Source organism: Antiquaquibacter soli, from assembly GCF_030580675.1.
GTDB lineage: Bacteria > Actinomycetota > Actinomycetes > Actinomycetales > Microbacteriaceae > Rhodoglobus > Rhodoglobus soli.
This window is the reverse complement of sequence record NZ_JAUQUB010000001.1, coordinates 728909-842343: the sequence shown is the minus strand read 5'-3', so window position 1 is coordinate 842343 and position 113435 is coordinate 728909. Positions and strand designations below refer to the sequence as shown.

Annotated in this window: 108 protein-coding genes and 1 tRNA gene (2 of these 109 running past the window's edge); 40 read left to right on the top strand and 69 right to left on the bottom strand. The window is 69.7% G+C overall.

Going from position 1 to position 113435, the window contains the following annotated elements; genetic code table 11:
- A protein-coding gene (locus Q5716_RS04085) for a DedA family protein (protein ID WP_305001812.1) crosses the window boundary here: on the top strand, positions 1–320 show its 3' end. The gene continues 412 nt to the left of window position 1, outside the view; only the last 320 of its 732 coding nucleotides appear in the window; its start codon lies off the left edge, out of view; the stop codon is at positions 318–320.
- Between the two features lie 96 nt (positions 321–416).
- Positions 417–848, top strand: coding sequence for a rhodanese-like domain-containing protein (locus Q5716_RS04080; protein WP_305001811.1), 432 nt, complete (start codon positions 417–419; stop codon positions 846–848).
- Here the strand turns inward: Q5716_RS04080 and Q5716_RS04075 are convergent.
- From Q5716_RS04075 to Q5716_RS04065, 3 genes are read right to left on the bottom strand one after another with little or no spacing between them, the layout of a single operon-like run.
- Complete coding sequence (locus Q5716_RS04075) at positions 832–1359, bottom strand: HEAT repeat domain-containing protein (RefSeq protein WP_305001810.1); 528 nt, start codon at positions 1357–1359, stop codon at positions 832–834. The two genes, Q5716_RS04080 and Q5716_RS04075, sit on opposite strands and share 17 nt — an antisense overlap.
- A gap of 32 nt (positions 1360–1391) precedes the next feature.
- Positions 1392–2105, bottom strand: coding sequence for an ABC transporter permease (locus tag Q5716_RS04070; protein WP_305001809.1), 714 nt, complete (start codon positions 2103–2105; stop codon positions 1392–1394).
- Positions 2106–2119: 14 nt separating this feature from the next.
- The gene (locus Q5716_RS04065) at positions 2120–2998 is read right to left on the bottom strand and encodes an ABC transporter ATP-binding protein (RefSeq protein ID WP_305001808.1); all 879 of its coding nucleotides are present in this window, start codon (positions 2996–2998) and stop codon (positions 2120–2122) included.
- Between the two features lie 129 nt (positions 2999–3127).
- On the opposite strand from Q5716_RS04065, the gene Q5716_RS04060 reads away from it, so the two are divergent.
- Both Q5716_RS04060 and Q5716_RS04055 read left to right on the top strand, forming a co-directional pair.
- The gene (locus tag Q5716_RS04060; protein ID WP_305001807.1) at positions 3128–4246 is read left to right on the top strand and encodes a sensor histidine kinase; all 1119 of its coding nucleotides are present in this window, start codon (positions 3128–3130) and stop codon (positions 4244–4246) included.
- Positions 4243–4845: a response regulator transcription factor gene (locus Q5716_RS04055; RefSeq protein ID WP_305001806.1), complete on the top strand. Its 603-nt coding sequence runs from the start codon at positions 4243–4245 to the stop codon at positions 4843–4845. Before Q5716_RS04060 ends, Q5716_RS04055 begins: the two co-directional genes overlap by 4 nt.
- Here Q5716_RS04055 and Q5716_RS04050 read toward each other — a convergent pair.
- Genes Q5716_RS04050 through murI form a run of 5 tightly spaced genes read right to left on the bottom strand, consistent with a single transcriptional unit; the run spans position 4842 to position 8907 of the window.
- Positions 4842–5498 carry a metal-dependent transcriptional regulator gene (locus Q5716_RS04050; protein WP_305001805.1) on the bottom strand — a complete coding sequence of 219 codons (657 nt, stop codon included), beginning with the start codon at positions 5496–5498 and terminating at the stop codon, positions 4842–4844. The genes Q5716_RS04055 and Q5716_RS04050 overlap by 4 nt on opposite strands.
- 1 nt (position 5499) lies before the next feature.
- Positions 5500–6735, bottom strand: coding sequence for an Nramp family divalent metal transporter (locus tag Q5716_RS04045; protein ID WP_305001804.1), 1236 nt, complete (start codon positions 6733–6735; stop codon positions 5500–5502).
- Between the two features lie 32 nt (positions 6736–6767).
- Positions 6768–7349 (bottom strand): RdgB/HAM1 family non-canonical purine NTP pyrophosphatase, encoded by a 582-nt coding sequence (gene rdgB / locus Q5716_RS04040; protein WP_305001803.1) that lies wholly within the window; start codon positions 7347–7349, stop codon positions 6768–6770.
- Positions 7346–8068 (bottom strand): ribonuclease PH, encoded by a 723-nt coding sequence (gene rph, locus Q5716_RS04035; protein WP_305001802.1) that lies wholly within the window; start codon positions 8066–8068, stop codon positions 7346–7348. Before rph ends, rdgB begins: the two co-directional genes overlap by 4 nt.
- The gene (gene murI / locus Q5716_RS04030) at positions 8065–8907 is read right to left on the bottom strand and encodes a glutamate racemase (RefSeq protein WP_305001801.1); all 843 of its coding nucleotides are present in this window, start codon (positions 8905–8907) and stop codon (positions 8065–8067) included. The genes rph and murI overlap by 4 nt, the downstream gene beginning before the upstream one ends.
- A 24-nt stretch (positions 8908–8931) precedes the next feature.
- Between murI and Q5716_RS04025 the strand changes: the two genes are divergently transcribed.
- Positions 8932–10224, top strand: coding sequence for a nicotinate phosphoribosyltransferase (locus Q5716_RS04025; RefSeq protein WP_305001800.1), 1293 nt, complete (start codon positions 8932–8934; stop codon positions 10222–10224).
- On the opposite strand, the gene Q5716_RS04020 is transcribed toward Q5716_RS04025, so the two are convergent.
- Genes Q5716_RS04020 through Q5716_RS04010 form a run of 3 tightly spaced genes read right to left on the bottom strand, consistent with a single transcriptional unit; the run spans position 10225 to position 13482 of the window.
- Positions 10225–10485 (bottom strand): DUF3039 domain-containing protein, encoded by a 261-nt coding sequence (locus tag Q5716_RS04020; RefSeq protein WP_305001799.1) that lies wholly within the window; start codon positions 10483–10485, stop codon positions 10225–10227. It lies immediately after the preceding gene.
- Between the two features lie 25 nt (positions 10486–10510).
- On the bottom strand, positions 10511–12076 hold the full coding sequence (locus Q5716_RS04015; protein ID WP_305001798.1) for a hypothetical protein: 1566 nt from the start codon (positions 12074–12076) through the stop codon (positions 10511–10513).
- Positions 12052–13482 (bottom strand): ATP-binding cassette domain-containing protein, encoded by a 1431-nt coding sequence (locus Q5716_RS04010; protein WP_305001797.1) that lies wholly within the window; start codon positions 13480–13482, stop codon positions 12052–12054. The genes Q5716_RS04015 and Q5716_RS04010 overlap by 25 nt, the downstream gene beginning before the upstream one ends.
- A 201-nt stretch (positions 13483–13683) precedes the next feature.
- Between Q5716_RS04010 and Q5716_RS04005 the strand changes: the two genes are divergently transcribed.
- The 5 genes from Q5716_RS04005 to Q5716_RS03985 are packed head-to-tail and all read left to right on the top strand — an operon-like array spanning position 13684 to position 17085.
- Positions 13684–14373 carry a phosphocholine cytidylyltransferase family protein gene (locus tag Q5716_RS04005; RefSeq protein ID WP_305001796.1) on the top strand — a complete coding sequence of 230 codons (690 nt, stop codon included), beginning with the start codon at positions 13684–13686 and terminating at the stop codon, positions 14371–14373.
- 25 nt (positions 14374–14398) lie between these two features.
- The gene (locus Q5716_RS04000; RefSeq protein WP_305001795.1) at positions 14399–15196 is read left to right on the top strand and encodes an ABC transporter permease; all 798 of its coding nucleotides are present in this window, start codon (positions 14399–14401) and stop codon (positions 15194–15196) included.
- Positions 15196–15936: an ABC transporter ATP-binding protein gene (locus Q5716_RS03995; RefSeq protein WP_305001794.1), complete on the top strand. Its 741-nt coding sequence runs from the start codon at positions 15196–15198 to the stop codon at positions 15934–15936. The genes Q5716_RS04000 and Q5716_RS03995 overlap by 1 nt, the downstream gene beginning before the upstream one ends.
- 41 nt (positions 15937–15977) lie before the next feature.
- The gene (locus Q5716_RS03990) at positions 15978–16760 is read left to right on the top strand and encodes a hypothetical protein (protein WP_305001793.1); all 783 of its coding nucleotides are present in this window, start codon (positions 15978–15980) and stop codon (positions 16758–16760) included.
- Positions 16761–16809: 49 nt separating this feature from the next.
- Positions 16810–17085 (top strand): hypothetical protein, encoded by a 276-nt coding sequence (locus Q5716_RS03985; RefSeq protein WP_305001792.1) that lies wholly within the window; start codon positions 16810–16812, stop codon positions 17083–17085.
- On the opposite strand, the gene Q5716_RS03980 is transcribed toward Q5716_RS03985, so the two are convergent.
- The 6 genes from Q5716_RS03980 to Q5716_RS03955 form a co-directional block, all read right to left on the bottom strand.
- The gene (locus Q5716_RS03980; RefSeq protein WP_305001791.1) at positions 17082–17396 is read right to left on the bottom strand and encodes a helix-turn-helix domain-containing protein; all 315 of its coding nucleotides are present in this window, start codon (positions 17394–17396) and stop codon (positions 17082–17084) included. The genes Q5716_RS03985 and Q5716_RS03980 overlap by 4 nt on opposite strands.
- Before the next feature lie 77 nt (positions 17397–17473).
- Positions 17474–18769: a CDP-glycerol glycerophosphotransferase family protein gene (locus Q5716_RS03975; protein WP_305001790.1), complete on the bottom strand. Its 1296-nt coding sequence runs from the start codon at positions 18767–18769 to the stop codon at positions 17474–17476.
- Positions 18770–18789: 20 nt separating this feature from the next.
- Positions 18790–19656: a glycosyltransferase family 2 protein gene (locus Q5716_RS03970; RefSeq protein ID WP_305001789.1), complete on the bottom strand. Its 867-nt coding sequence runs from the start codon at positions 19654–19656 to the stop codon at positions 18790–18792.
- Positions 19653–20453: a CDP-alcohol phosphatidyltransferase family protein gene (locus Q5716_RS03965; protein WP_305001788.1), complete on the bottom strand. Its 801-nt coding sequence runs from the start codon at positions 20451–20453 to the stop codon at positions 19653–19655. Before Q5716_RS03965 ends, Q5716_RS03970 begins: the two co-directional genes overlap by 4 nt.
- Positions 20454–20458: 5 nt before the next feature.
- Positions 20459–21484: a glycosyltransferase family 2 protein gene (locus tag Q5716_RS03960; protein ID WP_305001787.1), complete on the bottom strand. Its 1026-nt coding sequence runs from the start codon at positions 21482–21484 to the stop codon at positions 20459–20461.
- Between the two features lie 65 nt (positions 21485–21549).
- Positions 21550–22875, bottom strand: a complete 1326-nt coding sequence (locus Q5716_RS03955) for a S1C family serine protease (RefSeq protein ID WP_369523968.1) — start codon at positions 22873–22875, stop codon at positions 21550–21552.
- A gap of 165 nt (positions 22876–23040) precedes the next feature.
- On the opposite strand from Q5716_RS03955, the gene Q5716_RS03950 reads away from it, so the two are divergent.
- A complete protein-coding gene (locus Q5716_RS03950; protein WP_305001785.1) occupies positions 23041–24237 on the top strand; it encodes an aminotransferase class I/II-fold pyridoxal phosphate-dependent enzyme in 1197 nt (398 codons plus the stop codon).
- A 4-nt stretch (positions 24238–24241) separates the two neighbouring features.
- Here the strand turns inward: Q5716_RS03950 and Q5716_RS03945 are convergent, their stop codons facing one another.
- The 14 genes from Q5716_RS03945 to aceA form a co-directional block, all read right to left on the bottom strand.
- Positions 24242–26005, bottom strand: a complete 1764-nt coding sequence (locus Q5716_RS03945) for a PAS domain-containing sensor histidine kinase (RefSeq protein WP_305001784.1) — start codon at positions 26003–26005, stop codon at positions 24242–24244.
- Positions 26002–26385, bottom strand: a complete 384-nt coding sequence (locus Q5716_RS03940) for a response regulator transcription factor (protein WP_305001783.1) — start codon at positions 26383–26385, stop codon at positions 26002–26004. Before Q5716_RS03940 ends, Q5716_RS03945 begins: the two co-directional genes overlap by 4 nt.
- A complete protein-coding gene (locus Q5716_RS03935) occupies positions 26382–26528 on the bottom strand; it encodes a hypothetical protein (RefSeq protein ID WP_305001782.1) in 147 nt (48 codons plus the stop codon). The genes Q5716_RS03940 and Q5716_RS03935 overlap by 4 nt, the downstream gene beginning before the upstream one ends.
- Positions 26525–28021 (bottom strand): glycosyltransferase family 2 protein, encoded by a 1497-nt coding sequence (locus Q5716_RS03930; RefSeq protein WP_305001781.1) that lies wholly within the window; start codon positions 28019–28021, stop codon positions 26525–26527. Before Q5716_RS03930 ends, Q5716_RS03935 begins: the two co-directional genes overlap by 4 nt.
- Positions 28018–28749, bottom strand: a complete 732-nt coding sequence (locus tag Q5716_RS03925) for a PHP domain-containing protein (RefSeq protein WP_305001780.1) — start codon at positions 28747–28749, stop codon at positions 28018–28020. The genes Q5716_RS03930 and Q5716_RS03925 overlap by 4 nt, the downstream gene beginning before the upstream one ends.
- On the bottom strand, positions 28746–29732 hold the full coding sequence (locus Q5716_RS03920; RefSeq protein ID WP_305001779.1) for an ATP-grasp domain-containing protein: 987 nt from the start codon (positions 29730–29732) through the stop codon (positions 28746–28748). Before Q5716_RS03920 ends, Q5716_RS03925 begins: the two co-directional genes overlap by 4 nt.
- On the bottom strand, positions 29729–30796 hold the full coding sequence (locus Q5716_RS03915; RefSeq protein ID WP_305001778.1) for a response regulator: 1068 nt from the start codon (positions 30794–30796) through the stop codon (positions 29729–29731). Before Q5716_RS03915 ends, Q5716_RS03920 begins: the two co-directional genes overlap by 4 nt.
- Positions 30797–30892: 96 nt before the next feature.
- Positions 30893–31681 carry a carbon-nitrogen hydrolase family protein gene (locus Q5716_RS03910; RefSeq protein ID WP_305001777.1) on the bottom strand — a complete coding sequence of 263 codons (789 nt, stop codon included), beginning with the start codon at positions 31679–31681 and terminating at the stop codon, positions 30893–30895.
- The gene (gene nadE, locus Q5716_RS03905; RefSeq protein ID WP_305001776.1) at positions 31678–32502 is read right to left on the bottom strand and encodes an NAD(+) synthase; all 825 of its coding nucleotides are present in this window, start codon (positions 32500–32502) and stop codon (positions 31678–31680) included. Before nadE ends, Q5716_RS03910 begins: the two co-directional genes overlap by 4 nt.
- Positions 32503–32517: 15 nt before the next feature.
- Complete coding sequence (locus Q5716_RS03900; protein ID WP_305001775.1) at positions 32518–32913, bottom strand: DUF779 domain-containing protein; 396 nt, start codon at positions 32911–32913, stop codon at positions 32518–32520.
- Between the two features lie 72 nt (positions 32914–32985).
- On the bottom strand, positions 32986–34509 hold the full coding sequence (gene exaC / locus Q5716_RS03895; RefSeq protein ID WP_305001774.1) for an acetaldehyde dehydrogenase ExaC: 1524 nt from the start codon (positions 34507–34509) through the stop codon (positions 32986–32988).
- Between the two features lie 94 nt (positions 34510–34603).
- A complete protein-coding gene (locus Q5716_RS03890; protein ID WP_305001773.1) occupies positions 34604–35887 on the bottom strand; it encodes a GAF domain-containing protein in 1284 nt (427 codons plus the stop codon).
- A gap of 88 nt (positions 35888–35975) precedes the next feature.
- A complete protein-coding gene (gene aceB / locus Q5716_RS03885) occupies positions 35976–37595 on the bottom strand; it encodes a malate synthase A (protein ID WP_305001772.1) in 1620 nt (539 codons plus the stop codon).
- Between the two features lie 98 nt (positions 37596–37693).
- Complete coding sequence (gene aceA, locus Q5716_RS03880; RefSeq protein WP_305001771.1) at positions 37694–38989, bottom strand: isocitrate lyase; 1296 nt, start codon at positions 38987–38989, stop codon at positions 37694–37696.
- A 127-nt stretch (positions 38990–39116) separates the two neighbouring features.
- Between aceA and Q5716_RS03875 the strand changes: the two genes are divergently transcribed.
- Complete coding sequence (locus Q5716_RS03875; protein WP_305001770.1) at positions 39117–40586, top strand: helix-turn-helix transcriptional regulator; 1470 nt, start codon at positions 39117–39119, stop codon at positions 40584–40586.
- Positions 40587–40596: 10 nt separating this feature from the next.
- On the opposite strand, the gene Q5716_RS03870 is transcribed toward Q5716_RS03875, so the two are convergent.
- Positions 40597–40992, bottom strand: coding sequence for a DapH/DapD/GlmU-related protein (locus Q5716_RS03870; protein WP_305001769.1), 396 nt, complete (start codon positions 40990–40992; stop codon positions 40597–40599).
- 55 nt (positions 40993–41047) lie between these two features.
- Here Q5716_RS03870 and Q5716_RS03865 point away from each other — a divergent pair, with 55 nt between their 5' ends.
- The 3 genes from Q5716_RS03865 (at position 41048) to Q5716_RS03855 (ending at position 44480) form a co-directional block, all read left to right on the top strand.
- Positions 41048–42091 carry a cupin domain-containing protein gene (locus tag Q5716_RS03865; RefSeq protein WP_305001768.1) on the top strand — a complete coding sequence of 348 codons (1044 nt, stop codon included), beginning with the start codon at positions 41048–41050 and terminating at the stop codon, positions 42089–42091.
- Between the two features lie 123 nt (positions 42092–42214).
- Positions 42215–43597, top strand: a complete 1383-nt coding sequence (locus Q5716_RS03860; RefSeq protein ID WP_305001767.1) for a D-arabinono-1,4-lactone oxidase — start codon at positions 42215–42217, stop codon at positions 43595–43597.
- A 40-nt stretch (positions 43598–43637) separates the two neighbouring features.
- The gene (locus Q5716_RS03855) at positions 43638–44480 is read left to right on the top strand and encodes a glycosyltransferase family 8 protein (RefSeq protein ID WP_305001766.1); all 843 of its coding nucleotides are present in this window, start codon (positions 43638–43640) and stop codon (positions 44478–44480) included.
- Between the two features lie 12 nt (positions 44481–44492).
- Here Q5716_RS03855 and Q5716_RS03850 read toward each other — a convergent pair whose 3' ends face one another.
- Positions 44493–46292, bottom strand: coding sequence for a patatin-like phospholipase domain-containing protein (locus Q5716_RS03850; protein WP_305001765.1), 1800 nt, complete (start codon positions 46290–46292; stop codon positions 44493–44495).
- A 117-nt stretch (positions 46293–46409) separates the two neighbouring features.
- Here Q5716_RS03850 and Q5716_RS03845 point away from each other — a divergent pair, with 117 nt between their 5' ends.
- Complete coding sequence (locus tag Q5716_RS03845) at positions 46410–46595, top strand: hypothetical protein (protein WP_305001764.1); 186 nt, start codon at positions 46410–46412, stop codon at positions 46593–46595.
- Positions 46596–46598: 3 nt separating this feature from the next.
- Here Q5716_RS03845 and Q5716_RS03840 read toward each other — a convergent pair whose 3' ends face one another.
- The 6 genes from Q5716_RS03840 to Q5716_RS03820 form a co-directional block, all read right to left on the bottom strand.
- Positions 46599–47501 carry an esterase/lipase family protein gene (locus Q5716_RS03840; RefSeq protein WP_305001763.1) on the bottom strand — a complete coding sequence of 301 codons (903 nt, stop codon included), beginning with the start codon at positions 47499–47501 and terminating at the stop codon, positions 46599–46601.
- Positions 47502–47559: 58 nt separating this feature from the next.
- A complete protein-coding gene (locus Q5716_RS03835; RefSeq protein WP_305001762.1) occupies positions 47560–47931 on the bottom strand; it encodes a hypothetical protein in 372 nt (123 codons plus the stop codon).
- Positions 47932–48580: 649 nt separating this feature from the next.
- Complete coding sequence (locus tag Q5716_RS15970) at positions 48581–48808, bottom strand: DUF7957 family protein (protein WP_491047337.1); 228 nt, start codon at positions 48806–48808, stop codon at positions 48581–48583.
- 65 nt (positions 48809–48873) lie between these two features.
- Positions 48874–48950: transfer RNA gene (locus Q5716_RS03830), tRNA-Met, on the bottom strand.
- 92 nt (positions 48951–49042) lie between these two features.
- Entirely contained in the window at positions 49043–51979 is a 2937-nt protein-coding gene (locus Q5716_RS03825) for a UPF0182 family membrane protein (protein WP_434056584.1), read from the bottom strand.
- Between the two features lie 55 nt (positions 51980–52034).
- On the bottom strand, positions 52035–53150 hold the full coding sequence (locus Q5716_RS03820; RefSeq protein WP_305001760.1) for a YlbL family protein: 1116 nt from the start codon (positions 53148–53150) through the stop codon (positions 52035–52037).
- 113 nt (positions 53151–53263) lie between these two features.
- Between Q5716_RS03820 and Q5716_RS03815 the strand changes: the two genes are divergently transcribed.
- Positions 53264–54610 carry a zinc-dependent metalloprotease gene (locus tag Q5716_RS03815; protein ID WP_305001759.1) on the top strand — a complete coding sequence of 449 codons (1347 nt, stop codon included), beginning with the start codon at positions 53264–53266 and terminating at the stop codon, positions 54608–54610.
- 59 nt (positions 54611–54669) lie between these two features.
- Positions 54670–55572, top strand: coding sequence for a hypothetical protein (locus tag Q5716_RS03810; protein ID WP_305001758.1), 903 nt, complete (start codon positions 54670–54672; stop codon positions 55570–55572).
- Here the strand turns inward: Q5716_RS03810 and Q5716_RS03805 are convergent.
- Positions 55478–57172, bottom strand: coding sequence for an ATP-dependent helicase (locus Q5716_RS03805; protein ID WP_305001757.1), 1695 nt, complete (start codon positions 57170–57172; stop codon positions 55478–55480). The genes Q5716_RS03810 and Q5716_RS03805 overlap by 95 nt on opposite strands.
- Complete coding sequence (gene nudC, locus Q5716_RS03800; protein ID WP_305001756.1) at positions 57136–58071, bottom strand: NAD(+) diphosphatase; 936 nt, start codon at positions 58069–58071, stop codon at positions 57136–57138. Before nudC ends, Q5716_RS03805 begins: the two co-directional genes overlap by 37 nt.
- Before the next feature lie 68 nt (positions 58072–58139).
- Between nudC and Q5716_RS03795 the strand changes: the two genes are divergently transcribed.
- Complete coding sequence (locus Q5716_RS03795; protein ID WP_305001755.1) at positions 58140–59132, top strand: phosphotransferase; 993 nt, start codon at positions 58140–58142, stop codon at positions 59130–59132.
- 14 nt (positions 59133–59146) lie between these two features.
- On the opposite strand, the gene Q5716_RS03790 is transcribed toward Q5716_RS03795, so the two are convergent.
- On the bottom strand, positions 59147–60091 hold the full coding sequence (locus Q5716_RS03790) for a tetratricopeptide repeat protein (protein WP_434056583.1): 945 nt from the start codon (positions 60089–60091) through the stop codon (positions 59147–59149).
- 154 nt (positions 60092–60245) lie between these two features.
- On the bottom strand, positions 60246–61577 hold the full coding sequence (locus tag Q5716_RS03780; RefSeq protein ID WP_305001754.1) for an MFS transporter: 1332 nt from the start codon (positions 61575–61577) through the stop codon (positions 60246–60248).
- Between the two features lie 86 nt (positions 61578–61663).
- Here Q5716_RS03780 and Q5716_RS03775 point away from each other — a divergent pair, with 86 nt between their 5' ends.
- On the top strand, positions 61664–62530 hold the full coding sequence (locus tag Q5716_RS03775; protein ID WP_305001753.1) for a LysR substrate-binding domain-containing protein: 867 nt from the start codon (positions 61664–61666) through the stop codon (positions 62528–62530).
- Here Q5716_RS03775 and Q5716_RS03770 read toward each other — a convergent pair.
- The 3 genes from Q5716_RS03770 to Q5716_RS03760 are packed head-to-tail and all read right to left on the bottom strand — an operon-like array spanning position 62527 to position 69557.
- A complete protein-coding gene (locus Q5716_RS03770) occupies positions 62527–63315 on the bottom strand; it encodes a bestrophin-like domain (protein WP_305001752.1) in 789 nt (262 codons plus the stop codon). The genes Q5716_RS03775 and Q5716_RS03770 overlap by 4 nt on opposite strands.
- Positions 63316–63322: 7 nt before the next feature.
- Entirely contained in the window at positions 63323–66472 is a 3150-nt protein-coding gene (locus Q5716_RS03765; protein WP_305001751.1) for an ATP-dependent helicase, read from the bottom strand.
- Positions 66465–69557 carry an ATP-dependent DNA helicase gene (locus tag Q5716_RS03760; protein ID WP_305001750.1) on the bottom strand — a complete coding sequence of 1031 codons (3093 nt, stop codon included), beginning with the start codon at positions 69555–69557 and terminating at the stop codon, positions 66465–66467. Before Q5716_RS03760 ends, Q5716_RS03765 begins: the two co-directional genes overlap by 8 nt.
- A 74-nt stretch (positions 69558–69631) precedes the next feature.
- Between Q5716_RS03760 and Q5716_RS03755 the strand changes: the two genes are divergently transcribed.
- Together Q5716_RS03755 and Q5716_RS03750 are read left to right on the top strand one after the other, a co-directional pair.
- On the top strand, positions 69632–69856 hold the full coding sequence (locus tag Q5716_RS03755; RefSeq protein ID WP_305001749.1) for a DUF3107 domain-containing protein: 225 nt from the start codon (positions 69632–69634) through the stop codon (positions 69854–69856).
- Between the two features lies 1 nt (position 69857).
- The gene (locus Q5716_RS03750; RefSeq protein WP_305001748.1) at positions 69858–70154 is read left to right on the top strand and encodes a hypothetical protein; all 297 of its coding nucleotides are present in this window, start codon (positions 69858–69860) and stop codon (positions 70152–70154) included.
- A 12-nt stretch (positions 70155–70166) separates the two neighbouring features.
- Here Q5716_RS03750 and Q5716_RS03745 read toward each other — a convergent pair whose 3' ends face one another.
- Complete coding sequence (locus Q5716_RS03745) at positions 70167–70883, bottom strand: ferritin-like fold-containing protein (protein WP_305001747.1); 717 nt, start codon at positions 70881–70883, stop codon at positions 70167–70169.
- Positions 70884–71035: 152 nt separating this feature from the next.
- Between Q5716_RS03745 and Q5716_RS03740 the strand changes: the two genes are divergently transcribed.
- Together Q5716_RS03740 and Q5716_RS03735 are read left to right on the top strand one after the other, a co-directional pair.
- A complete protein-coding gene (locus Q5716_RS03740) occupies positions 71036–72442 on the top strand; it encodes a DEAD/DEAH box helicase (RefSeq protein WP_305001746.1) in 1407 nt (468 codons plus the stop codon).
- Positions 72443–72474: 32 nt separating this feature from the next.
- A complete protein-coding gene (locus Q5716_RS03735) occupies positions 72475–72909 on the top strand; it encodes a DUF805 domain-containing protein (RefSeq protein ID WP_305001745.1) in 435 nt (144 codons plus the stop codon).
- On the opposite strand, the gene Q5716_RS03730 is transcribed toward Q5716_RS03735, so the two are convergent.
- Complete coding sequence (locus tag Q5716_RS03730) at positions 72906–73760, bottom strand: PHP domain-containing protein (protein ID WP_305001744.1); 855 nt, start codon at positions 73758–73760, stop codon at positions 72906–72908. The genes Q5716_RS03735 and Q5716_RS03730 overlap by 4 nt on opposite strands.
- 59 nt (positions 73761–73819) lie before the next feature.
- Here Q5716_RS03730 and Q5716_RS03725 point away from each other — a divergent pair, with 59 nt between their 5' ends.
- Together Q5716_RS03725 and Q5716_RS03720 are read left to right on the top strand one after the other, a co-directional pair.
- On the top strand, positions 73820–74827 hold the full coding sequence (locus tag Q5716_RS03725; RefSeq protein WP_305001743.1) for an endonuclease/exonuclease/phosphatase family protein: 1008 nt from the start codon (positions 73820–73822) through the stop codon (positions 74825–74827).
- A 44-nt stretch (positions 74828–74871) separates the two neighbouring features.
- The gene (locus Q5716_RS03720) at positions 74872–76347 is read left to right on the top strand and encodes an aminopeptidase P family protein (RefSeq protein ID WP_305001742.1); all 1476 of its coding nucleotides are present in this window, start codon (positions 74872–74874) and stop codon (positions 76345–76347) included.
- On the opposite strand, the gene Q5716_RS03715 is transcribed toward Q5716_RS03720, so the two are convergent.
- The gene (locus Q5716_RS03715; protein ID WP_305001741.1) at positions 76344–76844 is read right to left on the bottom strand and encodes a YflT domain-containing protein; all 501 of its coding nucleotides are present in this window, start codon (positions 76842–76844) and stop codon (positions 76344–76346) included. The genes Q5716_RS03720 and Q5716_RS03715 overlap by 4 nt on opposite strands.
- Positions 76845–76881: 37 nt before the next feature.
- Between Q5716_RS03715 and Q5716_RS03710 the strand changes: the two genes are divergently transcribed.
- The 4 genes from Q5716_RS03710 to Q5716_RS03695 all read left to right on the top strand — a co-directional run bounded on the left by Q5716_RS03710 (position 76882) and on the right by Q5716_RS03695 (position 80969).
- Entirely contained in the window at positions 76882–78192 is a 1311-nt protein-coding gene (locus Q5716_RS03710; RefSeq protein ID WP_305001740.1) for a magnesium transporter MgtE N-terminal domain-containing protein, read from the top strand.
- Entirely contained in the window at positions 78179–78697 is a 519-nt protein-coding gene (locus Q5716_RS03705; RefSeq protein ID WP_305001739.1) for a DUF1003 domain-containing protein, read from the top strand. The genes Q5716_RS03710 and Q5716_RS03705 overlap by 14 nt, the downstream gene beginning before the upstream one ends.
- A complete protein-coding gene (locus Q5716_RS03700; RefSeq protein WP_305001738.1) occupies positions 78678–79787 on the top strand; it encodes an Mrp/NBP35 family ATP-binding protein in 1110 nt (369 codons plus the stop codon). Before Q5716_RS03705 ends, Q5716_RS03700 begins: the two co-directional genes overlap by 20 nt.
- Before the next feature lie 267 nt (positions 79788–80054).
- On the top strand, positions 80055–80969 hold the full coding sequence (locus tag Q5716_RS03695; RefSeq protein WP_305001737.1) for a LysR family transcriptional regulator: 915 nt from the start codon (positions 80055–80057) through the stop codon (positions 80967–80969).
- A 4-nt stretch (positions 80970–80973) separates the two neighbouring features.
- On the opposite strand, the gene Q5716_RS03690 is transcribed toward Q5716_RS03695, so the two are convergent.
- Positions 80974–82434, bottom strand: a complete 1461-nt coding sequence (locus Q5716_RS03690) for a pyridoxal phosphate-dependent decarboxylase family protein (RefSeq protein ID WP_305001736.1) — start codon at positions 82432–82434, stop codon at positions 80974–80976.
- Entirely contained in the window at positions 82431–83804 is a 1374-nt protein-coding gene (locus tag Q5716_RS03685; RefSeq protein ID WP_305001735.1) for an MFS transporter, read from the bottom strand. The genes Q5716_RS03690 and Q5716_RS03685 overlap by 4 nt, the downstream gene beginning before the upstream one ends.
- 41 nt (positions 83805–83845) lie before the next feature.
- On the opposite strand from Q5716_RS03685, the gene Q5716_RS03680 reads away from it, so the two are divergent.
- Positions 83846–85396, top strand: coding sequence for a succinic semialdehyde dehydrogenase (locus tag Q5716_RS03680; protein WP_305001734.1), 1551 nt, complete (start codon positions 83846–83848; stop codon positions 85394–85396).
- A 6-nt stretch (positions 85397–85402) separates the two neighbouring features.
- On the opposite strand, the gene Q5716_RS03675 is transcribed toward Q5716_RS03680, so the two are convergent.
- Positions 85403–85774 (bottom strand): sec-independent translocase, encoded by a 372-nt coding sequence (locus Q5716_RS03675; protein WP_305001733.1) that lies wholly within the window; start codon positions 85772–85774, stop codon positions 85403–85405.
- Between the two features lie 63 nt (positions 85775–85837).
- Between Q5716_RS03675 and Q5716_RS03670 the strand changes: the two genes are divergently transcribed.
- Positions 85838–86470, top strand: a complete 633-nt coding sequence (locus Q5716_RS03670) for an O-methyltransferase (protein WP_305001732.1) — start codon at positions 85838–85840, stop codon at positions 86468–86470.
- Positions 86471–86478: 8 nt separating this feature from the next.
- Here Q5716_RS03670 and Q5716_RS03665 read toward each other — a convergent pair whose 3' ends face one another.
- The 3 genes from Q5716_RS03665 to dapE all read right to left on the bottom strand — a co-directional run bounded on the left by Q5716_RS03665 (position 86479) and on the right by dapE (position 89022).
- A complete protein-coding gene (locus Q5716_RS03665; RefSeq protein WP_147722088.1) occupies positions 86479–86649 on the bottom strand; it encodes a DUF3117 domain-containing protein in 171 nt (56 codons plus the stop codon).
- An 82-nt stretch (positions 86650–86731) separates the two neighbouring features.
- Positions 86732–87955 carry a mannosyltransferase family protein gene (locus tag Q5716_RS03660; RefSeq protein ID WP_305001731.1) on the bottom strand — a complete coding sequence of 408 codons (1224 nt, stop codon included), beginning with the start codon at positions 87953–87955 and terminating at the stop codon, positions 86732–86734.
- The gene (dapE, locus tag Q5716_RS03655) at positions 87937–89022 is read right to left on the bottom strand and encodes a succinyl-diaminopimelate desuccinylase (RefSeq protein WP_305001730.1); all 1086 of its coding nucleotides are present in this window, start codon (positions 89020–89022) and stop codon (positions 87937–87939) included. Before dapE ends, Q5716_RS03660 begins: the two co-directional genes overlap by 19 nt.
- 27 nt (positions 89023–89049) lie before the next feature.
- On the opposite strand from dapE, the gene dapD reads away from it, so the two are divergent.
- Together dapD and Q5716_RS03645 are read left to right on the top strand one after the other, a co-directional pair.
- Positions 89050–90000: a 2,3,4,5-tetrahydropyridine-2,6-dicarboxylate N-succinyltransferase gene (dapD, locus tag Q5716_RS03650; protein ID WP_305001729.1), complete on the top strand. Its 951-nt coding sequence runs from the start codon at positions 89050–89052 to the stop codon at positions 89998–90000.
- Positions 89981–90406: a hypothetical protein gene (locus Q5716_RS03645; RefSeq protein ID WP_305001728.1), complete on the top strand. Its 426-nt coding sequence runs from the start codon at positions 89981–89983 to the stop codon at positions 90404–90406. The genes dapD and Q5716_RS03645 overlap by 20 nt, the downstream gene beginning before the upstream one ends.
- On the opposite strand, the gene Q5716_RS03640 is transcribed toward Q5716_RS03645, so the two are convergent.
- The 5 genes from Q5716_RS03640 to Q5716_RS03620 all read right to left on the bottom strand — a co-directional run bounded on the left by Q5716_RS03640 (position 90403) and on the right by Q5716_RS03620 (position 94816).
- Entirely contained in the window at positions 90403–90996 is a 594-nt protein-coding gene (locus Q5716_RS03640; RefSeq protein WP_305001727.1) for a hypothetical protein, read from the bottom strand. The two genes, Q5716_RS03645 and Q5716_RS03640, sit on opposite strands and share 4 nt — an antisense overlap.
- Positions 90997–91006: 10 nt before the next feature.
- On the bottom strand, positions 91007–92305 hold the full coding sequence (locus Q5716_RS03635; RefSeq protein WP_305001726.1) for a citrate synthase: 1299 nt from the start codon (positions 92303–92305) through the stop codon (positions 91007–91009).
- A 78-nt stretch (positions 92306–92383) separates the two neighbouring features.
- The gene (gene dapC / locus Q5716_RS03630; protein WP_305001725.1) at positions 92384–93490 is read right to left on the bottom strand and encodes a succinyldiaminopimelate transaminase; all 1107 of its coding nucleotides are present in this window, start codon (positions 93488–93490) and stop codon (positions 92384–92386) included.
- 1 nt (position 93491) lies between these two features.
- On the bottom strand, positions 93492–93815 hold the full coding sequence (gene fdxA, locus Q5716_RS03625) for a ferredoxin (RefSeq protein ID WP_305001724.1): 324 nt from the start codon (positions 93813–93815) through the stop codon (positions 93492–93494).
- Positions 93812–94816, bottom strand: a complete 1005-nt coding sequence (locus Q5716_RS03620) for a PIG-L deacetylase family protein (protein WP_305001723.1) — start codon at positions 94814–94816, stop codon at positions 93812–93814. Before Q5716_RS03620 ends, fdxA begins: the two co-directional genes overlap by 4 nt.
- A 110-nt stretch (positions 94817–94926) precedes the next feature.
- On the opposite strand from Q5716_RS03620, the gene efeU reads away from it, so the two are divergent.
- From efeU to efeB, 3 genes are all read left to right on the top strand, one after another.
- Entirely contained in the window at positions 94927–95838 is a 912-nt protein-coding gene (efeU, locus tag Q5716_RS03615; RefSeq protein WP_305001722.1) for an iron uptake transporter permease EfeU, read from the top strand.
- A complete protein-coding gene (gene efeO / locus Q5716_RS03610) occupies positions 95835–97049 on the top strand; it encodes an iron uptake system protein EfeO (protein ID WP_305001721.1) in 1215 nt (404 codons plus the stop codon). The genes efeU and efeO overlap by 4 nt, the downstream gene beginning before the upstream one ends.
- A gap of 65 nt (positions 97050–97114) precedes the next feature.
- The gene (gene efeB, locus Q5716_RS03605) at positions 97115–98359 is read left to right on the top strand and encodes an iron uptake transporter deferrochelatase/peroxidase subunit (RefSeq protein WP_305002960.1); all 1245 of its coding nucleotides are present in this window, start codon (positions 97115–97117) and stop codon (positions 98357–98359) included.
- A 2-nt stretch (positions 98360–98361) separates the two neighbouring features.
- On the opposite strand, the gene Q5716_RS03600 is transcribed toward efeB, so the two are convergent.
- From Q5716_RS03600 to Q5716_RS03590, 3 genes are all read right to left on the bottom strand, one after another.
- Complete coding sequence (locus Q5716_RS03600; RefSeq protein ID WP_305001720.1) at positions 98362–98820, bottom strand: hypothetical protein; 459 nt, start codon at positions 98818–98820, stop codon at positions 98362–98364.
- 65 nt (positions 98821–98885) lie between these two features.
- The gene (typA, locus tag Q5716_RS03595) at positions 98886–100793 is read right to left on the bottom strand and encodes a translational GTPase TypA (protein ID WP_305001719.1); all 1908 of its coding nucleotides are present in this window, start codon (positions 100791–100793) and stop codon (positions 98886–98888) included.
- 12 nt (positions 100794–100805) lie between these two features.
- Positions 100806–102500, bottom strand: coding sequence for a dipeptide ABC transporter ATP-binding protein (locus Q5716_RS03590; RefSeq protein WP_305001718.1), 1695 nt, complete (start codon positions 102498–102500; stop codon positions 100806–100808).
- Between the two features lie 38 nt (positions 102501–102538).
- On the opposite strand from Q5716_RS03590, the gene Q5716_RS03585 reads away from it, so the two are divergent.
- The gene (locus Q5716_RS03585; protein ID WP_305001716.1) at positions 102539–103141 is read left to right on the top strand and encodes a PH domain-containing protein; all 603 of its coding nucleotides are present in this window, start codon (positions 102539–102541) and stop codon (positions 103139–103141) included.
- An 8-nt stretch (positions 103142–103149) separates the two neighbouring features.
- Here the strand turns inward: Q5716_RS03585 and Q5716_RS03580 are convergent, their stop codons facing one another.
- The 3 genes from Q5716_RS03580 to Q5716_RS03570 form a co-directional block, all read right to left on the bottom strand.
- Positions 103150–104268, bottom strand: a complete 1119-nt coding sequence (locus tag Q5716_RS03580; protein ID WP_305001715.1) for an ABC transporter permease — start codon at positions 104266–104268, stop codon at positions 103150–103152.
- Positions 104268–105803 carry an ABC transporter permease gene (locus Q5716_RS03575; protein WP_305001714.1) on the bottom strand — a complete coding sequence of 512 codons (1536 nt, stop codon included), beginning with the start codon at positions 105801–105803 and terminating at the stop codon, positions 104268–104270. Before Q5716_RS03575 ends, Q5716_RS03580 begins: the two co-directional genes overlap by 1 nt.
- Positions 105804–105898: 95 nt before the next feature.
- Entirely contained in the window at positions 105899–107710 is a 1812-nt protein-coding gene (locus tag Q5716_RS03570) for an ABC transporter family substrate-binding protein (RefSeq protein WP_305001713.1), read from the bottom strand.
- A 254-nt stretch (positions 107711–107964) separates the two neighbouring features.
- On the opposite strand from Q5716_RS03570, the gene Q5716_RS03565 reads away from it, so the two are divergent.
- Both Q5716_RS03565 and Q5716_RS03560 read left to right on the top strand, forming a co-directional pair.
- Positions 107965–108369, top strand: a complete 405-nt coding sequence (locus Q5716_RS03565) for a thiol-disulfide oxidoreductase DCC family protein (protein WP_305001712.1) — start codon at positions 107965–107967, stop codon at positions 108367–108369.
- Positions 108366–109175 carry a CPBP family intramembrane glutamic endopeptidase gene (locus Q5716_RS03560; protein ID WP_305002959.1) on the top strand — a complete coding sequence of 270 codons (810 nt, stop codon included), beginning with the start codon at positions 108366–108368 and terminating at the stop codon, positions 109173–109175. The genes Q5716_RS03565 and Q5716_RS03560 overlap by 4 nt, the downstream gene beginning before the upstream one ends.
- Here Q5716_RS03560 and gcvP read toward each other — a convergent pair.
- The 3 genes in view from gcvP to gcvT are tightly spaced (each overlapping or abutting the next) and all read right to left on the bottom strand, a layout consistent with a single transcriptional unit that may run on beyond the window.
- Positions 109172–112093, bottom strand: a complete 2922-nt coding sequence (gcvP, locus tag Q5716_RS03555; RefSeq protein WP_305001711.1) for an aminomethyl-transferring glycine dehydrogenase — start codon at positions 112091–112093, stop codon at positions 109172–109174. The two genes, Q5716_RS03560 and gcvP, sit on opposite strands and share 4 nt — an antisense overlap.
- A complete protein-coding gene (gcvH, locus tag Q5716_RS03550) occupies positions 112093–112464 on the bottom strand; it encodes a glycine cleavage system protein GcvH (RefSeq protein ID WP_305001710.1) in 372 nt (123 codons plus the stop codon). Before gcvH ends, gcvP begins: the two co-directional genes overlap by 1 nt.
- Positions 112457–113435, bottom strand: the 3' portion of a protein-coding gene (gcvT, locus tag Q5716_RS03545; protein WP_305001709.1) for a glycine cleavage system aminomethyltransferase GcvT. It continues 203 nt past the right edge of the window; 979 of the gene's 1182 nt are visible here — the last part of the coding sequence; the start codon falls outside the window, past its right edge — the gene reads right to left on this strand; it ends in the stop codon at positions 112457–112459. The genes gcvH and gcvT overlap by 8 nt, the downstream gene beginning before the upstream one ends.

The window sequence follows — 113435 nt, the reverse complement described above, 5'->3', positions numbered from 1 at the left end:
CCGTCGCTGCCGGCGTCGGCCACATGGACTACCGAAAGTACTCGCTCTACAACCTCATCGGCGCCCTGATCTGGGGCGCGGGGCTCACGTTCGCGGGATACCTCCTCGGCTATGTGCCGGTGCTCGGCGACTTCGTGCGCGAGTACATCGACATCATCCTCATCGGCGCCGTGCTGATCGCCGTCGTGCCGACGGTCATCCACTACATCCAGTCGGTGCGGAAGGCGAAGAAGACCGCGGCCACGGCGCCCGTCACCGACGCCGAGGCCGAAGAGCTCGCGCTCCAGCCCAAGGACTTCGACCAGAACCTCGACGACTAGCCGGGGCACCTCGAGATCCGGCCAGGCGGCGGCAAGCTGCTGCCAACATCCGGTCCGCTTCTCCAGGCTGCGGATTCCGAGGGCTAGGGTCGAGCCATGACCGACACCGCCGCCATCCTCGCCCACTTCGAAGCGAAGCTCGCCTTCGAGACGGACCCGTCGGACGTGCGCAGCGCACAGCTCGCCGGCGAGAGCTTCGTGCTCGTCGACTCGCGCGGGGATGCGGCGTGGGCGCAAGGTCGCGCGGAGGGGGCAATCCACCTGCCTACCGCCCAGATCGCCGAGCGGGCCGCCACCGAGATCCCCGCCGACATGCCCGTGGTCGTGTACTGCTGGGGCCCCGCATGCAACGGCGCGACCAAGGCCGCCATCCAGTTCGCGAAGCTCGGCTACTCCGTCAAGGAGATGATCGGCGGGTTCGAGTACTGGGCTCGAGAGGGACTCCCCGTGCTGACCGACGAGGGCCACCTGCACCGCGACGTCGACGCCCTCACGTCACCCGTGAACGCGATCAGCTGCGACTGCTGAGCGCCTCGAGCCCCTGCTGGGCGGCGCGACGCACGTCGATGTCCTTATCGCGCAGCAGGTTCCGGATGCCCTCCGCCTCCGCCGCGGACCCGACGGCGCCGAGCGCCCTCGCCGCTGCGGCGCGCACCCGGGGCACGTCGTCCGTGAGGAGTTCGGCGAGCGCTGCGGCAAGCGGCAGCGACCGGGCGGCGACCACTCGTGCCGCCATCTCGCGGACCCGCCACGCGCGGTTCTGGAGCCCGGACGCCACCGCGTCGACCGCGGAGTCGTCCCACACGGTGAGCAGGGCGCGCATGCCCCACACCTCCGGCCAGTAGAGCACGGGCGCTCCCTCGAGGACACCCTTCGCGTGCGTGCCGCCAACGAACAGCAGGAAGTCGTCGCCCGCGCTCAACCCTCCGATGAGGGCGATGGCTCGGTCGACGACTCCGCGTTCGCCCCAGACCGAGACGGCCTCAGCGAGTCGGGCCGACGGGGGCGCTGACAGATCGGACGGAGTGGCATCGCTCATGACGATGCCACTCTACGTGCCCGGCGACGGGACTAGGCGCGGGGCTCCCAGCGGAACATGGACCGCGCGACGAGCACGGCGACGACCACCCAGGCGACCGAGATGCCGACGAGCAGGGGCACGGCCGAGAGATCGCCTCCCGTCCACCCCAGAACGACGAGCTCCGTCGTCGCGCCGCCCGGGAGGAGCCGTTGGCCCCACTCGACAGGAGCCGGGGCATCCGGACCGCTGAACATCGTCCAGACCGAGATGCCGATCACGGCGAAGAACACGGGGAGCGTCGTCACCTGGGCGTGCTCGGGCGAATTGGTCACCCCGGCGGTGGCGATCGCCAGCGCGGCGAGGAGCGCCTCGATCACGAGAACCGCGATGACCACGAGCCACGGGTTCACGGGCCAGGAGGTCACGGCGGCGAGCGCGCCGAGCACGACGAACACCTGGACGATGTTGACGACGACGATGGGCGCGACGAGCCCGCCGATGATGGTGGCATCGCTCGCGGCACCGGAGCGCAGCCGCTTGAGGAAGAGCGTCTGGCGCCGGGCTGCGAGCGTCGTCGTGGCCGTGACGTAGACGCCCATGCCGACGATAACGGTGATCTGCAGGACGGCGGCGAAGACACCGCTCGAGCCGAGTCCCTGGAACAGGAACACCGCGGCGAGGCCGAGGGGCAGGAGCACGGCGCACGCGGCGACGAGGCGGTTGCGGACGAGCATCCGCAGTTCGGAACGGGCGATAGCGAACATGGAAGGTCTCCGGTCTAGTCGGCGAGGCTGCGGAAGACGTCAGCCAGCGAGGAATTGGTGGCGGCGAGGCGGTCGAGGCGGATGCTCTCGCGATCCGCCCAGGACAGGAGCGCGGTGAGATCGCGCTGGAGGTGCTTCGTCTCGATGGTGACGACGCCGTTCTCCGTCGACGTCGGGGGCACGGGCAGCTCACGGCCCGGTGGCGCCACGAAGGTGATGCGGGAGACCTCGTCGCGAACGAGCTCCTCGAGGGTTCCCTCGCGCTGTAGAACCCCGCGGTGCATGAGCCCGATGCGGTCGGCGTTCTCCTGCGCCTCCTCGAGGTAGTGGGTGGTGAGGATGATCGTGACCCCGTCTTCGCGCAGGCTCCGCACAACGGACCACAGGGCGTCCCGAGCGCTCGGGTCGAGCCCTGTCGTGGGTTCGTCGAGGAAGAGGAGCTCGGGGGTCCCCCAGACCGCCGAGGCGAAATCGAGCCTCCTCTTCTCCCCTCCGGAGAGCTGACCGACCCGGACGTCGCTCTTCGCCGCGAGCCCGACGTCGTCGAGCACGCGGTCGGCGGAATCGATCCGACCGGAGATCGCGCCCGTCAGCTCGACCGTCTCGCGAACGGTGAGGTCCCCGGCGAATCCCGCCTCCTGCAGCATGACTCCCATTCGCGGACGGATCCGCGACCGGTCGGCCGGATCGCCGCCGAGCACCCGGACCGAGCCCGATGTCGGTCGGCGGTGGCCCTCGAGCGTCTCGAGGGTCGTCGTCTTTCCCGCGCCGTTGGTGCCGAGGAGCGCATACAGCTCCCCCTCGCGCACCGTCAGGCTCAGGCTCTGCACGGCCGTGAAGGCGCCGTAGCTGTAGCTGAAGTCCGTGGTCTCCACGATGGCTGTCGATGTCATGAGTCCAGCGTGCGTCGCAGGCCCCTGCGGCCAGTAGAGCCATCGCACACCACCGGGAGTGACATCTGTCACTCGTTATCGTGACGGTCGGCCAGCCCGCACACCGGAGCGCTCCGGGAGAATGGAACGATGAGCACCGCCTCCACTGCCGGCTCCGCCGAGAGGGCGCTCGAACGCATGCGCCGCTACACGACGGGATCTTTCGTCGGCATCGTGGTGGTCTTCGTCGCCATGGGGCTGTTCCAGCTCCTGGGAGTGGAGCTCTCGCCTGTGTCGTCCTGGGTGTCCGTGACCGGGATGCTCGTGGCCGGCGCCACCGCCGGGTACGTCGTCTACCACTGGGAGAAGCGCCCCTCCCCCGGGTGGATCGAGACGGGCGCTCTCGTCCTCTGCTGCGCGGCCTGGGTCGCCACCGCGCTCGTGCGCGGGACGCCGGGCGTCGCGCTCGTCGTGGCGCTGGCGATCGGCACGGTCGTGGCCCGGGATCGGGAGCACCGGTCGAGGCGAGCGATCATCGGAGCCATCGTGCTCTTCGCCCCGATCGGAGCGGCAGCGCTGCTGCACCCGGGCCAGAACTGGATCCCCTGGCTCGCCGTGACGAGCGTCTCCTACGTCCTCGCCGTCGGACTGGCCCTGTTCACCATCTACACGTGGGGCCTCTACCTCGAGATCGACGCCGCCCGACGGGGGGCGGCGGCCCTCGCCGTCGCTCAGGAGCGCTACCGGTTCGCGGCCGACCTGCACGACATCCAGGGGCACACGCTCCACGTCATCCGCCTCAAGACCCGACTCGCGGGCCGGCTGCTCGACTCCGATCCCGCGGCGGCTCGCCAGCACCTCGCCGAGGCGGAAGCCCTCATCGAGGAGACGCTCGCCAACACCCGCAGCCTCGCTTTCGGAGACCGCGAGGTCGCCCTCGCCGCGGAGCTCGCGAACGCCGTCGAGCTGTTCTCCGCGGCGGGCATCCGGTGCATCGTCGATGGCGATCCGGCCGCCACCCGCGCAGACGAGCTGTTCGGGCTCACCCTGAGGGAGACGACGACGAACATCCTCCGCCACTCCCAGGCCCGCTCGGTGGGGATCACGATCGAGCCGGGTCGACTGGAGATCGTCAACGATGGCAGCCCGGACGCCTCCCGACCACCGAGCGGTCTCGGTCGACTCGGCGAGCGCTTCGAGGAGGTCGGCGGGATGCTCCGGACCCGGTCGCACGGTGGCTCCTTCACCACCGAGGCGGTGCTGCCGTGACGCGCGTCGTGATCGCCGACGACGAGAACCTGCTCCGCGGCGCCATCGCCGCCCTGCTCGACCTCGAGGACGGTATCGAGGTGGTCGGCCAGGCCGACAACGGCCCCGACGCGGTGCTGCTGGTCCGCTCGCTCTCCCCCGACGTCGTGCTGCTCGACCTGGAGATGCCCGGGCTCGACGGCATCGACACCGCGTCGCAGATCCTCGCGGAGACACCGGAGACCCCCGTCATCCTGCTGACCCGGCACGGCCGGCCCGGGGTGCTACGCCGGGCACTCAAGGCGGGGGTGCGCGGGTTCGTCGGAAAGACCGTCGACCCGGGGCGGCTCGCACAGATCATCTCCGACGTTCACTCGGGCTTGCGCTACATCGACTCCGAGATCTCGACCGCGGCGATGATGGATGACTGCCCGCTCACCGAGAGGGAGCTCGAGCTGCTTCGGCTGACCGTCGACGGTCTCACGGTGCGCGAGATGGCGGCGCGACTGCACCTCGCCTCCGGCACTGTGCGCAATTACCTGTCCGCGGCGATGCAGAAGACCGGCGGGTCGACGCGCCACGACGCGGCGCGACGGGCCGCCGAGCGCAACTGGCTCTAGTCGAGCACCACCCAGATCGAGGAGAGCGCCTCGGTGGCGAGGGCGACGCGCTGCCCCGCGAGCGAGACGACGGCGCTCTCGCCGGTCGACTGGAGCACCTCGAGGGCGACGTCGAGGGTGATGCCCTCAGCCTCGAGGTGCCGCAGGACGGCCGGGTCCCTGTCGCTGATGCGAGCCACCCGAGCCGGGGTGCCCGCGGCGAGATCGGCGAGGAGATGGGCATCCGGCTTGACGACGGTGCCGTCGCGCGCAGGGATGGGGTCGCCGTGCGGATCGCGGACCGGATGCCCGAGCTCGTCGTCGAGGGCGTCGAGGAGCCGATCGCTCACCGCGTGCTCGAGCACCTCCGCTTCGTCGTGCACCTCGTCCCAGCGGTATCCGAGCCGCTCGACGAGCCAGGTCTCGATGAGGCGGTGCCGTCGGACCATGCGCAGAGCGAGCTCGGTGCCCTCGGGGGTGAGCTCGATCGCGCCGTACGGCTCATGCGACACGAGGCCCTGCGCGACGAGCTTCTTCACCATCTCCGTCACGGAGGAGTTCGCCAGTCCCAGCCGCGCCGCGAGCACGGTCGTCGTGATGCGCTGCGGCTGCCACTCCGTGTAGCCGTGGATGACCTTGACGTAGTCCTCGACGACGGTTGCCGATACCACCATGTCAGCCTCCTTCGATCACGAGCACGATGAGCAGCACGTTGAGGGCGCTGATGACCCCCGCCGCGATCCAGCCCGCCCAGCGCAGCCACGGAGCGTTCGCGAACTCGCCGAGCTCGCGCTTCGAGCTCGCCAGCCACACCAGCGGAATGAGGGCGAACGGGATGCCGAAGCTCAGCACCACCTGGCTGAGCACGAGTGCCTGGGTCGGGTCGAATCCGACCGCGAGGATGACGAGAGCGGGCGCGAGCGTGATGAGACGGCGCAGGAGCAGCGGCACGCGGACCTTGAGCAGTCCCCCCATGATCGCCTGGCCGGCGTAGGTACCCACGCTCGTCGAAGCGAGTCCCGATGCGAGGAGCCCCACGGCGAACACCACTCCGACCGCCGGACCGAGGGTCGCGACGACGGCCGCGTGGGCGCCTTCGATGGTGTCGGTGCCGTCCACGCCGCGGAGCGCCGAGGCGGCGAGCAGCAGCATGGAGATGTTGACGGCGCCCGCGATGACGAGCGCGGCCCCCACGTCCCACCGCGTCGCCCGCAGGAGGGAGCGGATGCGGCCCGGATCGTCGCTGACCCCGTGCCGATCGCGCGCGAGCGCCGAGTGGAGGTAGATCACGTGCGGCATCACGGTGGCACCGAGCATGCTCGTCGCGAGCAGCACCGAGTCGACGCCCTCGAACCGGGGGACGATCCCGGCGACCGCCTCGCCCGCATCCACCCCCGAGAAGAACAGCCCGGTCATGAAGCCCACGACGATGACGGAGAGCAGGGTGACGATGACGATCTCGAAGGCCCGCTGACCGTTGCGGGACTGGATGGCGAGGAGGGCCATCGAGGCGACTCCGACGATGACGCCCCCGGCGAGCAGTGGGATGCCGAACAGCAGGTGCAGGGCGATCGCACCACCGAGAACCTCGGCGATGTCCGTCGCGGCGGCGACGAGCTCGGCCTGAAGCCAGTAGACGCGCCGCGGGGTCGTGGGGAGCCGATCGCCCAGGATCTCCGGCAGACTGCGACCGGTGACGATCCCGACCTTGGCCGACTGGTACTGAACGAGCACGGCGATCGCATTGGCGAGGATGAGCACCCAGAGCAGGAGGTAGCCGTACCGAGCCCCCGCCGTGAGGTTCGCTGCGACGTTGCCGGGATCGACGTAGGCGATCGCCGCGACGAACGCTGGTCCCAGCAGCACGAGGGTCGCGAACGGTCCGCGCTGACTCAATCCCCTCTTCGGCATACCGAAACGCTACAGTTTCGGTCGACCGAAATCTACTCGAGCAACCGAGCGCGCACCCGCGGCATCAACTGGCCGAACGCTCGCGACCGGTGGCTGATCGCGTTCTTCTCGTCGGGTCGCAGCTCGGCCGCGCTCACCGAGAGCCCCTCCGGCTTGAACACCGGGTCATAGCCGAATCCGCCCCCGCCCACCGGCTCGTCGAGCACGGTGCCGGGCCACACGCCGACCTCCACCATCTCCTCGTCTCCGACGACGAACGCGGCGGCGCACGTGAACCACGCTGATCGATCGCGCTCGTCCCCGAGCTCCTGGAGGAGCTTCGCGACGTTGTCCGCGTCCACTCGAGTGCCCGCAAAGCGGGCAGAGTGGATGCCCGGAGCCCCGCCGAGCGCGGTCGCGCTGATGCCCGAGTCGTCGGCGAGCGCGGGCATCCCCGTGAATGCGGCGGCGGCCCGCGCCTTGATGAGGGCGTTCGCCTCGAACGTGTCGCCGTCCTCGACGGGCTCGGGCCCCTCGTAGGCGACGAGTTCGATGCCGTCGAGCGCGGGCCCGAGGATCCGGGTCAGCTCCTCGACCTTGTGCGCGTTGTGCGTCGCGAGGACGACGCGGATCACGCGAGCGCCTCGGCCTGCAGTCGCGAGAGGTCGGCCGCTCCCCCCACGGCGAGATCGAGCAGAGCGTCGAGCTCGCGCCGGTCGAAGGGAGCGCCCTCGGCGGTGCCCTGGACCTCGACGAAGAGTCCGCGACCGGTCACGACGACGTTCATGTCGGTCTCCGCTCGGACATCCTCCACATAGGCGAGGTCGAGGAGCGGCTCGCCGTCGATGATCCCGACGCTCACGGCCGAGACGGAATCGATGAGCGCTTTCGCGTTCTTTCCGATGAAGCCCTGCGACCGCCCCCACTCGACCGCGTCGACGAGCGCGACATACGCGCCCGTGATGGCCGCCGTGCGAGTGCCGCCGTCCGCCTGCAGTACGTCGCAGTCGATCACGATGGTGTTCTCGCCGAGGGCCTTCGTGTCGATCACGGCGCGCAGGCTCCGCCCGATGAGACGCGAGATCTCATGCGTACGGCCGCCGATCTTGCCCTTGACCGATTCGCGGTCCATGCGGTCGTTCGTGGAGCGCGGCAGCATCGCGTACTCCGCCGTCACCCACCCCTTGCCCTTGCCGGTCAGCCACCGCGGCACGCCGTTGGTGAAGCTCGCCGTGCACAGCACCTTCGTGCGGCCGAAGGAGATGAGCGCGCTGCCCTCCGCCTGCTCGCTCCAGCCCCGCTCGATCGTCACGGGGCGCAGCTGGTCAGCCGCGCGGCCGTCGCTCCTGGTCATCGTCTCTCCTGTCCCGGGAGCGAGATGGCCCCCGTGTCGAACGTCTCCACTCTGACGACCTCCGGCCCGAGGAACCGGGTCGCGAGCCGCATGAACGACTCCTTATCGGGGCCGGTGGCCTCGAACTCGTAGCGAGGGGCATCCGGCGCCGTGCGTTCGAGCCCGTGCCGCACGAGGGTGCGGTACACGTCGAACGCCGTCTCCTCCGCGCTCGAGACGAGCGTCACGTCCTCCCCGATCACGTACTGGATCGCCGCGGACATGAGGGGGTAGTGCGTGCAGCCGAGCACGAGCGTGTCGATTCGGGCGTCCCGGAGCGGCGCCAGGTACTCCTCGGCGACCGCGAACAGCTCCGGTCCGCTCGTCACCCCGGCCTCGACGAACTCGACGAACCGCGGGCACGCCTGCGTGACGAGCTCGAGGTCTGATGCCGCCGCGAACGCATCCTCATAGGCCTTCGACTTGATCGTGCCAACGGTCCCGATCACCCCCACCCGCCGATTCCGCGTCTGCCGCACCGCGGCGCGGACGGCGGGCTGGATGACCTCCACCACGGGGATGCCGTAGCCGTCGGTGTACCGCTCCCGGGCATCCCGGAGCACGGCCGCCGACGCGGTGTTGCAGGCGATCACGAGGGCCTTGACCCCCTGGGCGACGAGGTCGTCCATCACGGCGAGCGCGAACTCGCGCACCTCGGCGATGGGCTTGGGCCCGTACGGCGTGTGCAGGGTGTCGCCCACGTAGAGGAGCGACTCGTGCGGCAGCTGGTCGATGATCGCGCGAGCCACGGTGAGCCCGCCGACACCGCTGTCGAAGACTCCGATGGGCGCGTCAGTCACGCCGAAAAGCCTATCCTTAGCCTCATGAGCACCGCGCTGCTGACGGACCGCTACGAACTGACGATGCTCGATGCCGCGATCGGCAGCGGCACGCACGAGCGCGAGTGCGTGTTCGAGGTGTTCGCCCGGCGGCTCCCCGAGGGACGCAGGTACGGAATCGTCGCGGGCACGGGCCGATTGCTCGACGCCGTCGAGCAGTTCCGGTTCGCGGATGCCGAGCTCTCCTGGCTCCGAGACAACGCCGTGGTGGGCCCCGCCGCCCTCGACTGGCTCGCCGATTACCGCTTCTCCGGGTCGATCTCCGGCTACCGCGAGGGCGAAACCTACTTCCCGGGCTCGCCACTCCTCGTGGTCGAGGGCACGTTCGCAGAAGCGGTCATCCTCGAGACCCTCATCCTCAGCGTGCTCAACTACGACACCGCGGTCGCGTCGGCCGCCGCCCGGATGGTGTCCGCGGCCCAGGGACGACCGCTCGCCGAGATGGGCTCCCGACGGGCGAACGAGCGCGCCGCCGTCGCGGCGGCCCGAGCCGCGTACATCGCGGGCTTCGGCGCGACGAGCAACCTCGAGGCCGGTCGCTCGTTCGGAATCCCGACGATGGGCACCGCGGCCCACTCTTTCACGCTCCTCCACGACAGCGAGGAGGAGGCGTTCCGCGCCCAGGTCGCCGCGCTCGGGCCGGCGACGACGCTCCTCGTCGACACCTACGACATCGAGAGGGGCGTCGAGCTCGCGGTCACGGTCGCGGGAACGGGCCTCGGCGCCGTGCGCATCGACTCGGGAGACCTGCCGGTGCAGGTCGCCGCGGTGCGCGCCCAGCTCGACGCCCTCGGAGCGACCGGCACCCGGATCACCGTGACGAACGACCTCGACGAGTTCACCATCGCGGCGCTTCGTGCAGCCCCGGTGGACTCGTACGGGGTCGGCACATCCGTGGTGACAGGGTCCGGGCATCCTGCCGCCGGACTTGTGTACAAACTCGTCGCCCACCGCGACAGTGCCGGCGAGTGGGTCTCGGTCGCGAAGAAGTCGGCCGCCAAGGCGACGGTCGGCGGCCGCAAGTGGCCCGTTCGAACCCTCGACACCCGCGGCACGGCCGTCGCGGAGACGATCCACGTCGGCGACGAGCCCCCGGTCGGAGCCGGCCGAGCGCTCCTCGTGCCGTACATCGCCGACGGGGTCATCGACGACCGCTACCGAGGGCCCGAGGGTACGGCGCTCGCCCGCGAGCACGCGGCCTTCGCGATGGACGAGCTGCCCGCGGATGCCCTCCGCCTCGGTCGAGGCGAGCCGGCCATCCCCACCGTCTACGCCTAGCTAGTCCTTCAGGCTCTCGTAGATCTTCTTGCACTCCGGGCACACCGGGAACTTCTGCGGATCGCGACCCGGCACCCACAGCTTGCCGCACAGCGCCTTGACAGGCTTGCCCGTCAGAGCGGACTCCATGATCGCGTTCTTCGGCGCGTAGTGCGAGAAGCGCTCGTGGTCGCCGTCCTCGACGAGCTCGCGGGAGAGCAGCTCCTCGAGCTCGCGGTCGAGGGTGTCGGTACCGCCGCCGGTGTGATCCGTGTCAGCCATATGCCCAGTCTAGATTCCGTCGCCGCTAGTTCTGGAGGGTGAACTCGAGGAGCTCGGGCGAGTGCCGGTCCATGATCCGGCCGCCCCACGCCGTGCCGCCGACGATAGCGACCACGCCGACGCCGACGCCAGCCCACGCCGCCGCCCAGTAGAGCGCCGGGTCCTGCGCCGCGAGCGCGATCAACCAGACCACCGGGGAGAGCACGAGGAGGATGGCGAGCACCGAGACGGCCTGGACGACCGAGCCGGTCGCTCCCGCCGCTTGCGGCTGCGCGAATGGGCTGTCCCCCGGCCGCACCGCCGGGTAGGGATACCCGGCCGACGCGACGCTCGAGACGCCGAGAGCGACCAGTAGGGAGCCCAAAGAGAGGCCGATGAGCGCCGGCAGCAAGGACCAGGCGTCGATGAGCGCCACCGTGACCGTGCTGCCGACCGCAGCGAGCGGGACGCCCAGGAGAAGGCCGGGCACGAGCCGCCCCCAACGGTCCGCGAGCCCGCTCGTGCTCGACGAGAGGTGGAGCCAGAACGCGGTGGAGTCCTGGGCGACGTCGTTGTGGACGAGCCAGCCGAGGAAGAGGCACATCAGGGGAACGGGAAGCCAGGCGATGACCTCCGCCGGCACGCCCGCCACCCACAGAGGAACGATGAGGAGCGGTATCAGCGGAATCGCCGCGAGCGAGAACACGTAGCGCGGGTCGCGGCTCCAATAGCTGAGACTGCGGGCGGCGACGACGCCGAACGCCGAGTCGGGCATCCGGTCGAACCACCCCAAGCGGGTGTAGCGTCGGCGGGACGCCTCGCGGCGCTGGCTCGATAGCGACAGCCCGACGAGCAGCCGCCACGCGACCGCGAGGACGACGAGGAAGCCGACGGCGATCGCGAGCTTCGCGAACGCCTCGTCGGCTCGACCGTTGGCCGCGTCCGCGGGGACGGCCCACGGAGCGCCGAACGGCGTCCACGTCACGACAGCCGCGATGCGGCGCAGGATCGGAAGCGAGTGGCTCTCCCAGTCGAGGGTGGCGAGGATCGCGGTGCCCGGGGCGAGCAGCGCCAGGAGCACGACGAGGGCTGTGCTCGTGACATCCCGCCACCGACGCGTCGCGAGAGCGAACGATGACACCGCCGAGGCGACGCGCGACAGCAGCACGCCCGTCGCGACGATGACGGGCGCCGCGACGACCGCGAGCACCGTGGCCAGCCCGTCGCGGCTCCACGTCACGATCTGCGCGAACGACAGCACGACCAGGAAAGCGGACGGGATGCTCACGAGCGAAGCAATGCCGAGACCCGCGTACAAGCGGGAGGTCGGGATGCCGAAGAGGGCGAACCTCCGCGGGTCGAGCACGTCGTCCGCTCCGAAGGAGAGGGGCACGAGCAGGAAGCCCACGAGAACGGCACCGCCCGCGACCACCACGAGGACCCGAGCGATGTCCGCGGACTCCGAGCGGAGCGCGACGAAACCGACGACCGCGAGCACCGCGAGTGCGACGGCGTAGAGCAGACCGACGACCATCCCGGCGACGGCGAGGGGCCGACGGCGGAACGATCCCGCGACGAGCGCGAGCTTCAGTCGGAGAAGCTGTGCAACCACTCGAGGCCCTCCACCGTCGTGCGCGACCCGGCGAGTTCCACGAACTTCTCCTCGAGCGTTCCCGACCCGCGGACCTCGGCGATCGTGCCATCCGCGAGGATCGAGCCACCGACGACGATCGCGACGTTGTCGCAGATCCGCTCGACGAGGTCCATGCTGTGGCTCGACAGCAGGACGGTGCCGCCCTGCGCCACGTAATTCTTGAGCACCTCGGTGACCGTCGACGCCGAGACGGGGTCGACGGACTCGAACGGCTCGTCCAGCACGAGGAGCCGCGGAGAGTGGATCAGCGCCGCCGCGAGCGCGACCTTCTTGGTCATCCCCGACGAGTAGTCGCTCACCAGTCGGCCCAGGGCGTCCTGGATGCCGAACACCTCGGCGAGGTCGGCGGTGCGCTGCTTGGTGACCGCCGACGAGAGGCCCCGGAGAACACCCGAGTAGTAGAGCAGCTGCGAACCGGTGAGCTTGTCGAACAGCCGGAGGCGGTCGGGCAGGACGCCCATGTTGCGCTTGGCCGCCGCCGGATCGGCCCACACGTCGGCACCGTGCACCGTCACCGTTCCGGCGTCCGGACGCAGGAGGCCGGTGACCATCGAGAGCGTCGTCGTCTTGCCCGCACCGTTCGGCCCGACGATGCCGTAGAACGCACCGGCCGGGACGGTGAGGTCGATGCCGTCGACGGCGACGGTGTCGTCGAAGCGCTTGGTGAGACCCGTCACGGTGAGAACGGCGGGCGCCGCCGTCTTCTTGCGCGCGGGGCGGCGCGGCTTCTTCGCCCGCGCGATGGCGGCGGGCTCGGGAGCCGTGTTCCGCTCGGGCTCGGGCTCCGGCAGGGTGTCGGGCTCCGGCTCGGGAACGGTCTCGACGACCGCGTCGGTCTTGTCGGGCGCGGCGACCGACTTCACGGCGTCGGCGACGGCTCGGGATGCCCGGGCCAGCGCCGCGGTCGGCAGTGTGATCTTGGGCACGGTGAGCTTCGGCAGCGAGAAGGCGGGTCGCTCGGAGGCCGTCTCGGGCGTCACCTCAGCGGGAGCGGCCTCCGGCTCGGGCTCCGGCTCCGGCTCGAGCGACTGCTCGGCCGCGGCTTCGGGCTCCGGCCCCGGCTCGGCCGCGGTTTCGGGCTCCGGCTCCGGCTCGGTCGACTGCTCGGCCGCGTCATCCTGGGCGACCGCGTCATCCGCGGTGACTTCGCCCTCCTCGACAACGTCGACAGCGTCCTCGACCGGAGCGAGCGCCTCCTCGATCGTCTCCTCGACGACCTCCGCGGGGGCGACGGCGGGCTTGCGCGCGGCCGGGGTCCTCGGGGCAGGCTTCCGCGCGGGCGCGGGCTTGCGAGTGGGAGAACTCGGCCGCGACGGCGACTTCTTCTGGGGCTTCTTCCCGGACCCGGGCGCGGCGTTTTCCACCGTTCAAACCTACCAACGTCGACGACTGCTCATGGGTCGCATCACAAATGTGCAACAAAGGGGTGATTCCCGTAGCGCTTTCAGGTCCCACTACTACGTTTGTCTGCAGCACAAAGGTGTGTCCACAACCCCATCCCGAGGTTAACAGAAGGCGAATTCTCGCCGGAGCCTCGGATCCAGACACAACCTGAGGAGACCACCATGACCCAGATCGTCATCCTGGCCGCCGGAATGGGCAGCCGCCTCGGTCGCTCCCTGCCGAAGCCCCTCACCGAGCTGAGCGACGGCCGCACCATCATGCAGCAGCAGTTCGACAACATCCGCTTCGCCTTCGGCGAGAACGCCCAGATCTCCATCGTCGTGGGCTACAAGCTCGAGCACATCATCGAGGCCTTCCCCGAGGCGTCGTTCGTGTACAACGAGCAGTACGACCAGACCAACACCTCCAAGAGCCTCATGCGCGCCCTCCAGGCGTCCGCCCCCGGTGGGGTGCTGTGGATGAACGGCGATGTCGTCTTCGACCCGATGGCTCTCGAGCGTGCCGCCGCTCTCGTGGCCCGCGAGCAGTCGTTCGTCTCGGTCAACACCGCCAAGGTCTCTGACGAAGAGGTCAAGTACACGACCGACGCCGAGGGCTACATCAAGGAGCTCTCGAAGACCGTCTCCGGTGGGCTCGGCGAGGCCGTCGGCATCAACTACGTGTCCCGCGACGACAAGGCGCTCCTGCTGCGTCAGCTCAAGCGCGTCGGCGACCAGGACTACTTCGAGCGCGGCATCGAGCTCGCGATCGACGAGGACAAGCTGCGCTTCGAGCCGGTCGACATCTCCGACCTCTACGCCGTCGAGATCGACTTCGCCGAGGACCTGGAGCGCGCGAACCTCTTCGTCTGACCGAGAGGGTCTTACGATAGGGGTCGTGTCCTCGACCGCCCTGCCCACGCGCACGTGGTCGCCCTTCGACCGCTACCGCCGTTCGCTGTGGCTTCTGACCGTCCGCGACCTTCGCGTGCGGTACTCGACCTCGGTGCTCGGGTACTTCTGGTCCATCCTCGACCCGCTCGTGATGGCCGGCATCTACTGGTTCGTCTTCACGCAGGTGTTCGCACGCCCCGTGGGCACCGAGCCGTACATCGTGTTCCTGCTCTCGGCCCTGCTGCCCTGGATGTGGTTCAACGGTGCCGTCTCCGATTCGACCCGCGCCTACCTTCGTGAGGCGAAGCTCATCCGGTCCACGAAGATCCCGCGGACCATCTGGGTGGCGCGCCTCGTGCTCTCGAAGGGGATCGAGTTCGTGGCGAGCATCCCGGTCCTCGCAGTCTTCGCGATCGTCGGTGGGGCGACCGTGCACTGGGAGGCCTTCTACTTCCTGCTCGCGATCGTTCTTCAAGCGGTTCTCACACTCGGCGTCGGGCTCATCGTCGCGCCGCTCGTCGTGTTCTTCCGCGACCTCGACCGAGCGACGAAGCTCGTGCTCAGATTCCTGTTCTACGCGAGCCCGATCATCTACGGGCTGAGCGACCTCCCCCCGCAGCTGCAGGGATGGGCGACGCTCAACCCGCTGTTCGGGATCTTCTCCCTGTACCGCTCGGCATTCTTCCCCGAGCAGTTGAACTGGATGGCCGTGGCGGTCGGATCGGCGGTCAGCGTCGTGCTGCTCGTGCTGGGCATCCTCGTCTTCGCCCGCACGGAGCGCGCCGTGCTCAAGGAGATCTAGTGGAGCAGCCCGTCGTCATCTCGGTCTCGGACGCCGGCATCCGGTTCCGTCGCAACCGCCGCGCGCGCCGCAGCTTCAAGGACCTGCTCTCGGGCCGGAAGCGGCGCACCCGACCCGGGGAGTTCTGGGCGCTTCGCGACGTGTCGTTCGATGTCCGCTCGGGCGAGGCGATCGGCGTTGTAGGACGGAACGGACAGGGCAAGTCGACGCTGCTCAAGCTCGTGGCCGAAGTCATCCTCCCCGATGAGGGCAGCGTCGCCGTCTCGGGCGGTGTCGCGCCGCTCATCGAGATCACGGGAGGGTTCGTCGACGATCTCACCGTGCGGGACAACGTCTACCTCACGGCGGGACTGCACGGGATGTCGCGGCAGGAGATCGACGAGCGCTTCGCCGAGATCATCGACTTCGCCGAGATCGGCGACTTCGTCGACACCCCCTACAAGCACTTGTCGAGCGGCATGAAGGTGCGCATCGCCTTCGCCGTGATCTCCCGGCTCGAAGAACCCATCCTCCTCGTCGACGAGGTGCTGGCCGTCGGTGACAAGGCGTTCCGAGAGAAGTGCTACCGCCGCATCGAAGAGCTCCTCGCCGGCGGCCGGACGCTGTTCTTCGTGTCCCACAATGAGAAGGACTTGCGGCGCTTCTGTTCGCGCGGCTTGTACCTGGACAAGGGTGCGCTCGTGCTGGACTCCGGGATCGACGAGGTTCTCGACCGATACAACTCCGACTACGGCGTCTAGCCTCCCCGCGGGCGCTCAGCCCACTGGACTACGGTGGGATCATGGCCAGGTCCACGGAAGTCGCGAACCCGTCGCCCATGATGGTTCGGGGAATCGACCGGCTCCTCACCGTGCAGCGCCCGGTGGTGCTGGCCCACATCAGGAGCATCCGTCGCGGTCGGCCGACCGCGAGTCCGGCGGAGGTCATCCGCATCCTCGAGCGCCGCTATCTCACGGCCGTCACCCTCGGGGGCGGTGCCGTCGGGGCGACTGCGGCCGTACCCGCGATAGGGACGGGCACCTCCCTCGCGCTCTCGGGAGTCGAGACGGCCGGATTCCTGGAGGCGAGCGCCCTATTCGCGCAATCGGTGACCGAGGTCCACGGCATTGTCGTGGACGACCCCGATCGAGCTCGCGCGCTCGTCATGACCATGGTGCTCGGATCGGCGGGAACCGACCTGCTGCGCCAGCTCGCCGGACAGGCGGCGGGCGGCCCTGCGCGGTCGGCGTTCTGGGGCGAGACGATCACCAAGAGCCTCCCCCGCGCCGTCATCGGGCCCATCGCCGACCGGATCAAGCACACATTCCTGAGGAGATTCACGATCGCCCAAGGCACCAACGTGGTCGGTCGCCTCATCCCCTTCGGCATCGGGGCAGTCATCGGAGGCGGCGGCAACCACCTCCTCGGGCGACAGATCGTCCGTGCGTCGCGCGAGGGGTTCGCTGCGCCCCCCGAGACGTTCCCCGTCTGGCTCGAGGTCGTGCCGAAGGAGCGGAAGGCGCTGAAGCCGTCGCGGCCGCGGAAGGCACTGCGGCGCGAGCGGCACTCCTCCCCAGGGGAGTAGAGGGAGCGATCGTCCCCTGCGGTCGGACGCGGATCGTAGCGTTCGATCCATGGTCAGTGACTTCGCGTACCGCGTCCCCCTCGTCGTCCATCGAGGAGCGGCGCGCCTTTACCGCTTCACCAACGTCAGCGCCGAAGTCCTGCGGGGAGTGACGCTGACCTTGCACGGGTCGGGAGTGATGGGTGCGAACGCGCCGGCGACGCTGCGCCCCGGCGAGACGCTCGAAGTCGATATCGCGGGACGCACGCTCGCCCGCGACTCGATCCTCGTCATCCGCTGGTTTCGGCCGAGCGGCGAGGAGTATCTGTGGCGAGTGAGCTTCTAGCGGAGCGGGGCAGTGCGCCGCTTGGTGCGCTCCTGCACGAAGTCGCGCGCGGTGAAGGTCTCCGTCGACGGCGGAAGCGTGCTCTCGTCGAGGCCCGCCAGGAGCTCTCCGGGGTCGATACCGAGAACAGCGGCGATGCGGACGACAGTGTGAAACGTCGGGTTGCTGAGGCCCCGCTCGATCTTGCCGTAGTTCGAGACGTTCATTCCCGCAAGGTTCGCGACGTCATCCTGGCTGATGGCGAACTTGAGTCGCTGCTCGCGGATCCGCTCGCCGAGGATTCGGGCGGCATCGGAGAGGTGTCGTGGCATTACTCATTGCTACTTGCCCCAGCCCGCAGAGACCAGAGGCTTGAGACCTCGTGCTTATTCGCCTTGTTGGCAGCAGGCTATTCCGCGGGCGGCGCCTCTTCGTCGTCCTCGTCATCGAACGGGTCCGCCTCGCTGTCCCGGCGGTCGCCCGCGTGCAGCAGGTCGTGCTTGTCCCACTCGGCGAGGAGATGCTCGATAGCAGCGCGGAAGCGACGGGTGGCCGCGCCGGGGCTGGTATCGCCGAAGTGCCTCTCAACCCAGTATTCGAGTCGGGCGCGGGCATCCTCGTCGAACTGGACCCGGTCGGTAATCGCGACGATGTCGCCCGCGTCCTCCGCTCGCAGCCACTCGCACGCGCCGAGGTAGCCGTTCTCGTCGACGTCGGCGAGCGGGGAGGACGGCCGCGTGACGAGGAGCGGCTTGCCCGTGGCCAGGCGGTCGTAGACCATCGCCGAGATGTCGGTGATAGCCACATCGGCCGCCACGAGCTGCCACCCTAGCGACGGTCCGTCGTCGAAGACGTGGTGCGCCGTGGCGTCGGCGGCGTTCGCGGCGGCGAGCGACGCGATGATCCGCTCGTTGGCCGCACGGTACTCCGGGTCCAGAACGCCGCTGCGCGGGTGCGGGCGGTAGATCACGCGGTGCCGGCCCGTCGCGAGGAGCGCATCCACGAGTGCGACTCCGTGGGTGGCGATAGACCCGTACGCGGCGGCAGCCCGATCCCCCTCCCACGTCGGTGCGTAGAGCACTACCGTGCGATCGTCGGGCTCGAAGGGCAGCTCTCCCGCAAAATGATCGGCCTGGGGCCGGCCGATGGGAATGGCGCGCTTGGCGAGGTCGAAGTCCCACAGCTTGTGCGAGAGCCGATCGAGAGCGGCGTCGCCGGCGACGAGGCTGTAGTCGTACGCCTTGAACTGGTTCGTCGTCATGTACATCTTGTCGGACTCGCCGTGGTTGATGAACACGTGCCACATGCGCCCATAGCGGAACATCTGGAAGTTGCGGGCGTTCTGGTTGACGTAGAACACGATCCGGAGGTCTTGCTCCGCGACGAAGTGCTCGAGGTCCGTCACTCGCCTCAAGTAGAGGGCAGGGACGGGCGCCTCCTCCCAGAGTGCGAGCACGGCGCTCGGGCTGCGGGAGATGATCGCGACGGGCCAGTCGCCGGCGATCTCAGCCAGGGGCGCGTACCACTGCCGGATCTGGTAGAGGTTGACCTTGGCGTCCGCGAAGTAGACGGCGATCTTGATCGTGCCGGGATCGGGGTGCGGATGCTTCGGCTCCTCCACCGCGACCCGGCGACGGGTCGCGCGCGAGCGCAGGATGTTCCTCAGCACCCGCTGAGCGGTCCTGATGTCATGCAGAAGCGGCACGGGTCTCCCTCCGTCCTCCATTAGACCAGCGGCGGGCGGCCGGACCGGGTCATCCGCCAGACCGTTACCCACTTGATGCGGCGGCGGCCGCCAGGGTTCTCGCGCCACCCTGCCAGCCATCCCCCGAACCATGCTCTCAAGGCCGCCGGCCGACGGAACCACCGCAGGATCTGGATGCCCGTCCAGCTGCCCACGTAGAACGGAACGAGCACCCACGGCAGGTTGCGCTTGGCCAACCACACCCGGTTGCGCGCGTTCAGCCGGTAGTAGTAGCTGTGCCGCGTCGGCTCGATAGCGGGATGGTGGGCGACGAGGTCTCCGGCATAGAACGCGCGGTGCCCCGTGTCCCACACGCGCCAGGCGAGCTCGATGCCTTCGTGCGCGTAGAAGAACGGGTCAGCCCAGCCGCCCGCAGCGTCGAACACGGCACGCGGGAGCAGAGTCGCGCCCTCCCACACGGAGAAAACCGAGCTCGAGCGGACGGGATCACCCTTCCGGATCCGAGGGATCCAGCGGCGCGGGTTCTCCACGCCGCTGGGGTCGACGACGCGCGGCTGGAGCAGACCGATCGTGGGGTCGGCTTCGATGCGCGCGACCGCGTCTGCGAGGAACGTGGGAGAGGGGATGCTCGCATCGTCGTCGAGGAAGAAGATGTACTCCCCGCTCACCGCCTCGGCGCCGCGGTTGCGCCCCGCGGGGATACCCACGTTCTCGGGCAGCGCGAGGGATCGGACGCCCGGGGGGAGCCCGGCCGGCTGCCAGGCGTTTCCGACCACGACGATGTCGAGCTCGACCCCGCGCTGGGCGATCAGGCTGTCGAGGCCGCGCGCGAGGTCATCCGGTCGCCTCCCCTGGCTGAGGGAGACGACGCCGATTCTCGTCGTCACGCACGAACCCGCTTCGAGGCGATGATGGCGACGAAGTGCCCCACCAGGGCGAGAACGGCGAGCGGCAGGAGCGCGAGCAGGAGGACCCGATCGGCGAGCAGCGGATCGGGGAGGAACAGCCCGACGAGCGCGGCCACGAAGGCGAGCATCGTGAGCTCGACGGAGTGGTACAGGCGGTGGAACGGCACGAAGCGGGCTGCTCGCCGCAACCGCGCGACGAGCGCCTGGCTCGGCTCCGCCTCGCCCTTGCGATCGCTCAGCTTCTCGAGTCCGGCGTTCGCGCGTGCAACGTGAACCATGTCGTTGAGTGCCTTGTTGAGCACGATGACGAGCGCGAGCGCGAATCCGGCCGTGGTCCAGGCGAAGTCGGCGGGGAACTGGAGCGGCCATCCCGCCGCCCGGATACCGAGGACGACGGGGATGAGGGCCTCGGTCGTGTAGTGGCCGACCTTGTCGAGGAACACTCCCGCGGGCGAGCGGCTGTTGCGCCACCGAGCCACCTCGCCGTCCGAGCAGTCGACGAGCATCTGGAGCTGACCCAGAACGAGAGCGAGCGAGGCGCCGGCGATGCCCGGAATGAGCAGGGCTGCCGCCGTGGACCACCCCACGAGGATCATGAGCCCCGTGACGCCGTTCGCCGAGACGCTCGTCTTGAGCAGCAGCCAGGTGAGGTACGGCGAGAGATCGCGCAGGTACAGCGAGGCCGTCCAGTGCTCGGCATTGGCCCGAAGGCGCACCTCCGGCGGCTGGGTGACCTCGCGGAGCTGCGCGATCGAGGTCGGGCGGGCGTCGGCCACGTAGGTCACCTTCCCGTGTACTGCTTGATGTTCTTCGTGATGCCCAGGAACCCGAGGAGGAACCCGATGCCCCAGCCGAAGTGGATGCAGGGCAACACTACGAGATACCACGCACCCGTGAGTATCCCCTCGCGAGCCGCACGCAACGAGGCAGCGATCACCACGAGCGCGTACGCGGCGGGGATCGCGAAGCCGACGAGCAGCCACGGGATGCCCGTCGCGGCGCCCACGATGCCCGTGACGAGACCGAACAGGATGCCCAGAACCGCCGCCGGAGGCACGAAGTAGCGCAGCGAATTCGCCGAACCGAAACGGCGGGCGAGCTCGCCCCGCCAGATGCCGGTCGCGACGAATTGGCGGATCAGCTTGCGCAGCGACGACCTGGGTCGGTAGACCACTTGGAGCTCGGGAGTGAACCACACCGTGCCGCCCGTCGCTCTCAGGCGCCGATTGAGCTCCCAGTCCTGACCTCGCTTGATCCCCTCATCGAAGAGGCCGACCTCGACGAGCCGGTGACGCTGGAAGACGCCGAGGTAGGCAGTGTCGGCCGGACCGGCCTTTCCGCCCACGTGGTGCTGCGTGCCGCCGAGTCCCTCGGGCGAGCCGTAGGCGTGGGCGACGGCCTTCTCGAAGGGCGTGCGCCCCTCCGCCTTCATGATGCCCCCGACATTGTCCGCCCCGGTCTCGAGGAGGGTACGGACGGCGATTCGGGCGTAGTCGGGGGGAAGCACGGAGTGGGCGTCGACGCGGATGACGACGGGATAGCTGGATGCGCGGATCGCGACGTTGAGGCCGCTCGGGGTCGAACCGGCTTCGTTCGCGATCGCCTTGATGCGGGGATCCTCGCGGGAGAGCTCGGCGATCACCTCGTTGGTGCCGTCGACGCTCGGGCCCAGGGCGAGGACGATCTCGAAGGGACCGTCGTAGTCCTGCGCCGTGAGGCTGCGCACGGCGGCCTCGATGTGCTCGACCTCGTTGAGAACGGGCATGACGTAGGACACGCCGGGTAGGGCATCCGACTGCGCAGTCATGGGGTCCAATACGTCGAGGGCAGGTCGGTCGAGCCTATCGCGTACCGGACCCCACGAGGGGGTGTCTACTGCAGCGTTCCGAGGGTCACGTCGGCCGTGTAGGCCTTGCCGTCTCGGACGTAGGTGATGGTCGCCTCGGAGCCCGCGGCGAGCGCGCGGACCTGGGCCGTGAGGTCGGTCTTGCCGGTGATAGGGAGTCCGTTGACCGCGGTGACGATGTCGCCCACCTGGAGGCCGGCGGCCTGCGCCGCGCCGCCCTGGACGAGCTCCACGATGCTCGCACCGACCACCTCTGCGTCGGTCTGGGCCGTGTCCTCGGTCACGTCGGCGACGCTCGCCCCCAGCAGGCCGTGGGTGGCCGTGCCGTTGGCGACGAGCTCGTCGGCAACGCGCTGGGCGATGTTCGACGGGATCGCGAAGCCGACACCGATGCTGCCCGACTGACCCGAGCTGGACCCGGCGGATGCGATGGCAACGTTGATGCCGATCACCTCGCCGTCGGAGTTGAGGAGCGCGCCTCCGGAGTTGCCGGGGTTGATGGCGGCGTCGGTCTGGATGACGGACAGCGAGATCGTCGACGACGCGGCGCTCGGCGCCTGCTGGCCGTCACCCTCACCGAGGTCGAAGTTCCAGAAGTCGAACGGGGTCTCGCCGTCGGGCGCCTGCTCCTGCGAGTCGCCCTCATCGGGCACCGCGGAGGACGCGACTGTGATGCTGCGGTTCAGGGCGCTCACGATCCCGTTGGTGACGGTTCCGGCGAGGCCGAGCGGGGCGCCGATCGCGATGGCGGTGTCGCCCACGTTGAGCTCCGACGAATCGGCGAAGGTGGCCGGCTGGAGGTTGGAGACGCCGTCGACCTTCACGACGGCGAGGTCGTAGATCGGGTCCACGCCCACGACCGTGGCATCCAGCAGTCTGCCGTCATTGGTCTGGACCTTGATCGTCGGGTTGGCGACGGCGCCGTCGAGCGTGACGACGTGTGCGTTGGTGAGGATGTAGCCGTCCTCGCTCAGGATGACACCGGAACCGGTGCCCCCCGCGTTCTCGGCCGTGACGGAGAGGGTCACGACGGAGGGCGATGCCGCGGCGGCGACCGCGGTGATGAGGGTCGCGTCATCCGCGTCGTTGACGGTGATGGTCGTCGGGCTGGCGGTCGTCGACACGGGCTGGCCGGCGTTGAGCGACGTCGCCCACAGGGTGACGCCGGCACCGGACACGCCTCCGACGAGCGCGCCGACCGCGAGGGCGGCGATGACGCCGACACCGAGGGAGCGCTTGGGGGTGGCCTGCTTGGCGAGGGCGGGGTGCTCCTCGGGGTTGATGGGGGTGGCCTCGTACTGAACGGGAGCCTCGACGGGGGCTTCAGCGCGGGTCTCAGGGGTGTCGGACATTGACGATGCTCCTTTCAAGCCCGATTAGCTTCGATCGCCAACCTGAGCATCGTATATGGACGCGCTGGGAGCAGACTGCGGCGCGGTTATGGAGCCGCTAACAGCCCAGCGCGCGCGCCGCACTGTCCACAGCGGGATGTCGACGGAGCGCTAGGCTCGCAGCCGATGGACGTTCGCGGATCCTGGGAGCGCACGGCGCGCGGTGCGATGCTGCTCGGCGACGACGGTCGGCTTCGTCCGACGATCTTCGCGGAGATGTCCGCCCTCGCGACGGCGACGGGCGCGATCAACCTCGGGCAGGGCTTCCCCGACGAGGACGGGCCGGCCGAGGTGCTCGAGGCCGCTCGCCAGGCCATATCCGATGGCCTCAACCAGTACCCGCCCGGGCGCGGGCTCCCCGTGCTGCGCACCGCGATCGCGGAGCACCAGGAGCGCTTCTACGGCATCCGCGTCGACCCGGATCGCGACGTGCTCGTCACGGCCGGCGCGACCGAGGCGCTCGCGGCGACGGTCCTCGCTCTCACCGACGAGGGCGATCATGTCGTGACGTTCGAGCCCTTTTACGACGCCTACGCCGCGGTGACGGCGCTCGCGCGCGCCGAGCTCATCACCGTGCCGCTGCGCTCCCCCGGCTTCTCACCCGACCTCGACGCGCTGCGCGACGCGGTCACCGACCGCACCCGCATCATCCTCGTCAACTCGCCGCACAACCCCACAGGTTCCGTGCTCGACCGCGAAGCCCTCGAGCTCATCGTGGAACTCGCCCACGAGCACGACGCCGTCATCGTCACCGACGAGGTCTACGAGCACCTCACGTTCGGGGTGGAGCACATCCCCATCGCGAGCCTGCCGGGAGCCGCGGAGCGCACCATCACAATCTCGAGCGGCGGCAAGACGTTCAGCACGACGGGATGGAAGGTGGGATGGCTCGTCGCCCCGCCGCACCTGCTGGAACCCGTGCTCGCGGTGAAGCAGTACCTCACGTACGTCAACGCTGCGGCGTTCCAGCCCGCCATCGCCGCCGGGCTCCGCCTGCCCGACCGCTACTTCGAGTCGGCCGCCGACGCGCTTCGTCGTAAACGGGACATCCTGTCGTCGGGGCTGTCGGCCGCCGGATTCGCGGTCGGCGCGCCGGACGCCGGCTACTTCGTCATCGCGGACGCCGCACCTCTCGGCGCCGAGGATGCCGCAGCCTTCTGCCGCTCGCTTCCCGAACTCGCGGGGGTCGTCGCCGTTCCCGTGACGGCGTTCGTGCGCGACGAGAATCGGGCCCACTACGCAAGCCTCGTGCGGTTCGCGTTCTGCAAGCGCGAGGACGTGCTGGATCGCGCCGCCGCGCAGCTCGCGAGCCTCCCGCGCTGACGGACTACTCCACGTCCGCGGGTGTCGCGATCGGCAGGGACATCGTGAAGCACGTACCGACGCCCTCGTCGCTCTCGACGTCCATCTGGCCGCCGTGCGCCGTGACGATGGCCTTCGTGATCGTCAGGCCGAGACCGACGCCGGGGACCGCGTTGCGCGTGGCGGTGGAGGCTCGGAAGAAGCGCGAGAACAGCTGGTCGAGCTCCTCCGCGGCGATTCCCATGCCCGTGTCGCGCACCGTGATCGTGGCCTCGCGCGCACTGGCGTGGAGGGCGATGGATACCGTTCCGCCGCGCTGGGTGAACTTGATCGCGTTCGACACGAGGTTGTCGACGGCTTGCGCCAATCGCACGGGGTCGCCGGTGACGATGGCGGGAGCATCCGGGATGCCCACCTCCAGGGTGATGCCGGCAGCGTCGGCCGCGGGGCGCGCGGACTCCGCCGACGCCGTCACGAGCGGGCCGAGCTCGATGTCGCGGGCGTCGGTGAGCAGGAACGTGCCCGACTCGACCTGGGCTGTGAAGAGCAGGTCGCCGACGAGCCGCAGGAGGCGGTGGGCGTTGCGCTCGGCGACGCCGAGGTACTGCAGCTGCTCCTCGGAGAGCGGGTTCTCGCGATCGTCGCGCATGAGTTCGAGGTAGCCGAGCACGGAGCTCAGCGGCGTACGCAGCTCGTGGGAGATGAGCCCCACGAACTCGTCCTTGAGGCGCGCCACCTCTCGGGCCTGGGTGACGTCGGAGGCGACGAACAGGTAGCCACGGGTCTCGCCGGTCTCGGTGAGGCGACGAGTGACCGAGAGCTGCACGGGCACGTGGGTGCCGTCGGAGCGGACATACGTCCACTCCCGGCTCTCTGCCTTGCCGAGTCGCGCGTTCTCGACGAGCGCCGAGAAGCCGGGGTTCAGCACCGTCTCGCCGGGCGGGTAGTTGAGCTCCTTGGCGTAGGCTTCGAGCTCCTCGGGCAGGTGGAAGTCGAAGATGTGCATGCGGTCCTCGGCGTCGTCGGCGGTCGGCCCGAGGAGCTTCGTCGCTCCGGGGTTCCACGCGTCGATGAGCCCCTCCTGGTCGGTTCCGATCACCGACTGCTCGGTGACCGCCGCCCACACCCCGCGGAACATCCGGTCGGCCGCGCGGAATTTCGCCTCGCTGTCCTGCAGTTGTGCGGCGTACTCGACGGTGCGCTGGAGCATCGTCTCCTTGTCGTCGGCCAGCCTCTTGATGGACTGGATCTGCGCTCGGCTCTGCCGTGAGAGTTCGTTGATGATCGCCGCAGCCAGTCCGAAGACGACCGGGGTGAACAAGCCGCGGAGCCAGTCGATCGCGGACACGTTGGGCACGATGCCGAGGAGCTGCGGCATCACGAGGGAGAGAGAGGTGCCGGCGATCGCGTAGGCGATGAAGCGCCGCCCATCACCCGATGCCAGCCACACCACGGGAAGGATGATGAGTGAGGCGAAGAGGGACGAGGGTCCTCCTGTGCCCGCGCGGAACAGGCCGAGACCGATGACATCGATCGCCGGGATGATCATGACGTACTTCGCGAAGCTCCGGTCGCGCCCCATGAGCGCCGCGAGCGCGGTCGCGAGCGCGATGACCACGAGCGACGACCAGAACGATGGGCCGTGCGTCACAGTCAGTTCGGGCACGGCGACGAGCAGGATGAGCGCGAGGCCGACGCCGATCACCGTCGCCGACTGCTTGACGAGCGGTGAGGGCCGGTCGAGGGCATCGCCGACGACGGTGCGGATGGTCGTGATCAGGGTCGTCATCGCGCCTCCTTCCCGACGGCGAGCCACTCCACCATCTCACGAGGGCTGAACGGTTTGGCCATGAAGTAGTCGGCGCCCGACTCGATTCCGAGGTTGACGGCAGCCTCATCCACCGAGGCGGAGAGCAGGAGGATGCGGACGTCGCCGATACCGGCGTCCGCGCGGACAGCGCGGCAGACATCCATTCCGTTCAGCTCGGGCATGGAGATGTCGAGGATCGCGAGATCCGGCCGGTTCGTGCGGATGGCGTCGAGAGCTGCGGCACCGTCGCCCACCGCGGCGAGCACGCGCAGACCGGCCTTGCGCACCGAGATCGAGACGAGGTCGCGGATGTCCGCGTCGTCGTCGGCGATCACGACTGTGTAGGGGGTCTCAGTCATCCGAAGAACACCTGCCTCACGACGACGAGCACCCCGACCACTGCGAGGGCGATGACAGCCTTCAGCACGAGCCAGCGTTCCGAGCGCCGGTCGGCCTCGATCTCCTTGGAGAGGAATCGCTCCCCCAGCTCGCGCCCGGTCATCCCGCTACCCGTCCGATCTTCTCGGTCTTGTCCCACACTGCTGCCTCGTGGCGCCATTCCTTGATGTACGAATCGACCGTCACCGCGCACAGCAGCGGCCCGTAGCCGACCACGTAGATGAGGAAGGGGCTGAGGAACCGCCCCACGGCGGTGCTCTCGACGACCTTCGCGAGCCAGGCGAAGAGCATCGAGAAGGAGATCCACGCGTAGACGAACAAGGTCCAGGCCGCCTCGCCGGTCGGCGTGACGGGGATGCCCAGCAATTCGGGCAGGCGCCGCTCGAGGAGCCCGGGGAAGAACGCGGTCACCATGACGATGATCGACACCAGCCCCGGGAACAGGATCGCCTCGCGCCAGCTCCGCCTCCCCGTGCGGCCGTCGAGCTGCACCGCCAGCACGATCGTGTACACGTAGGTGCAGGCGGCCGTGATCCACATCGCGCGGAAGACGACGGTCGCGAGCTCGCTCTGCAGGAGGAAGAGCCCGATGAGGCCGGTCGACGAGAGGATCATGGCGACCGGCAGCAGGAAGATCGAGAACCAGAAGATACCGAACGAGGGCTTGCCGAGCTTGTGCACCCGACTGGGCCGGAACCACACGCGGCGGTAGCGGGACGTCACCTGGACATTGCCCCGCGCCCAGCGCAGGCGCTGCTTCCAGAGCGACGCGATGCGCTCCGGCTCCTCCGCGAGCACCACGGCGTGCGGTTCGAACACGACTCGGCGCCCGCGCAGCTGCGTCTCGAAAGTGGTGATGGTGTCCTCGGCGAGACTCGAGGTGTCGATGCGTCCGCCGATCGCCTCGAGGTTGTCGCGGGAGTGGAGCTGTGCGCCCCCCGCGAGGCACGCCAGGGCACCGAGAACGTTCTGCGCGCGGCGGGAGGCGACCTGGGCGAGCACGTACTCCATGCCGATGAACCGGGTGAGGTAGTTCTTGTCGGCGCTGCCCTCCGCGATGTAGGCGGTCACCGCTCCCACCTGAGGGTCTCCGAGGTGGCGGGTCATGCGGCGCAGCGAATCGGGAAGGTAGATGACGTCCGCGTCCATGATCAGGAGCGCCTGCATCCAGTCGTCCTCGAGCACGCGGCCGATGCCGAAGTTGAGGGTGTGCGCCTTGCCCTCACCGCCCTTCTCGCGGCGCAGGTGCACGACGCGGCCGGGATACTGCTGCTCCTTGCCCCGCACCACCTCGGGGGTGTCATCCGTGCTCGCGTCATCGACGACGAAGACCCGCAAACGGTCGCTCGGGTACTCCAGGCTCATCAGCCGGTCGACGGATGCCCCGATCACCGCGCCCTCGTTCCACGCGGGCACCACGACCGCGACACGCGGCAAGTACGGCGTCGCCTTGCGGTAGTGGTTGATGACGGAGTGGAACGGGATCGCGAGGAACTGATACAGCGTCGCGAGGATCGGGATCGCGCCGACTGCGACGAACGCGAGCAACACCGTCGTGAGGGCCGTCACTCCCACCTGAAGCCAGTCGATGGTCACGCCGTCGCCTCCTCGAGGATGGCGGCGACCCGGTCGTACCGGCCCACCTCGCTCGAGTCGTGGCTGTCGGTCGCGGCGACGATCGGCGCACCCGTGGCGAGCGCAGCGCGGATCGCCCGCGGTCCGGGGCAAGCCCACTTCTCATTGACCTCGATCGCGGTGCCGGTATCCGCTGCCGCGCGTGCCCACCGCTCGAGCTGCTCGTCGGTCAACTGCTCCTCGCTGAGTCCCACTTTCGGAAGGATCGAGAACCAGTGCGCGAGTTGCGCGTCCAGGCCCGGATGCCGGTGCTCGAACTCGGTCATCGCGGCGACCGAGGCATCCACGAACTGCTCGATCACCGCGTCGGGGCTGAGGCCGGCGGCGATGCGCTCGCGCGTCTCCCCCGGACTCCACGGCCCGTCCGCTGCGGGGAACTGATGGTCGGCGATGACGATCGCGCCGACACCGACGAGGTCGTCAGGAACGTCGATCGTCCCTCGCGTGTCGACGAGCTTCGCCTCGACACCGGTGAACAGCTCGATCGAGGAGGGAACCGCCAACGACCCGACCGCGGCGACGAAGTCGGGCACCCAGGAGGTCGACTGCCGGACGTGATCGATGAACCGCACCCGGGCGAGCCCCCTCGCCTCGGCGGCCTCGAGGTTCTCCGCAAGCGTCGACACGGCGTCGTCGGAGAACACCGAGTGGATATGGAAGTCGCCGCGCAAGGCGGCGAGGCCGGTCATCCGTCCTCGTCGCCGTGGGCTGCATACTCCGAGACGAGCACCGCGGCGGGGTCGATGAACACGTCCTCGAGGTAGCGCACGTTGGCGAGGTCGGCGAAGTCGAGCGACTCGGGGAGGTCGGCACCGAGCGCCAAGTCGAGCGCGAGCGACGGCATGTCGACACCGGCCGCGATCGTCAGCGGCAGCGCGCCCGGGAACCTCGGGTTCACCTCGAGGAGCGCAGGGATGCCCGCCCGATCGCGACGCAGCTGCACGTTCGCCACACCGCTCAGGCCGATGGCGGCGGCCACCGCGGCCGCCGTGGACTGCAGCGCCTCGTCGTGCACGGTGCGCCCGGCGATCGAGACGCCGGAGTCGACGCGAGTACGAGTGCGGGGCACCGCCGCGATGACGTGGCTGCGGGCATCCGCGAAGACGTCCACCGAGTACTCATCGCCCGGCAGGAACTCCTGGATGATGAGGGCGTCGTCGGCGGGGATGGACTGGAGACCCGCACGGTCGGCGACCACGCGCACGCCCCGCGATCCAGCCCCGCGCCGCGGCTTCACGATGACCGGGAACTCCCAGTCCCGCGCGATGCCGTCTTCGGTGTGCAGCGCCGTCTCCGGGGTGCGGAGCAGAGGGGCGCAGCGCTCGGCGAGCAAGAACTTGTCGAGCGTCACCTCGAGCGTCTCGAGCGACGGCGCCGCGAGGACCGCCCCGAGCTCGTCGCGACGCGCGGCGAGCGGCGGGAGCTCGACATCCACCGTGGAGAAGACGACGTCGATCGAATCGGCCGCGACGAGAGCGACGACGCCGTCCACGAACGAGGGAGAGCGGCCCGGCTCCACGAGTCGGCGCTGCCCCGCGGGAACCAGGTAGAGTCCGCTCGCCCAGCCGTCCATATCGGCAGCGAACACGGTCACGTCCGGTCGGCGCAGCAGGGAGCGGAGAACGGCGACGCCCGCCGGTCCCCCCGCGCCGGTCACCAGCACGCGGGTCATCGGCCCGCCTGTCCCGCGACGGAAGGCCTCGTCGTCTCGCGGCGCCGCGCCTGGGTGGACATGTCGGCGGTCTCCCGCAGGATCTCGAGCGGTTCCACGAACCGCCCGCCGCCGTAGCGCGACCAATAGCGGGCGGTAGCGACGACGAAGTCGGGCTCGAGGTAGCTGCGGATGTCGGTCTGCGACTGGAAGCAGCTCAGCAGCTCGAGCTTCTTGTCGATGGTCGCCTCGATCGAGACGAAGCGGGTCGGACGGAAGTCGACCGTCGACGAGGGGCTCTGGTAGCACGCGACGGTGCCGACGCCCCGGGTGGCGACGACCGTCGCCTCGTGGGTGGCGCGATGATCCTGGTGCCGGTCGTGGCTGGAGTGCACGTAGACGATCGACGGGGCGACCTCGGCGACCACGCGCTCGATGACCTGCACCGTCGGTCCGCCGTTGGTGATCTCTGTATCGACGAGGTCCTCGAGGAAGAGGCGGGCGCCGAGCAGCTCCGCCGAGCGAAGGGACTCGTGCTGTCGGTCATCCGGCGATCCCCCCGCCGCGCCGCGCGACAGGGTCAGGATGACCACCTGGTCGCCATTGGCGCGGTGCGAGGCGAGGATGCCGCCCACGCCGATCTCGACGTCATCCGGGTGCGCTCCGACCGCGAGCACGACCTCGCGGGCCGCCGCGGACTCGCGGGCCTTGCGGCCCTCCTCCGCGAGGCGGGTGACGACATCGACGAGCTCGGTGGACTTGACGGGCTTGGTGAGGAACTCGTCCGCCTGGCCGCGCAGGGCGTTGACGGCGTAGTCGACGGACACGTGGGCGGTCATCACGACGACGGGCAGGAGCGGGCGGGCGACCCGCACTCGGCTCAGAAGCTCGAGGCCGGTCATCCCGGGCATCTCGATGTCGGTGACGACGACGTCCGGGTCGAACGAGTCCAGGGACTCGAGCGCGGCCTGCGGGCTGCCGACCGCCTTCACGACGGCGCCGGCGCGCCTCTCCAGCACCGTCCGCGTGTACAGTGCGACGTCCGGGTCGTCGTCCACGACCAGGACACGGTACGCGTCACCCATGCAGTTCCCCCCTGCTTACAGCATTACTCTACGACCGGCGGGGGCGCGGCCCTACCCCGTCTTCCGGTGACACGCGAGTGGCTGGCGTGACGGGGGTCAACTCACGCGGAACCGCCGCAGCGCGAGCGCCGGGTTGACCTCGCGGACCGCCTCGAGGCGCTCACGGGACACCTCCGCGACCGCGACAGCCGTCTGCTCGCCGATCGTGACGAGCTCCACCCCCATCGGGTCGACGACCATGCTGTTGCCGACCCCGATGGGCGGTGCATGGTCGGCCGCCGCGACGAAGATCGTGTTCTCGAGGGCCCGGGCCGTGATGAGGGTGCGCCAGTGGTGCTCCTTGAGTGGGCCGCGGACCCACTCCGACGGCACAAGGACGAGATCGGCGCCGGCGTCGACGAGACGTCGGGTGACCTCCGGGAACCTGACGTCGTAGCACGTCTGCAGCCCGACGGTGAGACCCTCCCACTCGAAGGTCTCCGGCGGCGCGATCGGCCCGGGCACGACCCAGTCGGACTCGCGCTGGCCGAAGGCGTCGTAGAGGTGGATCTTCCGATACGTCGCCGCGACCTCCCCCGCGGCGTCGACCGCGACGAGAGTGTTGGAGAAGCGCTCCTCGGCCGTCGACTGCAGAAAACCGGCGACGAGATGGATGCCCAGCTCCCGCGCCACCGAAGCCAGACCGCTGACGAACGGCCCGTCGAGGGGCTCGGCGGCCTCCACCCAGTCCGCGCCCATCTCGGGCGTGAAGTAGGACGAGTACTCGGGCAGCACCACCAGTGTCGCGCCGCGCGCGACCGCCTGCGTCGCGAGCGCGCGGATGGAGCGGAGGTTCTCTTCGCGGTCAGCGCCCGGCGCGAACTGGGCGACCGCGACGAGACTCACTCACGCCACCAGTCGTCGAACGGCGTGACCGGCTCGGCGCGCTTGTGCCGTGTCGCCAGGAAGCGCTGCTCGATGAGCTCGGCGACGGCGGGGTCGATGTCCTTGCCTTCGAGGAACGCGTCGATGTCTGAATAGGTGAGGCCGAGGTTCGCCTCGTCCGTCTGGCCCGGGTTGTCGTCGAGGAGGTCGGCCGTGGGGGCCTTGAGGTAGAGCTGCTCGGGAGCGCCGAGGTGCTGCAGGAGCGAGCGGCCCTGGTTCTTGGTGAGGCCGGAGAGCGGGAGCAGGTCCGCTCCGCCGTCCCCGAACTTCGTGAAGAACCCGGTCACCGCTTCGGCGGCGTGATCGGTGCCGACAACGAGGTGACCCGCCTGGCCGGCCAGAGCGTACTGGGCGATCATCCGCGCGCGGGCCTTGACGTTGCCCTTGGTGAAGTCGAGCATGTCGGCTCCGGTGGCGTCGGCGTACTCGTCCTCGAAGCCGTCGACGGCGCGGTGGATGTTGAACGTCACGGAGCGGTCGGGCTGGATGAACGAGAGCGCGAGCTGGGCATCCGCCTCGTCCCGCTGCACCTGGTAGGGCAGCCGCACGGCGATGAACTCGGCGAGGGTGCCCTCCTCGCGCAGCTCCTCGACGGCGAGCTGGCAGAGCCGACCGGCGAGGCTGGAGTCCTGACCGCCGGAGATGCCGAGCACGAAGCCGTTCGCGCGAGAGGCGGTCAGGTACTGCTTGAGGAAGTCGACGCGCGCGGCGATCTCCGCGGCGGGGTCGACGGTCGGGCGCACGTTCAGTTCGGCGATGATCTGTTCCTGAAGCTTCCGCATGGAACGACCCTACGCCTACTCGAACGGGCGGGCGGAGTCCATCAGTCGCGAGCGGAGAAGGAAGCGCACGCCCTCCGGTCCTTCGAGGGAGAACCCGCTGCCGCGACCGGGCACCACGTCGATCGTGAGATGCGTATGGCTCCAGTACTCGAACTGCTCGCGGGAAATCCAGAACTCGATCGGGCGGTCCGCGTCGAGCTCGACGACCCCGAGCAGGATGTCGCGGTCGGAGGTGAGGAAGTCGCCGAGCGGGAAGCACATCGGGGAGCTGCCGTCGCAGCATCCCCCCGACTGGTGGAACATCACGGGGCCGTGCTGCGCCCACAACCGGTCGACGAGCTCGACGGCGGCATCCGAGAAGGTGACGCGTGACCGGGTCTCGCCCGGAATCGTGACGGTGGCCTCGATCATGACTGCCTCCTCCAGAGGGAGTGTTCGGCGGCCGGGGAGCCTGGCCGATCCCCGGCCGCCGAAGATATGAACTCAGAAGAAACCGAGCGGGGTCTCCGAGTAGGAGACGAGCAGGTTCTTCGTCTGCTGGTAGTGGTCGAGCGCGAGGGCGTTGTTCTCGCGGCCGATGCCCGAGCTCTTGTAGCCGCCGAACGCCGCGCCCGCCGGGTACGCGTGGTAGTTGTTCACCCACACGCGACCCGCCTGGATGTCACGCCCCGCGCGGTACGCGACGTTCCCGTTCCGCGACCAGACGCCCGCCCCGAGCCCGTACAGGGTGTCGTTGGCGATGGAGATCGCGTCGGCGTAGTCGTCGAAGCTCGTCACCGCGACGACGGGACCGAAGATCTCCTCCTGGAACAGCCGCATGCCGTTGTGCCCCTCGAAGATGGTGGGGGCGACGTAGTAGCCGCCGCTCAGGTCTCCCCCGAGGTCCACTCGCTCGCCGCCGAGGGCGAGCTTCGCGCCCTCCTGCTTGCCGATGTCGATGTAGCTGAGGATCTTCTCCAGCTGGTCGTTGGACGCCTGCGCCCCGACCTGGGTGTCGGTGTCGAGCGGGTTGCCCTGCACCGCCCTCTTCGTGCGCTCGATCGCGTCGCCGAGGAAAGAGTCGTAGATCGGCTTCTGGATGAGCGCGCGCGACGGGCACGTGCACACCTCGCCCTGGTTGAACGCGAAGAGCGCGAAGCCCTCCTGCGCCTTGTCGTAGAACGAGTCGCGCTCGCTCGCGACATCCGAGAAGAAGATGTTCGGCGACTTGCCGCCGAGCTCGAGCGTCGCCGGGATGATGTTCGCCGATGCGTACTGCAGGATGAGCCGACCCGTCGTCGTCTCGCCCGTGAACGCGATCTTCTTGATGCGCGGGCTCGACGCGAGCGGCTTGCCGGCCTCGACACCGAACCCGTTGACGACGTTGACGACGCCGGGCGGGAGGATGTCGCCGATCAGCTCGATGAGCACGAGGATCGACACGGGCGTCTGCTCGGCGGGCTTGAGGACGATCGCGTTGCCGGCGGCGAGCGCGGGCGCGAGCTTCCAGACCGCCATGAGGAGCGGGAAGTTCCACGGGATGATCTGGCCCACCACTCCGAGCGGCTCCTTGTAGTGGTAGGCGGTCATGTCGCCGTCCATCTCCTGGAAGCCGCCCTCCTGGGCGCGGATCGCCGCCGCGAAGTACCGGAAGTGGTCGGCCGCGAGCGGCAGGTCCGCGTTGAGCGGCTCCCGGATGGGCTTGCCGTTGTCCCACGTCTCGGCGACCGCGAGGAGCTCCAGGTTCGCGTCGATGACGTCGGCGATCTTGTTGAGCACGGCGGCGCGCTCGGTCGTGGAGGTCTTGCCCCACGCCGGTGCGGCCTTGTGCGCGGCATCCAGGGCGGCCTCGATGTCTTCCGCGGTACCTCGCGCGACCTCCGCGAACGGCTTGCCGTTGACCGGCGAGATGTCCTCGAAGTACTGGCCCTTCACGGGCTTCACCCACTCCCCGCCGATCCAGTGCTCGTAGCGGGGCTTGAACGTGATCTTGGCGTCCGGGTGTCCCGGGGGCGCGTAAACCGTCATGGTGGTGGTCCTCTCGACGTCGTTGTCTAACGGTTCCGTCGACGGTAGGCGCGAGAGGGTTGCGCGCAGGTTGCGAAGAGTTGCGAGGGGGCGGTTAACGCAGCTCGGCCTCGATGCGCTCGAGGCGGGCGACGACGGAGGCGCGCTTGGGGGACTTCGGCGGGAGCATCCTGAGCACCGCGGCCCACACCTCGGCGTCGTAGGCGGCCTCATCGGTGCGGGCGTAGTCGAGGAGGGTGTCGACCGAGGCATCCGTGAGCAGCGACTCGCGAACGCGGGTGCTCACCTCGTCGCGGATCTCGCGGATGCCCGGCGCCGTCGACACGGGGAGCACCTGGCCCGAGTACCCGGCGAGCGCCACGCGGTGCGCTCCGCGGTCGAGGAACGCGAGCACACGGTGCGCGTCGAGGTCGAGCCGGCGCGGCAGCCGGTACGGTCGCGCGAGCGGGACGAGGGAGGCGTCGACCTGCTCGATCGCGCGCCGCAGCCGCACCATCTCCGGTCGCAGCGTCGACACCGAGGTACCGAGGAGGTCGGCGAGGCGCTCCGCGGAGAGGCCCGACGGATGCCACGCGAGCAGCGCGAGGATCTCGGTGTGCCGGGCGCTCAGCTCGACGCTGCGGCCGCGGGACTCGAGGCGACCGACCTCTGTTCCGAGGACGGAGAGCGTCGCATCCGGTCGGGGCACGGCGCGCTGGATGACCCGCCGCGGCGCGACCGGCTCGTCGAGTCGACGGATGCGCAGCTCCGCCTCGACCGCGGCGACGGCCGCCTCGAGCAGCGGGAGCGTGGTCGGGGAGACGGCGTCGTCGCCGCCCGTGATGTCGATGACCCCGAGCATCCCGCCCGAGCTGGGATCGTGCACGGGGACTGCGGTGCAGCTCCAGGGATGGACGATGCGGTTGAAGTGCTCGGGGCCGTGGATCTGGATGCCGTGATCGAGGGCGAGCGCCGTGCCCGGCGCGCTCGTGCCGACGCGCGACTCCGACCAGTCGGCCCCCTCGACGAACATCATGCCCTCGGCCTTGCGGCGCAGGGTGCGGTCGCCGTCGATCCACAGCAGCCGCCCGTCCTGGTCGCCCACCGCGACGATGAGGCCGGCCTCGAAGGTGTGGCGGATGAGGAGGCGGTGGATCGTCGGCAGCGCGAGCGCGAGCGGGTGGGCATCCCGGTACTCGCGGAGGTCGTCCGAGTCGAGGTCGACGCCCGCGAGCGGGCGGTCGGGGTCGACGGCAAGGCTGAGGCTGCGGCGCCAGGACTCCTCGACGAGGCGGCGGACGCCCGCGGCATCCGCACGCTCCCCCACGACCGCGTCGTGCGCCCGGGCCGCCGCCAGCCGCGCGTCATCGCCGGGGGCGGTGGTCCACGGGCTCGGCATGGCAGCACTCCGATCGTCGGTGATGCGGGTGCAGAGAGTCTACGGCTGAGGGCCGCTCCCTTCGAGTGCCTCAGGGAGCGGCCCCTGCTCAGGCGGCGACCCGCTCCGGCGCGTCGACGAGGTACCGAGAGTAGGCGGTGATCGTGAGGAACGTGGGGAAGTGCTCCTCGAGGGTCACCGCACGGAAGACCTCGGCCGCATCGTCGAAGCGGTCGCCGGGTGCCCGCTCGGCTCCGGCGAGTTCCTCGCGCAGCAGGCGCTCGACCATGTCGCGCGTGATGAGCTGCCCCTCCGCGGTGACGACGCGCTGGTGCATCCACTGCCACAACTGGCTGCGGCTGATCTCGGCGGTCGCCGCATCCTCCATGAGGTTGTCGATCGCGGCGGCGCCCACTCCGCGCAGCCAGCTCTCGAGGTAGCGCAGCGCGATCGACACGTTCGAGCGCACCCCCTGGTCGGTCACCTGCCCGTCGAGGCGCAGGTCGAGCAAGTCGGCGGCGGTCACGTGCACGTCGTCGCGCTGCCGGTCGACCTGATTCGGCCGGTCGCCGAGAACGGCGTCGAACTCCGCTCGCGCGGTCGCCACGAGGTCCGGATGCGCCACCCACGTGCCGTCGAACCCATCGCCCGCTTCGCGCCGCTTGTCGGCGGTGACGGCCTCGAGCGCTCGAGCGGTGACCTCGGGGTCACGGCGGTTCGGGATGAACGCGCTCATGCCCCCGATCGCGTGTGCGCCACGACGGTGGCACGTCGCGACGAGCAGTTCGGTGTACGCCCGCATGAACGGCACCGTCATGGTGATCGACGACCGGTCCGGCAGCACGAAGCCCGCGCTCCGGCCCCGGAAGTTCTTGATGATCGAGAAGATGTAGTCCCAGCGGCCCGCGTTGAGTCCCGCGCAGTGCTCGCGCAGCTCGAACAGGATCTCCTCCATCTCGAACGCCGCGGGGATCGTCTCGATGAGCACCGTCGCCCGGATCGTGCCGTGCGGGATGCCGAGGGCGTTCTCCGAGAACGTGAACACGTCGTCCCACAGGCGGGCCTCGAGGTGGTTCTCGATCTTGGGAAGGTAGAAGTACGGCCCGCGTCCCGCGGCGATGAGCTCCTTCGCGTTGTGGAAGAAGTACAGTCCGAAGTCGACGAGGGATGCACTGGCCGGGCTCCCGAGCCCTGCGCGATCCGTGTACCGGAGGTGCTTCTCGACCAGGTGCCACCCGCGGGGGCGCATCACGATGGTCGGGGTCTCGGCACCGAGCCGGTACTCCTTGCCCTCGGCCGAGGTGAAGTCGATCTGCCGGCGGATCGCGTCGAACAGGTTCACCTGCCCGCCGATGACGTTGCCCCACGTGGGGCTCGTGGCGTCCTCCTGGTCGGCGAGCCACACCTTCGCGCCGGAGTTGAGGGCGTTGACCGTCATCTTGCGGTCGGTCGGGCCGGTGATCTCGACGCGGCGGTCCTCGAGCCCGGGTCCGGCGCCGGCGACCCGCCACGACGGGTCCTCGCGGATGGCCGCGGTCTCGGGCAGGAAGCGGAGGTCGCGCCCGTTCTCGATGTGCTTGCGCTGGTGCATCCGCGCGTCGAGTCGCTCGTGGCGGCGACCCGCGAACTGGTCGTGCAGTCGGGTGAGGAAGGCGAGCGCCTCGGGGGTGAGGATCTCGTCGAAGCGGGGCTCGGGCATCCCGAGCACTTCGATGCGGTGCGTGGTCATGATGGTCTCCTTGATCGTTGAACCGACGCCCGAGACGGGCGTCGGCGCTGGCGTCGCGGCGAAGGCCAGAAATGGCCTTCGCTCATAGCTCCAGCGCGTCAGTGGAACTGCGCGGTCTCGGTGGAGCCCACGAGCGCGAGGGTCTCGCTGTCGGGGTTGAGGGCCGTGGCGATTCGGTCGAAGTAGCCCGTGCCGACCTCGCGCTGGTGGCGCGTGGCCGTGTAGCCGTCCTTCTCGGACGAGAACTCCGCCTCCTGCAGCTCGACGTAGGCGCTCATGTGCCGCTGCGAGTAGTCGCGAGCGAGCGTGTACATCGAGTGGTTGAGGGCGTGGAAGCCGGCGAGGGTGATGAACTGGAAGGCGTAGCCCATCGCCGCGAGCTCCCGTTGGAACGTGGCGATCTGCGCGTCGTCGAGGTGGCGCTTCCAGTTGAAGCTCGGGCTGCAGTTGTAGGCGAGCTTCTTGCCGGGGAACTCGCGGTGGACGCTCTCCGCGAATGTGCGCGCGAGCTCGAGGTCGGGCTCGGCGCTCTCCACCCACAGCAGGTCCGCGTACGGCGCGTACGCGTGACCGCGGGCGAGCACCGTCTCGATGCCGGGAGTGGTGCGGTAGAACCCCTCGCTCGTTCGCTCGCCCGTGAGGCACGGGCGGTCGCGCTCGTCGATGTCGCTCGTGATGAGATCGGCGGCGAGGGAGTCCGTGCGCGCCACGATGATGGTGGGCACTCCCGCGACGTCCGCCGCGAGCCGCGCCGCGTTGAGCGTGCGGATGTGCTGCTGCGTGGGGATGAGCACCTTGCCGCCCATGTGCCCGCACTTCTTCTCGCTCGCGAGCTGGTCCTCCCAGTGCACGCCGGCGGCACCCGCCTCGATCATCGAGCTCATGAGCTCGTAGGCGTTGAGCGGGCCGCCGAAGCCGGCCTCGGCGTCGGCGACGATCGGGGCGAGCCAGTCGATGTCAGAACCGGCCGACTCGGCGTGCTCGATCTGGTCGGCGCGCAGCAGGGCGTTGTTGATGCGGCGCACGACCGCGGGGACGGAGTTGGCCGGGTAGAGGCTCTGGTCGGGGTAGGTCTGCCCGGAGAGGTTCGCATCGGCGGCGACCTGCCAGCCCGAGAGGTAGATCGCCTTCAGGCCCGCACGCACCTGCTGCACGGCCTGGTTGCCGGTGAGGGCGCCGAGGGCGGGCACCCACGGCTCGTCGTGGATGAGCCGCCACAGGTTTTCGGCGCCGCGACGGGCGAGCGTGCGCTCCTCGCGGACGGAGCCGCGGAGGGCGACGACGTCCTCCGCGGAGTAGTCGCGCTGGATGCCGTTCCAGCGGGAGTCGGTCTTCCACTCGGTCTCGAGCTGGGCCGCGGTCTGGGTCTGGTCGCCGGGTCGGTTGGGGGTCATGTCAGGCTCCTTCGCTTGCTGTGACCTCGACTCTGCGCCCGATCGCCGCCTTCTTCGCGGCCCGTTTGGGCAGAATTTTCGGGATTCTTCTATTCCGCCGAAGAAGCGGCCGTGCGAGAGTGTCCGCATGGACGATGACGTTCGCACCGCGGCCGAGGATGAGCGCATGCTCGATTCCCTGACCATCGGCCGTCGCATCCGGCAGCTGCGCACCGACCGCGGCCTCACGCTCGACGACCTCGGCGCCGCGCTCGGCCGCGCAGCGAGCCAGGTGAGCGTCATCGAGAACGGCAAGCGCGAGCTCAAGCTCGGAGAGCTGCAGAAGCTCGCGCGCACGCTGCAGGTGAGCGTGGACGAGCTACTGAGCGCCGAGCCGCCCTCGAAGCGCGCCGCCCTCGAGATCGCGCTCGAGCGGGCGCAGCGCGGCCCCCTCTACGCGTCGCTCGGCCTGCCACCCCTACCGGTGCGCAAGAGCCTGTCGGATGACGCGATCCAGACGATCCTCGCGCTGCACGACGAGCTCCAGCGCCTGCACCGCGAGCGCGCGGCCACCCCTGAGGAGGCTCGCCGGGCGAATACCCAGCTGCGCCGCCAGATGCGTCAGCGCAATAACTACTTCGCCGACCTGGAGGCGCGGGCGAAGGAGCTGCTGAGCGCGGTCGGCCACGAGGGCGGGCCGCTCTCGCAGCGCGTGGCATCCGACCTCGCCAGCCATCTCGGGTTCTCGCTGCACTACGTTCCCGATCTGCCTAGCTCGACCCGCAGCGTGACCGACCTCAAACACGGGCGCATCTACCTGCCGGTGAACCAGGGCGCGGGCAGCGATCCGCGATCGACGCTCCTGCAGGCGCTCGCGAGCCACGTCCTCGGGGTCTCCGAGCCCAAGGACTACGCCGACTTCCTGCGCCAGCGCGTGGAGACGAACTACCTCGCGGCCGCGCTCATGGTTCCCGAGCACTCCGCCGTCGAGTTCTTGCGCGCGGCGAAGGAGAAGCGCGAGCTCTCCGTGGAGGACCTGCGGGATGCCTTTGCCGTCAGCTACGAGACGGCCGCGCACCGGTTCACGAACCTCGCGACCGAGCACCTCGGCATCCCCGTGCACTTCCTCAAGGTGCACGAATCGGGCACCCTCTCGAAGGCGTACGAGAACGACAACGTCGCGTTCCCGACCGACGCCCTCGGCGCCGTCGAGGGGCAGCTCGTGTGCCGCTACTGGAGCGCCCGCCGCGTGTTCGATGTCGACGACCGCTTCAGCCCGTACCACCAGTACACCGACAAGCCGTCGGGGACCTACTGGTGCACGTCCCGCATCCAGTCGACGTCGCGGGGCGACTTCTCCGTCAGCGTCGGCACCCCGTTCGCGCACGTCAAGTGGTTCCGCGGTCGGGACACCGCGAACCGCTCTGCGTCGACGTGCCCGGACGAGGGATGCTGCCGCCGGCCGCCGGCGGACCTCGCCGCGCGCTGGGAGCACAACTCGCTCCCGAGCGCGCGGCTCAACTCGTCACTGCTCGCCGCGATGCCCGTGGGAATCTACCCGGGCGTCGACTCGACCGAGGTGTTCGAGTTCCTGGAGGCGCACTCGCCGGGGCAGTGATCCTCCGGCGCTACGCGGCCTTGCTCGCCTCCGTGCCGAGCTTGTCGGAGTTCACTCGCGTGTCGCGACCGATGCGCACGTTGTCGCCGATGTGCACGCCGTCCGCGACCTTCGAGCCGCTGCCCACTCGGGCGCCGCGGCCCACCACCGCGGACTGGCCGATGTGCACGTTGCTGCCCACGAACGCTCCCGCGCTGATGAACGCGTCACGGTCGATCCAGCTGCCGGCACCGACCCAGCACCCAGCGGCGAGCTCCGCCCCCGGCTCGACGTACGCGTTGGCCTCCACGTACGCGGTCGGATGCGCCGTCGCTTTGAGCGCGACATAGCCGCGGCCGTTGGCGTGCTTGCGGTAGCGGGTCACCTCGCCCGCGTCGTTCTCCACATCCTCATAAACCTTCTGCATGTCGATTACAACGCATGGGAGTGGGATTTTAGTCCCGTGCCCTAGCGTGGTGGCCATGACCGCACAGTCCCGACACGTCCGCTCCCTGCTCACCGCCGACGCCGTGCACGACAGCGCTCTCGGCTCGATCCGCCGGCTCACCGCCGAGGAGTTCCCGATCCTCCACCGGATGTCCATCAAGCGGCTCGTCCTCGAGCCCGGATCCATCCGCGAGCCTCACTGGCACGCCAACGCGAACGAACTGACCTATTGCATCTCCGGCTCGCTCCTCGTCACCGTCTTCGACAACGCGGACGAGTTCTCGAGCTTCACGATCGACGCGGGTCAGATGTTCCACGTCGACTCGGGCGCGCTGCACCACATCGAGAACATCGGCGAGACGACTGCCGAGCTCATCGTCGTGTTCGGGCACGAGCGGCCCGAGGACTTCTCGCTGCGGGGCGCGTTCGGCGCGATGACCGACGCCGTGCTCGGCAACACCTACGACCTCCCCGCGTCCGCGTGGGCGCAGGTGCCCCGCGATACGTCGTCGCCCTTGCTCGTGAAGCGGGAGGGCGCGGCATCCGTTCCCGACACCGCCGGCTGGGCCAACCGCCACAAGTTCGACGTCGAGGGCCAGCTCGCTCCCCTCAAGGCCGCCGTCGGCTCGGCTCACCTCGCGCGGCAGCAGTACTGGCCGGCGCTGAAGAACCTGTCGATGTACTCGCTGCGCATCGAGGAGGAGGGGATGCGCGAGCCCCACTGGCACCCGGAGACGGCGGAGATGGGGTACGTGCACGCGGGGAAGGCGCGCATGAGCATCCTCGACCCGGATGGCACGGTCGACACGTACCTCCTCGGCCCGGGCGACGTCTACTTCATCCCGCGGGCGTACCCCCACCAGATCGAGGTCGTCGGCGACGAGGAGATCCACTTCCTCGTGTTCTTCGACCGGCCCACCCCGGGCGACATCGGGTACCGGGCATCCGGTTCGGTGTTCTCGCGAGAGGTGCTCGCCGCGAGCTTCGGCATCCCCGAGTCGCAGCTCCCGGTGCTGCCGTTCACGCCGATCGACCCGCTCATCGTGGGCAAGGCGAACCCGATCGACCCGGTGGAATAGACCGCCACCCCCGCACCCGGTCGGGTCTGAGCAAGCGTTTACTTGACGCGGGCTCGGTTATGCGCTGGACTTCACCTGTACCACTCCATTTGTCAGGGACCGCGACCCTCCAGGAGATGCGTCATGGGGATTCCGCTACTCGCTTACCCTCATCAGGAGCTCCACTCGGACGATGAGGACACCCGGCTCCGCAATTGGGCGAAGAACTCGCGCCTGGGATCGGCCGGGTCGATCGTCGCTCCGGCCACTGAGGCAGAGCTCCGCGACTTCCTCGCCACCAGCATCGGCCACATCCGGATGATCGGGAGCCGGATGTCGCCCGGGAGGATGCTCCAGATCACGGACGGCAGCGGCTGGCTGCTCGACCTGAGTCGCTTGAGCGGCCTGATCTCGAGCACGGACGACACCGCGACCTTCGCCGGGTCCACACCCCTCTCGGAGGTCTACGCGTTCCTGACCGCGCGCGGTCAGATGCTGGATGCCTGCCCCGGTGTCATCGCGGAGCAGACCGTCGCGGGCGCCCTCTCGACGGGGACCCACGGTCAGGGCCTGCAGCAGAGCTCGATCGCCGACGCCGTCGACTCGATTCGGGTGGTGCTCGGCGACGGGACGGTCGCGGACTTCGACCGAGGGCACCCGCACTTTCCCGCCCTCCAGCTCGGTCTCGGATCGCTCGGCGTCATCACCGCGGTGACCCTGCGTGCGCGTCCGCTGACGATCTACACGTGCGTGAAGAAGGTGGTCGGGGTCGACGCCCTGGAGGCGGACCTGGCGACCTGGAACCGGTCGAACGCGCTCGTCAAGGCCTGGTGGTTCCCCCAGGAGGAGCAGGTCCAGCTGTGGATCGCCAACGAGGCCACCGAGGACGAGATCGCCCTGTACCGCGCCAACGGGAGCGAACTCTTCGAGCACGCGACGACCGATACGACGATGAACAGCACCGTCGACTCCACCTTGCGACGCCTGCGCGACGACTCCGGAGGGGTCGCCGACGACGGCAAGCCGCTGCGCACCGTGTCCCGCTTCCGGGACTTCACCGACGTCACCGGTGACATCTACCAGGTGTTCTGCCGAGGGATCGCCACCGCCCAGATCAACGTCGAGATCGCTATCCCCCTCGACCGGGCCGCGGCAGTCGTCTCGAAGATCAGAGAGTGGCATGCGCGAGCCCGGCCACGGATGCACTACCCCGTCATCCTGCGCTGCACCGGCCCTTCCGACAGCTGGCTGAGCCCGTCCTACGGGCAGGACACCTGCTACTTCGGATTCGTGGTCTACTACGCGGCCGACGGGTCGCTCCCGCCGGAGAGCGAGGACTTCCTCCGGGAGGTGGAGCGGACTGTTGCCGAGGAGGGCGGCCGACCGCACTGGGGCAAGTACTTCGATGAGTCCCTCTACGACTGGCCCTCGCTCTACCCGCGGTGGGACGCCTTCCGGAGGGTGCGCGAGGTGCTCGACCCGCAGCACCGCTTCGCGAACGCGTTCACCGCGGCCCTGCTCGATTGACCCGACCTGACCTGATCCGACCAGAACGGGAGTACCACCGATGAACGCCTGGGTGACGTTGCTGACGCAACCCGAGTACGTGGTGGGAGTGCGGGCGCTGCGGGCCTCGCTCGAGGCATCCGGCAGCAGCATCCCGCTCGTCGTCATGGTGACGGAGGCGATCAGCGAGCAGACCCGGCGCCTCCTCAGCGACGAGGGCTGCATGCTCCGGGATGTGGCGCCCCTGCGCCCAGCAGGGGGTTCCGTCGACAGCTACGCCAACGCCCGGTTCGCGGAAGTCTGGACCAAGCTCGCCGTCTGGGGGCTCACCGAGTTCGACCGAGTCGTCTTCCTCGACGCCGACATGCTGGTGATCCGCAACATGGACGAGCTGTTCTCGCTCGACCTCGCCGAGGGGTCGATGGCCGCGTGCCACGCCTGCCGCTGCAACCCCAACCGGATCGCGAGCTACCCGTCGAACTGGACGCCGGACGCGTGCTTCTACACCTACTGCCGAGGCGCCGACCACGTCACGGAGCCGGGAGCGACGGACAACTACCTCAACGGCGGCCTGCTCGTCCTGTCGCCCGACGACGCGGTGCTCGCCGAGATGCTCCGGCTGCTGGCGGCGGTGGACGACCTGTCGCGCTACCCCTTCGCGGAGCAGGACTTCCTGAACGAGTTCTACCGCGACCGCTGGCGGCCGCTGCCCTATGTGTACAACGCGCTCAAGACGCTGCCGCACCAGCACCCCTCGCTCTGGGACCCGGCGGCGGTGAAGAACGTCCACTACATCATCGACAAGCCCTGGACGAAGCCGCTCGATCCCGCTGATCGCTACTTCGAGCTGAACCGACTCTGGTGGACGGTCGCCGACACCCTGGGTGAGCCGGTCCACCCCTGAGGGAGGCCGCACTTAGACGTCCGGAACCCGGCGGATGACGGTGCGCGGCGCGGGCTCGCTCTCGACCGCACGGACGGCGGCCGGGGCATCCGTCGCCGTCGCGTCCGCCTCGGTGATCAGTTCGTCGATGCGCTGCACGAGGGACTGGGATGCCGGCCCCAGGTGATACGCGGCGGTGTCCCGCCGCGGGGGCTCGGCCTCCAGCCCGCCCGCGTAGCCGCGGAGGAATCGCGGCATCCCGGCGAGCAGGGCGCGGTAGCGGACCCACAAGTGGTTCTCCCAGCCCGTGACCGTCACGCGGCCGCGGCTGTCGCGGTACCGCGGCTCGGCGAACTGGTCGAGGAGGGCCTCGGCGGCCGCCCGACCGCGCTCCGACAGCGCCTCGACGGTTTCGCGCGGCATCGTGAGGTTGAGCCCGCCCTCGTCGCGCGACTGGAGCACCTGCACGATCCGGTCCCGGTAGCCCGGTGCCGAGACGTGCGCGTTGTCGCGCCAGTTGCGCGCCGTGCTGAATGCCGCGCTCGCGAACCCGGCGACCGCGCCGAACCCCGACCCCGGGATGCCGCGGAACGGGCTGAGGATCATCTCACCGTTCGTGCGCGCGAAGCGGAACGGCACCCGGGCGGGGTCGCGCTCCTCCTCCCGGTCGTAGCTGCCGAGATTGATGGCGAACGTCGGGCGCGTCGGCAGCGGACGGTCGAACAGGTGGATCGGGAAGTTGCTCGCGAGCCCGCCGTCCGTGAACCACACCTTGCGGAACTCCGACGGGCGCTCGGCGGGAAGGTACTCGATCGCCCACATCGGCACCGCCGAGATGAGCAGCGGGAAGCTCAGCGACATGCGGGTCGCCACGACGACGGGGAGGTACTCCGGGTCCGGCAGGCGCCGAAGCGGCGGTTCGTGGGATGCGGCGCGCTCGAGCCGCGCCTCGTACTCCTCGAGGCTGCGTCCCGACCGTCGCCGGTGCGGTGCCCTCTCGAGGGCGGCCATGACGTCGTCCGGGAACAGGAGCGCCCACTCGGCGGGGTCGTAGTACCACTCCCCCGCCATGAGCGGCAGCTCGACGGGCATCGCCTGGCTGAGCGAGGTGCTGACCATGCGCAGGTCGATCTCGCGGTCCTCGGGATCGGCGACGAGGCGACTGCGTGGTGACTTCGTCCACAGCTGGCCGAAGGTGAGCGGGCCCGCACCGGCCGGGAGGTGGGCGAGAGCATCCAGCCGCTCCGCCATCCAATCGGTGAGCTGGGGGGCGTCGGGCGTTCCGTGGCCGGTGCAGATGCCGAACATCGTGCGCGGCACGGACTGGGTGAGTGCGAACAGAAGCCGCAGCACCATCGCGAGCACCCAGCCGAGCACCGCGAGTGCAACACCGCCGGCGAGCACCCAGCCGTTGCCCGCCGACTGCACGGCCGTGGCCACGCCGAGTGCGAGGCCCAGGATGCTCGACACCGGGAACACCGCGAGCAACGTCACCACGATCACCGGCACCCGCAGCCAGCCCGATCGTCCCCACGGCGCGGCGCCCGTGAACGCGTTCAGGACGGCGAGAAGGCCCCGCGTGCGGCGGGTCGTGCGGAACAGGCGCCCCAGGTCGATCTCCTCGGGGATACCCTCGAGCTCGTCGAAGGCCCCGTGCTCGCGACCGAACTCCGCCGCCGCCCCGAAGGCTGCCCCGATGGCGCCCGCCGAGGCTCCGCCGAGCCCCTTGAGGCGGTACCGGCGGGCGATCGCCGCGATCGTGCCCGGATAGATCACCCCCGAGGTGATGCCGCCCTTCATCACGATGTCGCAGTACTCCGGCGTCGTCGCCATGCGTGCTCCCTCCAGGGGCCGACCGTTCTGTCGAGTCTGACACCGGCCACTGTCGGAGGAGTCGACGGCGGTGTCAAGGCCTCGCGGCAACTGGCCGTGTCGTGCCGTACTGAAGGGATGACCGACGAGACCGGAATGACCGACGACGAGAAGCGTCACGACCAGCTCACCCGGGCGCCCAAGTCCACGGAGGAGGACGCGGCGCCGCGCATCGAGGTGACGAAGCGCGCCGACGGGGTCACGCGCATCGACATCGCCGACACCGCGGCGGTTCGACCGGGGGCGGACCCCGACGACGTGTGACGCTCAGCCTGAGAGGGCCGAGTCGATGATCCCGAGCACCTCGGGGTCCCACGTGAGCGCGCGCGACCAGTCGAGTCCGAACGCGTCGGCGAAGAAGATCGAGTGCACATCGGCGACCTCGTGGACGGTACGGTTCAGCAGCACGTCGGGCGCGACGAGATCGGCGCGCGACGACCGCGTCGACACGAGCCCGTCGTGCGGCCACAGCAGCTCGGGGCTCGACTCGCTCGCGAAGTGGCGGCCGGCGATAAGGGTGACGGGGATCGCGTCGAGGACGCCGCGCTGGGCGGCGTTCCAGCCGTTGTCGCCGTTGAGGTAGGCCTCCGAGACCTCCTCGGCGGCGCCCTGCGAGTTCGCTCGCGCGTACTCGACGGACTGCTCGAGGATGCTGCGGGTACCGGCATCCCCGCCGGCGTCGTCCGGCGACAGTGCCCCCGCGACGATGTCTCCGAGGAGCGCGCCCGTCCACGGTGTGCCGAGGGTCACGAGGCGCCGCACCGCGGGACCGCGCCCCTCGCGGAGCTGCCGGATCGCCGACCGCGAGAACAGCCCACCCATCGAGTGGCCGACGAGGTCGATGCTCTCGAGACCTTCACGGTCGGCGAGCAGTCGCAGGAAAGCAGCGAGGGATGCCCCGGCCGCATCGATGCGGCCGACCGAGTTGATCGTCACGGCGGCGGGAAGCACCTCGGGCACCCCCTCGAACCCCTGCCACCCGGTGTCCTCCGTCACCTCGCCCACGCCGATGCGCGCGGGGGGCGTGTAGACGGTGCGGCCCGCGGACAGCAGGTGCTCGCGGATCGCGGTCATCGTGTTGCCGGCAGCGAGCCCGGTCGAAGCGGCCGCGCCAGGCGTAGTGAACGGGGTGACGGCCGCGCCGCCGGAGACGAGGACGACAGCGTGCATGGCATCAGGCTAGCGGGATCGGCTAGGCACGACCGGCGGGTGACGCCAGTGACGTGCCTCAGTCTCCGACTAAGTCTTCAATCCACGAGAGATCGTCCGTCGCCGAGTAGGCCTCGTACGCCGACTCCTTCGCGGCCACCATCGGGTCCGGATCAAGCGAGAACCACAGTGCATGCGCAGCTCTGGCGCGCGTGAAGGCTGACTCGTACTCCGCTTCCGTTCCGGTTCCCTCATCGATCCGGCTCTGGATCTCCCAGGCCACCTCGTCGAGCCTCTCCACCACCCTAAAGAGCGTCGCGCGCAGCGGGTCGCTCTCCGGAAGCGGCTCCGATTGCACTGCCCTGAGAACATCAGGATCATCGAGCTCGAGCCGCTCGACGGCCTGTCGCGCGATTTCGCTCGCAATCGACCGCAGCCGGTCGCGATCCATCCCAGTGAGACGATCCTCCAGCGCAAGGGAGACTGCCGCGAGCCGAGTTCGTGGGCTGGAAGCATCCGCCGCAGGAGAAGCGTGACGGAGAGCACGCGGTCTTCGCCAGGCCATCAGCCGCGACTCCGTCGACCCACGACAGTGATCCCCGGAAGGACGAGGACCCAAGGATCGAGGTCGCTATCAGCAACGACTCGTAAGCGAGCACCCCGACTGAAAGCGAAAACCGGATCGGTCGCTTCGTCGTCTAGCGCAGTCACCGCAGTAATACGCTGACCTACGAAGCCGTCGAACGCATCAATGATTGCGGCTTCGTCCGACTCCCAATCGACTCCGTGCGATTCGAGAAACCACGGGCAGACCACGCTCAGCCCCCAGCCGTTCCCGGAGAAGGCGACGGTGGGATCCGCCACGTCAACGCCCGCAATCTCGAGCGGAAGCAGAGATCGAATCCACTCGAGAGTGGTCAGCTCATCGTTAGTCACTCGACCCCTCCACGTGTGTTCATAACGGGGCAGCGGGAACACCCTATCGGTCGACTCGTGCGCGTTCGCCAATGCGATGCCAATCGCTGCCGCAAGCGGGCCCGGTGATGCAAGGACGAGGCGGAAGCCAGTGTCTCTGAACTCAAACCTGACGCTGGGAACGGCTATGCCTTGTTGAAGGATTTCGAGAGGATCCGGCCACTTCCGCGGTCGAGTACCACCTCATACCCTGACCAAGATTGTGCCACCAGGCCCCGTTCATCCTGGGACAAGCTCGTGTAAGACTCCCCGCCCTCGCTGGTTGGAAGCTCGGCTCGCCAGTGATTGGTTGCGGGGCGTCCCCTACTGGCTCCCCCGACCGCGACGGCGTCGCGGCCGGGGCCCCTCGCCAGCGGGGGCCCTCTGACTCCTCACACAAAGACAAAAGGCCCGGTCAGATGACCGGGCCTTTTGTCTTTGGTTGCGGGGACAGGATTTGAACCTGCGACCTCTGGGTTATGAGCCCAGCGAGCTACCGAACTGCTCCACCCCGCGGCGTGATCTCTACTTTACCAGACGTTCAGGTGGGCATTCGCCGGGCTGACGGAGGCGTCCCTTTCGAGGGCCTCAGGGGACACCTCCCGAGGTCAGCCGCCGATTGCCGCGATCGCGCGCTCCACCGCATCCTGCATGCGGGCGTCCGCCTCGGCTGCGGCGACGAGGTCGTTCGCGGCGTACGCGGCCTGGCGGTCGGCGAGGGCCTCCTGGTAGTCGGCGAGCGCCTGCTGGAGGGCCGCGTTGTCCGTCTCCGGGGTGGTCGGCGTCGTGGGCTCGGTCGGGTCGCTCGGCTCTGTGGGCTCCGTCGGCTCGGCCGGGACGTCGCCGTCACCGGCGGAGGCACCGGAGTCGCCGCCGAAGAGGGTGTCGAGCGCGGCATCCAGGGTGTCCTCGAAGGCGATCTGGTCGCCGAATGAGACGAGCACCTTGCGCAGCAGCGGGTAGATGGTGCCGCTCGTCGACTGAACGTACACCGGCTGGACGTAGAGCAGGCCGCCGCCGACAGGAAGCGTCAGCAGGTTGCCGAGGCGCACCTCGGTCTGACCCCGCTCGAGGAGCGCGAGCTGGTTCGCGACCTCGGTGTCGGTGCGGAAGTTGTTCTGCACCTGGCCGGGACCGGGAACCGTCGACTGCTTCGGCAGCGTCAGCAGGGTGAGCTTGCCGTAGTCGTCGCCCGCGTCCGAGTTCACGGCGAGGTAGCCGGTGAGCACGTTGCGGCTCGAGTCGCCCGCTCCGCGCGGGATGAACGTCGAGTACAGCGTGAAGGCCGGCTCATCCGTGCCGGGCACCTGCATCGTCAGGTAGTACGGCGGCTGCAGGGCGGCGGTCGCCGACCCCGTCACCGGGTCGTTCGGGGTGACCCACTGGTCGTCGCTCGAGAAGAACGAGCCCGGGTCGGTCACGTGGTACGAGCCGAGGATGGCGCGCTGCACCTTGAACAGGTCGCTCGGGTAGCGCACGTGGTCGAGCAGGTCGGCGCTCATGTCGCTCATCGGCTTGATCGTCGACGGGAAGATCTTCGACCAGGTCTCGAGCACCGGGTCCTCGTCGTCCCACGCGTACAGCGTCACGGACCCGTCGTACGCGTCGACGGTGGCCTTGACGGAGTTGCGGATGTAGTTGATGTCGTCCGTCGCGAACGCCGGCTCCGGAGTGTATGTGTCCGCGATCGCGGTCGAGAGCGACTCCGTCTGCGAGTACGGGTAGTTCGTGCCCGTCGTGTAGCCGTCGACGATCCAGACAATGCGCCCGTCGACGATGGCCGGGTAGGTGTCGCTGTCGAGCGTCAGGTACGGGGCGACCTTCGCGACGCGGTCCTTCGGGTTGCGGTCGTAGAGGATCTGCGATTCGGGCTTCACCGCGTCGGAGAGGAAGATCTGCTCCGACTGGAACTTGATCGCGTAGATGAGCTTCTTGACGATGTTGTCGAGAACCGGCCCGCCGTCGCCCGAGAAGGTCGTCGTTGCGGCGTTGTCGCTGTCCTCGCCTCCGGACGGGTAGTCGAGCTCCAGCTGATCGCCGCCCTCGGGGCCGCCGACGATCGAGTACTCGGGCGATCCCTCGCCGAAGTAGATGCGGGGTTCGAAGTCGCCGAGCTCGCCGACGCTCGGGATGCCCGACTCCAGGAACACCGGCTGGCCGTCGGCCGCGCGCTGGTTGCCGTACGCGGCGACGACACCGTAGCCGTGCGTGTAGACGATCGTGTTGTTGTACCAGTTCTGCGAGTCGCCGAGGCCGGACTGGTTGAGCTCTCGCACGGCGATCACCGTGTCCTGGGTCTGGCCGCCGATCTCATAGCGGTCGACGTCGAGGTGGCTGCCGAACTGGTAGTACTGCTTGACCTGCTCGAGCTGCGCGAACGCGAGCGGCGCGATCGCGGGGTCGAGGATGCGGATGTTGGCCGTGGTCTCGGCGTCCTCGCGGAGTGCCCCGGGCTCAGCATCCGTCTCCGCCGTGTACGGCACCTCCTCGACGCCGTCGACGCCGTACGCGGTGCGCGTCGCGTCGATCGAACGGGAGATGTACTCGGCCTCGAGGGTCCGGGCGTTCGGCTCGACCGAGAAGCGCTGCACGATCCAGGGGTAGATGCTGCCGACGACGAGTCCGCTGACGAGCAGGAGCGCCGTTCCGATGATCGGGAGGCGCCAGCGTCCGATGATCGCCGTGATGAAGAACAGGACGGCGACGATGAGCGCGATGCCGGCGAGGATGGCCCGGCCGGGGATCGTCGCGTTGGCCTCCGTATAACCGGCTCCCGTCTGCAGGAAGCCGCCACTGGCCGAGTAGAGCGTCGCGTACTGGTCCAGCCACAGGCTCACGCCCTGGATGAGCAGGTAGAGTCCGGCGATGATGGCGAGCTGGATGCGCGCCGAGCGAGAGATGCGCACCTCGCGGCCGCTGAACCGGATAGCCCCGTAGAGGTAGCTCGTCGCGAGGGCTGCGAGTCCGGCGATGAGGACGACGGCGGAGGCGAACCCGACGACGCCCTGCCAGAGGGGAAGTTCGTAGAAGTAGAAGGAGAGGTCGAGCCCGAACTGGGGGTCGGTCTCGCCGAACGGCGTGCGGTTCAGCCACTGGAGCACGATCGGCCACCGGGTCGCCGTCGAGACCCCCGCGAACACGCCGAGGACGACGGGGATGCCGAACATCGCGAGTCGGCGCAGCGGCTCGATGACCTGCTGGTAGCGGTCGAGCTGCGAGTTGAGCTTGGCGTAGACGGGGCGGGCGCGGAACGCGATCTCGATGCTCGCCCACACCGGCACCGCCATCGCGACGAAGCCGATGAGGAACATCACAGCGCCCGCGACCCACTGCGTCGTGAGCACGGTGAGATAGCCGAGCTGGTCGAACCAGAGCACATCGGTGTAGAGGTTCGCGGCGATGAAGAACGCGATCACGAGGACGGCGATGACGACCGCGGTGGCCGTCAGTGTCGCTCTCGTGCGGCTCGTCGAGCGCGGGGCGGATCCGGAGGTGCTTGACACGTGGGAGCTCCTGCTGGGTGGGCTGTCGGCTGTCCCAGCCATCCTAGGCGGCGCTAGCTGCTAGAACGCCGGGCGTCCCAGGACTGCCGCAGCGCCGTCAGTCCGCGGTGCAGGTGGGCAGGCCGGTCGTGTCGCCATCCGAGCGGATGGCGGCGAGCGCCGTGAGGGCGTCATCCAGGTCCTCCACCGCGAAGACGGTGAGACCGGGCGGGATGTTGCCGACCACCTCGGTGCAGTTGGCCGCGGGCGCGAGGAACCAGTCGGCGTGCCCCTCTCGCACGGCGCCCCACATCTTCTGGACGATGCCACCGATGGGCCCGACCTCGCCCGTGGACGAGATCGTGCCGGTACCGGCGACCACTTCCCCGCCGTTGAGCGGCCCCTCCGTGAGTTTGTCGATGATGCCGAGGGCGAACATCATGCCCGCACTCGGCCCGCCGACGTTCTCGAGCTGGATCTTCACGGAGAACGGGAAGTCGTAGTCGCTCCCGACGATGATCCCGATGATGGGTGCCGGGTTGTCGCCCTCGCTGAGCGTGGGCGTGATCTCGAAGGTCTGCTCCTCGCCTGCACGGTCGACGACGACCTCGGCCGGACCATCCGTTCCGTTGTCGGCGATGAGAGCGCGCAGGGCGGTGACGTCCGCGGGCACCTCGCCGTTGACGGACACGATGACGTCGTCAGGCAGGAGCACGTCCTGGGCGGGCCCGCCCGGCGTCGTCTCGATCACGGACAGCGTGCTCGGCACCTCGTAGCCGAGGTTCGTCATCGCCGCAGCGATGGCCTCCTTCTGCGAGTTCTCCATGTCGATACGGCTCTGCTCGTTGGAGGTCTCCACCGTCGTGCCCGGCGGGTAGACGGTGTCGACGGGCAGGATGGCACGGCTCGGGTCGAAGTAGGCGGTCGCGATATCGAGCCACGTCGGCAGATTGTCGGGGTTGCCGCGGATGTTGACCGTCAGCATGTCGAGGGAACCCTCGGTGGGGAAGGTCTCCTCCATGGGGATCTGGATCATCGGGACGGCCTCGCCGTCGACCTGCACGTCGCCGAGGACGTCGAACACGGGTCCCGGCTGCTCGATGACGTACGGAGCCGGGAGAAGCGCCACGACGGTCACTCCGATGAGGGCGGCCGCGAGCAGGATCCAGCCGATCCAGCCGCCGCCCCGTCGGGGCCGCACGGGGTCGGGCTCGGTATCGGTGAAGAGGGCCACCGGGGTCCTTCGGAGTTCGGGAGATGGAGTGTTCGCCACGGGCGCACTGCGCGTTGGCCCAGCCTAGGCGAAAACCGGCCTCGCTCGTGGCGGCAGCGGCTAGCGTAGTTTTCATGCCTGAGAATCCGCGGGACGACGACAGCGAGCCCCGACCCGAAGACGAGTTCCGGGACATGCTGCGCGACTTCCTCGCCGGCAACGGAGAGATCGATCCCCGCCGCCTCGCCGGCGCCGCAGGGCTGCCGAACGATCCCGAGCTCGTCGCCCAGCTCATCAGCCAGCTGCAGAACGCCCTCCAGTCGAGCGGCGACGGCGTCAACTGGGGCCTCGCACTCGAACAGGCCAAGGGACTCGCGAGTCGCTCGAGCGTCGTCTCCCTCCCCGCGGAGCGCTCGCAGCTCGAGCAGGCCCTGCACGTCGCATCCCTCTGGCTCGACGAGGTCACCGACATCTCCGCGCTCGCGAGCGAGCCGAGGCTCATGAGCCGCAGCGAGTGGGTCACGGCCACGATGCCGGTGTGGACCCAGCTCGCCGAGCCGGTGGCGACCTCGATCGCCAACTCGCTCACCGATGTGCTGCGTCAGAACGCGCCCGACGAGATGGACGACATGATCCAGGGTGCCAGCCAGATCATGCGCAACGTCGGCGGCACCCTGTTCGCGATGCAGCTCGGCCAGGTCGTCGGCCAGCTCTCGAGCGAGGTCGTCTCGGGCGGCGACATCGGCATCCCCCTTCTCGACAACGCCGAGGCGGCACTCGTACCTCAGAACGTCCTCGCCTTCGGCAGCGGCCTCGACATCCCCGTCGACCAGGTGCAGCTGTACCTCGCCGTGCGCGAGCTCGCGCACGCGAGACTGTTCCGCCACGCCAAGTGGCTGCGCCTCCAACTGCTCACCTCCATCACCGAGTTCGCCCACGGCATCCGCATCGACACCTCGCGACTCGAGGAGCTCGCCGCCGACTTCGACCCGAACAACCCCGAGGAGCTGCGCGAGGCGATGACGAGCGGAGCCCTCATCCCCCCGAAGAGCGACGAGCAGCTTGCCGCCCTCGAGCGCCTCGAGACGATGCTCGCCCTCATCGAAGGCTGGGTGGATGTCGTCACGGCGGCCGCGACGACGCGAATCCCCTCGAGCGCCGCGATCGCGGAGACGGTGCGCCGCCGCCGCGCCTCCGGCGGACCCGCCGAGTCCGCGTTCGCGACGCTCGTCGGCCTCGAGCTGCGACCGCGCCGCCTCCGCGAGGCGGCAGCGATGTGGCAGGCGGTCACCGACGCGGTGGGGGCCGAGAAGCGCGACGAGCTGTGGTCTCACCCGGATCTCGTGCCCGCCGCGACCGACATCGACGACCCGACCGCGCTCATCGAGCGGATCTCGGCCGGAGCGCCCGAGCCCGACGAGTTCGACCGAGCGCTCGAAGACCTGCTCGGCGACGAGAGCGGCGACCGCCCCACCGAGTAGCGACCACACCTGTGGAGGGTCGGCCACGCGCCCCCGAGACGGGTGCTCACACTGTCGGGATGATCCTCAAGCTCGACCCCCGGTGGCCTCTCGTCTGGCGCGATCCCGCTACCCTCCAGATCGGCATCGACCCGCCCCGCGCAGTCCTCGGCGGGCTCTCCGCCCTGGAAGAGCGACTCGTCGCAGCGCTCGCCGTGGGGGTGCCGCGATTCGGCCTCGAGGCGCTCGCGGACGGCCGGTCCGACCTCATCGACGCGCTCCTCGAGCGCCTCTCCCCCGTGCTCTCCCCCGCTGCCGCCGAGCCGACGGCACCCTCCGGGCGCCTTGCGATCACCGGCTCCGGAGCTCTCGCCGACGCGGTGACCGGGATGCTGCGCGCCCTCCGCTACGACGTCGAGGCGGCCCCCACTCCCGACGCTCTCCGCGACACCGGCCCCGACCTGGCGATCGCCGTCGGCCGCTGGGTGCTCGATCCGCGGCTCCACTCGTTCTGGCTCCGACGCGACACCGTGCACCTCCCCGTCGTCTCTACCGACTCAGCGGTGCACATCGGACCCGTCGTCGAACCCGGGGACGGCCCGTGCCTGCTGTGCCTCGAGCTGCACCGGCGCGACGGCGACGTCGCGTGGCCGGCGATCGCCAGTCAGCTGCTGGGACGGTCGGCGGGCGCCGAGCATCCGGTGCTCGTCGCGGACGCGGCCACCGCCGTCGTGCGGCTCGTGCAGGCGCGCCTGGACTCGGGGCCCATCGCCCCGCGCTCTGTTCGGCTCACGGCCGACGGGGAACGCGCCGACCGGCTGTGGCATCCCCACCCGGAGTGCGGATGCCGGGGCATCGGCGACCTCGTGTCCCTCGAGGCGGTGCCCGCTACAGCTCCGCGAGGAAGCGGCTCGGCGAGCGGGTCGACCGCCCCGGTCCGCCCGCTGCCCACGAGAGCGAGAGACGGCGCCGCGCTCGCGTGACGCCCACGTAGAGCAGCCGCCGCTCCTCCTCCACTGCCCGATCGTCGCGGGCGTAACTGATGGGCAGCAGACCCTCGGACAGCCCGACGAGGTGCACCGAGTCCCACTCCAGCCCCTTCGCGGAGTGGATCGTGGCGAGAGTGACCGCCGAGATCGCGGGCTCATGCTGGGCGGCCTGGCGCTCGAACAGCTCATCGACGAACTGCCGCAGCGTCGTGCCTGCCGGGGCGGCCTCGGCGAGACCCATGATCGCGTTGAGCGACTCCCACCGATCTCGGACGGCGCCTGCGGCTTCGGGTGCGGTCGCCGACCACCCGATGGAGCTCAGCACGTCGCCGACCGCTCGCGTCAGGGAACCCGGCGCCGCCGCGACACTCGCCCCGCGCAGGAGCATGAGCGCCTCCTTGACCTCGCGCTGGTCGAAGAACCGCGTGGCGCCGCGCACCGCGTACGGAACTCCGGCCGCCGCGAGAGCCGACTCGATCGCCTGCGCCTGCACGTTGATGCGGTAGAGCACGGCGATCGACTCGGGTGCGGCACCGGCGGCGATCTCGGCGCGGATCGCCCGGGCGACGGATGCCGCCTCCGCCGCGTCATCCGCGTGCCTCGTCGTCTCCGGGGCGGGGCCGTCGGCGCCCAGGGCGGAGACGAGCTCGAGAGCACCCGGCCGACCCCGCATGAGGCGGTTCGCCGTCGCGACGATCGCGGCGCTCGAGCGGTAGTTCTGCTCGAGCCGCAGCACGACGGCCTCATCGAACTCGCCGGGAAAGCCGAGAAGGTAGTCGGGGCTCGCCCCCGCGAACGTGTAGATCGTCTGGCTCACGTCGCCGACGACGCACACGTCGGTGCGCTCGCCGAGCCACAGCCGCAGCAGGTCGTGCTGGAGCGGCGAGACATCCTGGTACTCGTCGACGACGAAGAAGCGGTACTGCTCGCGCACCTGCTGGGCGACGCGCGGCTCCGCCTCGATCATGCCGGCCGCTGCGAGCAGCACGTCCTCGAAGTCGATCTGGCGGCGCTCGTCCTTGAGCCGCTCGTAGGCGTCCTGGAGGGCGACCATGCGATCGCGGTCAAGACTCGGCGGGAGGGGTCGATCCCGAGCCGCGTACTGGTCGATCGTGAGGCGCGAGGTCTTGCGCCACTCGATCTCCGCCGCCGCGTCGCGCAAGGTGGCAGTGTCGAGGCGCAGTCGCAGCCCGTCGGCCGCGTGCGCGAGCAGTCGCGCCTTGCTGTCGAGGATCTTCGGCATCGTGCCGCCGATGACCTGCGGCCAGAAGAAGTTCAGCTGCGAGAGGGCGGCGGCGTGAAAGGTGCGGGCGGCGACCGTCTCGGTGCCGAGTGCGCGGAGCCGGCCCCGGAGCTCGCTCGCCGCGCGCGCCGTGAACGTCAGCGCCATCACGCGATTCGGCGGATACACGCCCGAGGCGACACCGTAGGCGATGCGGTGCGTGATCGCGCGGGTCTTGCCGGTGCCCGCTCCGGCGAGCAGGCAGACCGGGCCGAGCAACGACTCCGCCGCGAGCCGCTGCTGATCGTCGAGTCCGTCGAGCAGGGCGGCGGTGCTCACCGCTGCCCGTCGCGGATGCTCGAGCCGAACCATTCCTCGATGATCGCCCGCGCGATCGACGTCGGGCCGGGGAGCACGATCTCGTCGAGGGAGGCAGCGAGCTCGTCGCGGCTGAACCAGCGCAGGTCGAGGATCTCTGTGCCGTCCGGCTGGGCCGCGCCCGCGAAGTCCGCGGCGACGGTCGCGGTGAAGCCGAGCATGAGCGACGCGGGGAACGGCCACGGCTGGCTGCCGAGGTAGACCGGATCGCCGACGATCACCCCCGATTCCTCGAACACCTCGCGCTGCACGGCGGCCTCGAGCGATTCCCCCGGCTCGACGAAGCCGGCGAGAAGGCTGTAGCGGTTCGACTCCCAGAGCGCGTTCGAGCCGAGCAGGATCCGGTCATCGGCGTCCGTCACGCCGACGATGATCGCCGGGTCGGTGCGGGGGAAGATCTCGAGGCCCGACACCGTGTCGCGGCGTACCCAGCCGCCCTTTTCGGCGACGGTCGGCTCACCCGTGCGCGGCGAGAAGCGGTGCGAGTCGTGCCAGTTCAGGATGCCCAGCGCCTCCGTCAGGAGCCCTGCATCCCGGTCGCTCAGCCGTGCCCCTACCTGTCGCAGGTTGCCCCACTCCGCCTCCGCGAGGTGCCGCGCGTCCTCGAGCTCGACGGCGACGACCGCGGTGCCTGCCGGCTCGGCGTCGGTCGCCGTCGTGGTGCGACCGAGGTACACGCGCGTGAGGGTGTCGCCGGGGGGCAGGGCATCCACAGGCAGCAGGGCGAGCCGATCGGGGGCGGCGAGCAGCGCCGAGCCCTGGAACACGGGCAGGATGCGCGTGCCCGGGTCGGCCCAGAGCCGATCCCACAGGCCGTCGCTCTCGCGCCCGAGGTGGTCGCGATCGATCTCGAACCGCGACAGCGGAAGCCTCGAGAGGAAGGATTGCGACATCTGACGACCCCGTATGAAGTGCGTGGCGTACGGCGAATACGGGAGCTCCGCCGCCTACCCTGGGGGGCATGGCGAGATCCCATCTCACTCTAGCCGCGCTCGCGACCTCGGCCGTCCCCGGCCTCGACGCCGTCGCTGCGGCGTCATTCGGCTCGGGCCGCGGCGGAGACTTCGACTCCGCCCTCATCACCGGCCGCGACGGCCACCACTGGCTCATCCGCGTGCCGCGCACCGCTCAGGCCGAGGCTGAGCAGTCCGCCGACCTCGTGGCGCTGCGTGCGCTCAGCACCGGAGTTCGGACGCGACTGCCCTTCGCGGTGTCCACGTTCGCCGGCCAGGTGCCCGTCGACGGCACCCGCGGCGTGGTCTACGAGTACGTGTACGGCTCGCCCGTTCCGCTGCGCTCCTACGACTCGCGCCTCGCCACCTCGATCGGCGCGGCGATCGCGGCCATCCACTCGCTGCCGACGAGCTTCGTCACGGATGCCGGGCTCCCGACCCTCACTGCCTCCGAGTCCCAGCGCTCGTGCATGACCGTCGCCGATCGGGCCGCCGCGACCGGACTGCTGCCCGCCGCCCTCGTGGGGCGATGGGAGCGCGCGCTGGAAGACAGCAAGCTGTGGCAGTTCCAGCCGGTGGTCTCGCACGGCGGCTTGAGCGCTGATTCGGTGCTCGTCGCCGAGGGCGAGGTCTCGGGCATCCTCGCCTGGCAGGATCTTCGGGTCGCCGACCCCGCTCGCGACCTGCAGTGGATCCTCGGGACTCGCTCCGAGCCCGTGGTCGAGGCGGTGTTCGCCAGCTATGAGCAGGTTCGCGGCGCGGGCGATCGACAGCTGCTGCAGCGCGCCCGGCTCTACTCGGAGCTCGAGCTCGCCAAGTGGCTGCTGCACGGCACCGAGGTGCGCTCGACGGAGATCGTGGATGACGCAGTCGAGCTGCTGACCGGGCTCGTCGACTCCATCCGCGACGACGTCATGAACCCGATCGGGGCGCAGACCATGCCGACCATGGCCGTCGACGAGGTCGAGGCGATGCTCGACCGCCAGCGCCGCGCGGTCTAGTCTTTCGGCTCGCTCTATTTGAGTGTCCAGCGCACGCCCGTGAGGAGCGCCGTGCCGAAGAACGTCCACCCCGCCTTGGTCAGCAGGATGTCGCGTGCCTCGGCGGGGACGAAGGGCACCGCCGCGCAGCACACCCAGCCGACCGCTGCCGCCGCCGCGATGACGACGAGGAAGCGGTCGCGGCTGCGGGCCTGACGCAGCGCGGGACGAAGTCCGCGTCTCGACGAGCGGCCGAATCGACGCCAGAACCACACGGCGAAACCGATCGACGCGGCGACCACGGCCAGCTGGGCACCGAATCGCGCTGCATCGGGCACGGTCGGGGCGGCGATCATGAGCAGCAGCCAGGTCGCCCAGAGGGACACCTCCCAGCGCAGGACGGCGGCCACGAGCGCCTGCCGGAGGAGGGTGAGAGTGCGGTCGTCGGCGGGACGCACAGCAAGATCGGTCGCGAGGACGGACACCGAATCGCCGAACATGCCCCGCCTCTGCTGGGCTGCGGCGAGGCCCCTCAGGGCCGACGAGTCGTTCGGATCGAGCTCGAGCGCTCGTCGGAACGCCGCTTCGGCCCCCCGCGTGCGGCGCATGGCGACGAAGGCGTCGCCGCGAGCCACGTGCGAGGCCGGGTCTTCGGGCGCGAGTTCGAGGAGCCTGTTCGTGGCCCGGATGAGCGCCCTATCGCTCACGTCGGCGTAGATCATCGAGTAGATCAGCTGGCGCTGGGCGTCGATGTCGGCCGGGTCGAGGTGCAGGGCCGTTCGCGCCGCGGCGACGCTCTCGTCGGCATAGCCCAGGCGCGCCAGCGCGTCGGCGCGCACCCGGTGGATCGGTGCACTCAACGGGTGACGCTCGAGGAGCCGAGCGGTGAGAGTGACAGCACCCCACGGATTGCCGGAATTCACGGCGCAGACGGCCAGGAGGAAGAGCGCCTCGTCGTCGTCGGGGTGCTCGCGGAGCACGGCGCGAAGCAGGGCCGCGGCGGGCTCGAACCGATGCGCCTCGACGAGGGCGCGCGGAGCGTCGAGCGGATCGGAAACGGGTCACCACCTCCTCCAGCACCGGAGGAGGCATCCCCGGCGAGAATTGCGATGACCCGCAATCTATCGCGTCGGCCTACCGCCCCGACGCGGCACGCGGCACGATCGCGACCCAGTTGCCGCGCCGCGGCCGCACCGCGACGGTGAGGCGGCCGCTGCGGGCGAGCACGAGCGAGATGGCGATCGCCGCGAGGGCGGGGATCGCCCCGCACACGATCATCGCGTTCTTCGGCCCGATGGTCTCGGCGATCCAGCCGACGAGCGGGCCGCCGATCGCCTGCCCGCCAACGAGGACGATCACCCAGAACGACATGACCCGGCCGCGAATGGCGAGATTCGACGAGAACTGCACCATCGTCTCCGCAGCGGTCATGACGAGCAGGCGCGAGAAGCCCACGGTGACGAGCACGACGAGGAACATGGGATAGAACGGCGCGAGCCCCGCGAGCGCGAGGAGCACGCCGTAGAGCAGCACGCCGAGCACGATCGTGCGCAACCGGAGGCTGGATCGCCGTGCCGAGACGAGCGCACCGGTGAGCGCGCCGACCGCGGTCAAGGTGTTGTAGAGCCCGTAGCCCTGTGCGCCGGTGTCGTAGACGGTGTCGGCGATTCCCGCGAGGAGGGTGGGCATCGGCACGCCGAAGACCGCGACGACCCCGACGATGACCATCGTCCAGAACAGCGCCGGTTTGCCGAGGATGTACCGGCCCGCCTCCCGGATCTGGCCCTTCGTGCTCGGGGCGCGCGGGCCGACGAGCAACTCGTCTCGACGCATGGCGAGGAGCAGGCCGATCCCGATCGCCGCCGCGCCGACGTTGATGGCGATCGCCCACCCGGACCCCACGACGACGATGAGGGCTCCGCTGAGGGCCGGCCCGAGCAGCGCCCCGAGGTGGAAGATCGACGCGTTGACGCTGATGGCGTTGCGGAGGTGTCGCGGACCCACCATCTCGTTGACGAACACCGACCTCGCGGGACCGTCGAAGACCTGCACGAGGCCGATGCCGAGCACGAGCGCGTACACCGAGACGAGCGTCGCCGCGCCCGTGATCGCCAGCACGGCGAGCACGAGACTGAGAGCTCCGACGAGGCCCTGGGTGAGCAGGAGCACCGCGCGTTTCGGGAAGCGGTCGGCGATGACGCCCGCCCACGCGCCGAGCAGGAGGGTGGGGACGAACTGAATCGCAATCGTCAGGCCGACCAGGGCGACCGAGCCGGTGAGCTCGAGGACGAGCCAGTCGGTCGCGATGCGCTGCATCCACCCGGCGGTGTTGGAGAGGAACTGGGCCACCACGTACAGGCGGTAGTTGTGCATCCGCAGCGCACTGAAGGTGTCCTTCCACGCCGGGCGCTGCATGGCCACCGCGATCGGCATCGTCGCCGGGTTCGCGTCGGGGGTTATCGCCACCGTTCCACGGTAGCCTCGCACCCGTCATACCGTTGGCTTATGGTGGCTATAAGTCCCATAACGTTCCGCAATGAGAGGCGGTGAGGATGCTCGACCCGGTGCTCCTGCGGACCTTCGTGGCCGTCGCCGAGACGCTGAGCTTCACCGGTGCGGCGGCGCGACTCGGGCTCAGCCAGCCGACCGTCAGCCAGCACGTGCGCAAGCTCGAGCAGTCCGCAGGGCGCATCCTCGTTCTGCGCGACACCCGGACGGTCTCGCTCACCGACAACGGCGAGGCCATGCTCGGCTTCGCCCGCAGCATCCTCGCCGCTCAGGACCAGGCGGCGAGCTACTTCACCGGCACCGCGATGCGCGGTCGGCTGCGGTTCGGCTCGGCGGACAACCTCGCGCTGACCCAGGTACCCGGCATCCTGCGCGACTTCCGCCAGCTGCACCCGCAGATCACCCTCGAACTGACCGTGAGCCAGAGCCCCGTGCTGCTTCGGCGCCTGCAGGCGGGGCAGCTCGACCTCGTGTTCATCAACCAGGACCCCGTCTCGCTCGGGCCCGGCGAGCCGGCCGGCCAGCTCGTCCGCCGGGAGCGGCTCGTGTGGATGGCGCACCGCAGCGTCGTTCTCGAGCCGGATCTGCCGCTGCCCCTCATCGTCTACCAGGCGCCGAGCCTGAGCCGGTCATCCGCGATCCGCAGCCTCGAGGAGGCGGGGCGCACGTGGCGCATCACGTGCACGGTCAAGGAGGTCAACGGCGTGCTCGCCGCGGTGCGCGCCGGCATCGGCATCGCGCCTTACCCGCAGTCGCTCATCCCGCCGGACCTCGCCCAGGTGCCCGCCGCACTCGCGATGCCTCAGCTCGGCGACGTCGACTTCACGCTCGTCTCGAGGCCGGGTGCGGCACGCGAGCCCGTCGAGGCGCTCGCGTCCGCGATCATGTCGCGACCGTTCCAGCAGAACTAGCGCTGCACCATCAACTGGTCGACGAGGTTCTGGAACGCCTCGGGCGAGATATTGACGTAGCCCGAGTACGGGTGGTCCATGCTCGCGGTGACGAAGATGAGCAGCGCGACGAACACGGCGATGATGCCCGACATGATGAGGTGGACCCGCAGGTTGCGCGCCTCGACGAGGGCGAGCATCGTCGCGTTGATGACCGCGCCGATGCCGACCACGACCCACATCACGGGAGGCAGCGCGAGATCGGTCTCGTCGAGGCGCGCACGCCGAGCCTCCAAGAAGTCGAAGAACTCGCTCAAGATCTGGTTGTGCAGTGTCTGCTGACCGATCGTGGTCGGCTCGAACGAGAGCAGTAGGGCCTGGATGTGATCGACCCGCGTGTTGCCCTCGGACGGGATGATGCCCTGCTGCTGCAGCGGCCAGTCCTCCGCGATGACACTCAGCGTGTAGTCGCGCACGTGACCCTGCAGCTCCATCGCGAGGCTCTCGGGGTAGCCGGACATACCCCGGTAGAGCGCACCCAGGGACGAGACCTCGTCGAGGACGACGACGTCGACCCGCTCGAAGTTCTCATACACCGACACCGCGATCAGGGCGAGCAGGATGCCGTAGAAGAGGCCGTAGGACGACATGGCGTACCCGAGCACCCGGTCCCACTCCTCGTGGTTGGCTGCCGCCCGACGCACCCACGGGCGGACGAGGAGGAGGATGCCCCACGAGACTCCGAGGAACAGCAGCACGAAGCTCGGCATGGTCACCCAGAGGGGCACGATCGCGGCGAGGTCCACCCGCTACTTATAGCAGCGCGCGCCTCCACCGTGCGAGAAGCTCGGCCTCGGAGTCGACGTGGTCGGGCCGGATGACGCGGTCGTCGCTCACGAAGTAGAACGCCGCCTCGACGCGCGACTCGTCGATGCCCTTCCACCGCGCGAACGCGAGGCGGTAGAGGGCGAGCTGCAGCTGCTTCGACTCGAGGTCGGCGTCGTCCTTCGGCGCCTTGCCCGTCTTCCAGTCGACGATCTCGAATCGACCTCCCTCGAGCTCGTACACGGCGTCGATCTTGCAGATGACGATGCGGCCGTCGAACGGCAGGTGGATCTCGCGCTCCACCTCGACCGGGCGCCGCGAGGCCCACGGGCTCGACTCGAAGATCGACCGCAATCGGTCGAGGTCGACGTCGACGAGGTCCGATCCGTCGAGCTCGGTGAGCGCGGCATCCAGCTCCGCCGCGTCGCCGCCGACGCCGTACCGGTTCTCCACCCAGGAGTGGAAGAGGGTGCCGAGCTGCGTCGCGCGGTAGGGACGCTCCGGCATGGGTCGCCGCAGGGACGAGGCGACCGAGGCCGGGTCGTCGACGAAGTCTTTGAACCGGGATGCCGGCACACGCGTCGGCAGCTCCACTCGGGAATCCCCCGCGAGCCGTTCGCGACGCTCCGCGAGGAGCAGCTCGATGTCCTCCGCCCACGGACCGGCGACCGCAGGCTCGGCGGCGCGAACCGCCGCGGCCGCTGCCTCGACCGCCGGCCGACGAGAACCGAGCGGGTCGCGCGGCCACAGGAGCCGCTCGAGGTTGTCGCCGAGCGGGTTCTCCTCGAGTGACGTCTCGAGGGGAATCGGACCGATGATGCCCGCCGCCACGAGCTCGCGCAGGTAGGTGCTCGGCGTTCTCGACCGCGACTGCGTCGCCCAGAAGGAGCCGCTGAGCAGAAGACCGTGGCGCGCCCGCGTGACAGCCACATAGGCGAGTCGGCGTTCCTCCTGGAGGAGATGCTCCTTGACCCGTGCCTTGAAGTCGGTGAGCGCGTCGCGCACCTCGACGCGCGTCGTCGCGGCCTCCCATTCGAACTCGGGGAGCTCAGCAGCATCACCGCGGAACGGCCAGGGCAGCTGCCCGAACGAGAGCCAGCCCTGGTATCCGCCCTCCGCGGGCCGACCGGGGAGTTCGTCTTCGACGAGGCGGGGCACGACGACCACGTCCCACTCGAGCCCCTTGGAGCCGTGGATCGTGAGCACCTGCACCGTGCCCGGCTCCGGATCCTCGGGGCGGGGGGACAGGTCCTCGCGCTGCTCCGCCTCCCGCAACCACGAGAGGAATCCCCCGAGCGTCGCGACCTCCTCGAGGGCGACGTAGTTGCCGACAGCATCGAAGAAGGCGTCGATCGTGGCCGATCCGAGCGGCCGGTACTCGTTCGCGGCGATCTCGATATCCAGGCGCAGCTCCTGCAGCACGACGGCGACGAACTCGGGCAGGTCGAGTCCGGCGCGGGAGCGGAGCCGCGAGAGCAGGCGCGCGGCATCCCGCAACCGTTCCAGCCCCTCCGGGCTGAACGCCTCGAGGGCGAGGTGGCCGGGCTTCGCCGTTCCGAGGAAGTCGAGCGCGTCGACGATCGAGCCGCCCTCCCCCGCGGCGACGGACGACTTGAGCGCCTTCGCGAGCTCCTCGTCGTAGCGCTGCTGCGCGTAGTCGCGGTCGCGCAGCCACGACGCGAGCCGACTGAGCGCGTAGAGGTCCTGCACCCCTATGCGCCAGCGCGCGCCGGCCAGCAGTCGCAGCAGCTCGAGACCGGCAGAGGGATCGTGCACGACGGTGAGGGCCGACACGAGGTCGGCGATCTCCGGCTCGGCGAGGAGCCCGCCGAGCCCGAGGACGTGGAACGGGATGTCCCGCTTGCGCAGCGCCTCGAGGAAGAACCCCTGCGACTTGCGGGTACGAAACAGAATCGCCGCCGACGGCGGTGTCGCGGACTTCAGCTTCGGCTCGAGCCAGGCCGCGACCGACTCGGCCTCGTCGACGACCGACTCGGGGAAGGCCACGTCCACCGGCATCGAGCTGGCACGCGGGCTCGCCTCGAGCCGCTCGACCGCGACCCGCCCGTGCGCGAACGGCGCGACGACCGCGTTGGCCGCCTCCAGGATGACGGTGCCGTTGCGCCAGCTCGTCGAGAGCGCGTACCTCGAGCCCTGGGCGCCGAAGGCGCGAGCGAAGTCGTCGAGGTTCGATGCGCTCGCGCCGCGCCAGCCGTAGATCGACTGGTTCGGATCGCCGACCGCCATGACCGGATGCCCGGCGTACAGCTCCGCGAGCAGCTGGGTCTGCACGACCGACGTGTCCTGGTACTCGTCGAGGAGGACGACCCGGTAGCGATCCCGCTCGGTCTCGGCGACGGACGGCCGAAGGCGCACGATGCGCAGGGCGAGGGCGACCTGGTCGGAGTACTCCACGAGTCCGCGAGCGGCCTTCGCCGACTCGAACTCCGCCGCGAGGTCGACGAGCACATCGAGTGCCCCGACGTTCTCGGCGAGGCGCAGCACTTCGACGTACTCCCCGCGCCCACCGGACGGGAGGTCGGCCACCCCCGCGACCCGCTTCGCGAACGCCCGGACCGCTTCCGGGTCGGCGACGTTCTCGGCTAGCCCGCGGGCGACGGACAGCACCGCGCGAGTGATGGGGTCGAGGTTCTTGCCGAGCGGCGCGAGGCGCGGGTCGGCACTGCGGAGGACTGTCGAGCGGGCGAGCTGCCACGCGGCCGCCTCGCCGAGGACCGCGCCGTCCGACTCCCGGCCGAGGACGACCGCGTTGTCGCGGTAGAGCGCGTTGGCGTAGGAGTTGTAGGTCGCGACCGTGGGGGCCTCGAACGGGTCGTAGGCGTCGGCGAGCATCCCCGCCCTCGAGAGGTCGGCGATGCGCTCGCGGATGCGGTGCGCGAGCTCCCCGGCCGCTTTTCGGGTGAACGTCAGACCGAGGATCTCGCTGGGGCGGACCAATTCGTTCGCCAGCAGCCAGAGCACGCGGCCGGCCATCGTCTCGGTCTTGCCCGACCCCGCTCCCGCGACGACGAGGGCCGGCCCGAGCGGCGACTCGATGACGGCGCGCTGCTGCGGCGTCGGGCGCGGGCGCCCGAGCGCGTCGGCGATGTCGTCCGCGCTGTAGCGGTGCTCAGTCACTCGACACCTCCCGGACGCGGTGCAGGCGCAACCGCGACGAGTCGGACCGGTACGTGTCGAGCTCGAGGGGGCCGACGAACTCGGCGGCGGCGATGAGTGCCGCCGCGGCGTCCACTCGCTCCCGGAAGGCCTCGAGTTGCTCGGGGCCGAACGCCGCCTGCACCCCTTCGCGGTAGAGCTTTCCCTTGACGCCCTGCTTGACGTACAGCAGCTTCGCCCCGCCCGCGATGTGCTCGCCGTGGGGAGCCAGCGCCTCATCGAGGATCCCCGACGCGTACGCCAGCTGGTACGCCCCGAGTTGCGGATGCTCGGCGATCGCCGCCGCGCTCGTCTCGGGAGTGCCGGTCTTGAGGTCGACGATGACCACCTTGCCGTCGGCGGTACGCTCCACCCGGTCGATCGAGCCGGAGAGCACCGCTCTACCGACCTCCAGCCGGAAGCGGCTCTCCGCCCCGACGAGCGTCTTGCCGTCGCGCCGGAAGTCGGCGAGGTACTCCGCGAGCGCCTCGGTGAAGCCGCGGGCGATGACGCGCTGTCGGTCGGCGAGCCAGGGCGCCTCGAACAGCAGCTCCCCCCAGCGCTTCTCGACCGCCTCCCAGAGGGCGTCGACCGTGATGTCCTCCGACGTCTCCATGGCCCAGTGGATGATCGTGCCGACCCCCGCGATGACTCCCGACTCCGACCCCGCGATCCGGTCGAGGAACCAGTCGAGGGGGCTCGCGAGCAGGGTCTCGATGGCCGACGGCGAGATCGGCACCTGCTCGCCCTCGAAGAGAGGACCGGTGGTGGAGATGTCGAGGAGTCCGAGCCAGTCATCCGGGTCGGCTCCCGGCACGCCCTCGACGGCGAGCGCGGCGAGGGTGCTCGCGGCCGCGGCATCCCCGGGCATCCGCGCGAGCCGCCGGCGCAGCCGGCCCACCTGGGCGCGGAGGCTCAGCGGCGAGGCGGTGACGTCGATGAGGGGAGCATCGGCGGCGAGACCGAGCAGCACGCTCGCCGCCTCGTCGTCGTTGGCCACCGCGGCGAGCACCACGCGGTGCCGCGCTCGCGAGACGGCGAGCGCGAACATGCGCAGCTCGTCGCCGAGCACCTGTCGCCGTTCGTCCACCGCGCTCGACTCGACCCCCGTCACGGCCCGGACGAGCTCCTGGGGAGCGAGGAGCGACCCGCGCAGCCGCAGGTTGGGCCACACGCCGTCCTGGAGCCCGCCGACGATCACGGTGTCGAACTCCAGTCCCACCGTCGCCGACGGGGTCGTCACGAGCACGGCGTCGTCGTAGGGCTGCGGCGAGAGCGTGTCCTCGGGCACCTCCGCGCCGAGGATCTCGTCGAGGTAGAGGCGAGGGGCGTCCCCCGGCCGGAGCTCGGCGAAGCGCTTGGCGGACGTGAAGAGGGCCACGATGCCGTCGAGGTTGCGGTTGGCCTCGGCCGCCGCGATGCCGCCGGAGAGCGCCTGGTCGTACCAGGAGCGCGCGAGCCCGCTGCGCTCCCACGCGAGCCAGAGCAGCTCCTCGATCGATCCGTCGCTCGAGCGCAGTTGCGCGAGCGTGCCCGCGAGTCGCTCGGCGGAGCGCGCCACGCGGTGGTCGATCGTCGCGAGCCGACCCGGCTCCTCGAGCGCCTCGACGAGGAGCTCGTCGGCGGGGCGCCGCCCGCCACCCGCTACCTCCTCAGCACGGAGGGCGATCCTCAGCCGGCGCAGGGCGAGCCGATCGAGACCGCCGAAGGGGCCGAGAAGCAGCTCCGTCGCGAGCTCGGGGGTGAGGTCGACATGGCCGATGCCCACCTGCACGACCCGCAGCAGAGCGCGCGCGGCGAGGTCGTCGCGCAGCGGGGTGCCGCCCACGGTCGTGCGGGTGGGGACCTCCGCGAGCGCGAGTGCGCGCACGACCGCGGGCACTTGCGCTCCGCTGCGCACGACGACCGCCATCTGCCGGTAGGGGATGCCGCGGCGCAAGTGCTCCTCGCGCAGCACTCGGGCTGCCGTGGCCCACTCGCGGGCGGGGCTGGGGGCCTCGATGCGGGACAGTGGGAGCGGGGCATCCTCGCCAGCGGCGGCCGCGAGGCGCTGGCGACCGGCCGCCGCAGCGCCGATGCGCTCGGTGACCGACGCGGTGAACGCCCGCAGCGCGGGGCCCTGACGATGGCTGGACGACAGCACGATCGTCTCCGCCGGAACGCCGAGCACGCTCGAGAGACGGCCGAGGGAGTCGGGCTCGCCGCCGCGAAAGGCGTTCGCCGCGACATCCGGGTCGCCGAACGCGACGACCGCGATGCCGCGCGCTGCGAGCGCCGCGAGCAACGACAGGGTGGTCTCGGTGGCCTCTTGGAGGTCGTCGATCACCACGAGGCGAAGCGAGGCGACCCGCTCGCCGACGTCACCGCGGGCGATCGCGGCGACCGCGAAACGCACGAGTTCTGCCTGGTCGAGCCGGATTTCGGTGGAGTACGAGAGCACCTGGGCGTACTCCTCGATGAGGTCGGCAGCGGCCCGCCACTCCGGATGCCCGTGCTCGCCCGCGAGGCGACGAAGCTGCTCGGGCGTCACGTCGTGCTCCGTCGCGCGGGTCATGAGCTCGCGCAGCTCGGTGCGGAACCGGCGCAGCCGCCGCACCTCGGGTCCGAGCGACTCGGGCCACTCGGGGCCGCCGCCTTCGGCGAGGTGGCCCTCGAGGAGGGCGGCGAGCTCGGCATCCTGCTCGCCCCCGCTCACGAGCCGGGGCAGCGGCTCCCCCGCCGACCGGGCGGCGTCGCGCACGATCTCGAAGGCGAGCGAGTTGACGCTGCGCGCCATGGGGCCGGTGGTCGGAGTGACGAGACGCAAGGCGATCGCGTCGCGCAGCCGGGTCGCGGATGCCCGGCTCGTCGTGAGCGCGAGCACGGCATCCGGCCCCCAGCCCGCGCCGAGCACTCGGTCGGCGACGAGCTCGATGAGCGTCGTCGTCTTACCCGTGCCGGGAGCGCCGAGCACGGCGGCGGATGCCTCGGCCGGGAGATCGAGCACCGCCCTCTGCGAGGCATCCAGAGCCACCGGAGCAGCGCCCGAGGCGGGCGCTGCGGGCGCACGGAAGCCGGTGATCGTCACACGCCCAACGTAGTGCCGTGCGCTGACAGAGAACGGCGCCGCGGGCCGATCGCGAAGTGTCGTAGCCTGTGTCCGTGGACATTCGTATCGGCATCGCCAACAGCCCCCGTGAGATCAGCTTCGAGTCGTCGCAGACTGCGGCGGAGGTCGAGTCGCTTGTCGCGAAGGCGCTCGACTCCGACGCGAAGTTCGTGAAGCTCACCGACGACAAGGGCAAGATCTACCTCGTGCCCACCGCGTCGCTCTCCTATGTCGAGGTCGGCTCCGAGGAGTCCCGCCGGATCGGTTTCGTGGCCTGACATGGAGCTCCTGTTCGTGACCGTCATCGGCGCCGGGATCGGGCTCGCCCTGCGGTACCTGCTGCCGCGTCGCGACACCTACGGAGTGCTCTTGCTCCCGGCCGTGTCCGCTGCAGCGACGGCGATCGTGTGGGTCGCTCTCGTCTGGGTCGGATGGACCTTCGACGGCACCTGGATCTGGGTTGCCAGCCTGGGCGCGGCGGTGATCGCGGCCGTTCTGACGGCGGTCGTGCTGCCCCGACGTCGGCTCCAGTCAGACGAGTCCCTCTTCGCGCGGCTCGCGGGCGCGAAGGCCTGACGCGACTCTCGCTCAGGCGGTGAGGCCGAGCGCATCCATGCGCCGCGTGTGGGCGGCGATGAGCTCGGTGAACACCGGCTCGGCCCTGTGTTCGGCGCTGCTGCCGCCGTGATCGAGGCCGAGGGCCGAGCGCGCGACGAGCATCGTGTCGCCGACGAGGCGACGGCCCCACATGGCGAGCCGGGAGGCGAGGCGCGCGTTGTCCGCGATCGCGAGGCGCAGCTGCTCGGCGAGGAGTGGCTCCTCGTCCGCCGACGCGAAGATGGCCGCGACTCGCTCTCGCTCGCCCGCGGGAAGGCCGACGGCGAGCCGGGCGAAGAAGTCCTCGAGGAATCCCGACGTGAGGTAGCAGCCCAGGAGCGTCTCGAACCAGTCCGCGCCGCGAGTGGTGCGCTCGAACTCGTCGACCGCGGCCGTGTAGGGCTCCATCGCCTCGGCGACGGTGCCGCCGGACCGGGTGATCTCGTCGGCGAGGGCCCGGTGCTTGGCGATCGAGATCTCGGCCGCGCGGCCGATGGCGGCCTTGGCCGCGGTCGTCGGAGCGGTCGAGACGGCCCGGGACAGGTTCTCGAAGAGCATCAGCTGCACGTACGCCGCTCGACCGAGGAACTCCCCCACGGGCGGCGTGAACTCGTGCAGATCGAGCCGGGGGGTGGCGAGGTCCTCTGACCGCGGGCGCAGGCGCGGCGCCTCAATGCGACGCGCGCGACGGCGGAACCAGTGAGCCACGGTAGCCAAGCTTAGGACAGGCCCGCGGTGCCTGCGCCGGGGTGCGGCTCGTGACCGGCTAAACTGGTCGGTATGCCCCCCGTTTCTGGAGGGGGCCATACGCCCTGGGAAAAACGGGTGTATCTCCTCGCAATTCCGACAGGGTGCACAACTTGACATTCGCAGAACTCGGCATCGAACAGGACATCGTCGATGCCCTCGCCACCAAGGGCATCACCGAGCCCTTCCCCATTCAGACCCAGACCATCCCCCTCGGCCTCGCCAAGCAGGACATCATCGGCCAGGCCAAGACCGGCACGGGCAAGACCCTCGGCTTCGGCCTCCCCGTGCTGCAGGCACTCGGCACCGATCCCGCTCCCGGCGTGAAGGCCCTCATCGTCGTCCCGACGCGCGAGCTGTGCGTGCAGGTCGCCGAGGACCTCGTGCTCGCGGCATCCAACCGTTCCACCAAGATCGCGGCGATCTACGGGGGCAAGGCCTACGAGGGCCAGGTCGAGGAGCTCAAGGCCGGTGCCCAGGTCGTCGTCGGCACGCCGGGCCGACTGCTCGACCTCGCGAGCCAGCGCCTGCTGAGCCTCAAGGACGTGCAGGTCATGGTTCTCGACGAGGCCGACAAGATGCTCGACCTCGGCTTCCTCGCCGACATCGAGAAGCTCTTCGCGCAGACTCCGCCGACGCGCCACACCATGCTCTTCTCGGCGACCATGCCCGGTCCGATCGTGGCCCTCGCGCGCCGGTTCATGAACCGACCGATCCACATCCGCGCGACGGACCCCGACGAGGGCCTCACGCAGGCGAACATCAAACACGTCGTGTATCGCGCCCACGCCCTCGACAAGGACGAGGTCATCGGCCGCATCCTTCAGGCGGAGGGTCGGGGCAAGACGGTCATCTTCACCCGCACCAAGCGCGCCGCGGCGAAGCTCGTCGAGGAGCTCGGCGACCGCGGCTTCAACGCGGCCGCCGTGCACGGCGACCTCAACCAGGAGCAGCGCGAGCGCGCGATGGCCGCGTTCAAGGCGGGCAAGAAGGACATCCTCATCGCGACGGATGTCGCGGCCCGCGGCATCGACGTCAACGACGTCACCCACGTCATCAACCACACGGTGCCCGACGACCACGACACCTACCTGCACCGCGCGGGCCGGACGGGGCGCGCGGGCAAGACCGGCATCGCCGTGACGTTCGTCGACTGGGACGACCTGCACAAGTGGTCCCTCATCAACCGCGCCCTCGACATGGGCGTGCCGGAGCCGGTGGAAACCTACTCGTCGAGCCCGCACCTGTATACCGACCTCGACATCCCGGAGGGCACGAAGGGCCGCCTCCCGGGCGCGCACGCCCCCGCGACGCGCGAACAGCAGTCCCGGCCGCCGCGCGAGCGGCAGCGCACCCGCACGCGCGCAAGCGGCTCGGGTGAGTCGTCTGCACCTCGGCAGGACGGCGCCCCGCGCCAGGACAGCGGCGAGGGCGGCGGCACGCACGACGGAGCCACACCCCGCCGTCGCCGTCGTCGGACGCGCCGGCCCAGCACGGGCAGCGCTCCCGCAAGTAGCTGACAATCCGTCACCGGGGCTGCCATACTGCCCCTATGACCGATTCCACGCTCTCCCAGCCGCTCTACGGCGCCACGTTCGGGCAGGCCGTCCAGCGCTTCTTCAGCAAGTACGCCGTCTTCTCGGGCCGCGCGAGCCGCAGCGAGTTCTGGTGGGCCTGGCTGTTCTTCGTGCTCCTCAACGCCGCCTTCGGCATCGTCTTCGCGATCGTCATGGCGGCGACGGGCACCCCGACGGCGTCGGGCGCCGTTCAGATCACGGCCCCGGGCGTCGTCGTGCTCGTCCTGTGGGGCGTCGTCCTCCTCGGCGCGATCATCCCGGAGATCGCGCTGACGGTGCGCCGTCTGCACGACGCGAACTTCTCGGGATGGATGTACCTGCTGCACCTCATCCCGTACCTCGGCGGGCTCATCGTGCTGATCCTCAACCTGCTGCCCTCGAACCCGCAGGGCGCGCGCTTCGACCGTTAGCCGGCGAAAGGCCGAGTGCCCGTCGCCCGGGCGATGAGCTTCTCGAGCACCTCGGGGCTCGTCGTGTTCTCGCCGAGGCGGTTCGGCTTGCCCGCCCCGTGGTAGTCGCTCGCCCCGGTGATCTCGAGTCCGTACCGCTCGGCGACCCCGCGCAGTGAGCGCTTGCCCTCCTCGGTGTTGTCGCGGTGGTCGAGCTCGAGACCGAACAGCCCCTCCTCGGCGAGCTCGCCGATGACGTCGTCCGACATCGGCCGGTAGCGACCGTGGGTGGCGGGATGCGCGAGCACGGGCACCCCGCCGGCGGCGACGATCATGCGGACGCCCTCGAGCGGGGACGGCGCGTAGTACTTCTCGTAGTAGCCGCTGCGCCAGTGCAGGATCGACTCGAACGCCGCACTGCGGTTGGGCACGTGCCCCTTGCGCACGAGTGCGTCGGCGATGTGGGGCCGCCCCAGCGTCGATTCGTCGGTCGCCTCGGCGAGCACGTCGTCCCACGTGAGGTCGTAGTCGACGGCGATGCGCTCGACGATCCGCTCGGCCCGGTGCAGCCGGCCGTCGCGGATGCGCGCGGTCTCGGCGATGATCGCGCCGTCGAGCGGGTCGAAGAGGTAGGCGAGCATGTGCACGCTCGCCGGGCCGTAGTTCGTCGACAGCTCCATGCCCGGAATCACGGTCAGGCCCGTGCCCTCGGCGGCGGCGAACGCCTCCTGCCACCCCGCGGTCGAGTCATGGTCGGTAAGGGCGATGGTGCCGAGGCCCGCGGCGACCGCGGCGCGGATGAGCTGGCTGGGCGTCTCGGTGCCATCCGACACGGAGCTGTGCGCGTGCAGGTCGATGGGAGAGCCGGGCATCATGCCACTCTATTGCGCGAGCGGGATCGATCAGGGCCGTGGTCTATGCTCGACCCGCCATGACTCGACTCCTCGCCGCCATCGTGATCGTCGGCAGCGCCGTCATCGCCCTCGTGCTCGCCTGGCCGCAGCTCTTCGGACTGGCCGGGATGCCCGGCGTCGCCCAGATCGTGGCGCTGCGCGGGCTCGGTATCGCCGTGGCACTCGTGCTTGCGGTCGGCCTCACCATCCTCGCGCTGCTCGCCGCCCCCGCGCGGCGCTTCGCGGCATCCCTCGCCGCGGTCGCCCTCGCCTTCGCGCTCGTGAACGCGGCCGTGCTCTCGGTTCGCGGCTTCGGGGACTTCGCGTTCACGACCAAGGGCGACTCCGACGTAACCGTGCTGTCGTGGAACACCCTCGGCGACGCTCCCGGCGCGGAGGAGATCGCCCGGCTCGCGCTCGAGTCCGAGGCCGACATCATCGCCCTTCCGGAGACCACGAACGAGCTCGGGATCGACATCGCGCTGCTCATGCAGGCCGCCGACCGTCCGATGTGGGTGCACACTCTCGCCTACGACCAGGAGTCGAAGGCGAGGTCCACAACTCTGCTCGTCTCGGTCGACCTCGGCGAGTACTCGGTCGACACCGCGACGCGGACTACTGCCGTCCTGCCCACGCTCGTCGCCGCCCCCGTCGACGGCAGCGGGCCGACGATCGTCGTCGTACACACCGTGGCGCCGCTCCCTCCGATGGAGGCGACCTGGCAGCAGGACCTGCGCTGGGTTGCCGACGCGTGCGACGGAGAGAACGTCATCCTCGCCGGTGACTTCAACGCGACTCTCGACCACATCACGGGTCTCGGCGTCGACGGGGGCGACCTCGGTTCGTGCCGGGACGCCGCCCTCGCGACCGACAATGCGGCCGTCGGCACGTGGCCGACCCAGCTGCCCGCCCTCCTCGGCTCACCCATCGATCACGTCATGGCGACTCCCAACTGGACGGTGACCGGGATGCGAGTTATCGAGTCGCTCGACAAGGCCGGCAGCGACCACCGGCCGATCCTCGTCCAGCTGTCTCCGGCGGACTAGCGGCGGGAAGCGGCACGATCGCCCGTCCGGGGTGAGAATAGGGCATGGCCGATTCATCCCAGCCCGCCCCGCGCGCGACCTCCAACCGCTCCACGACGCCCGTCTCCGAGACGTTCGCCCAGTACATCTCCTCGCAGTGGGCGGAGCGCTCGGATGCCCTGCCCTCGCCGCGCGAGCAGGCGCCGTTTGCGGCGGCCCGCCGTGCCCGGATCTCGGCGCTCCACCGCGGGAAGCGGCTCATCCTGCCGGCCGGCGGCGCGAAGGTGCGCTCGAACGACACGGACTACGCCTATCGCGCCCACTCGGCGTTCGCCCACCTCACCGGCTGGGGCAGCGACTCGGTGCCGGGGGCCGTGCTCGTGCTCGAGCCCGCTGGCGACGATCACGAGGCGACGCTCTACTTCCGCGAAGCCGCCGGGCGCGACACCGACGAGTTCTACGCGAATCCGGAGATCGGCGAGTTCTGGACGGGACCCCGACCGTCTCTCGCCCACGTCGCCGCCGACCTCGGGCTCGCGACGCGCGGCATCGCCGAGCTCGCGACGGTGCTGGACTCGGTGGATGCCTCGACCCTCGTCGTGCGCGACGCCGACCGCGACATCACCGACCAGGTCGACGGGCGCCGCCTCCTCTCGGCCGATACGGAGTCATTGGACACGGACGGTGACGCCGAGCTCGCCCGCGACCTCAGCGAGCTGCGGCTCGTGAAAGACGAGTTCGAGATCGCGCAGATGCGTACCGCGGTCGCCGCGACCAAGCAGGGCTTCGACGACGTCATCGGCGACCTCCCGCAGGTGATCGCCCACCCCCGCGGTGAGCGGATCGTCGAAGGCACGTTCAACCGCCGCGCGCGGGCAGAGGGCAACACGGTCGGCTACGACACGATCGCGGCCTCCGGGCCGCACGCGTGCATCCTGCACTGGACGCGCAACGACGGCGCGGTAGTGCCCGGCGACCTCATCCTCATCGACGCCGGCATCGAGCTCGACAGCTACTACACGGCGGACATCACGCGCACGCTCCCGGTGTCCGGCACCTTCACTCCCGTGCAGCGGAAGGTCTACGAAGCCGTGCGGGAGGCCGCGGACGCCGCCTTCGCGATCGTGCGGCCGGGCATCCGGTTCAAGGAGATCCACGCCGCGGCGATGGCCGTCATCGCCGCCCGCACCGCCGAGTGGGGTCTGCTGCCGGTGAGCGCCGAGGAGTCGCTCTCGCCCGAGCACCAGTACCACCGCCGCTACATGGTGCACGGCACGTCGCACCACCTCGGCATCGACGTGCACGACTGCGCTGCGGCCCGCCGTGAGCTGTATCTCGAGGGGATCCTCGAGCCCGGTATGGTCTTCACGATCGAGCCCGGGCTCTACTTCCAGCCGGACGACCTGAGCGTCCCCGAGGAGTACCGCGGGATCGGCGTGCGCATCGAGGACAACATCCTCGTCACCGAGTCGGGCGCGGAAAACCTCTCGGCGGGGATCCCGCGCACGGCCGACGACGTGGAGGCGTGGCTCGCGCGCTAGCTCTGTGCGGGGTGCTCCGCGAGCACCTGCTGCGCCTTCGCGGTGAGGCTCGGGTCGATGATGATCTGGTAGTTCGACGCGATCACCTGGTGCGTCGACGTGAAGTCCCGGCGGCGGCGGTTGATCGCGTAGGTCACGATGCCGAAGATCATGCCGAAGCCGGCTCCGATGAGCAGGGCCGCCCCCATTACGGAGAGCGACTGGGGCGTCGGGGGCGAGAAGATCGTCAGCACGAGTCCGAAGAAGAGGCCGAGCCAGGCGCCGGATGCCGCGCCGGCGAGCGCCGCCCGCCCGTAGGTGAGCTTGCCCGTGACGCGCTCGACGGTCTTCAAGTCGTTGCCGATGATGCTCAACTGCTTGACGTCGAAATCAGCCTTCGACAGACGGTCGACGACGGACTGCGCCTCGGGGTACGTGTCGTAGGTGCCGAGCACGTCGCCCCGGGGAAGGCTGGGCTGAGGGGTGCCGCGACGGCCGAACGCGCTGGGTGTGCTCACGCCAGCCATTGTTCCACGCGGGGGTAGGGTTTTACGCGTGAGCACGACGAGAGCATTCGCCGCCCGGCTGGTCGGGTGCTCCGTCTTCGACCCCAACGGCGACCGCGTGGGCCGCGTTCGGGACGTGATCGTCGTCCGTCGCACGAAGGCCTCCCCGCGGGTCATCGGCATGGTCGTCGAGGTGCCCGGCAAGCGCCGGGTGTTCCTGTCGATCGGCCGCATCACGAGCATCGGCTCCGGTCAGATCATCACGACGGGCCTCATCAACCTCCGTCGCTTCGAGCAGCGCGGCGGCGAGGAGCGGATCATGGCCGAGCTGCTCGGCCGGCGCGTCAGCCTCGCGGACGGGTCAGGCGACGCCCACATCGAGGATGTCGCCATCGAGGAGGTCGGCCTCGGCGAGTGGGAGATCACGCAGGTGTTCCTGCGCCGCCCCAAGACGAGCCCCTCCCCGTTCGCGAAGGGCGCGACCCTCTTCGTCCCGTGGAACCAGATCGTCGAGGACACCGCGAAGGGCGAGGCGCAGTCGGCGACCCAGCTCGTCGCGAGCTACGCCGACCTGTTGCCCGCCGACCTCGCCAACGCGCTCCTCGACCTGCCGGATCAGCGCAAGATCGAGGTCGCCGAGGAGCTCTCCGACGACCGGCTCGCGGACGTCCTCGAGGAGATGCCGGAGGCCGAGCAGGTCGACATCCTCGAGCACCTCGACGACGAGCGCGCTGCCGACGTGCTCGACCAGATGCAGCCGGATGACGCGGCCGACCTCATCGCGCAGCTCTCGAGCGAGCGCGGCGAAGCCCTCCTCGAGCTCATGGAGCCGGAGGAGGCGGAGGACGTCCGCTTCCTGCTGTCCTACGCCCCGGACACCGCGGGCGGTCTGATGACGCCCGAACCGATCATCGTCTCGAGCGACGCGACCGTCGCCGAGGGTCTCGCCCTCATCCGCCGCCACGAGCTCGCTCCCGCCCTCGGTGCCGCCATCTGTGTGACCCTGCCCCCGTACGAACCGCCGACCGGGCGTTTCCTCGGCATGGTCCATTTCCAGCGGATGCTGCGCTACCCGCCGAACGAGCGACTGGGCACGCTCCTCGACCAGACCCTCGAGCCGGTGCGCGCCGACACGAGCGCGGCCGAGGTGTCGCGCATCCTCGCGAGCTACAACCTGGTCTCCGTCCCCGTCGTGGACGAGAACCACCGACTCGTCGGGGTGGTGACCATTGACGATGTCCTCGACTACCTCCTGCCGGACGACTGGCGAAGTACGAATGACGAGACCGACCGTTTCGCCGACACTTCGACCGCTGCTGTCCCCGTACGGGGAAGGAGGACATCCCGTGGCACGCGCTAACCGCAACCGCGCCGACAACCGACTGGACTCGCCCAAGGGACTGCGCGCTCCGCTGCCGCTCTTCCAGAGCCGCGACCGTACGGGCCGGTTCTCCGAGGCGTTCGCCCGAGCGATGGGCACCCCGTGGTTCCTCATTGGCATGACCGTCTTCGTGACCGTCTGGCTCGTGTTCAACACGGTCGCCCCGGAGGAGGTGCAGTTCGACCCGAGGCTCACGAACTTCACCCTTCTCACCCTCATCCTCTCGCTACAGGCCTCCTACGCCGCCCCGCTCATCCTGTTGGCGCAGAACCGCCAGGACGATCGCGACCGTGTTCAGATCGAGCAGGACCGCCAGCGCGCGGAGCGCAACCTCAACGACACCGAGTACCTCGCTCGCGAGGTCGTCGCGCTGCGTCTCGCGGTCAAGGACCTCGCGAGCAAGGACTTCATCCGCGCCGAGCTGCGGTCGCTGCTCGAGGAGCTCGACCGCGAGAAGGACACGGATGACGCGACCGGACGCTGACGCGCTCGCGGCGGCCGTCCGTGCTGCGCTCGGCCGCGTCGTCGACCCCGAGATCCGCCGACCCATCACCGAGCTGGACATGGTGGGGGCGGTCTCGGTGGTCGAGGGTGCGGCATCCATCGATCTGAGCCTGACGATCGTGGGATGCCCGGCCGCCGACACCATCGAGCGGGATGTCCGAGCCGCCGCAGCTGCGGTACCCGGAGTCACCTCGGTCGACGTCGCCGTCGGCGTCATGTCTCGCGAACAGCGGGACGCCCTCACCGCACGTCTCAAGGGCACGCGAACCTCGCAGTTCGGCCCCGACTCCCTGACGCGGGTGATCCTCGTCACGAGCGGCAAGGGCGGGGTGGGCAAGTCGACTCTCACCGCGAACCTCGGCGTCGCCCTCGCGTCGACGGGGCTGAGCGTCGGCATCGTCGACGCCGACGTCTTCGGGTTCTCGATCCCGGGCCTGCTGGGCGTCGGGGGTGCCCGTCCGACCAAGGTCGGCGAGCTCATCCTGCCGCCCGTCGCGCACGGGGTGAAGGCCATCTCGATCGGCATGTTCGTGGATCCCGGCACCCCCGTGTCGTGGCGCGGTCCCATGCTGCACCGCACGATGCAGCAGTTCCTGAGCGACGTGTTCTTCGGCGACCTCGACGTACTGCTCATCGACCTCCCGCCGGGCACCGGCGACGTCGCGATCTCCCTCGGGCAGCTCCTCCCCCAGGCCGAGGTGCTCGTCGTGACGACCCCGCAGGCCGCCGCTGCCGAGGTCGCCGAGCGCAGCGCTCTCGTGGCCCGGCAGACGGGCCAGTCGGTGCTCGGGGTCGTCGAGAACATGGCCGGACTCGTCCAACCCGACGGCAGCGTGCTGCAGCTCTTCGGCGAGGGCGGCGGGGCCGCCGTGGCCGAGCGCCTCGGGGTGCCGGTGCTGGCGAGCATCCCGCTCAGCATCCCGCTGCGCGAGGGCGGGGATGCCGGTGCCCCCGTCGTCCTCACCTCCCCCGCCGACCCGGCGGCGGCCGCCCTGCTCGCGCTTGCCGACCGGTTGCGCGTGCGCTCGGTGCCGCTCGCCGGCCGCCCCCTCGGGGTCACCCCGCTCTGAGCGACACTCCGGCCTTAACGGCGAACGCCCCGCTCGAGGCGGGGCGTGTGGTGCCGGAAGTGCGGCTCGGCGAGACGATTCTGCGTCAGGCGCGACGGGTGGGCACGCGGCGGTAGCCGTCACGGGCGATGATCAGCACGGAGCCGATGATGCCGGCGACGGAGAGGGCCGCGATCACGATCAGGTACGAGGTCATGCTCCTATTACAGACCCGTCAACAATGTAGAACAAGCTGATAGTTCTAAACGGACGATTTAGACTAGCTTCATGGATATTCGCCGCCTCGAACTCTTGCGCGAGCTCGCCGACCGCGGATCCGTGACCGCGGTCGCGCGTGCCACCCACCGCACGGCGTCGGCGGTGTCGCAGCAGCTGAAGATCCTCGAGCGGGAGGCCGGTGTCCCGCTCACCGAACGGGTCGGTCGCGGCATCCAGCTCACATCGGCGGGTCGCGCGCTCGCGCGAACAGCGACCGACGTGGCCACCGCGATCGAGCGCGCCGAAGCGCTCTGGGAGGACTTCCGCTCCCAACCCCGCGGCGAGGTGACGCTCGTCATCTTCCCTACAGGCGGTCAGATGCTGCTGCCGGGCCTCCTGAGCACCGTCGCCGGGATGCCCGGCCTCGACCTGCACGCCGGCGACCTCGACGCGACCGTCACCGATATCGCCGACCTCACGGCCGACTTCGACGTCGTCGTGGCAGACTCCCCCGACCTCGTGCCCTCCTGGGCGGAGCGCGGGCTCACGATCGTGCCGCTCATGCGGGAACCGCTCGACATCGCGCTTCCCGAGGGCCATCCGCTCGGCCTCAAGCGAACGCTGTCACCCGCCGACCTCGTCGACGAGACGTGGATCGGCGTGCCGCCCGGACTGCCCTTCGATGGCATCCTCCGCGGCATCGAGGTCGCCAACGGCGCCCCCGCTCGCGTCGTGCAGCGCTTCACCGACAACGGAATCGTCGAGTCCCTCGTCGCCGCGGGCCACGGCATCGCGATCCTGCCGCGCTACACGACGCGGGACCGGGAGAACGGCCTGATCACCCGGCCGCTCACCCAGGTGCGCGCTTCCCGCCTCATCTCGGTGCTCATGCGCCCCGATCGTGCCGAGCGGCCGTCGGTCCGTGCCGTCGTGACCGCCCTGCGCGACGAGGCAGCGCGGTTCGAGCGGGCCCACGCAGGCTAGTTGCTCACGGCTCGACGAGCCTCGCCAGCAGCTCTACGAGGAGCCTCTCGGTGAGCGGCGCCGGCAGCGCAGCGATGAGGGCGAGCAGCGGCGCGAGTCGCTCCGGCAGCGCCCCGCCGTCTCCCCCGATTCCCACCTGCTGCAGGATGCCCCACGCCGTGTCCGAGTCGAGGGGGCCGATCTCCGCGAGCCCCGCGACGAGGTCGGGCGGCAGCGAGCCGATCACCTGCTCGGGCGTCACCGGCGGGATGCCCCGCACGTCGCCCGCGGCGGCGACGAGCGCCTCCGAGAGCGGCTCGAGCACGCTCTCCGTCACCGGGGTGATCGTGAGGTGGGTGGTGTGCGGGAGGATCGAGCCGTCCGACTGGGCGAGGGCCGGCTGGAGTTGGAGCAGCCAGCCGCGGGCGCGGGCGGCGTCGGCCCAGTGGTGCGGGTCGACACGACGGTCGGCGGGGGTCGAGTCATCCGTCGCCACCGCGAACAGCGGGCCCGCGGGCGAGCCGACGACCCGCAGCCCCTCGATCCCGTCGACGACCGAGGTGAGCGCCGCGGTGGAGCGCGCGCAGGATGCCGCGAGCTCGCCGAACCCGTCGCGGCCGAGCGCCCTCGTGATCGCCCACGCCGCCGCGAGCGGCCCCGCGGACTTCGAGCCGAGCATCGTGGGATTGACGACCGGGTAGCCCGGCCACCGCGTTGTCGCGAAGTACTGGGCACGGTGGCGGTCACGCCCGCGGTGGAGAAGCACCGAGGCGCCCTTGGGCGCGTAGCCGAACTTGTGCAGGTCGGCGCTGATCGAGGTCACCCCGGGTACCCGGAAGTCCCACGGCTCGATGCCGTCCCAGAACGGGAGCACCCAGCCGCCGATGCACGCGTCGACGTGGCACGGGATGCCCCGCTCGAGCGCCGCGGACGCCACGGCCGCCACGGGGTCGAGTGCCGCGTGCGGGTAGCTCGGCGCCGAGACGACGACGAGGGCGACGTCCGGAGCCAAGCGGGCGATCAGCTCGGCGGCCTCCACCCGACCGTCCGGCTGCACCGGGACGAGGTCGAGCTCGAGCCCGAAGTAGTGGGCGGCCTTCTGGAATGCAGCGTGGGCTGTCACGGGCGCGACGAGTCGCGGCCTGCCGGCTCCGGACCACAGGTCGCGCGCCGTCTTGACCGCGAGGAGGCAGCTCTCGGTTCCGCCCGTCGTCACACTGCCGACGACGTCGTCACCGCCGCCGAGCATCCCACGGGCGAACGCGACGAGATCGCGCTCCATCGCCGCGACGGAGGTGAAGGTCGTGGGGTCGAGGCCGTTGACCGGTTGCACCGCGCGGATCGCTGCCGCGGCGAGCTCGTCGAGTTCCGCGAGACCTGAGTCGTAGACGTAGGACAGCACGCGCCCGCCATGGGTGGGTGCGTCGGCGGCGCGGAGCTCGGCGAGGTCGGCGAGGATCGCCGCGGGGTCCTGGGCGAACTTCATCCCGCATCCCCCTTGAGGGCCTCAGCGGTCGCAGCGGGCGCTCCGTCGATGTCCGCCTTGCGCAGCGGGTACCGTCCGAACGTCACGAGCGAGGCCGCGATGATGACGGCGGGCACGACGGAGAAGCTCAGCACGATGCCGGCGATCGCCGAGCCGGGCTGCACGACCTCCTGCCCCGCCGTCGACTCCAGGTAGCCCGAGATCGCGAGCACGATCGTCAGGACAGTGGAGCCCAAGGCCATGCCCGTGGTCTCTCCGGCAGTCCACACGCCGCCGAATGTTCCCGCGTTGCCCTCGCCGTGCGTCGACGCGTCGTGCGAGATGACATCGGGCAGCATCGACATCGGGAGCGACTGCATTCCGGCGTACGCGGCTCCCGCGAGCGCGACCGGGCCGTAGATCCACTCCCCCGGCGCCCACAGCTGCAGCGTGATGGCGAGCGCCGCGACACCGAAGAGCACCGACGCGATCACGAACGCCCGCTCCTTGCCGATGCGCCGCGACACGACCGCCCAGATCGGCGCGAAGAGCAGAGCGGGCGCGATGAGCGACACGAAGAGGATCGTGACTCCGTCGTCGAGCACCCAGCGCGCGACGTACTGCGCCCCCGCGAGCATGAGACCGGTCGCGAGGCCCTGCAGCAGGAACGTCGCCAGCAGCGCCCGGAACGGCTGGCTCCGCCGCAGCGCCTGGATGCCCGTGCGGTAGTTGTCCGCGATCGAGAACCGGGGCACCTCGGTCGGCTCACCCCGGCGAGCGACGAACGAGGAGACGAGCATCCCGAGCCCGATCACGAGACCGGCGACGATCGCCATCACGAGGTAGCCGAGGTGCTCGTCGGCGAAGGCGTCGCGGATCTCGGGTGCGCCCGCACCGAACAGGAGGATCGCGAAGGTCAGCACCACCACGCGCGCCGAGATGAGCTTGGTGCGCTGGTCGTAGCCGTCTGTGAGCTCAGCCGGAAGGGCGATGTAGGGCACCTGGAAGAGCGAGAACGAGGTCGCGGTCGCGACGAACGCGATGAGCACCCAGAGCCCGGCGACCACCGGCGGCAGCCCGGCCGGCACCGCGAAGGTGAGCACGAAGAACACCGGCAGCGTGACCGCCCCGGCGATCATGTACGGGCGGCGCGACCCGTGGCGGGCGAGGCTGCGATCGCTGCGGGCGCCGATCACGGGGTCGATGATGACGTCCCACACCTTCGCGGCCGTCACGAGCACTCCGGCGAGGAGCGCAGCCACCCCGAGGGTGTCCGTCAGGTAGAACACCAGCACGAGTCCCGGCAGGGTGCCGAACCCTCCCGTGCCGAGGGATCCGATGGCGTAGGTGGCGATCGTGCGGCGGCTGAGCGAGCGCTCCGGTGCGGTCATTTTCCCGAGTATAGGGATGCTCGCGAGCGTACAGTTGAGGCATGCCCGCATCCGCACTCACCGCCGAGTCCACCGCCGAGCTGGCCGCCGACCTCACGGCCACGAGCGGCACCACCGCGACGGTCATCGCGCCCTTCACCGGTCAGCCGCTGCACGAGCTGCCGCTCTCGAGCGCCCAGGACGTCGCTGACGCCTACGCCGCCGCTCGCATCGCCCAGAAGGCGTGGCGGGATGCCGGGCCGGCGCACCGGCGGGCCGTGCTGCTGCGCGCGCACGACCTGCTCCTCGAGCAGCGCGACGGCATCCTCGACCTGCTCCAGACCGAGTCGGGCAAGACCCGGGGTCAGGCCTTCGAGGAGGTGTTCCAGGGTGCGACCGTCACCCGGTACTACGCCGTGAGCGCCGCGCGGGTGCTGCGCACGAGGGCGCGTCGGGCGGGCATCCCGACCGTCGTGCAGGCGCGAGTGAGCTACAAGCCGAAGGGTGCCGTCGGCATCATCACACCCTGGAACTACCCTGTCTCGCTCTCCCTCATGGATGTCGTTCCGGCGCTCGCCGCCGGAAACGCGGTCGTGCAGAAGGCCGACAACCAGGGAGCACTCTCGATCCTGGCGTCGCGCCGCCCGTTCATCGAGGCGGGCGTGCCCGCGGCCCTGTGGGCGGTCGTCGCAGGCCCGGGCGATGAGATCGGCAACGCGGTCGTCGACGGCGCCGACTACGTGTGCTTCACCGGCTCGACGGCGACCGGCACCCGCGTGGGCGAGCGCGCCGCGTCGCGACTCGTCGGGGCATCCCTCGAGCTGGGCGGCAAGAACCCCCTCATCGTGCTCGACGACGCGAACGTGGAGACCGCCGCCGCGGGAGCGGTCGCCGCCGTCGTCTCGTCGATGGGCCAGCTGTGCGTGTCCATCGAGCGCGTCTACGTGCAGCGCGCAATCGCCGACCGCTTCACGTCCGCGCTCGTCGAGCGGGTGAAGGGACTCGTGCAAGGCGCTGCGCTGGACTACTCCACCGATATCGGCTCCCTGACCTCGCAGGCCCAACTCGACCGGGTCACGGTGCAGGTCGACGACGCGGTCGCCAAGGGCGCGACGGTGCTCGCGGGCGGGAAGGCGCGCCCCGATCTCGGGCCCTACTTTTTCGAGCCGACCGTGTTGGCCGGCGTCACCCCCGACATGACGTGCTTCGCGGACGAGACCTTCGGGCCCCTCGTGGCCATCCACGTCGTCGACACCGAGGACGACGCCGTTGCGGCAGCGAACGACTCGGAGTACGGCCTCAACGCCTCCGTCTTCACCGGCTCCCTCTCGCGGGGCCGCCGCGTCGCCGACCGGATCTCTGCCGGCAGCGTCAACATCAACGAGGGCTACCGCGCCTCGTTCTCGAGCGTGGACGCCCCGATGGGCGGCATGAAGAAGTCGGGGCTCGGCCGCCGAAACGGCCCCGAGGGACTGCTTCGCTTCGTGGATGCCCGCACCGTCGCCAACGCGACAGGACTGCTGACTCTCCCCCGCTCGGGCCGCGAGACCGAGAAGCTCGTGCCCGTCATGCTTCTCCTGCTGCGCGCCCTCAAGGCGATCCGCCGCCGGTAGCGGCTCCTAGGTCGCCTCAGTATCGAAGGGGGCGTTGCCGGCCTCGCGCAGCTTGCGCTGCCGCTGGTGGTACGCCGACTCGATGGGGCGCTTGACGACGGGCGGAGGTGCCGGAGCATCCTCGTCCTCGAGCAGGGCATCCCGGATGATCCGGCGCGGATCGTACTGGCGCGGGTCGAGCTTCTTCCAGTCGATGTCGTCGAAGTCGGGGCCCATCTCCTCGCGCATGCGCTCCTTGGCTCCGTTGGCCATGGTGCGCAGGCTCCGCACCAGGCGCGCGAGCTGGGACGCGTAGTACGGCAGCCGCTCCGGCCCGAGCAGGAAGACAGCGATGATCCCGATGATCAGCAGCTTGTCGAAGGTCAGGCCGAAGGACACCCGTTCAGGATAGCCCGAGCGCGCTGCGGGTCCGTCTACAGTGGGCTGGGAGCAAGGAGACCCGTGTCAGACAAGCAGTTGAGCTGGAAGTACGCCGAAGAGCTCGTGATCGAGCCCGAGCACATCGCCGCGGCGCGCCAGCACTCGCTCGAGCTCGGGGTGGACGCCGTCACTCCCGCGATGGGCGCGCAGCTCGCGGTGCTGTCCGCGGCGAGCGCTGCGACGAACATCATCGAAGTCGGCACCGGCGTGGGGGTGAGCGGCCTGTGGTTGCTGTCGGGCAACCCGGAGGCAGTGCTCACGACGATCGATTCGGAGGCCGACCACCTCCAGGTGGCGCGCAAGGCGTTCATCGACGCCGGGATCGCGGCGAATCGCACCCGCCTGATCGGAGGGCGCGCCGCCGACGTGCTGCCCCGCATGAACGAGGGCAGCTATGACATCGCCGTCATCGACGCCGATCCCGCCTCGGTCGTCGAGTACGTGGAGCACGGATTGCGGATGGTGCGCCGGGGCGGAACGGTCGTCGTAGCCCACGCCCTGTGGCGCGGTCGCGTCGCAGACCCCGCTCAGCGCGACGACATCGTCGCGGGCTTCCGGCTACTGCTCAAGGAGACCTCCGCATCGGACGCGGTGATCAGCGCGCTCTCGCCCGTGGGAGACGGCCTGCTCTTCCTGACGAAGGTGAGTGACTAGGACGCGTCCTAGGCGCTGACGACACCCGCGAGAGCGTCGTGGAGCTCCTTGGCCTCCGCGTCGTTGACGGAGACGACCAGTCGGCCACCGCCCTCGAGCGGAACGCGCACGATGATGAGGCGACCTTCCTTGACAGCCTCCATCGGTCCGTCACCGGTCCTCGGCTTCATGGCTGCCATGAGATGTCCCCTTTCAATGGATACCTGTCCATTATCGGTCATTCCTCGCGTAACCCGAAAATCGCCGGGTGAACGCCGAGCATCACGGCGGTGTCCAGTCGTACCCGTCCACCCACCACGCGAGGTGGATCCAGCCCCATTGGCCCAGGATGCACGCCACGACGAGTACGACCCTGTACACCGGTGACCTCGGCTGGGCGAGCGCCCCGACGCCGGGGAACAGGGGCAGGAGCAAGCGGAACGTGCTCGACTGCGGGAAGAACACCGCAAGCAGGTAGAGCGAGTAGCTCGCGAGCCAGAATCGGATGTCTACCCCGAGGCGGCGGAACGGCCTCGTGAAGAGCAGCGTCGCGCACACCGCGATCAGGAGCGCGAGGGCCGTGACCACGAGCCAGGACGGCACCTGCCACCATTGCGCCCACCAGTCCGCCGCCCGGAACCACGGCGTGAAAGGGATGAGCTCCTCGTAGCCGATGTAGGCCGCCCGCCACGCGAGCTCGGTCTCGAGGTAGGCACCCGGTCGACCGGTCACCGCGCCGGCGATCAGCAGCCAGGCCACGCCCATGATCGCGCTCACCAGGCCGGCGACGGCGGATCCGATGCGCTCGCGCCACGGGAACGCCTCCACCCCCGTCCGAGCCCGCCACCACCGGTGCACCACGTGGAGCAGGAGGGCGAGGGCGAACGCGAGCCCGCTCGGGCGCGTGAGCGCCATCACCGCGATCACGGGCACGAGCATCCCGTACCGGCGCTGAACGAGCAGGTACAGGGCGAGGGCCACCAGGAAGGCGTGCATGGACTCCGCGTAGGCGACCTGCAGGATCGGGGACAGCGGGCCGAAGCAGAACAGCACGACGGCGAAGAGCGAGGTCGACCCCGGCAGCACGAGGGCGAGAAGCCGGTAGAGCATGAGCGCGGCACCGAGCGCGAAGGCGACCGAGACGACGACCGCGACGACCGGGAAGCCGAGCCCCGTCACGAGCATGAGGAGTCGCACGAGCGCGGGATAGGCCGGCATGAACGCCCACGCGCTCTCCCCGACGTGCCCGTCATCCGTGATCGGCAGCTCCGTGGGATACCCGACGGCGGCGATGATGTAGTACCAGTGGCCGTCCCAGATCTTGGCGAAGTCGAAGTAGCCCGGTGAGGCACCGGTCCAGGCGTTCTGCTGCTGGATGCTCGCATAGTGCAGCAGCAGGGCCGTCGTCACGACGCGGGAGGCGACGAAGACGACGAGCACCTTCACCCACCACGCGGTGAGCCGATAGCGGACCTTCAGGGAGGTCGTCAGGCTCCCGACAGCCACGCCCGCAGCCCCCGCTCGACGGCGATGATCTCGTCCACGGCGACGCGCTCGTCATCCGCGTGTGCGCGGAGCGGGTCGCCGGGGCCGTAGTTGACGGCGGGGATGCCGAGCGCAGAGAACCTCGCGACGTCGGTCCATCCGTACTTCGGGAAGGCCTGCGCCCCGACCGCGGCGAGGAACTCCTGCGCGAGCGGAGCATCCAGCCCCGGCCGCGCCCCCTCGGCGAGGTCGGTGACCTCGAGCTCGAAGCCGGCGAACACCTCGCGCAGGTGCGCGATGGCGTCGTCGCCAGAGCGCGAGGGCGCGAATCGGTAGTTGATCGTCACGACGGCCTCATCGGGGATGACGTTGCCCGCGACTCCCCCCGTGATGCCGACCGCGTTGAGCCCCTCGCGGTAGACGAGCCCGTCGACCTCGAGCTCGGCAGGCTCGTAGTCCCGCAGGATGGCGAGCACGTCGGCGGCGTCGTGGATGGCGTTGTGCCCGACCCAGGATCGGGCGGAGTGCGCGCGCACGCCGCGGAGGCGGATGTCGACTCGAGCCGTGCCGTTGCATCCGCCCTCGACCGTCGCGCTCGTCGGCTCGCCGAGGATGGCGAAGTCGCCCTCCAGCAGCTCAGGGCGGGTGCGCGCGAGCCGACCGAGGCCGTTGAGCTCGCTCGCGACCTCCTCGTGGTCGTAGAAGATCCACGTGACGTCGACCGCCGGCGACTCGAGGGCGGCAGCGAGGACGAGGGCGACCGCAACCCCCGCCTTCATGTCGACGGTCCCGCGTCCGACGAGGTCGCCGCCGTCTCGGCGAACCGGCAGGTTCGCGTTGATCGGCACCGTGTCGATGTGGCCGGCGATGACGACCCGGCGGGCGCGGCCGAGCGACGTCCGGGCGACGACGGCATCGCCGTCCCGGACCACGTGAAGGTGCGGGTACGCCGCGAGACTCGATTCGATCGCATCGGCGAGTGCGCGCTCGTTGCCGGACACCGACTCGATGTCGCACAGCTGCACCGTGAGCTCCGCGGGGGACTGCGTCAGGTCGAGCACGGGGAGGCTGGGATCGGTGACGGGCACCCTGCCAGTTTAGGTAGCGTTAGGACCATGAGCTCGCGCGAAGCATGGGGATACGGACTGGCCACGGTCGCTCGGGGCGGCGTCGTGCTCGACACGTGGTTCCCCGCGCCGAAGCTCGGGGCCCTTCCGGAGGGCACCGACCCCTACATCGCCCCGGCCGAGTTCGAGGAGCTCCTCGGCTCCGACCCGCGGCGCGGCGTCGAGCTCGACTTCCGCACCGTCGTCATCGACCTGGATGCCCCTCCCGCCTCCACCCCGGACGCGTACCTGCGCCTCCACCTGCTCAGCCACCTGCTCGTCGCGCCGAACACGATCAATCTCGACGGCCTCTTCGCGCACCTGCCGATCGTGGTCTGGACGAACGCCGGGCCCGTGCACCCCGATGACTTCGAGCGGCTGCGCGTGCCGCTGCAGCGCGCGGGCATCGCCGCGACCGGTATCGACAAGTTCCCGCGGCTCATCGACTACGTCACTCCCCCGCGAGTGCGCATCGCGGACGCCTCCCGCGTGCGGCTCGGAGCCCACCTCGCGCCCGGCACCACCGTGATGCACGAGGGCTTCGTCAACTTCAACGCCGGCACGCTCGGCACCTCCATGGTCGAGGGCCGCATCTCCCAGGGCGTCGTCGTCGGAGACGGCTCCGACATCGGCGGCGGGGCATCCATCATGGGCACCCTGTCCGGCGGTGGCACCGAGCGCGTCGCGATCGGGGCGCGCGCCCTGCTCGGTGCGAACTCAGGAATCGGCATCTCCATCGGAGACGACACCGTCGTCGAAGCGGGCCTCTACGTGACCGCGGGCACGAAGGTGCGCGTGCTCGACCCGGCGAACCCGGATGCCGAGCCGGCGACCATCAAGGCCGTGCAGCTCTCGGGCGTTCCGAATCTGCTGTTCCGCCGCAACTCGCTCACCGGGGCCGTGGAGGTGCTCCCGCGCTCGGGGACGGGTATCGAGCTCAATGCGGCGCTTCACGCGTAGCATCGCGGTTCTCCTCCTGGCGGCCCCACTCGCCGCGTGCTCCACGGCGCAGCCGGCCTCGCTCGATCACCACGCCGGGCGCTACGGGCCGGGCGAGCCGATCATCCTCGACAACCTCACGCTCGCGGGCGGTCGCTACGTCATCGACGTGCAGCTCGATCTGTTCGTGCGCGTCGTCGGCCCACCGGTGAGCATGTCCTGCTCCATCATCGACGCGACCGGGCAGTTGGGTCCGCTATTCGGCACCGGCTTCACGGCCGGAGCCGGCGACTGGTTCTCGATCAGCTCGACGAGCACGTTCGAACTCCCCGAGACGACGCTCGGCCTACGCTGCTCCCCCGATCGCCCGGCCGTGCTCGACGTGCTCGTGCGCGAGGCCGACCTCTCCGCCCAACGACAGGGCTAGTCGCGCGGGGTGGTCTGGAGCTCGAACAGGTCCTCCGAGAGCAGGCGCAGCCGCTGCGGGCGCTCGCGCTCGTACTCCTCGTCGACGAGGATGCTCGTGCCGATGAGGGACGCGCGCACGGATGCCGCGATCTCGTCGAGGGCGGAGGCTCGGGCATCCCGCACGAGACCCGTCGCCCACGCGTCGTCCTCGCTGACCTCGCGGAGCCGGGCGGCGAGGGCGCGCGAGACGTCCTCCCGGCGACGCAGCGCCGCGCCGTCGACGCTGCGGTAGTCGTTGTGCCGCTCGGGGCGGCCCGAGCGGCGGGATGCCGCTTCGCGCGTGCTGGCGATGCGTGCGGCATCCCCGTCCTTCTCGTCCGCGAGGTTGAGCAGCTCCTCGCGCACGGCCGCCTCGTAGCGTTCCTGGTCGTAGTCGAGGCCGTCCCGCAGCGACTTGATGATCATGAGGTTCTTGACCGCGAGGCGGACTCCCGCGGCGGCGATCATCACGCCCTCGTCGACGAGCTCGTCGAGGCTCGCCTCGGGCAGCTCCGCGGGCGCGACGTACTTGCCCAGGAAGGGCCTGCGGCTCCGGAACAACCGCCTCATGCGAGCGAGGTTAGCGCGCGGCGGGCCATTCGCGCGCGGGTTCTCCCACGTAGAGCTGCTGGGGGCGGCCGATCTTCGTGCGGGGGTCCTCGTTCATCTCACGCCAGTGGGCGATCCAGCCCGGAAGTCGCCCGATCGCGAAGAGCACCGTGAACATGCGCGTCGGGAAGCCCATCGCCTTGTAGATGATGCCCGTGTAGAAGTCGACGTTCGGGTAGAGCTTGCGCTCGATGAAGTACTCGTCGGCGAGGGCGACCTGCTCGAGCTCCTTGGCGATGTCGAGCAGCGGATCCTGCACGCCGAGCGCCTCGAGCACCTCGTCGGCGCTCTCCTTGACGAGCTTCGCCCGCGGATCGAAGCTCTTGTACACCCGGTGGCCGAAGCCCATGAGGCGGATGCCGTCTTCCTTGTTCTTCACGCGCTCGACGAAGCGCTGCACGCCCTCGCCGGAGTCGTTGATCTCCTTGAGCATCTTGAGCACCGCCTCGTTGGCGCCGCCGTGGAGCGGGCCGTAGAGGGCGTTGATGCCCGCGGAGATGGAGGCGAACATGTTGGCCTCCGTCGAGCCCACGAGCCGCACGGTCGACGTCGAGGCGTTCTGCTCGTGGTCCTCGTGAAGGATGAGCAGCCGGTCGAGCGCCTTGACGAGCACCGGGTTGACCTCGTAGATCTCGGCGAGGTTGCCGAAGTTGAGCTTGAGGAAGTTCTCGACGAAGCTCAGCGAATTGTCGGGGTAGAGGAACGCCTGGCCGAGGCTCTTCTTGTGCGCGTAGGCCGCGATGACCGGGAGCTTGGCGAGCAGCCGGATGGTCGACAGCTCGACCATCTCGGGGTTGTGCGGGTCGAGCGAGTCCTCGTAGTACGTGCTGAGCGCCGACACCGCGCTCGACAGCACCGACATCGGGTGTGCGGTGTGCGGCAGCGCCGAGAAGAAGCGCTTGAGGTCTTCGTGCAGGAGCGTGTGGCGGCGCACTCGCTCGTCGAACTCGGCGAGCTCCGAGGGGGTGGGCAGCTGGCCGTAGATGAGGAGCCACGCGACCTCGAGGTAGGTGGAGTTCTGGGCGACATCCTCGATCGCGTAGCCGCGATAGCGCAGGATGCCCGCATCCCCGTCGATGTAGGTGATCGAGCTGCGCGTGGACGCGGTGTTCACGAACCCCTGGTCGAGGGTCGTGAAGCCGGTCTGCTTCGTGAAGGTGGAGATGTCGATCGAGTCGTGGCCGGCGGTGCCCCGCACGACGGGGAACTCTGCGGTGCCGCCCGGGAAATGCAGGGTGGCCTTCTCGGGTTCGGCGTTCGCGTCAGTCACCCCTACAGCTTACGGTGCCGCTCCGACCACTGTCACACTGCTCAAAAGACCACGGTCGGCCTTAGAGGACCGCGACAGTCAGGAGAACAGGTCGAGCCTCGCCACGGCCTCGGCGATCGCGGCATCCGACGCGGTGAGGGCGATGCGCACGTGCTCGGCGGGGCTCTCCCCGTAGAAGGTGCCGGGTACGACGAGGATGCCCGCATCGGCGAGCTCGGACACCGTGAGCCACGAGTCCTGGCCCTTCGTGGCCCACAAGTACAGGCCCGCGTCGCTGTCGTCGATGCGGAACCCGGCAGCGCGCAGTGCGGGGACCAGTCGCGCTCGACGCGCCCGGTAGAGCTCGCGCTGGGCCGCGACGTGCGCGTCGTCGCCGAGTGCCGTGATCATCGCCGCCTGCACGGGCGCGGGCGGGATGAGCCCGATGTGCTTGCGCACCGCGAGCAGCTCACCGATCAGGTCGCTGCATCCCGCGACGAACCCGGCCCGGTAGCCGGCGAGGTTCGACTGCTTGCTGAGCGAGTACACCGCGAGTACGGAGGATCGGCGCCCCTCGATGACGCGCGGGTCGAGGATCGACGGCGTGGGGTCGGGCCCCGCCCAGTTGAGCTCCGCGTAGCACTCGTCGCTCACGACGACCGCGCCGAGCTCGCGGGCGCGCGCCACGGCGCCGCGCAGGGAGTCGACGTCGAGCACCCGACCGTCCGGATTCCCGGGGCTGTTGAGCCACACGAGCCGCGTCTCGGCGGGCCACTCCTCGGGGTCGTCGGAGGCGAGGGCGCTCGCGCCGACGAGGGCGGCGCCGATCGCGTAGGTCGGGTAGGCGACGGAGGGATGCACGACCACGTCGCCGCGCCCGAGGCCGAGCAGCATCGGCAGCAGTGCCACGAGCTCCTTCGACCCGATCGTGGGCAGCACATTGGCGGTCGAGAGGTCGTCGACGCCGCGCCGACGGGCGAACCAGTCGACGATCGCCTCGCGGAGCGCGGGGCTCCCGGCGGTCTGGGGGTAGGCGTGGGCATCCGTCGCGGCCGCGAGCGAGTCGCGGATGAGCTGCGGGGTCGGATCCACGGGCGAGCCGACGGAGAGGTCGACGAAGCCGTCAGGGTGCGACCGGGCCCGGTCGGCGAAGGGGACGAGCGAGTCCCACGGGAAGTCGGGCAGCTCGAGCGGGGTGCGGCTCACGCTACTCGTGGCCGCCCTGCGGCTCGGCGAGCACGATCGGGTGGTCGGAGTGGATGACGCCGACCTTCGCGGCACCGCCGGGCGAGCCGATCTCGTCGAAGAACTCGACGTTGGCCTTGTAGTAGTCGGCCCACTTGTCGGGCAGGTCGTCCTCGTAGTAGATGGCCTCGACGGGGCACACCGGCTCGCAGGCTCCGCAGTCGACGCACTCGTCGGGCTGGATGTAGAGCATCCGATCGCCCTCGTAGATGCAGTCGACGGGGCATTCGTCGATGCAGGCGCGATCCTTCACATCGACGCAGGGCTGGGCGATGACGTACGTCACGGGCGTTCTGGACCTTTCGCGGCAGGGGATTTCATCCTATCGCCGCCGCGGCGCACCACCTTCGGCCACGCCAGCACGACGGCGGCGATGAACACCGATCCGATGGTCCAGACCGCTCCCGCGACGTTGTCGGGGACGAGAACCGACCCGCCGGGTGAGGCGAAGGCGAGGAATGCCTGCGCGACAAGGAGCCCGGCGGTCGCGATGCCGGCGATGATCCGGGTCTCGTAGACGATGCGGAGGCCCGCGAGGAGGGCCGCGGTGATGACGAGCGAGACGATGAGTCCCCACGGTACGACTGCGTCGCCGACGGCGATCACCGACTGGTGCACGGCCGTCAAGAGGCCACCGGTGAAGAGTCCGAGCGCGAGGACGAGCACGCCGGAGACGATGCGGGAGAGGATGCCCGTGCGGGCGAACGAGTCCCGCCCGGGCCGGAGGCGGTTGAGGCCCTCCGCCGCGTCGCGATCGGCGAGGGCGAGGTGGCCGCGGTAGGCGGCGAGCGCCGAGTGCTTGCGGGCGAGCGACTCGGGATCGTCGACGCGCACCTGCGCGGGCGCGCCCGGCCGCCCGACCGTGTAGAACGGGACGCGGAGCACTTCGGTGGCCCACGCGGTCGCCTCGTGGACACGGCGGCGCTCGGCATCCCCGGTCGACGCCCCGTAGCTCACGACGACGGTCGGCTCCACCTGCTGGATGACGGCCCCGACGTCGGACGCCACCTCCCCCAGTTCCGCGCTGACAAGGGCAGTCGGGCCGGTGTGCGAGTACTCGCGGGGAGCCAGGCCCCGCCAGCGGGCGTCGGCCGCTCCGAGGTAGCGGTGGTCGGCGACTCCGAGGACGGCGAGCGCGGCATCCAGCTCGGGCGCGGTCTCCTCGTCTCGGATGCACGTCACGACGGTCACCTCGGAGCCGGAGGCCACGAGGCGCGCGATCGTCGCGCCGGTAGTCGCCGTTTCGTCTCCGGCGGCGGCGTGGACGAAGAGAACCCGCTCGACCATATGTTGTGACTGCCTCTCAGGTTTACTCGCTCAGTAGACAGGATACGCGACGAGCACTAGGGTCAATCGAGTTAGGTAAGGCTTACCAACACCCGATTCGAAAGCTCCCCTTGCTCGCCAACCTCATCATCGGCCTTCGCGAAGGCCTCGAAGCCGCGCTCGTCATCGGCATCGTCATCGCCTACCTCCGCAAGAGCGGCCGCGAGCGGCACATCCGCACCGTCTGGTTCGGCGTGGCCCTCGCCATCGGATTGTCCCTCGTGCTCGGTGCCATCCTCACGTTCGGGGCCTACGGCCTGAGCTTCGAGGCTCAGGAGATCATCGGCGGGAGCCTGTCGATCATCGCGGTCGGCTTCGTCACGTGGATGATCTTCTGGATGCTGCGCACCGCCGGCAGCCTCAAGCGCGAACTCGAATCGGGCATCGACCGCGCCCTCGAGGGCAGCGCGTGGGGACTCGTGCTGCTCGCCTTCCTGGCCGTGGCGCGCGAGGGCATCGAGACGGCGCTCTTCATCTGGTCGGCGGCACGCTCCTCGGGCGAGGCACCCCTCGCCGTGGTGGGCGCCGTGCTGGGCATCCTGGCCGCCGCCTTCCTCGGCTGGCTCGTCTACCGCGGGATGATCCGGCTCAACCTGTCGCTGTTCTTCACCTGGACCGGGGCAATCCTCATCGTCGTCGCGGCCGGGGTGCTCGCGTACGGCATCCACGACCTCCAAGAGGCCCGGGTTCTACCGGGCCCCTTCCAGCCGATCCCCGAGGGCGTGCCCGCCTCGCTCGAGTGGATGTGGGGCTGGGCGTTCAGCGTCGCCTCCGTGATCCCGCCCGACAGTGCTGTCGCGGCGGTGCTCAAGGGCGCGATCGGGTTCTCGCCCGAGATGACCTGGCTCGAGATCGTCGTGTGGGCGGTCTACGTCGCGGTGGTGCTCGTGCTCTTCCTCCGGGGAGTGTCCGAGCAGCGTCGCGCCCGGCGCGCCAGGACCCTCGCGACCGCCGCGCCCATCCCCCTACAAGGAGAACGATGAAGTCCACAACCGCCCTGCTCGCCGCCGTCGCCGGAGGCGTGGCGCTGCTGTCAGGCTGCGTGCCGAACGCCGGCATCGACACCGCCGCGACCGTCATCGCGGTCGACAGCAGCGACGACGCGTGCACCGTCGAGACCGACAGCGTCGCGAGCGGCACGGTGACCTTCCGCGTGAGCAACAGCGGCGAGCGCGTCACCGAGTTCTACCTGCTCGGGGAGGACGAGCTGTCGATCGTCTCCGAGGTGGAGAACATCGCGCCCGGGGCATCCCGCGACCTGACGGTGCTCGCCCAGCCCGGCTCGTACTTCACCGTCTGCAAGCCCGGGATGATCGGCTCCGGTATCGGCCAGTCGAGCTTCACCGTCACGGGCGACGCGATAGCCGTCTCCGAGGACCGCGAACGGGCCATCTCCGACGCGGTCGCCAACTACACCGCATACGTGAAGACCCAGGCCGCCGAGCTCGTTCCGAATGTCCAGGGGTTCGTCGACGCGTACGTCGCCGGAGACGACGACGAGGCGCGGCGACTGTTCCCCCTCGTCCGCATCAACTACGAGCGAATCGAGCCCACCGCCTCGCAGTTCGGCGACCTCGACCCTGCGATCGACTACCGCAAGCCGGGAGCGGAAGCCGAGGGTCTCGAGTTCACGGGCTTCCACCGCATCGAAATGGACCTCTGGCTGGATGCCGCGGTCGCGAACTACCCCGACGAGACGATCATCCCGCTCGACGCCGCCGGGCGCCAGCAGATCGGGCAGAAGCTCGTCGACGACGTCACCGCTCTCTACGACGCCGTGCATGCGGACGACTTCGAGCTCAGCGTGAGCGACATCACCAACGGCGCGATCGGCCTCCTCGACGAGGTCGCCGCGCCCGACGGCAAGCTGCCCGGCGAGGAGAACGAGTTCGCGCACACCGACCTCTACGACTTCTACGCCAACGTCGAGGGGGCCGAGGTCGCGTTCACGGCCGTGCGCCAGATCGCGCTCGACTCCGGCGACGACGGGGAGGCGCTCGTCGCCGAGCTCGACGAGGAGTTCGCCGCCATGAAGGCGCTCCTGTCGACCTACGGCGACTACGAGGGCGGCTTCGTGTCTTACGACACCGTGAGCCAGGACGAACGGAACGAGCTCGGCGCCCAACTCAACGCCCTCAGCGAGCCGCTGGCCCAGCTCACCCACGCTGTGCTCGGGGTGGACCCGGCCGAGTGAGCGAGGCACCCATCGACCCGTTGGGCGCGGGAGGCGACTCCGAGTCGGCTCCCGCGCCTCGCGGCATGTCTCGACGGGCGTTGTTCGGGTTGGTGGCGGCGGGCGTCGGCACCGGTGCTGTCGTCGGCGGGTTCGCGGGCGCAGCATCCCGAATCGCCTCCTCGGCCGGACAGGATGCCGCCGGAGCGTACGCGTTCTTCGGCGAGCACCAGGCGGGCATCACGACGCCGGCCCAGGACCGCCTGCACTTCGCCGCATTCGACCTCACCGACCGGGCGACGCGCGAGGACCTCATCCAGCTGCTCACCGAGTGGACAGCAGCGGCGGCGCGCCTCACCCAGGGCCTCGATGTCTCGGAGGCCGGCGCCGTCAACGGGCCCGAGCTGCTGCCGCCCGACGACACCGGGGAGGCGGTAGGACTGCCGGCGAGCGGCCTCACGATCACGATCGGGTTCGGGCCGTCGCTGTTCCGAACGGCTGACGGCGTCGACCGGTTCGGGCTCGCCGACAAACAGCCCGCGGAGCTCGTGGAGCTCCCCCTGTTCGCCTTCGACCTGCTCGAGGAGGCCAGCAGCGGCGGCGACCTGTGCATCCAGGCGTGCGCCAACGATCCCCAGGTAGCGGTGCACGCCATCCGCAACCTCAGCCGGATCGCGTTCGGCACGGCGCGGATCCGCTGGACGCAGCTCGGCTTCGGCCGCACCTCGTCGACCTCGACGGCGCAGGCCACGCCTCGCAACCTGTTCGGCTTCAAGGACGGCACCGCCAACATCAAGGCCGAGGAGTCGGAGGCTCTGCGCGACTTCGTGTGGGTCGGCGACGACGAGCCCCAGTCCTGGCTACGCGGCGGCAGCTACCTCGTGACGCGCACGATCCTCATGACGATCGAGAACTGGGATCGCGTGAGCCTCGCGGAGCAGAACGACATCGTCGGCCGCGACAAGGGCGAGGGCGCGCCGCTCTCGGGCGGCGGCGAGTTCACCGAGCCGGACTTCGCGCTGCGCACCACGAGCGGGGATCCCGCGATCCCGGCGAGCTCGCACGTGCGGCTCGCGCATCGCACCCACTCGGGGACGCGGATGCTCCGCCGCGGCTACAACTTCGTGGACGGCTCGAACGACCTCGGGCAGCTGCGCGCGGGCCTGTTCTTCATGAGCTATCAGCGGTCGCCGCAGCAGTTCATCGACGTCCAGTCGGCGCTCGCGACGGACGCGATGAACGAGTACATCCGGCACGTCGGCTCGGCGCTCTTCGCGATCCCCCGCGGTGCGCGCGACGGATCGTTCGTCGGGGCGGAGCTGTTCGACTAGCCCTACTGGGCCGACGTCGAGGTGACGGTGTAGTTGGCCACCCAGCCGTTGCTGCCGTCCTCCGAGACGACGACGAGCACGCCCCACGCGTCGGTGTTGCCGATGTAGGTCGCCCCGCCCGTCGTGTCACCGCCCGCCTGGGTGGTGAAGCCTGCGCCCTCGAGCTGCGCCTTGATGTCGTCGATCGCGGACGCGCCCGAGACCTTCACGGTGACGTTGTAGATGGCGCCGCTGCCGTCACCGAGAGCCCCGCCGAAGACGATCTCGCCGTCGATGACGGGCACCTCCGCCTCGGGGTAGCCGTCCGGCAGAGTCGTGCCGCCGAGATCGACCTGACCTCCTGTCGCGCCCTCGATGATCGACTCGACGGGGTTGCCGAAGCACCCCGTGAGGGCGGGCGCGATCGACATCGCGAGGATGATCGCGATGGGAGCGGTGACGCGGGTGCGCAGCGTGGTCATGTCGGTGCCTCCTCGGTGCGGGCGGGATGCCTCGCGCACAGCGTACCCGTGCACCCTGATGGCTACTAGGCGTTCTGCTTCTTGCGGCGCGACGCCTCGCGGGCGCGAGTGGTCGCATCCAGCTCGACCTTGCGGATGCGCACCACCTCGGGCGTCACCTCGACGCACTCGTCCTCGCGGGCGAACTCGAGGCACTCCTCGAGGGTGAGCTTGCGCGGGGGCACGAGCTTCTCGAAGTTGTCGGCCGTGGAGGAGCGCATATTGGTGAGCTGCTTCTCCTTGGTGATGTTCACGTCCATGTCGTCGGCGCGAGAGTTCTCGCCGACGATCATGCCCTCGTAGACCTCCTGCGTGGGCTCCACGAAGAACGACATGCGCTCCTGGAGGGCGATCATCGCGAACGGCGTCACCACTCCGGCGCGGTCAGCCACGATCGAGCCGTTCGTGCGGGTCTCGATCGCGCCCGCCCACGGCTCGTAGCCGTGCGCGATGGCGTTCGCGATGCCGGTTCCGCGCGTGATGGTGAGGAACTCGGTGCGGAAGCCGATGAGGCCGCGCGACGGGACGATGAACTCCATGCGCACCCAGCCTGTGCCGTGGTTCGCCATGCCGTCCATGCGGCCCTTGCGGGCGGCGAGGAGCTGGGTGATCGCGCCGAGGTACTCCTCCGGCGCGTCGATGGTGAGGTGCTCGTACGGCTCGTGCAGCTTGCCGTCGATCGTCTTGGTGACGACCTGCGGCTTGCCGACCGTGAGCTCGAAGCCCTCGCGTCGCATGTTCTCGACGAGGATGGCGAGCGCGAGCTCGCCGCGGCCCTGCACCTCCCACGCGTCGGGGCGGCCGATGTCGACGAGCTTGATGGACACGTTGCCGATGAGCTCGCGGTCAAGTCGGTCCTTGACCATGCGCGCCGTGAGCTTGTGGCCCTTGACCTTGCCGATGAGCGGGCTGGTGTTCGTACCGATCGTCATCGAGATCGCGGGGTCGTCGACCGTGATGGTCGGGAGGGGTCGCACGTCCTCGGGGTCGGCGAGGGTCTCGCCGATGGTGATGTCCTCGACGCCCGCGACGGCGACGATGTCGCCCGGCCCGGCGGACTCGGCCGGGTAGCGGTCGAGCGCGCGCGTCTTGAGCAGCTCGGTGATCCGCACGTTCGAGACCGATCCGTCGTGCTTGACCCACGCGACGGTCTGGCCCTTCTTGATCGTGCCGTTGAAGACGCGCAGCAGCGCGAGGCGGCCGAGGAAGGGGCTCGAGTCGAGGTTCGTCACCCACGCTTGAAGCGGGTGGGCGTCGTCGTAGGTCGGCGCCGGGATGTGCTTGAGGATCGCGTCGAAGAGCGGCTCGAGGTCGTCGTTGTCCGGCAGCTGGCCGTTCTCCGGCTTCGTCCAGCTCGCGGCACCGTTGCGGCCCGAGGCGTACACGACGGGCACGTCGAGCACGGCGTCGAGGTCGAGGTCGGGCATGTCCTCGTGCAGGTCGCTCGCAAGGCCGAGGAGCAGGTCCTGGCTCTCGCCGACGACCTCGTCGATGCGGGCATCCGGGCGGTCGGTCTTGTTGACGAGCAGCACGACGGGCAGCTTCGCCTCGAGGGCCTTGCGCAGCACGAAGCGGGTCTGCGGCAGAGGCCCCTCGCTCGCGTCCACGAGCAGCACGACACCGTCGACCATCGACAGGCCGCGCTCGACCTCGCCACCGAAGTCCGCGTGGCCGGGGGTGTCGATGACGTTGATGGTCACCGGTCCGTCGGTCGCGTGGACGCCGTTGTAGGTGATCGCCGTGTTCTTGGCGAGGATCGTGATGCCCTTTTCGCGCTCGAGGTCGTTGGAGTCCATCGCGCGGTCCTCGAGGTGCGCGTGGGCGTCGAACGAGTTGGTCTGGCGCAGCATGGCGTCGACGAGCGTCGTCTTGCCGTGGTCGACGTGGGCGACGATCGCCACGTTGCGCAGGTCGGAGCGTGTGGCGATCGCCATGACGTATTCCTTCTAGTTGCGGCCCTCTTCCGAGGCCTTGGAGGCAGCCCGCTCCTCGCGCCGCTCGCGCTGCGCGACCGGATCGGGCAGCGGCACGGCAGCGATGAGCCGCTGAGTGTAGGGGTCTTTGGGGGTTCGCAGGATCTCATCCCGAGTTCCCTGCTCGACAAGTCTACCGCGATGCATGACCGCGATCCTGTGCGCGAGGATGTCGACGACCGCGAGGTCGTGGCTGACGAAGAGGCATGCGAACTGGAGCTGGTCCTGGATCTCCTGCAGGAGGTCGAGGAATCGGGCCTGCACGGAGACGTCGAGGGCGCTCGTCGGCTCGTCCGCGACCAGCAGCTCCGGCGTCAGAGCGAGCGCCCGCGCGATGCCGACACGCTGCCGCTGACCGCCCGAGAGCTCGTGCGGGTAGCGGTTGCGGTAGCTCGTGGGGAGCTCAACCTGGGCGAGCAGCTCCTGCACGCGCTTGTCGAGCTCCTTGCCGCTGGCCTCCCCGGCGAGGAGCAGGGGCTCTCCGATGGACTGGCCGATGGGCATCCGGGGGTTGAGGCTCGAGCCCGGGTCTTGGAAGACGATGCCGGTCTTGCGGCGCAGCGGGCGGAGGTCGCGCAGGGACGCGTTCGAGATGTCCTGACCGACGACGGTGAGCTTTCCTTCCGCGATCGGCAGCAGGCCGACGGATGCCCGACCGAGGGTGGTCTTGCCGGAGCCCGACTCCCCCACGAGGCCCAGGATCTCTCCCGGGTAGATCTCGAGGTTGATGTCCTCCGCGGCGCGGAACGCGGGAACGCGCCCGCGCTTCGGGTACTCGATCGCGACGTTCTCGAACTTGAGCACCGGCGCCGGCTTGGGCGCGCCCGGGGCGGGTTCGGATTCGTTGATCTGCAGCGGCGCCTGGCCGAGGTGCGGCACGGCGGCCAGCAGCTGCTGGGTGTACGGATGCTGCGGCCGCTCGAACACGTCGACGACGGTGCCCGTCTCGACCGCGACGCCGTCCTTCATCACCATGATGTGGTCGGCGAGGTCGGCGACCACGCCCATGTCGTGCGTGATGAGGATGATCGCGCTGTCGAGCCGCTTGTGGAGGCTCCTCAACAGCTCGAGGATCTCCGCCTGCACGGTCACGTCGAGCGCGGTCGTGGGCTCATCGGCGATGAGCAGCACCGGGTCGCACGAGATCGACTGCGCGATCATCGCTCGCTGGCGCTGACCGCCCGAGAGCTGGTGCGGGTACTTGTTGAACGCCGTCGGCGGGTCGGGCATCTCGACCTTGGTGAGCAGGTCGATCGCGCGCTCCTTCGCCTCCTTCGGCGTGAGGTCGAAGTGCGAGCGAAGCGCCTCCATGATCTGGAAGCCCACCGTGTACACCGGGTTCAGGGCCGTCATCGGCTCCTGGAAGATCACCGCGATCTGGTTGCCCCGCACGGCGCGGAGGTCGCTCTGCGGGATGCCCTGCAGCTCCTTGCCGAGGAGCTTGATCGAGCCCGTCACCTTCGCGTTGGCGGGCAGGAGACCGAGAAGCGCCATGGAACTCGAGGACTTACCGGAACCGGACTCGCCGACGATGGCGAGCACCTCGCCACGCTGGACCTTGTAGTTGAGGCCCACCGCCGCCGGGTAGAAGGTGCCGTCGACCCAGAAGTCGACCCCGAGGTCCTTGACCTCGAGCACGGTCTCGGATGTAGCTGTTGCGGCAGTCACTTCAGGTCCTTCCCTGCGCAGTCTGCGAAGCTGGGGGCATGCGATTCGCCCCGACGAGTTTCCGACCCGCCTTCGGCCGCGGCCTGAGCATCGCCACAGCGGTCATCGTGGCCCTCGGGCTTGCGGGATTCGTGGTGGACGGCGACTGGAACGTCGTCGTGCGCTTCAGCTGGCCGCTGCTGCTGCTCGCGGCGCTCGCCTTCGCGCTGTTCTGGTTCCCGCGCGTGGACGTCGCGGAGCACGAGGTGACGGTGGTCAACGTCTTCACCACCGTGCACGTACCGTGGCCGGCCATCGAGAACGTCGACACGAAGTACGCGCTCACTCTCACCACGGCCGACGGCACGGTCACGGCGTGGGCGAGCCCCGCCCCCAACCGCTACGCGGCCCAGGCGGGCACCATGAAGGATGCCCGGCTCGCCGCCGAGGCGAGCGGAGCCAACCCGCGACCGGGCGACCTGCCGAGCACGCAGTCCGGGGCGATCGCGCTCGTCATCCGCAGCCACTGGGAGGACCTGCGCGCGCAGGGGCTCCTCGACGCAGGCCCGGAACCCGGCAGCGTCCGCAAGGAGTACCACGTCGTGACGATCGCCGTCGTGGCGGCGCTCGCCGTCGCGACGGTGCTCGGCGTGCTGCTGTAGGGCCGTCATCACAGGCCGGTCCCCATCCCGGTCGAACCGCTGGCGCGCGGCACGCGGGCCTCTGCCTCGGCCAACGGCGCCGGTCCCACCGGCGTCTTGTCACGGTCGGCGCGGGCGAGCGCGCGATCGCTCGGCATGCGCTTCTGGCGCGGGTCGAACGCGTCGCGCAAGCCGTCGCCGATGAAGTTGATGCACAGAGCGATCGCGATGATGAACACGCCAGGCCACCAGAACAACCACGGGCGCGTCGCGAACGCGACCTGGTTCTCGCTGATGATCTTGCCGAGCGAGGTGTCCGGCGCCTGCACGCCGTAGCCGAGGAAGCTGATGCCGGTCTCGATGAGGATCGCCGACGCCATGAGGAGCGTCGAGTTGACGATGATGACGCCGATCGCGTTCGGCAGGATGTGCCGGAAGATGATGCGGTTGTCGTTCGCCCCGGCCACGCGCGCCGCATCCACGAACTCGCGCTCGCGCAGGGACAGGAACTCACCGCGCACGAGTCGAGCGAGACCGGTCCACAGCAGTAGGCCGAGGATCACGGCGAGGACGGGGGCGCCGAAGTCGCCGAACCGGCGACCGAGAACCGCCGCGATGACGATGACCGGAATCGTGATGATGACGTCGGTGAAACGCATGAGCACCGAGTCGCGCCATCCGCGGTAGTAGCCGGAGACCGCACCGATCACCGTTCCGATGATCGTCGCGATGACACCCACGATGACCATGATCATGAGCGACTGCTGAGTACCTCGCATGACCACCGCGAAGATGTCTCGACCGACCTCGTCCTGGCCGAACGGGTGGTTTCCGATCGCGAACGGGAACAGGCTCAGCGTGGGCCTGCCGTTGTTCTCGATCTCGACGGCGACGTTCCAGGTGTACTGCCACCAGCCGCCGGACTTCCAGTCGCCGAAGGCGACGCCGACCGAGGTGAAGGACAGCAGGATGATGAAGGCGAGCGCGAACATCGAGATGAGGGCGCCCTTGTGGCGGAAGAACCGGCGACGGACGATCTGGCCCTGCGACAGGCCCGCGATCTCCTTGAGCTCGATGGAGTTCTCGGCCTCGGCGACGCTGCCCTCGTGGTGGCCCGGCTGCTCGACAGGGGGTGGAATGTTGCTCATCAGGACACCCGGATCCTCGGGTCGAGACCTGCGTACACGAGGTCGGCGATCAGGTTGAAGAGAATGGCGAGGCCGCCCACGACGAGGAAGAAGGCCATCACGGGGTTCGGATCGACGTGGTCGAGGCCGTTCTGGAAGAGCGCCCCCATTCCGGTCCAGCCGAACACGCGCTCGGTGATGACCGCGCCGCCGACGATGCCCCCGATGTCGAACGCGACGATCGTCGCGATCGGGATGAGGGCGTTGCGGAACGCGTGCCGCACGACGACGGTGCGCTCGGTGAGGCCCTTCGCGCGAGCGGTGCGGATGTAGTCCTGGTTCATGACCTCGAGCAGGCTCGCGCGCGAGTAGCGGGTGTAGCTCGCGAAGGAGATGAGGATGAGCGCGATCGTCGGCAGCAGCAGGTGCGTGAAGAAGTCGACGCCCATCACCCAGAGGGAGCCCTCGAGGCCGGGGGTGCTCGACCCGATCGTCGCGATCGGGCGGCCCTTGATCCGGCTCGAGTTCGCGTAGGCGTTCCAGACCGACATGAAGCGGTCGAGGGAGATGAGCGCGGCCACCAGGAAGCCGGTGATGGCGGCTGTTCGCGCGACCGGTGCCTTGTCGGCGCCGCCCGTGAACCAGCCGATCGCGAAGCTCACCGCGACGGCCAGCACCCCGAGCCCGACCCAGGTCCAGAACGTCAGGTAGTACGAGATGAACAGCATGAACGGGTAGTACATCGCGATGCCGATCGCGGCGACGATGATCGATGCGCGCAGAGCGCGGCGCTGGCGCAGACCCGTCGAGATCGCGGTGACGCCGAACGCGACACCGGCCGCCGAGAGGACGATGCCGACGATGCCGATGTGCGGGTTCGAGAACCAGTCGGTGAGCTCCATGTACACCAGGAGAGCGGCGGTGGCGACCGCGGCGATGAGGAACGTGTACAGCCGCTGGATCCCCTTGCGCGGGATGATCGACATCCAGATGACTCCGGATATCAGCGCGAGTATCACGATGAGCCACCAGGGGATGGCGGGATCTCGGAGGAAGTCGTTGAAGCCGATCGCGAGGTACTGCTTGAGGAGCACCGCGACCCAGAAGATCGGCAGGGAGAAGAACAGGAACGACAGGAACGTCACGCCGTAGTCGTAGCCGGAGTACTGCCGCAGCGCGGTCGTGATTCCGACGACGATGCCGAGGATGATCGCGACCACGGTCGCCAGCGTCACGAGCTGGAGGGTCGAGCCCATCGCCTGGCCGAGGAGCACGTTCACGGGCTGGTTCTGGACGGTCACGCCGAGGTAGCCGAAGCCCTTGCCGGTGAGGCCGAAGATGCCGCCGAGCCAGATGAAGTAGCGCAGGGGCGGGGGCACATCGAGGTTCAACAACGCTGTTCGCGCCTCGATGAGCTGCTGCTTGTTGGGGGCCGAGCTCGTCCTCAGATCCTCCAGAGGGTCGCCCGACAGGGCGACGAGGATGTACATGAGGTACGTCGCGGCGATGAAGATGAAGATCGAGGCGATGAGCCGCCTCACGACGAATGTTGCCACGGAGGGCACCTACCTAACCGGGGGTCTTCCAGCGGGTGGGCGCTGGGGCCGTGAGGCCCCAGCGCCCTGGGTGTACCTGGTGTCAGTCGGACTGACTACTCAGCGTCGGCCGAGACAGGCTCCCAATCCCAGATGTTCCAGAAGATGGTCGGGGCCAGGGTCGAAGGCGAAATGTTGGTGATCGCGTTCTGGTCGTAGGCCGTAACCGCCGGGAACTGGAAGATGGTCACTCCGTAGAAGTCATCCCACAGGATCTTGTCGATCTGCTTCATGATCTCGATCTGAGCGTCCGGGTCGAACTCCTTGCCGAGAGCGGCGGTCAGCTCGTCCATCTCGGGGTTGCTGTAGAAGTTCAGGTTGTTGATTCCACCCGTGGTGTAGGTGGGGGGCGGGCCGTTGGTCACACCGAGGCTGGTCGACTGCCATCCGAAGAGCGACGCGTCGTAGGCTCCGGGGGTGCCGAGGAGGCCACCCCAGTCGGGGCTCGAGCAGTCGGTCACGTTGAAGCCGGCCTGAGCGGCGGACTGCTGGATCAGCAGGAACTCGTTGGCACGACGGGGGTTCGTCGAGCTGAAGAGCATGCAGACCTCGGGGTTGGTGACGCCGGCCTCGGCGAGGAGCGCCTTCGCGCCCTCGATGTCGACCTCGGCGTACGCCTCCGAGCCGTTCTCCGCGACGGACTCGTCGTAGCCCTCGGCGCCGGGGAGGAAGACCTGCGAGTTACGAACCTCGGCGTCCTCCTGGAGCGGCTTGATGAGCTTGTCGACGATCTCCTGGCGCGGGATGACCTTCATGAACGCCTCACGGATGAGGGGGTTGTTGAAGTGTCCGCTCTTCGACTGGTCGAACTGGAGGTCGATGTGCTCGTACGTTCCCTCGTAGCCGCCGATGACGGTCACGTCGAGAGCGGCGAGCGCCTCGGCGACGTCCGCGGTAGCCTGCGGGCTGATGAGCTGGACCTCACCGTTCTGGAGCGCCTGGACGGCGGCCAGCGGGTCGGTGATGAACCGGACGGTGATCTCCTCCACCTTGGGGAGGTTGTCGCCGGTGTACTCCGGGTTCGCGGTCAGCGTGACGTACTGGTCGGCGACGAAGTCGGTGATCATGTACGGGCCGCTCGCGAGCACGAGGTCGGTGTTGTCGGGCATCTCGGTGAAGTTGAAGCCCGAGTTCCAGAAGCTCGAGATCGCGGCGAGCGCCTCGGCGTCGTCGTTCTCGATCGCGTCGTAGATCGCGTCCTTGGCCTCCTGGTTGTCCTCGATGCCGAGGGCGTTCTTGGCGACCACGTGCGCGGGAAGCGGCGACGTGAGCTGGAGCTCCCAGTCGACGAAGGGCTCGTCGTAGGTCATCGTGATCGACTTCTTGTCGTCGCTCACCTCAGGGGTAGTCGAGACGAGGCCGAGGCCGACCGACGGGTCGGCGCCGGAGTCGAAGTACACGACGTCCGTCGGGAAGTCGTCGGTGAACTCGCCGGTGTCGGGGTCGGTGAACTCCGACGCGTCGAAGTCCGGCGTGTCGAGGGCGCGCGAGAGGGCGGCCCACTGGAGGAGGAGGTCAGCGGCGTCGACCGCGGTGCCGTCCGACCACTTCACGCCATCGGCGATCGTGTACTTGACGACGAGCGGGTCCTCGGAGACGAGCTCGTAGGTGCCGAAGGACGTGTCCTTCACCAGCTCCGGAACGTCGTTGTAGTAGTTGAAGCCACCGAGGGTCGCGTACGTGATGTTGTTGTTGGCCGTCGCGTTACCGAACGACGTGTTGCCGTTGTACGAGTAGAACGGCTGGTTCCACGCCACGGACAGCGACGAGCCCTCGACGATCTCGGACTGCGGCGCGGCGCAGCCCGAGAGGACGAGAGCACCAGCCGCGACCGTGGCAGCAGCTGCCGCGAATCGTCTGATTCTCAATTTTCCTCCTGTGCAAGATGAGCAATCGGCACGGCGTTCCTAGGCGCCGTGTCGCGCTTGGTAGTTGACACCCTAAGCGGGGCCATTTCCCTCGCAAAACTGTAGGCGCAAACGTTACACAGTGGTAACGAACTCACGAATTCGTTGCGCGGTATGGAGCTTTCTTGCATCAATTCCTCGCAGCTTGCACGAATCGTGCGCCACAGTCTCGGAGATGGCGTGATCGAGCGTGATCCGCGGCGTACCATCGAGGGGTGAGCGAAGCGCGATTGTCGAAACCCTCCAGCGGCCCGCTGCTCGTCTTCGACGGCGACTGTGCGTTCTGCACGACCTCCGTCAACGCCCTCGAGAAGCTCCTCCCGGCGTTTCCGCCCACCTCGCCATGGCAGTGGCTCGACCTCGACGAACTGGGACTCTCCATCGACGACGTGACGCGCTACGCGTGGGTCGTGACGCCCACCCACCAGTACGCGGGGCACCTGGCCTTCTCCGCCCTGCTCCGGATGCAGCGGGCGCCGGGCTGGCGGTTCCTCGGGCACCTCATCGCGACGCCGCCCTTCTCTTGGGCCGCCGCGCTCGGCTATCGCTTCATCGCCGCCAACCGGCACCGCCTGCCGGGCGGCACCCCCGCGTGCGCACTGCCGCCGGCCGCGCGGTGACGCGCCTCGCGGCGGGCAGCTACCCGCTCGCGGATCGAGGCGACGCGAGCAGGGCGCGGTTGTGGGCGGAGATCCTCATCGTGCTCGGCCTCTCGCTCGGGGCATCCGCCGCCTACTCGGTGGTCGCCATCATCAACCGCACCACGCGCGACCAGGCCCTCTCCGACCAGACGGCGACGCTCAACCCCTCGCTCAGCGACCGACCCGTCTTCGACCTGATCTACCAGCTCATGGGCATCTTCTTCGACCTGGTGCCGGTCGCGCTCGTCGCGTTCCTGCTGTGGCGGGTCGCGCGGCCGCACCTCAGCCGGCTCGGCATCGACGGCACCCGGCCCGTGCGGGACGGCCTGCACGGGGTCGTTCTCGCCCTGGTCATCGGCATCCCCGGAATCGGCGTCTACCTCGCAGGGCGCGAGCTCGGGCTCACCGTGAACGTCGTGGCCAATGCGCTCTCCGAGCACTGGTGGACAGTTCCGGTGCTCGTGCTCTCGGCGCTGCGCGCGGGAGTCACCGAGGAGGTCATCGTCATCGGCTACCTGTTCGCGCGGCTGCGCGACCTCGGGTGGCGCACGTGGCCGATCATCCTCGTCAGCGCCGTGCTCCGCGGCAGCTACCACCTGTACCAGGGCTTCGGCGCGTTCGTCGGCAACGTTGCGATGGGCATCCTGTTCGGCTGGCTCTACACCCGGACGGGGAGAGTGCTGCCGCTCGTCATCGCACACATCCTGATCGACTCGGCGATCTTCGTCGGCTACCCGTGGGCGGCCGCGACATTCCCCGGGTTGTTCGGGGCACCAGCAAGCTAGTCGGCGAATGCTTCGATCGGCGGGCAGGCGCACACGAGGTTGCGGTCGCCGAACGCGTTGTCGATGCGCCGCACCGGCGGCCAGTACTTGCCGCGGATGATGCTGCGCACCGGGTAGACCGCCTGCTCCCGCGAGTACGCGTGCGCCCACTCCCCCTCGATGACCGATTGGGCGGTGTGCGGAGCGTGCACGAGCGGGTTGTCGTCGGCGGGCCAGACACCCGCAGCGACGGCATCCGCCTCCTCCTTGATCGCGATCATCGCGTCGATGAAGCGGTCGATCTCGGCGAGGTCCTCGCTCTCCGTCGGCTCGACCATGAGAGTGCCCGCGACCGGGAACGACATCGTGGGCGCGTGGAAGCCGAAGTCGATGAGGCGCTTCGCGACATCGTTGTTGTCGATACCCGTCGCCTCTTTGAGCGGACGCAGGTCGAGGATGCACTCGTGCGCGACGAGCCCGTTGTCTCCCGAATACAGCACCGGGTAGTACTCGCGCAGGCGCACCGCGACGTAGTTGGCCGCGAGCACCGCCGCGCCGGTCGCCGCCTTGAGCCCCTCGGCGCCCATCATGCGCACGTAGGCCCAGGAGATCGGCAGGATGCTCGGGCTGCCGAACGGGGCGGCGGAGACGATGTTCCGGTGCGCGGGCCGTTCGGCTTCGGGGACGAAGTCGCGCTGCGCGAGCGGGTGCGACGGCAGGAACGGAGCGAGGTGCGCTTTCGCCGCCACGGGCCCGACGCCGGGCCCGCCACCGCCGTGCGGGATGCAGAAGGTCTTGTGGAGGTTCAGGTGGGAGACATCTCCGCCAAAATCTCCGAACCGCGCGTAGCCCAGCAGGGCGTTGAGGTTGGCGCCGTCGACGTACACCTGGCCGCCGGCCTCATGGACCGCGTCCGCGATCGCCCGCACCTCGTGCTCGTACACGCCGTGCGTCGACGGGTAGGTGATCATGAGCGCCGCGAGGCTGTCCGCGTGGAGGGCGACCTTCGCCCGGAGGTCGTCGAGGTCGACGTTGCCGAGCTCATCGCACTCGACGACGACCACGCGCATCCCCGCGAGCACGGCGCTCGCCGCGTTCGTACCGTGCGCGCTCGACGGAATGAGGCACACCGTGCGCTCGACGTCCCCGCGCGAGCGGTGGTAGCCCCGGATCGCGAGCAGACCCGCGAGCTCGCCCTGGCTACCGGCATTGGGCTGGAGGGAGACGGAGTCGTACCCCGTCACCTCGGCGAGCCAGGTCTGCAGCTGGCCGATGAGCTCGAGGTAGCCCTCGACGTCGGACTCGGGCGCGAAGGGGTGCAGCCCCGCGAACTCGGGCCAGGTCACCGCCTCCATCTCGGTGGCGGCATTGAGCTTCATCGTGCAGGAGCCGAGCGGGATCATGCCGCGGTCGAGCGCGTAATCCTTATCGGCGAGGTACTTGAGGTAGCGCATCATCGCCGTCTCGCTCCGGTGCGTGTTGAACACCGGGTGGGTGAGGTAGGCCGAGGTGCGGGCGAGGGCGGGCAGGTATTCGTGCTGGTGCTCGGAGTCGAGGGCGAACCAGCGCTCCGGGTCCTTCGCAAACGGGCCCGTCGCCGTGCCGAGGTCCCGCTCCCCCGTCGCCCCGAGCGCCTCGAGGAGGGTCGGCAGAACGGTCTCGATGTCGAGCGCCGTGACCTCGTCCACCGAGAACGACACCGTGGTGGCGTCGGCGGCATGCAGGAGGATGTCGTGCTCGAGCGCCGCCGCGACGACAGCCGGGGCATCCGCAACCGACACGGTCAGGGTGTCGAAGTAGCTGTCGTGGACGGGGGCGAGCCCGCGGGCGCGAAGCTCCTTCGCGGTCAGCACGGTGGCCGCGTGCACTCGCTGCGCGATGCGCTTGAGGCCGTCGGGACCGTGGTAGACCGCGTACATGGACGCCATCACGGCGAGGAGCACCTGGGCGGTGCAGATGTTCGAGGTGGCCTTCTCGCGGCGGATGTGCTGCTCGCGCGCCTGCAGGGAGAGGCGGTACGCGGGATGCCCCGCGGCATCCTGGGACACGCCGACGAGCCGCCCCGGCAGCTGGCGCTCGAGCCCGGCTCTGACGGCCATGTACCCGGCGTGCGGGCCGCCGAAGCCCATCGGGACGCCGAGGCGCTGCGACGTGCCGACGGCGACGTCGGCGCCGAGCTCGCCCGGGGAGGTCAGCAGGGTGAGGGCGAGCAGATCGGCCGCGACCACCGAGACACCGCCCTGATCCTTGACGGCGGCGATGACCTCGCGCGGGTCCCACACCCGGCCCGAGGCGCCGGGGTACTGCACCAGAACGCCGAAGCTCGCGGGAATGCCCGCCTCGAGCGCCTCCGGGAGCGCGAGCTCGAGCAGCTCGATGCCGACCGCCTCCGCGCGGTTCGCGAGGAGCGCCTTCGTCTGCGGCAGCGCGTCGCGGTCGACCAGGAAGACGTTGGACGACGAGCCGGATGCCCGCCGCGCGAGCAGCATCGCCTCGACCACGGCGGTGCCCTCATCGAGCATCGACGCGTTCGCCGTGGCGAGACCGGTGAGGTCGGAGACCATCGTCTGGAAGTTGATGAGCGCCTCGAGGCGCCCCTGCGAGATCTCCGGCTGGTAGGGCGTGTAGGCGGTGTACCAGCTCGGGTTCTCGAGCACGTTGCGCTTGATCACGGCGGGCGTGATGGTGTCGTAGTAGCCGAGTCCGATCATGCTGCGGCGGACGCGGTTGCGGCGGGCGAGCGCGCGCAGTTCGGCGAGCGCCTCGCGCTCGCTCGCGGGAGCAGGGATCGTGCTGCGCTCGAGAGGCTGAACGTGGATAGCGGGAGGAACCGCAGCATCCACGAGTTCTTCGACGGAGCCGTAGCCGACCACCTCGAGCATGTGCTTCTGGGCGGCGGAGTCCGTGCCGATGTGGCGGGACTGGAATGCGTCGGTCATCACTCTCCGGTCAGTGCGGCGTACTCGTCCGCGGTCAGCAGGGCGGGGAGCTCGGTGAACTCCACCTTGACGAGCCAGCCCTCGCCGAACGGGTCGGAGTTGACGAGCTCGGGGCTGTCGACGACCGCCTGGTTGGCCTCGACGACGGTGCCGTCGACCGGGGCGAACAGCTCGCCGACCGACTTCGTCGACTCGATCTCGCCGACGACGGTGCCGCTCGCGAGGCTCGATCCGACCTTCGGGAGATCGACGTAGACGATGTCGCCGAGCTTCTCCGCCGCGTAGGCGGTGATGCCCACCGTCGCGACGGAGCCCTCGACGAGCACCCACTCGTGCTCGGCCGTGTACTTCAGGGCGGAGAGATCAGTCATGGTTCTCGTCTTTCTTGTAGAAGGGCAGGGGGACGACGGTCGCGGGGATCCGCGAGCCGCGCACATCGATGTCGAGCACGGTGCCCGGCTCGGAGACGGCCGGGTCGACATAGGCCATGGCGATCGGATGCCCGAGCGTCGGCGACAGCGCCCCGCTCGTGATCACGCCCACCTGCTCGTCGCCGTGCAGCACCGCGTAGTCGGCCCGTCCGGCGCGCTTGCCCTCGGCGACCAGACCGACGAGCACTCGCGCACCCTCGGCTGGGCCCGCCTCGATACCGGATCGGCCGACAAAGTCGACCGTCTTCGTCTTGAGCGGCACGACCCGGCCGAGCCCGGCCTGCACCGGCAGGGTGTCGAGGCCCAGCTCGTGGCCGTACAGGGGCATCCCGGCCTCGAGCCGCAGCGTGTCGCGGGCGGCGAGGCCGCACGGGATGAGCCCGAGAGGCTCGCCGGCGGCCAGGAGAGCAGTCCACAGGGATGCAGCATCCCCCGCCCCGACGAAGAGCTCGAAGCCGTCCTCGCCCGTGTAACCGGTGCGGCCCACGAGGAGCGGAGTGCCCTGGAAGCGCATGCCCATGCACGCGTAGTACGGCAGCACGTCGAGGGTGTGCCCCATGGCGACGGCGTCGTCCTGCTCCAGACCCGCCGTCGCCTCCAGGATCTCGCGCGAGCGCGGGCCCTGCACGGCGATGAGGGCGATCGCCTCGGTCGCGTCCGTGAGCGCGGCTTCGAAGCCGTCGATCCGCTCGCTGAGCGCGGCCACAACGGGCTCGCGGTTGCCCGCATTCGCGACGACGAGGTACTCGCCGGGGGCGTTCTGGTACACGATCAGGTCGTCGATGATGCCGCCCTCAGGGGTGAGGATCATCGTGTACTTCGCCTTGGAGAGCGCGATCGCCGAGATGTTGCCGGCGAGCGCGAAGTCGAGGAATGCGGCCGCCTGCGGGCCGGTCACGCTCAGCTCCGCC

Bases quoted from the DNA above. Each gene is read 5' to 3' on its own strand.
- aceA (WP_305001771.1), bottom strand. From the start codon at position 38,989: ATGACCCCCAACCGACCCGGCGACCAGACCCAGACCGCGGCCCAGCTC.
- typA (WP_305001719.1), bottom strand. From the start codon at position 100,793: ATGGCGATCGCCACACGCTCCGACCTGCGCAACGTGGCGATCGTCGCC.
- Q5716_RS03850 (WP_305001765.1), bottom strand. From the start codon at position 46,292: ATGGCGACGACGCCGGAGTACTGCGACATCGTGATGAAGGGCGGCATC.
- Q5716_RS03940 (WP_305001783.1), bottom strand. From the start codon at position 26,385: ATGACTGAGACCCCCTACACAGTCGTGATCGCCGACGACGACGCGGAC.
- Q5716_RS03665 (WP_147722088.1), bottom strand. From the start codon at position 86,649: ATGGCAGCCATGAAGCCGAGGACCGGTGACGGACCGATGGAGGCTGTC.
- Q5716_RS04075 (WP_305001810.1), bottom strand. From the start codon at position 1,359: ATGAGCGATGCCACTCCGTCCGATCTGTCAGCGCCCCCGTCGGCCCGA.
- Q5716_RS04070 (WP_305001809.1), bottom strand. From the start codon at position 2,105: ATGTTCGCTATCGCCCGTTCCGAACTGCGGATGCTCGTCCGCAACCGC.
- Q5716_RS03855 (WP_305001766.1), top strand. From the start codon at position 43,638: ATGAACGCCTGGGTGACGTTGCTGACGCAACCCGAGTACGTGGTGGGA.
- Q5716_RS03900 (WP_305001775.1), bottom strand. From the start codon at position 32,913: ATGATCGAGGCCACCGTCACGATTCCGGGCGAGACCCGGTCACGCGTC.
- Q5716_RS04045 (WP_305001804.1), bottom strand. From the start codon at position 6,735: ATGCCGAAGAGGGGATTGAGTCAGCGCGGACCGTTCGCGACCCTCGTG.
- Q5716_RS03735 (WP_305001745.1), top strand. From the start codon at position 72,475: ATGACCGATTCCACGCTCTCCCAGCCGCTCTACGGCGCCACGTTCGGG.
- Q5716_RS03925 (WP_305001780.1), bottom strand. From the start codon at position 28,749: ATGACCGGCCTCGCCGCCTTGCGCGGCGACTTCCATATCCACTCGGTG.
- Q5716_RS03960 (WP_305001787.1), bottom strand. From the start codon at position 21,484: ATGACTGCGCAGTCGGATGCCCTACCCGGCGTGTCCTACGTCATGCCC.
- Q5716_RS03990 (WP_305001793.1), top strand. From the start codon at position 15,978: ATGGCCAGGTCCACGGAAGTCGCGAACCCGTCGCCCATGATGGTTCGG.
- efeO (WP_305001721.1), top strand. From the start codon at position 95,835: ATGAAGTCCACAACCGCCCTGCTCGCCGCCGTCGCCGGAGGCGTGGCG.
- Q5716_RS03750 (WP_305001748.1), top strand. From the start codon at position 69,858: ATGGAGCTCCTGTTCGTGACCGTCATCGGCGCCGGGATCGGGCTCGCC.
- nadE (WP_305001776.1), bottom strand. From the start codon at position 32,502: ATGCGGAAGCTTCAGGAACAGATCATCGCCGAACTGAACGTGCGCCCG.
- Q5716_RS03690 (WP_305001736.1), bottom strand. From the start codon at position 82,434: ATGAAGTTCGCCCAGGACCCCGCGGCGATCCTCGCCGACCTCGCCGAG.
- Q5716_RS03955 (WP_369523968.1), bottom strand. From the start codon at position 22,875: ATGTCCGACACCCCTGAGACCCGCGCTGAAGCCCCCGTCGAGGCTCCC.
- Q5716_RS03645 (WP_305001728.1), top strand. From the start codon at position 89,981: ATGCGGCGCTTCACGCGTAGCATCGCGGTTCTCCTCCTGGCGGCCCCA.
- Q5716_RS03725 (WP_305001743.1), top strand. From the start codon at position 73,820: ATGACTCGACTCCTCGCCGCCATCGTGATCGTCGGCAGCGCCGTCATC.
- Q5716_RS03620 (WP_305001723.1), bottom strand. From the start codon at position 94,816: ATGGTCGAGCGGGTTCTCTTCGTCCACGCCGCCGCCGGAGACGAAACG.
- dapD (WP_305001729.1), top strand. From the start codon at position 89,050: ATGAGCTCGCGCGAAGCATGGGGATACGGACTGGCCACGGTCGCTCGG.
- Q5716_RS04065 (WP_305001808.1), bottom strand. From the start codon at position 2,998: ATGACATCGACAGCCATCGTGGAGACCACGGACTTCAGCTACAGCTAC.
- Q5716_RS03680 (WP_305001734.1), top strand. From the start codon at position 83,846: ATGCCCGCATCCGCACTCACCGCCGAGTCCACCGCCGAGCTGGCCGCC.
- Q5716_RS03585 (WP_305001716.1), top strand. From the start codon at position 102,539: ATGCGATTCGCCCCGACGAGTTTCCGACCCGCCTTCGGCCGCGGCCTG.
- nudC (WP_305001756.1), bottom strand. From the start codon at position 58,071: ATGTCGCAATCCTTCCTCTCGAGGCTTCCGCTGTCGCGGTTCGAGATC.
- Q5716_RS03875 (WP_305001770.1), top strand. From the start codon at position 39,117: ATGGACGATGACGTTCGCACCGCGGCCGAGGATGAGCGCATGCTCGAT.
- Q5716_RS03935 (WP_305001782.1), bottom strand. From the start codon at position 26,528: ATGACCGGGCGCGAGCTGGGGGAGCGATTCCTCTCCAAGGAGATCGAG.
- Q5716_RS03600 (WP_305001720.1), bottom strand. From the start codon at position 98,820: ATGACCACGCTGCGCACCCGCGTCACCGCTCCCATCGCGATCATCCTC.
- Q5716_RS03985 (WP_305001792.1), top strand. From the start codon at position 16,810: ATGGTCAGTGACTTCGCGTACCGCGTCCCCCTCGTCGTCCATCGAGGA.
- Q5716_RS04080 (WP_305001811.1), top strand. From the start codon at position 417: ATGACCGACACCGCCGCCATCCTCGCCCACTTCGAAGCGAAGCTCGCC.
- Q5716_RS04050 (WP_305001805.1), bottom strand. From the start codon at position 5,498: ATGGTGGTATCGGCAACCGTCGTCGAGGACTACGTCAAGGTCATCCAC.
- exaC (WP_305001774.1), bottom strand. From the start codon at position 34,509: ATGACGGTTTACGCGCCCCCGGGACACCCGGACGCCAAGATCACGTTC.
- Q5716_RS03700 (WP_305001738.1), top strand. From the start codon at position 78,678: ATGACGCGACCGGACGCTGACGCGCTCGCGGCGGCCGTCCGTGCTGCG.
- gcvP (WP_305001711.1), bottom strand. From the start codon at position 112,093: ATGACCGACGCATTCCAGTCCCGCCACATCGGCACGGACTCCGCCGCC.
- Q5716_RS03920 (WP_305001779.1), bottom strand. From the start codon at position 29,732: ATGACCCGCGTGCTGGTGACCGGCGCGGGGGGACCGGCGGGCGTCGCC.
- Q5716_RS04005 (WP_305001796.1), top strand. From the start codon at position 13,684: ATGACCCAGATCGTCATCCTGGCCGCCGGAATGGGCAGCCGCCTCGGT.
- Q5716_RS03815 (WP_305001759.1), top strand. From the start codon at position 53,264: ATGCCTGAGAATCCGCGGGACGACGACAGCGAGCCCCGACCCGAAGAC.
- Q5716_RS03640 (WP_305001727.1), bottom strand. From the start codon at position 90,996: ATGAGGCGGTTGTTCCGGAGCCGCAGGCCCTTCCTGGGCAAGTACGTC.
- Q5716_RS03695 (WP_305001737.1), top strand. From the start codon at position 80,055: ATGGATATTCGCCGCCTCGAACTCTTGCGCGAGCTCGCCGACCGCGGA.
- Q5716_RS03860 (WP_305001767.1), top strand. From the start codon at position 42,215: ATGGGGATTCCGCTACTCGCTTACCCTCATCAGGAGCTCCACTCGGAC.
- efeB (WP_305002960.1), top strand. From the start codon at position 97,115: ATGTCTCGACGGGCGTTGTTCGGGTTGGTGGCGGCGGGCGTCGGCACC.
- Q5716_RS03720 (WP_305001742.1), top strand. From the start codon at position 74,872: ATGGCCGATTCATCCCAGCCCGCCCCGCGCGCGACCTCCAACCGCTCC.
- Q5716_RS03825 (WP_434056584.1), bottom strand. From the start codon at position 51,979: ATGGCTGGGACAGCCGACAGCCCACCCAGCAGGAGCTCCCACGTGTCA.
- Q5716_RS04060 (WP_305001807.1), top strand. From the start codon at position 3,128: ATGAGCACCGCCTCCACTGCCGGCTCCGCCGAGAGGGCGCTCGAACGC.
- Q5716_RS03865 (WP_305001768.1), top strand. From the start codon at position 41,048: ATGACCGCACAGTCCCGACACGTCCGCTCCCTGCTCACCGCCGACGCC.
- Q5716_RS03685 (WP_305001735.1), bottom strand. From the start codon at position 83,804: ATGACCGCACCGGAGCGCTCGCTCAGCCGCCGCACGATCGCCACCTAC.
- Q5716_RS04025 (WP_305001800.1), top strand. From the start codon at position 8,932: ATGAGCACCGCGCTGCTGACGGACCGCTACGAACTGACGATGCTCGAT.
- rph (WP_305001802.1), bottom strand. From the start codon at position 8,068: ATGACCAGGAGCGACGGCCGCGCGGCTGACCAGCTGCGCCCCGTGACG.
- Q5716_RS03580 (WP_305001715.1), bottom strand. From the start codon at position 104,268: ATGAGCAACATTCCACCCCCTGTCGAGCAGCCGGGCCACCACGAGGGC.
- Q5716_RS03730 (WP_305001744.1), bottom strand. From the start codon at position 73,760: ATGCCCGGCTCTCCCATCGACCTGCACGCGCACAGCTCCGTGTCGGAT.
- Q5716_RS03835 (WP_305001762.1), bottom strand. From the start codon at position 47,931: ATGGATCGCGACCGGCTGCGGTCGATTGCGAGCGAAATCGCGCGACAG.
- aceB (WP_305001772.1), bottom strand. From the start codon at position 37,595: ATGACCACGCACCGCATCGAAGTGCTCGGGATGCCCGAGCCCCGCTTC.
- gcvH (WP_305001710.1), bottom strand. From the start codon at position 112,464: ATGACTGATCTCTCCGCCCTGAAGTACACGGCCGAGCACGAGTGGGTG.
- Q5716_RS03845 (WP_305001764.1), top strand. From the start codon at position 46,410: ATGACCGACGAGACCGGAATGACCGACGACGAGAAGCGTCACGACCAG.
- Q5716_RS03870 (WP_305001769.1), bottom strand. From the start codon at position 40,992: ATGCAGAAGGTTTATGAGGATGTGGAGAACGACGCGGGCGAGGTGACC.
- Q5716_RS03890 (WP_305001773.1), bottom strand. From the start codon at position 35,887: ATGCCGAGCCCGTGGACCACCGCCCCCGGCGATGACGCGCGGCTGGCG.
- Q5716_RS03980 (WP_305001791.1), bottom strand. From the start codon at position 17,396: ATGCCACGACACCTCTCCGATGCCGCCCGAATCCTCGGCGAGCGGATC.
- Q5716_RS03945 (WP_305001784.1), bottom strand. From the start codon at position 26,005: ATGACGACCCTGATCACGACCATCCGCACCGTCGTCGGCGATGCCCTC.
- Q5716_RS03805 (WP_305001757.1), bottom strand. From the start codon at position 57,172: ATGGTTCGGCTCGAGCATCCGCGACGGGCAGCGGTGAGCACCGCCGCC.
- Q5716_RS04020 (WP_305001799.1), bottom strand. From the start codon at position 10,485: ATGGCTGACACGGATCACACCGGCGGCGGTACCGACACCCTCGACCGC.
- Q5716_RS03795 (WP_305001755.1), top strand. From the start codon at position 58,140: ATGGCGAGATCCCATCTCACTCTAGCCGCGCTCGCGACCTCGGCCGTC.
- Q5716_RS03775 (WP_305001753.1), top strand. From the start codon at position 61,664: ATGCTCGACCCGGTGCTCCTGCGGACCTTCGTGGCCGTCGCCGAGACG.
- Q5716_RS03840 (WP_305001763.1), bottom strand. From the start codon at position 47,501: ATGCACGCTGTCGTCCTCGTCTCCGGCGGCGCGGCCGTCACCCCGTTC.
- Q5716_RS03810 (WP_305001758.1), top strand. From the start codon at position 54,670: ATGATCCTCAAGCTCGACCCCCGGTGGCCTCTCGTCTGGCGCGATCCC.
- Q5716_RS03950 (WP_305001785.1), top strand. From the start codon at position 23,041: ATGGACGTTCGCGGATCCTGGGAGCGCACGGCGCGCGGTGCGATGCTG.
- Q5716_RS03915 (WP_305001778.1), bottom strand. From the start codon at position 30,796: ATGGGTGACGCGTACCGTGTCCTGGTCGTGGACGACGACCCGGACGTC.